General features: G+C 70.3%; 102 protein-coding genes and 1 pseudogene (2 of these 103 running past the window's edge). 49 read left to right on the top strand and 54 right to left on the bottom strand.

Annotated elements, in window-relative coordinates; genetic code table 11:
• Positions 1 to 34 carry the final stretch of an ATP-binding protein gene (locus K1J60_RS16175; RefSeq protein WP_220646835.1) on the top strand. It extends 338 nt beyond the left edge of the window, so 34 of the gene's 372 nt are visible here — the last part of the coding sequence; the start codon falls outside the window, past its left edge; its stop codon occupies positions 32 to 34.
• Between the two features lie 61 nt (positions 35 to 95).
• Here the strand turns inward: K1J60_RS16175 and K1J60_RS16170 are convergent, their stop codons facing one another.
• The 5 genes from K1J60_RS16170 to afsQ1 all read right to left on the bottom strand — a co-directional run bounded on the left by K1J60_RS16170 (position 96) and on the right by afsQ1 (position 4,162).
• A complete protein-coding gene (locus tag K1J60_RS16170) occupies positions 96 to 296 on the bottom strand; it encodes a PspC domain-containing protein (RefSeq protein ID WP_220646834.1) in 201 nt (66 codons plus the stop codon).
• Positions 297 to 425: 129 nt separating this feature from the next.
• Complete coding sequence (locus K1J60_RS16165) at positions 426 to 980, bottom strand: VanZ family protein (RefSeq protein ID WP_220646833.1); 555 nt, start codon at positions 978 to 980, stop codon at positions 426 to 428.
• A gap of 229 nt (positions 981 to 1,209) precedes the next feature.
• Positions 1,210 to 1,848 carry a hypothetical protein gene (locus tag K1J60_RS16160; RefSeq protein WP_259407748.1) on the bottom strand — a complete coding sequence of 213 codons (639 nt, stop codon included), beginning with the start codon at positions 1,846 to 1,848 and terminating at the stop codon, positions 1,210 to 1,212.
• Between the two features lie 50 nt (positions 1,849 to 1,898).
• Positions 1,899 to 3,437 (bottom strand): HAMP domain-containing sensor histidine kinase, encoded by a 1,539-nt coding sequence (locus K1J60_RS16155; protein WP_317619713.1) that lies wholly within the window; start codon positions 3,435 to 3,437, stop codon positions 1,899 to 1,901.
• A 47-nt stretch (positions 3,438 to 3,484) separates the two neighbouring features.
• A complete protein-coding gene (gene afsQ1, locus K1J60_RS16150) occupies positions 3,485 to 4,162 on the bottom strand; it encodes a two-component system response regulator AfsQ1 (RefSeq protein WP_013001223.1) in 678 nt (225 codons plus the stop codon).
• 265 nt (positions 4,163 to 4,427) lie between these two features.
• Between afsQ1 and K1J60_RS16145 the strand changes: the two genes are divergently transcribed.
• Positions 4,428 to 5,195 carry a SigE family RNA polymerase sigma factor gene (locus tag K1J60_RS16145; RefSeq protein WP_220646831.1) on the top strand — a complete coding sequence of 256 codons (768 nt, stop codon included), beginning with the start codon at positions 4,428 to 4,430 and terminating at the stop codon, positions 5,193 to 5,195.
• Positions 5,196 to 5,419: 224 nt separating this feature from the next.
• On the opposite strand, the gene K1J60_RS16140 is transcribed toward K1J60_RS16145, so the two are convergent.
• Positions 5,420 to 6,049 (bottom strand): uridine kinase family protein, encoded by a 630-nt coding sequence (locus K1J60_RS16140; protein WP_220646830.1) that lies wholly within the window; start codon positions 6,047 to 6,049, stop codon positions 5,420 to 5,422.
• A gap of 147 nt (positions 6,050 to 6,196) precedes the next feature.
• Between K1J60_RS16140 and K1J60_RS16135 the strand changes: the two genes are divergently transcribed.
• Complete coding sequence (locus K1J60_RS16135) at positions 6,197 to 6,604, top strand: hypothetical protein (RefSeq protein ID WP_220646829.1); 408 nt, start codon at positions 6,197 to 6,199, stop codon at positions 6,602 to 6,604.
• Between the two features lie 87 nt (positions 6,605 to 6,691).
• On the opposite strand, the gene K1J60_RS16130 is transcribed toward K1J60_RS16135, so the two are convergent.
• Genes K1J60_RS16130 through deoC form a run of 3 tightly spaced genes read right to left on the bottom strand, consistent with a single transcriptional unit; the run spans position 6,692 to position 9,982 of the window.
• Positions 6,692 to 7,594 carry an aldehyde dehydrogenase family protein gene (locus tag K1J60_RS16130; RefSeq protein WP_220646828.1) on the bottom strand — a complete coding sequence of 301 codons (903 nt, stop codon included), beginning with the start codon at positions 7,592 to 7,594 and terminating at the stop codon, positions 6,692 to 6,694.
• The gene (locus tag K1J60_RS16125; RefSeq protein ID WP_220646827.1) at positions 7,587 to 9,023 is read right to left on the bottom strand and encodes an aldehyde dehydrogenase family protein; all 1,437 of its coding nucleotides are present in this window, start codon (positions 9,021 to 9,023) and stop codon (positions 7,587 to 7,589) included. Before K1J60_RS16125 ends, K1J60_RS16130 begins: the two co-directional genes overlap by 8 nt.
• A gap of 5 nt (positions 9,024 to 9,028) precedes the next feature.
• Positions 9,029 to 9,982 carry a deoxyribose-phosphate aldolase gene (gene deoC / locus K1J60_RS16120; RefSeq protein WP_220651498.1) on the bottom strand — a complete coding sequence of 318 codons (954 nt, stop codon included), beginning with the start codon at positions 9,980 to 9,982 and terminating at the stop codon, positions 9,029 to 9,031.
• 188 nt (positions 9,983 to 10,170) lie between these two features.
• Between deoC and K1J60_RS16115 the strand changes: the two genes are divergently transcribed.
• Positions 10,171 to 10,902 (top strand): PH domain-containing protein, encoded by a 732-nt coding sequence (locus K1J60_RS16115; protein ID WP_259407747.1) that lies wholly within the window; start codon positions 10,171 to 10,173, stop codon positions 10,900 to 10,902.
• Positions 10,903 to 11,080: 178 nt separating this feature from the next.
• Positions 11,081 to 12,895, top strand: a complete 1,815-nt coding sequence (locus K1J60_RS16110) for a hypothetical protein (protein WP_220646826.1) — start codon at positions 11,081 to 11,083, stop codon at positions 12,893 to 12,895.
• A gap of 132 nt (positions 12,896 to 13,027) precedes the next feature.
• On the opposite strand, the gene K1J60_RS16105 is transcribed toward K1J60_RS16110, so the two are convergent.
• The 3 genes from K1J60_RS16105 to K1J60_RS16095 all read right to left on the bottom strand — a co-directional run bounded on the left by K1J60_RS16105 (position 13,028) and on the right by K1J60_RS16095 (position 16,327).
• Entirely contained in the window at positions 13,028 to 14,659 is a 1,632-nt protein-coding gene (locus tag K1J60_RS16105; RefSeq protein ID WP_220651496.1) for a phospho-sugar mutase, read from the bottom strand.
• Positions 14,660 to 14,935: 276 nt separating this feature from the next.
• Entirely contained in the window at positions 14,936 to 15,760 is an 825-nt protein-coding gene (locus K1J60_RS16100) for a purine-nucleoside phosphorylase (RefSeq protein WP_184904281.1), read from the bottom strand.
• A gap of 129 nt (positions 15,761 to 15,889) precedes the next feature.
• Complete coding sequence (locus K1J60_RS16095) at positions 15,890 to 16,327, bottom strand: gamma-glutamylcyclotransferase (RefSeq protein WP_033527041.1); 438 nt, start codon at positions 16,325 to 16,327, stop codon at positions 15,890 to 15,892.
• Positions 16,328 to 16,518: 191 nt separating this feature from the next.
• On the opposite strand from K1J60_RS16095, the gene K1J60_RS16090 reads away from it, so the two are divergent.
• The gene (locus K1J60_RS16090) at positions 16,519 to 17,967 is read left to right on the top strand and encodes an NAD(P)H-quinone dehydrogenase (protein WP_033527040.1); all 1,449 of its coding nucleotides are present in this window, start codon (positions 16,519 to 16,521) and stop codon (positions 17,965 to 17,967) included.
• A gap of 106 nt (positions 17,968 to 18,073) precedes the next feature.
• Positions 18,074 to 19,081, top strand: coding sequence for a DeoR/GlpR family DNA-binding transcription regulator (locus K1J60_RS16085; protein WP_220646825.1), 1,008 nt, complete (start codon positions 18,074 to 18,076; stop codon positions 19,079 to 19,081).
• 37 nt (positions 19,082 to 19,118) lie between these two features.
• Here K1J60_RS16085 and K1J60_RS16080 read toward each other — a convergent pair whose 3' ends face one another.
• Together K1J60_RS16080 and K1J60_RS16075 are read right to left on the bottom strand one after the other, a co-directional pair.
• Positions 19,119 to 19,685, bottom strand: a complete 567-nt coding sequence (locus K1J60_RS16080; protein ID WP_220651495.1) for a TetR/AcrR family transcriptional regulator — start codon at positions 19,683 to 19,685, stop codon at positions 19,119 to 19,121.
• A 174-nt stretch (positions 19,686 to 19,859) separates the two neighbouring features.
• The gene (locus K1J60_RS16075) at positions 19,860 to 21,632 is read right to left on the bottom strand and encodes an acetyl/propionyl/methylcrotonyl-CoA carboxylase subunit alpha (RefSeq protein ID WP_220646824.1); all 1,773 of its coding nucleotides are present in this window, start codon (positions 21,630 to 21,632) and stop codon (positions 19,860 to 19,862) included.
• A gap of 393 nt (positions 21,633 to 22,025) precedes the next feature.
• On the opposite strand from K1J60_RS16075, the gene K1J60_RS16070 reads away from it, so the two are divergent.
• Complete coding sequence (locus tag K1J60_RS16070; RefSeq protein WP_220646823.1) at positions 22,026 to 22,499, top strand: hypothetical protein; 474 nt, start codon at positions 22,026 to 22,028, stop codon at positions 22,497 to 22,499.
• A 9-nt stretch (positions 22,500 to 22,508) separates the two neighbouring features.
• Here the strand turns inward: K1J60_RS16070 and K1J60_RS16065 are convergent, their stop codons facing one another.
• The 4 genes from K1J60_RS16065 to K1J60_RS16055 all read right to left on the bottom strand — a co-directional run bounded on the left by K1J60_RS16065 (position 22,509) and on the right by K1J60_RS16055 (position 25,446).
• Positions 22,509 to 23,129: a nucleoside triphosphate pyrophosphatase gene (locus tag K1J60_RS16065; RefSeq protein WP_220646822.1), complete on the bottom strand. Its 621-nt coding sequence runs from the start codon at positions 23,127 to 23,129 to the stop codon at positions 22,509 to 22,511.
• A 280-nt stretch (positions 23,130 to 23,409) separates the two neighbouring features.
• A complete protein-coding gene (gene mmpB, locus K1J60_RS45845) occupies positions 23,410 to 23,538 on the bottom strand; it encodes a morphogenic membrane protein MmpB (RefSeq protein ID WP_259407746.1) in 129 nt (42 codons plus the stop codon).
• A gap of 72 nt (positions 23,539 to 23,610) precedes the next feature.
• Positions 23,611 to 23,820: an acyl-CoA carboxylase epsilon subunit gene (locus tag K1J60_RS16060; protein WP_220646821.1), complete on the bottom strand. Its 210-nt coding sequence runs from the start codon at positions 23,818 to 23,820 to the stop codon at positions 23,611 to 23,613.
• Positions 23,821 to 23,847: 27 nt separating this feature from the next.
• On the bottom strand, positions 23,848 to 25,446 hold the full coding sequence (locus K1J60_RS16055) for an acyl-CoA carboxylase subunit beta (protein WP_220646820.1): 1,599 nt from the start codon (positions 25,444 to 25,446) through the stop codon (positions 23,848 to 23,850).
• A 297-nt stretch (positions 25,447 to 25,743) separates the two neighbouring features.
• On the opposite strand from K1J60_RS16055, the gene K1J60_RS16050 reads away from it, so the two are divergent.
• Positions 25,744 to 26,631 (top strand): biotin--[acetyl-CoA-carboxylase] ligase, encoded by an 888-nt coding sequence (locus K1J60_RS16050; protein ID WP_220646819.1) that lies wholly within the window; start codon positions 25,744 to 25,746, stop codon positions 26,629 to 26,631.
• A 458-nt stretch (positions 26,632 to 27,089) separates the two neighbouring features.
• Positions 27,090 to 28,253: an adenylate/guanylate cyclase domain-containing protein gene (locus K1J60_RS16045; protein ID WP_220646818.1), complete on the top strand. Its 1,164-nt coding sequence runs from the start codon at positions 27,090 to 27,092 to the stop codon at positions 28,251 to 28,253.
• A 62-nt stretch (positions 28,254 to 28,315) separates the two neighbouring features.
• Here K1J60_RS16045 and K1J60_RS16040 read toward each other — a convergent pair whose 3' ends face one another.
• Positions 28,316 to 29,176, bottom strand: a complete 861-nt coding sequence (locus tag K1J60_RS16040; RefSeq protein WP_220646817.1) for a hypothetical protein — start codon at positions 29,174 to 29,176, stop codon at positions 28,316 to 28,318.
• A gap of 308 nt (positions 29,177 to 29,484) precedes the next feature.
• Between K1J60_RS16040 and K1J60_RS16035 the strand changes: the two genes are divergently transcribed.
• The 3 genes from K1J60_RS16035 to hutH all read left to right on the top strand — a co-directional run bounded on the left by K1J60_RS16035 (position 29,485) and on the right by hutH (position 33,785).
• Entirely contained in the window at positions 29,485 to 30,318 is an 834-nt protein-coding gene (locus tag K1J60_RS16035; RefSeq protein WP_220646816.1) for an enoyl-CoA hydratase/isomerase family protein, read from the top strand.
• 382 nt (positions 30,319 to 30,700) lie between these two features.
• On the top strand, positions 30,701 to 31,867 hold the full coding sequence (locus tag K1J60_RS16030; protein ID WP_220646815.1) for a GGDEF domain-containing protein: 1,167 nt from the start codon (positions 30,701 to 30,703) through the stop codon (positions 31,865 to 31,867).
• A 379-nt stretch (positions 31,868 to 32,246) separates the two neighbouring features.
• Positions 32,247 to 33,785 carry a histidine ammonia-lyase gene (gene hutH / locus K1J60_RS16025; protein WP_220651494.1) on the top strand — a complete coding sequence of 513 codons (1,539 nt, stop codon included), beginning with the start codon at positions 32,247 to 32,249 and terminating at the stop codon, positions 33,783 to 33,785.
• 80 nt (positions 33,786 to 33,865) lie between these two features.
• Here hutH and K1J60_RS16020 read toward each other — a convergent pair whose 3' ends face one another.
• Positions 33,866 to 34,210 (bottom strand): hypothetical protein, encoded by a 345-nt coding sequence (locus tag K1J60_RS16020; protein ID WP_220646814.1) that lies wholly within the window; start codon positions 34,208 to 34,210, stop codon positions 33,866 to 33,868.
• Between the two features lie 110 nt (positions 34,211 to 34,320).
• Here K1J60_RS16020 and K1J60_RS16015 point away from each other — a divergent pair, with 110 nt between their 5' ends.
• The 5 genes from K1J60_RS16015 to K1J60_RS15995 all read left to right on the top strand — a co-directional run bounded on the left by K1J60_RS16015 (position 34,321) and on the right by K1J60_RS15995 (position 42,216).
• Positions 34,321 to 34,665, top strand: a complete 345-nt coding sequence (locus K1J60_RS16015) for a hypothetical protein (RefSeq protein WP_220646813.1) — start codon at positions 34,321 to 34,323, stop codon at positions 34,663 to 34,665.
• Positions 34,666 to 34,883: 218 nt separating this feature from the next.
• Positions 34,884 to 36,152 (top strand): L,D-transpeptidase, encoded by a 1,269-nt coding sequence (locus K1J60_RS16010; protein ID WP_220646812.1) that lies wholly within the window; start codon positions 34,884 to 34,886, stop codon positions 36,150 to 36,152.
• A 171-nt stretch (positions 36,153 to 36,323) separates the two neighbouring features.
• Positions 36,324 to 37,823, top strand: a complete 1,500-nt coding sequence (locus K1J60_RS16005) for an ABC transporter permease (protein WP_220646811.1) — start codon at positions 36,324 to 36,326, stop codon at positions 37,821 to 37,823.
• A gap of 71 nt (positions 37,824 to 37,894) precedes the next feature.
• Complete coding sequence (locus K1J60_RS16000; RefSeq protein WP_220646810.1) at positions 37,895 to 38,578, top strand: ABC transporter ATP-binding protein; 684 nt, start codon at positions 37,895 to 37,897, stop codon at positions 38,576 to 38,578.
• 263 nt (positions 38,579 to 38,841) lie between these two features.
• Complete coding sequence (locus K1J60_RS15995) at positions 38,842 to 42,216, top strand: S8 family peptidase (RefSeq protein WP_398683228.1); 3,375 nt, start codon at positions 38,842 to 38,844, stop codon at positions 42,214 to 42,216.
• A gap of 53 nt (positions 42,217 to 42,269) precedes the next feature.
• Here K1J60_RS15995 and K1J60_RS15990 read toward each other — a convergent pair whose 3' ends face one another.
• Complete coding sequence (locus K1J60_RS15990) at positions 42,270 to 43,208, bottom strand: helix-turn-helix transcriptional regulator (RefSeq protein WP_220646809.1); 939 nt, start codon at positions 43,206 to 43,208, stop codon at positions 42,270 to 42,272.
• A gap of 181 nt (positions 43,209 to 43,389) precedes the next feature.
• Here K1J60_RS15990 and K1J60_RS15985 point away from each other — a divergent pair, with 181 nt between their 5' ends.
• The 3 genes from K1J60_RS15985 to msrA all read left to right on the top strand — a co-directional run bounded on the left by K1J60_RS15985 (position 43,390) and on the right by msrA (position 46,104).
• Complete coding sequence (locus tag K1J60_RS15985) at positions 43,390 to 44,433, top strand: NAD(P)-dependent alcohol dehydrogenase (protein WP_220646808.1); 1,044 nt, start codon at positions 43,390 to 43,392, stop codon at positions 44,431 to 44,433.
• 162 nt (positions 44,434 to 44,595) lie between these two features.
• Positions 44,596 to 45,438 (top strand): MBL fold metallo-hydrolase, encoded by an 843-nt coding sequence (locus K1J60_RS15980; protein WP_220646807.1) that lies wholly within the window; start codon positions 44,596 to 44,598, stop codon positions 45,436 to 45,438.
• Between the two features lie 153 nt (positions 45,439 to 45,591).
• Entirely contained in the window at positions 45,592 to 46,104 is a 513-nt protein-coding gene (gene msrA, locus K1J60_RS15975) for a peptide-methionine (S)-S-oxide reductase MsrA (protein WP_220646806.1), read from the top strand.
• 123 nt (positions 46,105 to 46,227) lie between these two features.
• Here the strand turns inward: msrA and K1J60_RS15970 are convergent, their stop codons facing one another.
• The 3 genes from K1J60_RS15970 to K1J60_RS15960 form a co-directional block, all read right to left on the bottom strand.
• Entirely contained in the window at positions 46,228 to 47,325 is a 1,098-nt protein-coding gene (locus K1J60_RS15970; RefSeq protein WP_220646805.1) for a hypothetical protein, read from the bottom strand.
• A complete protein-coding gene (locus tag K1J60_RS15965; protein ID WP_220646804.1) occupies positions 47,322 to 48,962 on the bottom strand; it encodes a M48 family metalloprotease in 1,641 nt (546 codons plus the stop codon). The genes K1J60_RS15970 and K1J60_RS15965 overlap by 4 nt, the downstream gene beginning before the upstream one ends.
• A 159-nt stretch (positions 48,963 to 49,121) precedes the next feature.
• Positions 49,122 to 50,240, bottom strand: a complete 1,119-nt coding sequence (locus K1J60_RS15960) for a hypothetical protein (RefSeq protein ID WP_220646803.1) — start codon at positions 50,238 to 50,240, stop codon at positions 49,122 to 49,124.
• Between the two features lie 218 nt (positions 50,241 to 50,458).
• Here K1J60_RS15960 and K1J60_RS15955 point away from each other — a divergent pair, with 218 nt between their 5' ends.
• Complete coding sequence (locus K1J60_RS15955) at positions 50,459 to 51,613, top strand: cystathionine gamma-synthase (RefSeq protein ID WP_220646802.1); 1,155 nt, start codon at positions 50,459 to 50,461, stop codon at positions 51,611 to 51,613.
• A gap of 37 nt (positions 51,614 to 51,650) precedes the next feature.
• On the opposite strand, the gene K1J60_RS15950 is transcribed toward K1J60_RS15955, so the two are convergent.
• The 3 genes from K1J60_RS15950 to K1J60_RS15940 all read right to left on the bottom strand — a co-directional run bounded on the left by K1J60_RS15950 (position 51,651) and on the right by K1J60_RS15940 (position 53,039).
• Positions 51,651 to 51,899 (bottom strand): hypothetical protein, encoded by a 249-nt coding sequence (locus K1J60_RS15950; protein WP_220646801.1) that lies wholly within the window; start codon positions 51,897 to 51,899, stop codon positions 51,651 to 51,653.
• On the bottom strand, positions 51,896 to 52,387 hold the full coding sequence (locus tag K1J60_RS15945; RefSeq protein WP_259407745.1) for a sigma factor-like helix-turn-helix DNA-binding protein: 492 nt from the start codon (positions 52,385 to 52,387) through the stop codon (positions 51,896 to 51,898). Before K1J60_RS15945 ends, K1J60_RS15950 begins: the two co-directional genes overlap by 4 nt.
• Positions 52,388 to 52,544: 157 nt before the next feature.
• On the bottom strand, positions 52,545 to 53,039 hold the full coding sequence (locus tag K1J60_RS15940) for a MarR family winged helix-turn-helix transcriptional regulator (RefSeq protein WP_220651492.1): 495 nt from the start codon (positions 53,037 to 53,039) through the stop codon (positions 52,545 to 52,547).
• Between the two features lie 164 nt (positions 53,040 to 53,203).
• On the opposite strand from K1J60_RS15940, the gene ilvA reads away from it, so the two are divergent.
• The 3 genes from ilvA (at position 53,204) to K1J60_RS15925 (ending at position 56,461) form a co-directional block, all read left to right on the top strand.
• Positions 53,204 to 54,433 (top strand): threonine ammonia-lyase, encoded by a 1,230-nt coding sequence (gene ilvA / locus K1J60_RS15935; protein ID WP_220646799.1) that lies wholly within the window; start codon positions 53,204 to 53,206, stop codon positions 54,431 to 54,433.
• 163 nt (positions 54,434 to 54,596) lie between these two features.
• Positions 54,597 to 55,619 carry an ATP-binding cassette domain-containing protein gene (locus tag K1J60_RS15930; RefSeq protein WP_220646798.1) on the top strand — a complete coding sequence of 341 codons (1,023 nt, stop codon included), beginning with the start codon at positions 54,597 to 54,599 and terminating at the stop codon, positions 55,617 to 55,619.
• A complete protein-coding gene (locus tag K1J60_RS15925; protein WP_220646797.1) occupies positions 55,616 to 56,461 on the top strand; it encodes an ABC transporter permease in 846 nt (281 codons plus the stop codon). The genes K1J60_RS15930 and K1J60_RS15925 overlap by 4 nt, the downstream gene beginning before the upstream one ends.
• Positions 56,462 to 56,542: 81 nt before the next feature.
• Here K1J60_RS15925 and greA read toward each other — a convergent pair whose 3' ends face one another.
• Positions 56,543 to 57,043, bottom strand: coding sequence for a transcription elongation factor GreA (gene greA / locus K1J60_RS15920; RefSeq protein WP_033528003.1), 501 nt, complete (start codon positions 57,041 to 57,043; stop codon positions 56,543 to 56,545).
• A gap of 210 nt (positions 57,044 to 57,253) precedes the next feature.
• Positions 57,254 to 57,652, bottom strand: a complete 399-nt coding sequence (locus K1J60_RS15915; protein ID WP_220646796.1) for a DUF4307 domain-containing protein — start codon at positions 57,650 to 57,652, stop codon at positions 57,254 to 57,256.
• 209 nt (positions 57,653 to 57,861) lie between these two features.
• Here K1J60_RS15915 and mca point away from each other — a divergent pair, with 209 nt between their 5' ends.
• Both mca and K1J60_RS15905 read left to right on the top strand, forming a co-directional pair.
• Positions 57,862 to 58,713, top strand: a complete 852-nt coding sequence (gene mca / locus K1J60_RS15910) for a mycothiol conjugate amidase Mca (RefSeq protein ID WP_220651491.1) — start codon at positions 57,862 to 57,864, stop codon at positions 58,711 to 58,713.
• Between the two features lie 21 nt (positions 58,714 to 58,734).
• A complete protein-coding gene (locus tag K1J60_RS15905) occupies positions 58,735 to 58,980 on the top strand; it encodes a hypothetical protein (protein ID WP_220646795.1) in 246 nt (81 codons plus the stop codon).
• 103 nt (positions 58,981 to 59,083) lie between these two features.
• Here K1J60_RS15905 and K1J60_RS15900 read toward each other — a convergent pair whose 3' ends face one another.
• Positions 59,084 to 62,362, bottom strand: a complete 3,279-nt coding sequence (locus K1J60_RS15900) for a tetratricopeptide repeat protein (protein ID WP_220646794.1) — start codon at positions 62,360 to 62,362, stop codon at positions 59,084 to 59,086.
• A gap of 241 nt (positions 62,363 to 62,603) precedes the next feature.
• On the opposite strand from K1J60_RS15900, the gene K1J60_RS15895 reads away from it, so the two are divergent.
• From K1J60_RS15895 to K1J60_RS15875, 5 genes are all read left to right on the top strand, one after another.
• On the top strand, positions 62,604 to 64,652 hold the full coding sequence (locus K1J60_RS15895) for a thioredoxin domain-containing protein (protein WP_220646793.1): 2,049 nt from the start codon (positions 62,604 to 62,606) through the stop codon (positions 64,650 to 64,652).
• Between the two features lie 214 nt (positions 64,653 to 64,866).
• On the top strand, positions 64,867 to 66,129 hold the full coding sequence (locus tag K1J60_RS15890; protein WP_220646792.1) for a glycosyltransferase: 1,263 nt from the start codon (positions 64,867 to 64,869) through the stop codon (positions 66,127 to 66,129).
• The gene (locus K1J60_RS15885; protein WP_220646791.1) at positions 66,126 to 67,877 is read left to right on the top strand and encodes an ArnT family glycosyltransferase; all 1,752 of its coding nucleotides are present in this window, start codon (positions 66,126 to 66,128) and stop codon (positions 67,875 to 67,877) included. Before K1J60_RS15890 ends, K1J60_RS15885 begins: the two co-directional genes overlap by 4 nt.
• On the top strand, positions 67,874 to 69,127 hold the full coding sequence (locus tag K1J60_RS15880; protein ID WP_220646790.1) for a glycosyltransferase: 1,254 nt from the start codon (positions 67,874 to 67,876) through the stop codon (positions 69,125 to 69,127). The genes K1J60_RS15885 and K1J60_RS15880 overlap by 4 nt, the downstream gene beginning before the upstream one ends.
• A gap of 20 nt (positions 69,128 to 69,147) precedes the next feature.
• The gene (locus K1J60_RS15875; RefSeq protein WP_220651490.1) at positions 69,148 to 71,607 is read left to right on the top strand and encodes a galactose oxidase-like domain-containing protein; all 2,460 of its coding nucleotides are present in this window, start codon (positions 69,148 to 69,150) and stop codon (positions 71,605 to 71,607) included.
• 262 nt (positions 71,608 to 71,869) lie between these two features.
• On the opposite strand, the gene K1J60_RS47165 is transcribed toward K1J60_RS15875, so the two are convergent.
• Together K1J60_RS47165 and K1J60_RS15865 are read right to left on the bottom strand one after the other, a co-directional pair.
• The gene (locus K1J60_RS47165) at positions 71,870 to 72,385 is read right to left on the bottom strand and encodes a UTRA domain-containing protein (protein ID WP_398684257.1); all 516 of its coding nucleotides are present in this window, start codon (positions 72,383 to 72,385) and stop codon (positions 71,870 to 71,872) included.
• Between the two features lie 359 nt (positions 72,386 to 72,744).
• Complete coding sequence (locus tag K1J60_RS15865; protein WP_220646789.1) at positions 72,745 to 72,996, bottom strand: hypothetical protein; 252 nt, start codon at positions 72,994 to 72,996, stop codon at positions 72,745 to 72,747.
• 1,115 nt (positions 72,997 to 74,111) lie between these two features.
• Between K1J60_RS15865 and K1J60_RS15860 the strand changes: the two genes are divergently transcribed.
• Entirely contained in the window at positions 74,112 to 74,882 is a 771-nt protein-coding gene (locus K1J60_RS15860; RefSeq protein ID WP_220646788.1) for a TSUP family transporter, read from the top strand.
• Positions 74,883 to 74,938: 56 nt separating this feature from the next.
• On the opposite strand, the gene K1J60_RS15855 is transcribed toward K1J60_RS15860, so the two are convergent.
• The 3 genes from K1J60_RS15855 to trhA form a co-directional block, all read right to left on the bottom strand.
• Complete coding sequence (locus K1J60_RS15855) at positions 74,939 to 75,664, bottom strand: Mut7-C ubiquitin/RNAse domain-containing protein (RefSeq protein ID WP_220646787.1); 726 nt, start codon at positions 75,662 to 75,664, stop codon at positions 74,939 to 74,941.
• 33 nt (positions 75,665 to 75,697) lie between these two features.
• Positions 75,698 to 76,345: a TetR/AcrR family transcriptional regulator gene (locus tag K1J60_RS15850; RefSeq protein WP_220646786.1), complete on the bottom strand. Its 648-nt coding sequence runs from the start codon at positions 76,343 to 76,345 to the stop codon at positions 75,698 to 75,700.
• A 316-nt stretch (positions 76,346 to 76,661) separates the two neighbouring features.
• Entirely contained in the window at positions 76,662 to 77,420 is a 759-nt protein-coding gene (gene trhA / locus K1J60_RS15845) for a PAQR family membrane homeostasis protein TrhA (protein WP_220646785.1), read from the bottom strand.
• A gap of 347 nt (positions 77,421 to 77,767) precedes the next feature.
• Between trhA and K1J60_RS15840 the strand changes: the two genes are divergently transcribed.
• The 7 genes from K1J60_RS15840 (at position 77,768) to K1J60_RS15810 (ending at position 85,958) form a co-directional block, all read left to right on the top strand.
• Positions 77,768 to 79,594 (top strand): phosphoenolpyruvate carboxykinase (GTP), encoded by a 1,827-nt coding sequence (locus K1J60_RS15840; RefSeq protein ID WP_220646784.1) that lies wholly within the window; start codon positions 77,768 to 77,770, stop codon positions 79,592 to 79,594.
• 420 nt (positions 79,595 to 80,014) lie between these two features.
• Complete coding sequence (locus tag K1J60_RS15835) at positions 80,015 to 81,004, top strand: serine/threonine-protein kinase (protein WP_220646783.1); 990 nt, start codon at positions 80,015 to 80,017, stop codon at positions 81,002 to 81,004.
• Positions 80,991 to 81,527, top strand: coding sequence for a hypothetical protein (locus K1J60_RS15830; protein ID WP_220646782.1), 537 nt, complete (start codon positions 80,991 to 80,993; stop codon positions 81,525 to 81,527). Before K1J60_RS15835 ends, K1J60_RS15830 begins: the two co-directional genes overlap by 14 nt.
• A 177-nt stretch (positions 81,528 to 81,704) precedes the next feature.
• A complete protein-coding gene (locus K1J60_RS15825; protein WP_259407744.1) occupies positions 81,705 to 83,018 on the top strand; it encodes a hypothetical protein in 1,314 nt (437 codons plus the stop codon).
• Positions 83,019 to 83,185: 167 nt separating this feature from the next.
• Positions 83,186 to 83,947 (top strand): vWA domain-containing protein, encoded by a 762-nt coding sequence (locus K1J60_RS15820; protein ID WP_033531750.1) that lies wholly within the window; start codon positions 83,186 to 83,188, stop codon positions 83,945 to 83,947.
• Position 83,948: 1 nt separating this feature from the next.
• Positions 83,949 to 84,764, top strand: a complete 816-nt coding sequence (locus K1J60_RS15815; protein ID WP_220646780.1) for a PP2C family serine/threonine-protein phosphatase — start codon at positions 83,949 to 83,951, stop codon at positions 84,762 to 84,764.
• A gap of 33 nt (positions 84,765 to 84,797) precedes the next feature.
• Positions 84,798 to 85,958: a hypothetical protein gene (locus K1J60_RS15810; RefSeq protein WP_220646779.1), complete on the top strand. Its 1,161-nt coding sequence runs from the start codon at positions 84,798 to 84,800 to the stop codon at positions 85,956 to 85,958.
• 219 nt (positions 85,959 to 86,177) lie between these two features.
• On the opposite strand, the gene K1J60_RS15805 is transcribed toward K1J60_RS15810, so the two are convergent.
• From K1J60_RS15805 to K1J60_RS15780, 6 genes are all read right to left on the bottom strand, one after another.
• Complete coding sequence (locus K1J60_RS15805) at positions 86,178 to 86,762, bottom strand: hypothetical protein (protein WP_220651488.1); 585 nt, start codon at positions 86,760 to 86,762, stop codon at positions 86,178 to 86,180.
• Between the two features lie 4 nt (positions 86,763 to 86,766).
• Positions 86,767 to 88,356, bottom strand: coding sequence for a substrate-binding and vWA domain-containing protein (locus K1J60_RS15800; protein WP_220646778.1), 1,590 nt, complete (start codon positions 88,354 to 88,356; stop codon positions 86,767 to 86,769).
• The gene (locus tag K1J60_RS15795) at positions 88,353 to 89,546 is read right to left on the bottom strand and encodes a toxic anion resistance protein (protein WP_220646777.1); all 1,194 of its coding nucleotides are present in this window, start codon (positions 89,544 to 89,546) and stop codon (positions 88,353 to 88,355) included. The genes K1J60_RS15800 and K1J60_RS15795 overlap by 4 nt, the downstream gene beginning before the upstream one ends.
• A gap of 21 nt (positions 89,547 to 89,567) precedes the next feature.
• On the bottom strand, positions 89,568 to 90,641 hold the full coding sequence (locus K1J60_RS15790; RefSeq protein ID WP_220646776.1) for a substrate-binding domain-containing protein: 1,074 nt from the start codon (positions 90,639 to 90,641) through the stop codon (positions 89,568 to 89,570).
• Between the two features lie 290 nt (positions 90,642 to 90,931).
• The gene (locus tag K1J60_RS15785; RefSeq protein WP_259407743.1) at positions 90,932 to 91,393 is read right to left on the bottom strand and encodes an SCO4983 family protein; all 462 of its coding nucleotides are present in this window, start codon (positions 91,391 to 91,393) and stop codon (positions 90,932 to 90,934) included.
• A 100-nt stretch (positions 91,394 to 91,493) separates the two neighbouring features.
• On the bottom strand, positions 91,494 to 92,705 hold the full coding sequence (locus K1J60_RS15780; protein ID WP_220646775.1) for a pyridoxal phosphate-dependent aminotransferase: 1,212 nt from the start codon (positions 92,703 to 92,705) through the stop codon (positions 91,494 to 91,496).
• A gap of 268 nt (positions 92,706 to 92,973) precedes the next feature.
• On the opposite strand from K1J60_RS15780, the gene K1J60_RS15775 reads away from it, so the two are divergent.
• Together K1J60_RS15775 and K1J60_RS15770 are read left to right on the top strand one after the other, a co-directional pair.
• Positions 92,974 to 93,891 carry a hypothetical protein gene (locus K1J60_RS15775; RefSeq protein WP_220646774.1) on the top strand — a complete coding sequence of 306 codons (918 nt, stop codon included), beginning with the start codon at positions 92,974 to 92,976 and terminating at the stop codon, positions 93,889 to 93,891.
• A gap of 186 nt (positions 93,892 to 94,077) precedes the next feature.
• Complete coding sequence (locus K1J60_RS15770) at positions 94,078 to 95,007, top strand: trypsin-like peptidase domain-containing protein (protein WP_220646773.1); 930 nt, start codon at positions 94,078 to 94,080, stop codon at positions 95,005 to 95,007.
• 118 nt (positions 95,008 to 95,125) lie between these two features.
• Here the strand turns inward: K1J60_RS15770 and K1J60_RS15765 are convergent, their stop codons facing one another.
• Both K1J60_RS15765 and K1J60_RS15760 read right to left on the bottom strand, forming a co-directional pair.
• On the bottom strand, positions 95,126 to 96,748 hold the full coding sequence (locus K1J60_RS15765; RefSeq protein WP_220646772.1) for an N-acyl-D-amino-acid deacylase family protein: 1,623 nt from the start codon (positions 96,746 to 96,748) through the stop codon (positions 95,126 to 95,128).
• A gap of 32 nt (positions 96,749 to 96,780) precedes the next feature.
• A complete protein-coding gene (locus K1J60_RS15760) occupies positions 96,781 to 98,061 on the bottom strand; it encodes an amino acid deaminase (RefSeq protein WP_220646771.1) in 1,281 nt (426 codons plus the stop codon).
• A gap of 232 nt (positions 98,062 to 98,293) precedes the next feature.
• Between K1J60_RS15760 and K1J60_RS15755 the strand changes: the two genes are divergently transcribed.
• From K1J60_RS15755 to K1J60_RS15740, 4 genes are all read left to right on the top strand, one after another.
• Positions 98,294 to 99,313 (top strand): sugar kinase, encoded by a 1,020-nt coding sequence (locus tag K1J60_RS15755; RefSeq protein WP_259408271.1) that lies wholly within the window; start codon positions 98,294 to 98,296, stop codon positions 99,311 to 99,313.
• Positions 99,310 to 100,071: an IclR family transcriptional regulator gene (locus K1J60_RS15750; protein WP_220646770.1), complete on the top strand. Its 762-nt coding sequence runs from the start codon at positions 99,310 to 99,312 to the stop codon at positions 100,069 to 100,071. Before K1J60_RS15755 ends, K1J60_RS15750 begins: the two co-directional genes overlap by 4 nt.
• Positions 100,072 to 100,087: 16 nt before the next feature.
• Complete coding sequence (locus K1J60_RS15745; RefSeq protein ID WP_220646769.1) at positions 100,088 to 100,498, top strand: RidA family protein; 411 nt, start codon at positions 100,088 to 100,090, stop codon at positions 100,496 to 100,498.
• Positions 100,499 to 101,058: 560 nt separating this feature from the next.
• Entirely contained in the window at positions 101,059 to 101,739 is a 681-nt protein-coding gene (locus tag K1J60_RS15740; RefSeq protein ID WP_259407742.1) for a PH domain-containing protein, read from the top strand.
• Positions 101,740 to 101,831: 92 nt separating this feature from the next.
• Here K1J60_RS15740 and K1J60_RS15735 read toward each other — a convergent pair whose 3' ends face one another.
• Positions 101,832 to 103,208: a M14 family metallopeptidase gene (locus tag K1J60_RS15735; RefSeq protein ID WP_220646767.1), complete on the bottom strand. Its 1,377-nt coding sequence runs from the start codon at positions 103,206 to 103,208 to the stop codon at positions 101,832 to 101,834.
• Positions 103,209 to 103,677: 469 nt separating this feature from the next.
• Here K1J60_RS15735 and K1J60_RS15730 point away from each other — a divergent pair, with 469 nt between their 5' ends.
• Positions 103,678 to 104,070 (top strand): ATP-binding protein, encoded by a 393-nt coding sequence (locus K1J60_RS15730; RefSeq protein ID WP_398683227.1) that lies wholly within the window; start codon positions 103,678 to 103,680, stop codon positions 104,068 to 104,070.
• A gap of 110 nt (positions 104,071 to 104,180) precedes the next feature.
• Complete coding sequence (locus K1J60_RS15725) at positions 104,181 to 105,503, top strand: Nramp family divalent metal transporter (RefSeq protein ID WP_220646766.1); 1,323 nt, start codon at positions 104,181 to 104,183, stop codon at positions 105,501 to 105,503.
• A 10-nt stretch (positions 105,504 to 105,513) separates the two neighbouring features.
• Here K1J60_RS15725 and K1J60_RS15720 read toward each other — a convergent pair whose 3' ends face one another.
• Together K1J60_RS15720 and K1J60_RS15715 are read right to left on the bottom strand one after the other, a co-directional pair.
• On the bottom strand, positions 105,514 to 106,833 hold the full coding sequence (locus tag K1J60_RS15720) for a hypothetical protein (protein ID WP_220646765.1): 1,320 nt from the start codon (positions 106,831 to 106,833) through the stop codon (positions 105,514 to 105,516).
• 54 nt (positions 106,834 to 106,887) lie between these two features.
• Positions 106,888 to 107,397, bottom strand: coding sequence for a SigE family RNA polymerase sigma factor (locus tag K1J60_RS15715; protein ID WP_220646764.1), 510 nt, complete (start codon positions 107,395 to 107,397; stop codon positions 106,888 to 106,890).
• 136 nt (positions 107,398 to 107,533) lie between these two features.
• Between K1J60_RS15715 and K1J60_RS15710 the strand changes: the two genes are divergently transcribed.
• Positions 107,534 to 108,040, top strand: a complete 507-nt coding sequence (locus K1J60_RS15710) for a hypothetical protein (RefSeq protein ID WP_220646763.1) — start codon at positions 107,534 to 107,536, stop codon at positions 108,038 to 108,040.
• Positions 108,041 to 108,186: 146 nt separating this feature from the next.
• On the opposite strand, the pseudogene K1J60_RS45840 reads toward K1J60_RS15710, so the two are convergent.
• The 8 genes and pseudogenes from K1J60_RS45840 to K1J60_RS15670 all read right to left on the bottom strand — a co-directional run.
• Positions 108,187 to 108,363 (bottom strand): annotated as a pseudogene (locus K1J60_RS45840) (Scr1 family TA system antitoxin-like transcriptional regulator); the annotation flags it as partial.
• Between the two features lie 672 nt (positions 108,364 to 109,035).
• Positions 109,036 to 109,335 (bottom strand): hypothetical protein, encoded by a 300-nt coding sequence (locus tag K1J60_RS15700; protein WP_220646761.1) that lies wholly within the window; start codon positions 109,333 to 109,335, stop codon positions 109,036 to 109,038.
• Between the two features lie 286 nt (positions 109,336 to 109,621).
• Positions 109,622 to 110,305, bottom strand: a complete 684-nt coding sequence (locus K1J60_RS15695; protein ID WP_220646760.1) for a hypothetical protein — start codon at positions 110,303 to 110,305, stop codon at positions 109,622 to 109,624.
• Positions 110,306 to 110,331: 26 nt separating this feature from the next.
• Entirely contained in the window at positions 110,332 to 110,505 is a 174-nt protein-coding gene (locus tag K1J60_RS15690; protein ID WP_220646759.1) for a hypothetical protein, read from the bottom strand.
• A 104-nt stretch (positions 110,506 to 110,609) separates the two neighbouring features.
• Complete coding sequence (locus K1J60_RS15685; protein ID WP_220646758.1) at positions 110,610 to 111,008, bottom strand: hypothetical protein; 399 nt, start codon at positions 111,006 to 111,008, stop codon at positions 110,610 to 110,612.
• A gap of 272 nt (positions 111,009 to 111,280) precedes the next feature.
• Entirely contained in the window at positions 111,281 to 111,721 is a 441-nt protein-coding gene (locus K1J60_RS15680; protein WP_220646757.1) for a hypothetical protein, read from the bottom strand.
• Positions 111,722 to 111,847: 126 nt separating this feature from the next.
• A complete protein-coding gene (locus K1J60_RS15675; protein ID WP_220646756.1) occupies positions 111,848 to 112,654 on the bottom strand; it encodes a colicin immunity domain-containing protein in 807 nt (268 codons plus the stop codon).
• Positions 112,651 to 114,146 carry the 3' portion of a putative T7SS-secreted protein gene (locus tag K1J60_RS15670; protein WP_220646755.1) on the bottom strand. 3,181 nt of this gene lie beyond the right edge of the window, so 1,496 of the gene's 4,677 nt are visible here — the last part of the coding sequence; its start codon lies beyond the right edge, outside the window; it ends in the stop codon at positions 112,651 to 112,653. Before K1J60_RS15670 ends, K1J60_RS15675 begins: the two co-directional genes overlap by 4 nt.

Genomic DNA, 114,146 nt, shown 5'->3' with positions numbered 1-114,146 from the left:
CGGCCTGCCCCTCGGCGGCGGCCCCGCCGCCTGAGGCGCATCGCGACAGCCGTACGGGGCGCACCCGCGAAGGGTGCGCCCCGCCGGTGTGCGTGTCACCAGGCCGCGCGGGCCTTGTCCTCGGCGGGGAACAGGATCCACAACGCTATGTACAGCAGGAACTGCGGGCCCGGAAGCAGACACGACACCAGGAAGATCACGCGCATCGTGGTCGCGGAGGTGCCGAAGCGCCGTGCCAGCGCGGCACACACTCCGCCGATCATCCGGCCTTCGGTGGGGCGGGCAAGGCGGCTCATGGGGGCTCCTTCGTCAGCGTAGGACGTCGACCGCGGGCCGACGGTGGGGACGGACGGGGCCTCGAAGCGGCCACCGCTCTCTTTTCCACACCTTCGACGCTACGGTGACGAAGCGGACGAAGCGTCCCTCTACGGAGCCATCCCGACCCTGGGAATCGTCGGGGTCCGACCCTGAGACAACTCCTCAGGTCGCGGCCTGGCCGTCCGCACCCGGGTCTCGGCCCTCCGCCGCAACGCCGACCTGACCGCCGGTACGACCGCGAGGTGGGCGAGGCCCACACCGACCGCGTTCAGCAGGATCGAGTCGATGTCGACGACCTGACCCGGCACCCCGGTCTGCAACAGCTCGATGGCCAGCGACAGCAGCGCCCCGGCCGCGACCGACCGGGCCAGTGAGGCGAGCGGCGACCCGGCGATCCTGCCGTGCAGCATCGGCAGCAGGACGCCCAGCGGAGCGAGCAGTGCCAGTCCCTCACCGATCCGGTGGGCCGCCTGCGGCCACCCGAGCGCCAGATCCGCTCTGATCCCCGCGAACGGCCGCAGGTTCGCGGGACTCATCCAGGTGACGTCCAGCGGGCGCAGCGTGATCCAGGCAACGACCGCGAGATGCGCGGCGAGGAGGACACCCCCCGCCACACGGACACGGACCCCGGCGCTACCGCCGTTCGTACCTTGAGGCTGCACGCCCCCCAAGACGCGGCCCCCGGCACGATCGGTTGCACCTTCTTTTTTTGGCTCGGTTCGCCGCCGGGGCGCAGAAGCCTGTGTCGAGAGCGCGACCGTGCTCGGTCCCTCCTTCGTCGGGGCCTGCGCGCGCTCGCACTCTCGACACAGGCGCGCCCCTTTGGCTCACTCGCCGCCTCTTCTGCAGTTGCCCTGGCCGGGGGCCTCGGCGCGCCTCGGTGTGGCGGGGTCAGGAAGTCCCGACCTCCGTCGACGGGGGGTTTCCCTTGCTGGGGGCCGACTGGATCTCCGGGGTGCACTCGTAGCGCCTCAGCGACTCCGCGCTGGTGCTGCCCAGGACGACCGAGCCGTTGTCGCCGGCGGCCGCCGAGTCGGCGAAGGTGCAGACGATCTGGGCCAGGGCGTACTGGGGGAGGGCGTCGGGGGCGGTGGACAGACGCAGGGCGTCCTCGGGGTCGCCGGGGGCGGGGCCCGTCACGCCGAGGCCGGGAGGGACGGCAGTGCTGTAACCGGCCTCGTTCTCCACGTCGCTGGGGTCGCCGGCCAGGGCGTCCAGCAGGCCCTGCGCGACGACGACGCGCCGCTGGGCCTCATCGGCGCTCTCGGCCACCTGCACCGAGCGGTTGACCCTGACGAGCGCCCCGGAACAGAGCAGGAACACCTCGACCGGCATACCGGAGGGGGTCGCCTGGGGCGCGAGGTCCGTCGCCGACAACTCGCACGGGACCATCGACGGTGCCGGACCGAAGTCCGTCGGCACCTGGGTGGCGCGGATGCCGCAGCCCGCGAGGAGGCCGGCGAGTGCCCCGGTCGCGGCCAGGACCCGTACCCGTCGCGCGCGTGGGCCCCGTACGCGTAGGTCCGGCACGCGCACGCGCTGGGGCCCGGCGTCCTCTCGTCCTCCTGCGCTTCGTATCGTCACTGCCCGTCCCCTTCGGTGCCGTGCGTGCCACCGTCGCCCTCGGCGTCCCCTTCCTCCGCGACCAGGGAGGACGCGTCGCGGGGCAGGCGGAGGGTGAAGACCGCGCCGCCCTTGGGGGAGTTGGCGGCGGTGATCTCGCCGCCGTGGATGTGGGCGTTCTCCAGGGCGATCGACAGGCCGAGGCCACTGCCCTCGGAGCGCGGGCGGGAGGCGCTCGCCTTGTAGAAGCGGTCGAAGACGTGCGGGAGGACGTCCTCGGGGATGCCGGGGCCGTGGTCCTGCACCTCGATCAGCAGGTCCTCGCCCTCCGTGCGCACCGAGACGCGCACCGGGGAGCCGCCGTGCTTGAGCGCGTTGCCGATCAGGTTCGCCAGGATCACATCCAGGCGGCGCGGGTCCAGGTTGGTGATGATGCCGCGCTCGGCGTCCAGTTCCACCGCGTCCAGCCAGGCGCGGGCGTCGATGCAGGCGGTGATCTGGTCGGCGATGTCCACGTCGTCGAGGACGAGCCGGGCCGTGCCCGCGTCGAAGCGGGTGACCTCCATCAGGTTCTCGACCAGGTCGTTGAGGCGGCGGGTCTCACTGACGACGAGCCGCACCGCCGGTTCGATCATGGGGTCGAGGCTGCCCGTGTCGGCGTCCAGTTCCTCCTCCAGCACCTCCGTGACGGCGGTGATCGCCGTCAGCGGCGTCCGGAGTTCATGGGACATGTCGGCGACGAAGCGGCGGGACGCCTCCTCGCGGGCGCTCATGTCGTCGACCTTCTTCTCCAGGGACTCCGCCGCGAGGTTGAACGTCCTGGAGAGGTCGGCCAGTTCGTCCGTGCCGGAGACGCGCAGCCGGGTGTCGAGCTTGCCCTCGCCGAGACGCCGGGCGGCCACACCGAGGCGCTGCACCGGCTTCAGGACCGTGGTCGCGGCGGCCTGCGCGAGCAGCGCCGAGCCGATCAGCGACAGACCCGTGGCGATACCGAGCGACCAGGCGAGGGAGTTGAGGTCCTTCGCCTCCTCCGCGAGGGACTTGCGCATATAGCCGGTAGGGCCGCCGCCGATCATCTTCGCGCCGCCCACCAGATACGGGGTGTCGCCGTCGATGACCCGCTGCCAGTACACGTGGTACGCGTGCTTGTTGCCCGAGGTCAGCTTCTGCCGTTTGTTGACGGCCTTCTGCAGGGACGCGGGCACGTCCTCCAGCGAGAAGCCGGTGAGCGCGTTGTCGGTCGAGGAGCCGGAGACCGTCTCGCCGTCGGCGCCCTCGGCGATCAGCAGTACGCTGGAGCGCTCGCCGCCGTCCGCCATCTTCCGTGCCGCGACGCGCAGTTGGTCCTGTGTCGGGTTCGGGCGCAGCGTGCTCACATGGCTCTGCATCTCACGCTCGAAGTCGTTGAGCGCGGCGTCCTGCGCGCGCGTCTGCACGGCCTCGCGGTTGAGCCAGTAGGCGATACCGGACGCCGACACGGCCGCCGTGAGCGCCACCAGACCGAAGACGACCACCAGCCGCAGCCGCAGACTGGTGAAACGGATCCGGGACTGCACTTTCCTGCGAGCCGCGGCCCAGCCGCGGATCCCCCCTCGGGCCTTCGTCACTGAGGCGTGTCCAACCGGTAGCCCACGCCGCGCACGGTACGGATCAGGGTCGGCGACGACGGGACGTCCTCGACCTTGGCGCGCAGTCGCTGCACACACGCGTCCACCAGGCGGGAGTCGCCCAGGTAGTCGTGCTCCCACACCAGACGCAGCAACTGCTGCCGGGACAGGGCCTGTCCCGGGCGGCGGCTCAGCTCCAGAAGCAGCCGCAGCTCGGTGGGGGTCAGCTGGAGGTCCTCGCCGTTCTTCGTCACGGTCATCGCCGCGCGGTCGATCACGAGGGAACCGAAGGTCGCCGCGTCGTTGGCCTCGCGCTCACCGCGCCGCAGCACGGCGCGGATCCGGGCGTCCAGCACCCGCCCCTGCACGGGCTTGACCACGTAGTCGTCCGCGCCCGACTCCAGGCCCACCACGACGTCGATGTCGTCGCTGCGCGCGGTGAGCAGGATGATCGGCAGCTGGTCGGTGCGCCGGATCCGCCGGCACACCTCGAAGCCGTCGATGCCTGGCAGCATCACGTCCAAAACGATCAGATCCGGCCGCTGTTCGCGCAGCAGCTTGAGACCATCCTCGCCGGTGGCGGCGGTGGCGACACGGTGCCCCTGGCGCGTCAGTGAGAGCTCCAGGGCCGTGCGGATGGCGTCGTCGTCCTCGATCAGCAACAGGGAAGGCACGGGCTCATTCTGGCCCATGGCATGGCGCCGAATCGACCGTTGGAGCGCTCCCACCCGACACCCGCACACGATCGTGCCGTTCGCGTAGCCGTACGACTCTTCTCTGTGATCGACCTGTGCCCCGTCTGGGCCGCGCCCATGGGTCCGACCCCTGTGACAGGTCTGTGACAGTCGGCGGACAGAGCCATGAAGGTGGCCGGGCAATCTTTTCGGCACAGGCAAGAAAGCACGCCGAAGACCGGAACTCCACGACGGGGGGCGCGAGATGAACACGCTGCACAGCACCAGCACTAGCGCAGTTGTCACGCGGCTCCACGACGTCGTCCGGAACGCGGAGAAGTCCGGTGCCGTGAGCGGGCGGGGGTGCGCTCGCGGCACCGGGCGTCAGCACACCACGTACATGTCGGTGGTTGACGCACATGTGGGGGGAAGCGCCACGGGGGCGACGGGGGTCGCCCACGGGGGAACGGGGACCGCGTACGGGGAGGGCACGGGGGAACGCCGGTCTGTGTCGGAGGCGGAGTTCACCGCCTACGTCCAGGAGCGTCGTGCCTCCCTGTACGCAACCGCCTACCACCTGACCGGGGACCGCTTCGAGGCCGAGGACCTGCTGCAGAGCGCGCTGTTCTCGACCTACCGGGCGTGGGACCGGATCAGTGACAAGGCCGCGGTCGGGGGCTACCTCCGCCGCACCATGACCAATCTGCACATCAGCGCGTGGCGCCGCCGCAAGCTGAACGAGTACCCGACCGAGGAGCTGCCGGAGACCGCCGGCGACACGGACGCGATGCGCGGCACCGAACTGCGCGCCGTCCTGTGGCAGGCGCTCGCCCGGCTCCCCGAACTCCAGCGGACGATGCTGGTCCTCCGTTACTACGAGGGCCGTACCGACCCGGAGATCGCGGAGATCCTCGACATCAGTGTCGGCACGGTGAAGTCCAGCATCTGGCGGTCCCTCCGCCGGCTGCGTGAGGACGAGGTCCTCAGCTTCGGCCGTGACGAGGAGGAGTCCTTCGGGGAGCTTGTCGCCTGAGGGTCTGTGGGGGGGAGTAAGTAACGGGGGAAAAGCGGGGGGAGTACGGGGGAGCACGGGGGAACGGGGAACGTCACGGTGGCGCGGGGGAGCGCCGGTGTGACGAGTGGGGGGCACGGGGGAAGCGGGACTGGAGGGCCGGGGGGTCCGTCCAGTCCCGTTTTCATGTCCGCCTCACGTCCACCGTCGGGTCCCCCGGGCCGGGTCCGTGCTCAGGTGCGGGCTCAGGCCGGCGCCTTCGCGACCCGGCCCGCGGCGGCCGCCGCCAGACGGCCCAGAGCCTCGTCGCGGTCGCACGGGTGGGCGCCCAACTCCGTCTGGCGAGCCACGATCGAACGCTCCAGCCGCATCAACCGCCAGCCGCGCCGCAGCAGGAACGGCACCGACTTGCGGCCCTCCCTGAGGTCGCGCAGGAAGCGGCGGCGGAAGGTCTTCACCGGACCACGGGTCAGGCACAGCGCGTCCGCCAGCAGGCCGAGTTCGCGGCAGCGCCCGACGATCTCGGCGGCGAAGATCCCCTCGGCGATGAACACCGGCGTCCGCCCGATGTGCAGGGCCTCCGCGCCGGTCCGGGCGCTGAGGGAGATGTCGTACGTCGGGACGGTCGTCCGGGCCGTGCGGCACAGTTCCTCGATCGCCGCGACGGCGGTGTCCGCGTCCCACGACAGCGGGTGGTCCCAGTCGATGTCCGTGCTGCCCTCCACCTGCGGCAGCGTCGGGTCGTCGCCCTCCTTGTAGAAGTCGTCGAGCCGCAGCACGGGCAGGCCGGAGCGGGCGGCGAGGAGAGACTTGCCCGAGCCGGACGGACCGGACAGCAGGACGACTCGGGTCGGTATCGGGGGATGCGAACTCACGAGAGTCCAGTGTGAGGCATCACGCGGCTCCCGCCGAGACGGCGGGTCGCCCTTGGAGCGCACATCACACCTCAACTACCTTACGTGTTGCCATGATTACTTTCCGGAGCGGGAAGTGGTCGTAGAACAGAGAAGGTGACAACGCTGATGGCTCGACACTCGGCTCCCCTGAACTCCACCGCCCGACGCGCGTTGCTGGCCGCCGCCACAGCCGGGGTCGCGCTCGGCGCGGGCGCGGGTACGGCCGCCGCGGCGGACGACGCGGCCCCGGTCGTCGACGTACTGCGCACCCGGCCCACCTCGCTGGGGAAGATCGACCCGCAGGCGGGCCTGCAGGCCCTGACCGGCACGATCGGTTATGTCACCGGCCCGGTCGCGGGGCTCAAGCCCAACCCGCTGGCCGGGACGGGCGTCGATCCCCTCGACAACGGGGTGGGCACCCAGCTCGCCGACTTCAAGCCGCTGCAGTCGACGGCTCTGACCGGCCCGTTGGCGCAGGCGCCGTCGATCGGGAGCATTCCGCTGGTGGGTCAGCTGGTGGGCGGGTTGCGATGACCGCCCCGTGAGGGGCGAGGGGGACCGCCCCACCGGCCGTGGACGGTCCGCGCCGTCCCGGCGGGGGGCGGTTCCCCGGCGTTCGTCTCAGTACGCCGAACCCGAGGCGCCCAGTGACCCCGTCGGGTGCCAGACCGTCTTCGTCTCCAGGAACGCCGTCATGCGGTCGATACCGGGCGTGGTCGACCAGTCGTCCACAGGCTGTGGACGCAGGACGCGCTTGAGGTTGTCGGCCGCGGCGATCTCCAGTTCCTTCGCCAGGACGTCGTCGGCGCCGGCCAGGTCGATCGCGTTGACGTCCTGGTGGGCGGCCAGGGGCGTCGCGATCTCCGACGTACGGCCCGAGAGGACGTTGACCACGCCGCCGGGGACATCGGAGGTGGCCAGGACCTCGCCGAGAGAGAGGGCCGGGAGAGGGGACTTCTCGCTCGCCACCACGACCGCGGTGTTGCCCGTCGCGATCACGGGGGCCAGCACCGAGACCAGGCCCAGGAACGACGACTCCTGGGGGGCCAGGACCGCGACCACGCCGGTCGGTTCGGGGGAGGAGAGGTTGAAGTACGGGCCCGCGACCGGGTTTCCGCCGCCGACCACCTGGGCGATCTTGTCGGTCCAGCCCGCGTACCAGACCCAGCGGTCGATCGTGGCCTCCACCTGGGCGGCCGCCTTCGACTTCGACAGGCCCTCGGCGTCGGCCACCTCGTGGACGAACTGGCTCCTGCGGCCCTCCAGCATCTCGGCGACGCGGTAGAGGACCTGGCCGCGGTTGTAGGCGGTGGCTCCGGACCAGGCGCCGAACGCCTTGCGCGCGGCCACGACCGCGTCACGGGCGTCCTTGCGGGAGGAGAGCGGGGCGTTGGCCAGCCAGTTGTCCTTGGAGTCCGTCACCTCGTACACCCGGCCGCTCTCGGAACGCGGGAACTTCCCGCCGACGTACAGCTTGTAGGTCTTGAAGACACTCAGACGCTGCTGCTCGGACTTGTCAGACATCGAGGTACGCCTCCAGGCCGTGACGGCCGCCCTCGCGGCCGAAGCCCGACTCCTTGTAGCCGCCGAACGGCGACGTCGGGTCGAACTTGTTGAACGTGTTGGACCAGACGACGCCCGCGCGCAGCTTGTTCGCGACGGCCAGGATCCGGGAGCCCTTCTCGGTCCAGATGCCCGCCGACAGGCCGTACTGGGTGTTGTTGGCCTTGGCGACCGCCTCGTCCGGGGTGCGGAACGTGAGGACGGAGAGGACCGGGCCGAAGATCTCGTCACGGGCGATGGTGTGCGCCTGCGTGACGTTCGTGAAGAGCGTCGGGGCGAACCAGTAGCCGGACGTCGGCAGTTCGCAGGCCGGGGACCAGCGCTCGGCGCCCTCCGACTCGCCGCGCTCGACGAGCGAGGTGATCCGGGTGAGCTGCTCCTCGGAGTTGATCGCGCCGATGTCCGTGTTCTTGTCCAGCGGGTCGCCGAGGCGGAGCGTGGACAGGCGCCGCTTCAGGGAGTCGAGCAGCTCGTCCTGGATCGACTCCTGGACCAGGAGGCGGGAGCCCGCGCAGCAGACCTGGCCCTGGTTGAAGAAGATGCCGTTCACGATGCCCTCGACGGCCTGGTCGATGGGGGCGTCGTCGAAGACGATGTTCGCGCCCTTGCCGCCCAGTTCCAGGGTCAGCTTCTTGCGGGTGCCGGCGACCGTCTTCGCGATCTGCTTGCCGACCGCGGTGGAGCCGGTGAAGGCGACCTTGTTGACGTCCGGGTGCGCGACCAGGGCCGCGCCCGTGTCGCCGTAACCGGGGAGGATGTTGACGACGCCCTTGGGCAGGCCCGCCTGACGGCAGACGTCCGCGAAGAACAGCGCCGAGAGGGGGGTGGTCTCCGCGGGCTTCAGGACGACCGTGTTGCCCGTCGCCAGGGCCGGGGCGATCTTCCACGCCAGCATCAGGAGCGGGAAGTTCCAGGGGATGACCTGGCCCGCCACGCCGAGGGGCCGGGGGTTCGCGCCGTAGCCGGCGTGGTCGAGCTTGTCGGCCCAGCCCGCGTAGTAGAAGAAGTGCGCGGCGACCAGGGGGAGGTCGGCGTCGCGGGTCTCCTTGATCGGCTTGCCGTTGTCGAGGGTCTCGAGGACGGCCAGCTCGCGGGAGCGCTCCTGGATGATGCGGGCGATGCGGAAGAGGTACTTCGCGCGCTCCGTGCCGGGGAGGGCCGACCATTTCTCGAACGCCCTGCGGGCGGCCTGTACGGCGCGGTCCACGTCCGCCTCGCCCGCCTGGGCGACCTCGGAGAGAACCTCCTCGGAGGCGGGGCTGACCGTCTTGAAGACCTTGCCGTCGGCGGCCTCGGTGAACTCGCCGTCGATGAACAGGCCGTAGGAGGGGGCGATGTCGACGATCGCCCGGGACTCGGGGGCCGGTGCGTATTCGAATGCGGAAGCCATGGGGATCAGTCCACCGTCACGTAGTCGGGGCCGGAGTAGCGGCCGGTGGCCAGCTTCTGGCGCTGCATCAGCAGGTCGTTGAGGAGCGAGGACGCGCCGAAGCGGAACCAGTGGTTGTCCAGCCAGTCCTCGCCGACGGTCTCGTTGACCAGGACCAGGAACTTGATCGCGTCCTTGGTGGTGCGGATGCCGCCGGCGGGCTTCACACCGATCTGGACACCGGTCTGGGCGCGGAAGTCGCGGACGGCCTCCAGCATGAGGAGGGTGTTGGCGGGCGTGGCGTTCACCGCGACCTTGCCGGTGGAGGTCTTGATGAAGTCCGCGCCCGCGAGCATGCCGAGCCAGCTGGCCCGGCGGATGTTGTCGTAGGTCGAGAGTTCGCCCGTCTCGAAGATGACCTTCAGGCGGGCCGACGCTCCGCAGGCCTCCTTCACGGCGGTGATCTCCTCGTGGACCTTGAGGTAGTTGCCCGCCAGGAACGCGCCGCGGTCGATGACCATGTCGATCTCGTCGGCGCCGGCGGAGACGGCCTCGCGGACGTCCGCCAGCTTCACGGCGAGCGCCGCGCGGCCGGCCGGGAAGGCGGTGGCCACGGAGGCGACCTTGACGGTGGAGCCGGCGACGGCGGCCTTGGCGGCCGGCACCATGTCGGGGTAGACGCAGACCGCGGCCGTGGCGGGCGTGGAGCGGTCGGTCGGGTCGGGGAGGACCGCCTTGGCGCCGAGGGACCGGACCTTGCCGGGGGTGTCCGCGCCTTCCAGGGTCGTCAGGTCGACCATGGAGATGGCCAGGTCGATGGCGTACGCCTTGGCGGTCGTCTTGATGGAACGGGTGCCGAGCGAGGCGGCGCGCGCCTCCAGGCCGACCGGGTCGACGCCGGGCAGCCCGTGGAGGAAGCGGCGCAGCGTGCTGTCGGACGCGGTGACGTCGGCGAGAGCGTGGGGTGCAGCTGTGGACATGGTCACCAGACGAGCATATCTACGCGCGTAGCGGGTGTACAGCCCTCGGATCGGAAGCAGCGGGTTCCGCGGGCGTTCGTTCACGGCCCTCCTCGGTGGTGTGCTCGGGCCCGTGCGCGCCCGCGCGGACTCCTGCTCGTGGTCGGCCCGGCGTCGGGGCGGGCGGGGCGTCGGGCAGAATCGGACGTATGAGCACCTCGGATCAATCGTCACCCGAGTCGGAACCGGTTCGGAAGCGTGCGGAGGCTGTGGCGGCTTCGGAGAACCCGAAGGCCGGGCAGGCTCCGGTGGCCGCGGCCCCCGCGTCGAAGCCCGACAAGCCCGTGTACAAGGACCGGGTCTACCGGTCTCCCGCCGGGCTGGTCGGCGGGGTGTCGCTGCTCGGGCTGTTCGCCTGGCTCGGCGGGGACGCGGTGGTGTCGGGGGAGGGGCGTACGCCCTGGCTGGCGCTGGCCTCGTTGCTGGTGGCCGTGCCGGTGGTGGTCGCGTTCTCGGTTCGGCCGGCGGTGTTCGCCAACGACGACCGGCTGCGGGTGCGGAACCCGTTCCGGGTGATCGAGCTGCCCTGGGCGAGCGTGGTGTCGCTGCGGTCCGGTTACACGAACGAGGTGATCGACGAGAGCGGCGCCAAGTATCAGCTCTGGGCGATTCCCGTCTCGCTGCGGGGGCGCAAGAAGGCCGCTCGGCAGCAGGCCCGGGAGGCCCATAGGGCGGCCAAGGGGGGCGGTGGTTCCGCCCAGGCCGCGCGGTCCGTGCGGGCGGAGACCGATCAGGTCATGGCGGATCTGCGGGACCTGTGCGAGGCGCGGGCGAAGGCGCCCGGGTCGCAGGGCGAGCCGAGTGTGCGGTGGGCCTGGGAGATCGTGGCGCCGGCGGCGGCCGGGGCCGTGCTGTTGGCGGTGCTGATCGCCGTGGGGTGACCCCGGTCCGGCGCGGGGTGTGTGACATAGGGCTCCGGGCGCCGGTTCGGCGGAGGAACTCCGGACGTCTGTTCTAAGGTGGCGCTGCTCGTGTGTCCCGCCTTCACAGCCTGGTCCGCTTGGATCGTGCCGGACCGCGCGGCGCAACCACGACGGCGGCCGGAGTGTCCACAGAACGATGAGTACCGAGCTTGAGCCCCAGTCCCCGCCCAGGGTCCTCCCACCGCCGCGTCCGCTGCCCGCGTTCGCCGTGCCCGAGGGCTGCGTTTCCTGGAGCGGGGAGAGGACGGACGTCTGGGCGCGGACCCGGCCGCCCCTGTGGGTGCCGGCGCGGACGCGGCCCCTGCAGCTGCTCGCCGTGGTCCCGGGCGGCCTGATCGTCGGCTTCTGGCTGGCGAACTTCGCGGAGCTGCCCGCCGCCCTCGCCGCGCTGGTCCCGCTGCAGCTGGTGTGGACCCTGGTCAGGCCCGAGGTCGTACGGTTCTCGGCGCCCCTTCTGCTGCTCCTGCTGGCCTGGTTCGGGGGCTCGCACGACGTGCCGACCCTGGTGGGGCTCGTCGCCGCGACCTTGACCTGGGCCATGGCCGAGATCCGGCTGGGCAAGCGCCGGCTGCAGCGGCAGTGGGCCCTGGTGGCCACCGAGGGGGCCACCGCCACGGTGCCGGACGAGGTCGGTCCGCTGCGGCGAGGCCGGTTCCTCATGGGGTTCGGGTGCGTCCTGACCGTTGCCGGAGCGGGGGTGCTCTCCGCCGTCTCCGGCTGGGACGTCGCCACCGACCGGCACGAGGTCACTCTCGTCGGCTGGTTCGTGGTCGGCTGGGGACTCACCTCGTTGCTCTCCGGGGTGCTGGGACGCCGCCGGTCCGCCGCGCTGCGGGGCGCTCCCGTGCCAGTGCTGCGGGTGCTCGTCCGCGACGGTGCCGACGGTGACGCCGAGGTCTTCGCCGCCGACGACGTGGACGCGCTGCGGCCGTTGTTCACCGTCGCCACCGAGGAGTGGTACGGCGACGCCGACGAGGAGGACGAGGAGGACGAGGAGGAGGACCAGGAGGACCAGGAGGACCAGGAGCGGGACGGCCGGGAGGAGCGCGACGCGCTCCTCGACGCCGTCGAGAGCGTGGACGATGACGACGACCAGCCCGGTCCCCTGCGCGAGGCCGTCCTGTACGGACTGCCCCACGACGGCGCCGAGATCGTGCTCGTCAGCGCGGCGGAGACGCCGGAGGCACCGGAGGGGGCCGCAGGGCCCGTGGACCTGCGGAAGTCGGCGGAGTGGGTCGGCACGGAGCCGGCTGAGGGCGGTGCGCCCGCGGAGCTGGTCGTCGAGTCGTCCAGCGGGCCGGTGCGCCCCCTGTCCGACCGGACGGTACGGCACCGCGCCGCCGGGCAGCGGGCCAGGGCGGAGCGGCACACGATCCACGAGGAACTGCGGGCCACGGCCGTCACGGAGAGCCGGGCGCGGCTGGGGGACGAGCCGGTGTCCGTACGGCGCTGGCGGGCGGGCTGGCCGGACTGGGCCACCGCCCTGTTCCTGATCGTCGCGATCGCAGCCGTCGGGCTGTACCCGGACGGGCTGACGCAGTACGTCCTCGGTGGTGTCGTCGGTCTCTTCGGCGTCCTGACGCTGCCCCAGATGCTCACCTGGCGGATCACGGCCGACCGTTCGGGGCTGTGGCTCAGCGGCTGGGGCCCGCCCCAGCACGTCGAGTGGGACGACCTCACGACCGTCCGGTGCGCCGGTGCCGTGCTGACGGTCGACAGCCGCCGGGCGTCGTTCCCGCTCTGGAGCGTCCGTGCGGAGCGCTGGCGCTGGCTGGAGCGGAAGCTGCGGCTCGTGCACCCCTACGAGAGGACCGCCGCCGAGATCACCGCCATGTGGCGGGATCCCTCGCTGAGGCCGGAAGGGCAGTACGGGGGCCGGAGGATGCCCCTGTGGCCGCTGAGCGCGGTGCTCGCCGTGGTGTGGGTGGCGGTGTTGGTGCTGGTGCCGTAGAGCGGTGCCCCCGGCCGGTGCCGGCCAGGGCGTGGCGGGGCCCCGGCCGGTGATCCGGCCGGGGCCCTGTGTGCGTGGGGAGCGGGGCGGTGATCCGGCCGGGTCCCCGTGTGCGTGGGGAGCGGGGCGGGGTCAGATGCCCGCTGCCGCCGAGAGGTCCCGCTTGATGCCGGCCAGCAGGTCCGTCGCCTTCGCGCGGGCCGCCGGGAGGGCCGTCAGGTCGGCGACGGGCACCACGACCTCCAGGTAGCACTTGAGCTTGGGCTCCGTGCCGCTGGGGCGGACGATGACACGGGCGCCGTCGAGCGTGTAGCGCAGACCGTCCGTGGGCGGGAGCCTGTCGGTGCCCCGGGTCAGGTCCTCGGCCCTGGTGATGGGCAGGCCGGCGAGAGCGGTCGGCGGCTGCTCGCGGAGCCGCTCCATCGCGTCGGCGATGAGCGAGAGGTCCTGGACGCGGACCGAGAGCTGGTCGGTGGCGTGCAGGCCGTGCTCGACGGCGATGTCGTCCAGCAGGTCGAGGAGGGTGCGGCCCTCCTCCTTCAGGCGCGAGGCGAGTTCCGTGATGAGCAGGGCCGCCGTGATGCCGTCCTTGTCGCGCACGCCCTCGGGGTCGACGCAGTAGCCGAGGGCCTCCTCGTAGCCGTAGCGCAGGCCCTCGACGCGGGCGATCCACTTGAAGCCGGTGAGGGTCTCCTCGTAGGGCAGGCCCGCCTTCTCGGCGATACGGCCGAGGAGGGAGGAGGAGACGATCGACTCGGCGAAGGTGCCCTGGACGCCGCGCGCGACCAGGTGGGTGGCGAGGAGCGCGCCGACCTCGTCGCCGCGCAGCATGCGCCAGTCGGCCCCGTCCTTGACCGCGACGGCACAGCGGTCGGCGTCGGGGTCGTTCGCGACGATCAGGTCGGGCTCCGTGTCGCGGGCCACGGCGAAGGCGAGGTCCATCGCGCCGGGTTCTTCCGGGTTGGGGAAGGCGACCGTCGGGAAGTCCGGGTCCGGCTCCGCCTGCTCGGCGACGAGGACGGGCTCCGGGAAGCCGGCCCGGGCGAACGCCGCGAGCAGGGTGTCCTTGCCGACGCCGTGCATGGCCGTGTAGACCGTGCGGGCGGTCCGGGGGGAGCCGGGCGCCAGGACCGCGTCCGTACGGGCCAGATAGGCGTCCAGGACGCTGTCGTCGAGGGTGTCCCAGCCGGCGTCGGGCCGGGGCACGTCGTCGAGGGACCGCACGGCGTCGATCTCGGCCGCGATCCGGGCGTCGGCCGGGGGCACGATCTGGGAGCCGTCGCCCAGGTAGACCTTGTAGCCGTTGTCGCGCGGCGGGTTGTGGCTGGCCGTGACCTCCACGCCGGCGACCGCGCCCAGGTGCCTTATGGCGAAGGCCAGGACGGGCGTGGGGAGCGGGCGGGGGAGGACCGCCGCGCGCAGGCCCGCGCCGGTCATCACGGCGGCCGTGTCGCGCGCGAAGTCGGCGGACTTGTGGCGGGCGTCGTAGCCGATGACGACGAGGCCGCCGCCGGCGCCCTGCTTGTTCAGGTACGCGGCGAGGCCGGCGGCCGCGCGGATGACGACCGAGCGGTTCATGCGCATGGGGCCTGCGCCGAGTTCGCCCCGGAGGCCGGCCGTGCCGAACTGGAGGGTGCCGGAGAAGCGGGTGGTCAGTTCCGCCGTGTCCGCCGCGTCGATCAGCCTGCCGAGCTCGTCCCGGGTCTCCGGGTCGGGGTCCTCGGCCAGCCACGCCTTGGCGCGGGCGATCAGGTCGTCGTGCACGGGGGTCAACCTCTCGTTCTTTGTTTGTGTGTCGGTTCGATTGTGCTCGCCCCCGCCGCCCCTGCCCGTCCCGTCACCAGGGGCAGCCGCCCCTTCGGCCCCGCCTCGGTGGGTTCTTCGGGTGCGGGTGGGTGGGGGCTGGTCGCGTGGTTCCCCGCGTCCCTGAAAAGCAGGGGCGCGCCCCGTGCTTTCAGGCCCGCAGGGCCTGGTCTTTGTCTTCAGGGGCGCCCCCACCGGGCCGCAGCCGAGAACGCGCCCCCGGCGGACCCTCCTGAGCTACAGCCGGTTCAGGACCTGCGTCAGCAGCGCGCCCATGCGGGTCGCCGAGTCGCGGCCCGCCTGGAGCACCTCTTCGTGGTTGAGGGGCTCGCCCGTCATACCGGCCGCCAGGTTGGTCACGAGGGAGATGCCCAGGATCTCGGCACCCGCCTCGCGCGCGGCGATGGCCTCCAGGACCGTGGACATGCCGACCAGGTCCGCGCCGATCACGCGGGCCATCCGGATCTCCGCCGGGGTCTCGTAGTGGGGGCCCGTGAACTGCGCGTAGACGCCCTCCTCCAGCGAGGGGTCGATCTCCTTGCACAGGGCACGCAGGCGCGGGGAGTACAGGTCCGTGAGGTCGACGAAGTTCGCGCCGACGATCGGCGACGTCGCCGTCAGGTTGAGATGGTCGCTGATCAGGACCGGCTGGCCGGGACGCATGCCCTCGCGCAGACCGCCGCAGCCGTTGGTGAGGACGATCGTCTTCACACCGGCGGCGACGGCCGTACGGACGCCGTGCGCGACGGCGGCGACACCGCGGCCCTCGTAGTAGTGGGTGCGGCCCAGGAAGACGAGCGCGCGCTTGTCACCGATCCTGTACGAGCGGACCTTGCCGCCGTGGCCCTCGACCGCCGGCGGCGGGAAGCCGGGCAGCTCGGTGACCTGGAACTCGGCCTCGGGGGCGCCCAGCGCGTCCACGGCCGGGGCCCAGCCGGAGCCCATCACAAGCGCGACGTCGTGGGTCTCGGCGCCCGTCAGCTCGCGCAGGCGCGCGGCGGCGGCGTCGGCGGCGGCGTACGGGTCGCCCTGGATGTCGTCCGGAAGAAGAGATGCGTTCACGCGACGAGGGTATCCGGTTCGAGCCTACGCGCGTAGATGACGAGGCTCACCGGATCGGGATCGTTGTCTTGTCGTTTCCAACCACAGGGCGCGGGGGCGGGCCGTGCTGGCGCCCCCTCGGCCGGCCCTTCAGCAGGGGCGTTTGCGCAGTTCCATCACATAGTCGTGGGGCGCGCCCGCCGACTCCGCCGCGTCCGCGACCTCGCCCAGGTAGCGGGCCGAGGGCAGACCGCCCTCGTAGCCGTTGAGGACGTAGACCCAGGCCGGTTCCTCACCGTCCAGCGTGTGGACGCGGACCCGCATCCGGCGGTATATGTCCAGGCCGACGCCGACCCAGCGGTCCATGGCGTCCTCGTCCTTGGGGGCGATGTCGTACAGGGCCACGAAGACCTGGGAGCGGGGAGCCTCCACGACCGTGGCCAGGGCGCCCTCCCAGCCCATGTGCTCGCCGCCGAAGGTCAGCCGCCAGTCGTTCAGCCAGCCGGTTGCGCGCAGCGGGGAGTGGGGGGCGCGGCGGGACATCAGGCGCGAGTCCAGGTTGCCGGCGTAGGCGGCGTAGAGCGACATGGGGAGAGGGTACGGGAGCGCTCCGCTCGGGGGTGCCGGGTGCCCACGGGGGCGGTGGGGACCGTGGTGCGGCGCGTGCGCGTGCGTCGTGGCAGGTCGCGCCGGTTGCGCGCGCCCCCGGTGACGGTCCCGCGGGCTGTCGACCCCTCCCCGCACCCCCGACTCGTTGGCACCCGTGCTCGTACGGGACAATGGGGCATGTGACTCGGATCGTGATCATCGGTGGCGGACCCGGCGGATATGAAGCGGCGCTGGTGGCCGCGCAGCTCGGCGCGGAGGTGACCGTCGTGGACTGCGACGGTCTGGGCGGGGCGTCGGTGCTGACCGACTGCGTGCCGTCGAAGACCCTCATCGCGACGGCCGAGGTGATGACGACCTTCGATTCCTCGTACGAGGAGCTGGGGATCATCGTCGCCGACGACACCCCGCACATCGACACGCCCGCGCGTGTCGTCGGGGTGGACCTCGGCAAGGTCAACCGGCGTGTGAAGCGGCTCGCGCTGGCGCAGTCGCACGACATCACAGCCTCCGTGACGCGCGCCGGCGCGCGGGTCATGCGCGGGCGCGGGCGGCTGGCGGGTCAGCAGGACCTCGACGGCTCGCGCAAGGTCGTGGTGCGGGCGGCGGACGGGTCCGAGGAGACCCTGACCGCCGACGCCGTGCTCATCGCCACCGGCGGACATCCGCGTGAGCTGCCCGACGCGCAGCCGGACGGCGAGCGCATCCTCAACTGGACGCAGGTCTACGACCTGGACGAGCTGCCGGAAGAGCTGATCGTCGTCGGGTCGGGTGTCACCGGTGCCGAGTTCGCCGGCGCCTATCAGGCGCTCGGGTCGCGCGTCACGCTCGTGTCCAGCCGTGACCGTGTGCTGCCGGGTGAGGACCCGGACGCCGCCGCCGTCCTGGAGGACGTGTTCCGGCGGCGCGGGATGAACGTCATGGCGCGGTCCCGGGCCCAGTCCGCCAAACGGGTCGGTGACCGGGTCGAGGTCACGCTCGCGGACGGTCGGGTCATCACCGGCTCGCACTGCCTGATGGCCGTCGGCGCCGTCCCCAACAGCGCCGGGATGGGCCTGGAGGAGGCCGGGGTCAAGGTCAAGGAGTCCGGGCACATCTGGACGGACAAGGTGTCGCGGACCACCGCTCCCGGCGTGTACGCGGCCGGCGACGTCACCGGGGTCTTCGCCCTGGCGTCCGTCGCCGCCATGCAGGGCCGTATCGCCATGTACCACTTCCTCGGCGACGCCGTGGCCCCGCTCAACCTGAAGACCGTGTCGTCCAACGTCTTCACCGACCCCGAGATCGCCACCGTCGGCTACACCCAGGCCGACCTGGACGCCGGGGTCATCGACGCCGTCGGGGTGAAGCTGCCGCTGCTGCGCAACCCGCGCGCCAAGATGCAGGGCATCCGGGACGGCTTCGTCAAGATCTTCTGCCGGCCGGGCACCGGCATCGTCGTGGGCGGTGTCGTGGTCTCCCCGCGTGCCTCCGAGCTGATCCACCCGATCTCGATCGCGGTCGACAACAACCTGACCGTCGAGCAGATCGCGAACGCGTTCACCGTGTACCCGTCGCTGTCCGGCTCGATCGCCGAGGTCGCGCGCCAGCTCCACACGCGCAAGTCGGGCGGCGGGGTCTGAGGTTCTGACCGATATGTGACGGGTTCCGTCCGGGATGGTCCCTATATCACTTCTCGCCCCACCCTGCGAACAACTTCTGCTATTCGGCGCAAACTGCTGAAAGCAGATGGTCGTTGGCGTTACTGTCAGTTTCGTGTTCGCTGCAGAACGTCGTCAATTGATCCTCGAAATGGTGCGGGCCAATGGAGCCGTGTCGCTCCGTGAGCTCGCCCGCGTCGTCCAGACCTCCGAAGTGACCGTACGGCGGGACGTGCGCGCTCTGGAGGCAGAAGGACTCCTCGACCGCCGACACGGCGGTGCGGTATTGCCGGGCGGGTTCACGCGGGAGTCCGGCTTTCCGCAGAAGTCTCATCTCGCGACCGCCGAGAAGACGGCCATCGCCGACCTCGCCGCGAGCCTCGTCGAAGAGGGCGAGGCCATCGTGGTCGGGGCGGGGACCACCACGCAGGAGCTGGCACGCCGGCTCGCGCGGGTCCCCGGGCTGACCGTCGTCACCAACTCCCTGTTGGTGGCCCAGGCGTTGGCCCACGCCAACCGTGTGGAGGTCGTGATGACCGGCGGCACCCTGCGCGGTTCCAACTACGCCCTGGTCGGCTCCGGAGCCGAGCAGTCCCTCCAGGGGCTGCGCGTCTCCAAGGCCTTCCTCTCCGGGAGCGGACTGACCGCCGAGCGCGGCCTGTCCACGTCCAACATGCTGTCGGCGTCCGTCGACCGCGCGCTGGTCCAGGCCGCCGCCGAGGTCGTCGTGCTCGCCGACCACACCAAGCTCGGCACCGACACGATGTTCCAGACGGTGCCGACCGATGTGATAACCCGGCTGGTCACCGACGATCCGCCCGGCCACGACGACCGCGCCGTCCCCGAGTTGCAGGCGCTGGCCGATCAGGGTGTGCAGATCTCCGTGGCCGGGGCGTCGGGCGGCGGTGGTACGGGAGGCGATCCCGTCCCTGCGCGCCCCTCGCGCCGGGACGTGCCCCTTCCGGGGCCCCGCCGCAACCAGGTCCACGGCACCGCGCCCCAGCTGCGCACCGCCACGGTCCTCGGGGACCAGCCACCCGCCGGTGAACGGGAGCGGGAGCGCGCCGCCCGGGTCGCGGATCTGCGGCGTCGGTAGGGCGCGCGGGCCGAGCCGCGTGGGCTCGGTCCGGCGGTCACGGCTTCAGGCCGCGCAAGGTCAGCGTCAGCAGGCGGTCGGCCAACTCCGGGTCGTCCGGGGTTTCCTCGGCCGCCAGCGCGATCGCGTGGGTGAGCTGGAGCAGATCGCCGATGGACACGTCGTCGCGTACGGCGTGAGCGTGTTGCGCCCGCCGGAGAAGGGCGGTGCCCGCCTCCCGGATGGGGGCGCAGCACCGGGCCAGGTCCGAGGGGTTCTCGGCCGCCGCGCGGGAGTCCGCGTACGAGACCGTCATCAGGGCCTGCGCCAGACCTCGGTACTCACCCGCGTGGGTGATGATGTCGCGCAACCAGGCGACGAGCGCCGTGCAGGGTCGGTCCGCGTGCAGATGTGCCTGGGCGCGGGCCAGCAGGTCGGAGACCGCCTCCTCGAAGACCGCGCTCAGGAGGGCCTGGCGGTTGGGGAAGTGGCGGTACAGGGTGCCGATGCCCACGTCCGCTCGGCGGGCGATGTCTTCGAGCGAGGCGGTCGTGCCGTGGGCCGCGAAGGCGAGGCGGGCCTCGGTGAGCAGGCGGTCGTGGTTGCGGCGGGCGTCCGCGCGCATCGGTCGGGTGGTCGGCAAGGACTCACCTGCTCTCTTCGCTGAGTGGTTGGTTCAGCCTAGGAGCTCGGGTGACTCAGGTAGGTGCGCGGGTGCGGGTCCGGTGGGGCTTCTCGCGCAGTTCCCCGCGCCCCTTGAGGGCGCAAAGCCTTGGGGCGCGGGGGTTGTGCGTGTGGGTCAGTCCTTGATTTCGCAGATGACGGCGCCGGAGGTGAGGGCGGCGCCGACTTCGGCGGTGAGGCCCTTGATGGTGCCGGAGCGGTGGGCGTTGAGGGGCTGTTCCATCTTCATGGCTTCCAGGACGACGACGAGGTCGCCTTCCTTGACTTCCTGGCCTTCTTCGACGGCGACCTTGACGATGGTGCCCTGCATGGGGGAGGCGAGGGTGTCGCCGGAGGCGGCCGGGCCGGACTTCTTGGCGGCGCGGCGTTTGGGCTTGGCGCCGGCGGCGAGGCCGGTGCGGGCCAGGGTCATGCCCAGGGCGGCGGGCAGGGAGACTTCCAGGCGTTTGCCGCCGACCTCGACGACGATGGTCTCGCGGTCGGCGTCGTCGTCGGTGTCGGTGTCGGCGGGGGCCGCGAAGGGCTTGATGTCGTTGACGAACTCGGTCTCGATCCAGCGGGTGTGGACGGTGAACGGTTCGGTGGAGCCGGTCAGTTCGGGGGCGAAGGCCGGGTCGGTGACGACCGTGCGGTGGAAGGGGATCGCGGTGGCCATGCCCTCGACGGTGAACTCCTGCAGCGCGCGGGCGGCGCGCTGCAGGGCCTGCTTTCGGGTGGCGCCGGTGACGACCAGTTTGGCGAGCAGGGAGTCCCAGGCCGGGCCGATCACGCTGCCGGCTTCCACGCCGGCGTCCAGGCGGACACCGGGGCCGGTGGGGGCGGTGAAGGTGGTGACGGTGCCGGGGGCGGGCAGGAAGCCCCGGCCGGGGTCCTCGCCGTTGATGCGGAACTCCAAGGAGTGTCCGCGCAGGGGCGGGTCGTCGTAGCCGAGTTCCTCGCCGTCGGCGATGCGGAACATCTCGCGGACCAGGTCGATGCCGGTGACTTCCTCGGTGACCGGGTGCTCGACCTGCAGGCGGGTGTTGACCTCCAGGAAGGAGATCGTGCCGTCGGCGCCGACGAGGAACTCCACCGTGCCGGCGCCGACGTAGCCGGCCTCCTTCAGGATCGCCTTCGACGCCGCGTACAGCTGTTCGTTCTGCGCCGGGGACAGGAAGGGGGCGGGGGCCTCCTCGACCAGTTTCTGGTGGCGGCGCTGCAGGGAGCAGTCACGGGTGGAGACCACGACCACGTTGCCGTGGGAGTCGGCCAGGCACTGCGTCTCCACGTGGCGGGGCTTGTCGAGGTAGCGCTCCACGAAGCACTCGCCCCGCCCGAACGCCGCGACCGCCTCACGCACGGCGGAGTCGTACAGCTCGGGCACCTCCTCCAGGGTGCGTGCCACCTTCAGACCGCGTCCGCCACCGCCGAAGGCCGCCTTGATCGCGATCGGCAGACCGTGCTCCCGCGCGAACGCCACGACCTCCTCCGCGCCCGCGACCGGGTCGGGAGTGCCCGCGACCAGCGGGGCGCCCGCACGCTGGGCGATGTGACGGGCCGCCACCTTGTCGCCCAGGTCACGGATCGCCTGCGGCGGCGGACCGATCCAGATCAGACCCGCGTCCAGGACCGCCTGCGCGAACTCCGCGTTCTCCGAGAGGAACCCATAGCCCGGGTGGACCGCGTCCGCACCCGCGTCCTTCGCCGCCTGGAGCACCTTGCCCATGTCCAGATAGCTGGTCGCCGGAGTGTCACCGCCCAACGCGAACGCCTCGTCCGCGGCCCGCACATGCAGCGCGTCCCGGTCCGGATCGGCATACACGGCCACGCTCGCGATCCCGGCGTCCCGGCACGCCCGGGCGACGCGGACAGCGATTTCGCCTCGGTTGGCGATCAACACCTTGCGCACGATGGCTCCCTCTCCTTGAAACAAGCCGAGTTTAGGGACTGCCGACACGGCGTTTCGACCCGTCCACAATGGTGAGCTTGCCCACACGGAGCGTGCATCGAGGCTCACTCAACCCGCGAAATCCCTTGTCGCACAGCATGGCGCAGGACCCCACACGAAGACCCTAGCCCTCTCATGTGGTCAAGGTCTCTGTGCGGCCGCGCTGCGGCCGGTTGGGTTTCTTTGTGGAGTCCCTACTAATGGCCCAACGATTCTTTGCTCTCGTAAGAACCCTTGTCCCGAGGTTTACCCGTTAGTAGCGTTCGCGATGTCCCGAACACCTACCTGGGGTAACGAGTGGGTGTGCGGGAGTGGTCGAGAGCGACAGGGCGAGAGCGGAAGTGGGTGGGGCCGGTGATCCGCAGACCGGTGGCGGTATTGACGGCGATCGTGCTGTTCGTGGAGGGGTTCGGGATCGCCGGGGTCCAGTGGCTTCTCGGCACCGTCGTCGACCGGCAGAAGATGTCGCTCGCCGGGCTGGATCCCGAGGCGATGTCCGTCTCCACGAAGGCCGGGGGTGTCCTCTTCGGCCTCTATTTCGTCTTCTGCGGCGTGGTCGCGCTGCTCGTGGCCGTGCGCAACAGGCCCCCCGCCGGGCTCGGCAGGATCCTGCTCATCAGCGTCGCCGTCGTGCACGGGCTGCTCGGGGCGCTCACCGTGGGGCTGGTCGGGTGGGGCGCGTTCGCGTTCATGATGGTGGTGCTGGGGCTGGTGCTGCTCACGCTGATGACGTACGACCGGCAGGACGGGGTCGCCGATGCCGTGCCGACCGGGCCCGAGGGGGCCGGCGGGCCGGAGCATGCCGCTCCGGCGGCGCCCGGGGCGTGAGGGTTCGCGTCAGTCGGTGCGAGGGGTCCAGAGGTCGGTGATGGCTACGCCGAGTCGGGCCAGCAGGCGGCGCAGCAGGGGGAGGCTGATGCCGATGACGTTGCCGTTGTCGCCCTCGATGCCGTCGATGAACGGGGCCGAGCGCCCGTCGAGGGTGAACGCGCCCGCCACATGGAGGGGCTCACCGGAGGCGACGTACGCGGCGATCTCCTCGTCCGTGGGGTCGCCGAAGTGGACGACCGTGGAGGCGGTCGCGGAGGTGTAGCGGCCGGTGGCGGTGTCGTAGACGCAGTGGCCGGTCTGGAGGGTGCCGGCGCGGCCGCGCATGGACTTCCAGCGGGCGGTGGCCTCCTCGGCGTCGGCGGGCTTGCCGAGTGCCTCGCCGTCGAGGTCGAGGACCGAGTCGCAGCCGATGACGAGAGCGCCCTTGACCTCGGGCTTCGCGGCGACGACGGAGGCCTTGGCCTCGGCGAGGGCGAGGGCGAGGTCCGCGGGGGTGGGGGCGGTCACGGCGTCCTCGTCGACACCGCTGACGATCACCTCGGGGGCGAGGCCGGCCTGGCGCAGGAGGTTGAGCCGGGCGGGGGACTGGGAGGCCAGGATCAGGCGGCGGGGGTGCGGAGCGGTCATGGGGATCAGGGTATTGCTTGGGGTCGTCGGGTGCGGGTGCGTGGGGGGTTGCTCGCGCAGTTCCTCGCGCCCCTGAGGGGGGTGCGACTCGTCCGTCGGCTGCGGGAGTGGGTGGGTCGGGGGCGCGCCGGGGGGTGTCCGTCCTCGGAACGGCGCGGAATCGGTTGGCTGGGAAGTGGCACGAGTTGACGCGCCAACCGCTGCGGGCGGACACCCCCCGACACGCCCCCTTCGCGCCGTACGCGGCCTGCCCGCCGTCGGGGTGCGCGTGGTGTGGTGGTCAGAGGATGCCCAGGACGAGCATGGCCACGAGCATGGCGCAGGCCATGAGGACGCCGAGCCGCCGAAGCATGGCCTGGGTGTCGCGCAGTTCCTTCGGCGGCTCGTTCTCAGGGTCGGACCAGAGCATGCTGCGATGGTGCGCCGCCCGGCGGGCCGGACGCCTGAGTACGCGTACTCAATTCGGTAGCGGAGGTTCCGCTCAGCCGGGCCAGTAGGTGCGGCTCCATGTGGTGGGGCCCGGCGCCGGCAGGCGGTGGGCGGCGATGCGGGACGGGTCGGACCAGGAGTCGCGGGGGGTGCGCGCGCCGGGTGGCTCGGTGGCCGCCGCCGCGGCGCGGGCGCGGACCACCGCCAGGGCGGCGGCCAGCTCCTCCGGGGTCGGGTTTCCACGAACGACCTTGATGGTCATGTCGGCTCCCTGCGGGGTTGGAGGTGGCTACAGGGGGATGTTGCCGTGCTTCTTCGGGGGGAGGGACTCGCGCTTGGTGCGGAGTTGGCGCAGGCCGCGGACGAGGTGGCGGCGGGTTTCGGAGGGCGGGATGACGGCGTCGACGTAGCCGCGTTCGGCTGCCGTGTAGGGGTTGAGGAGGGCGTCCTCGTACTCCTGGATGAGACGCGCGCGGACGGCCTCGCGCTCCTCGTCGGAGGCGGCGGCGATGGTGCGGCGGTGCAGGATGTTGACCGCGCCCTGGGCGCCCATCACGGCGATCTGGGCGGTGGGCCAGGCGAGGTTGAGGTCGGCGCCCAGGTGCTTGGAGCCCATGACGTCGTAGGCGCCGCCGAAGGCCTTGCGGGTGATCACCGTGATCAGGGGCACCGTGGCCTCGGCGTAGGCGTAGATGAGTTTGGCGCCGCGGCGGATGATGCCCTCGTGTTCCTGGCCGACGCCCGGGAGGAAGCCGGGGACGTCGACGAAGGTCAGGACGGGGACGTTGAAGGCGTCGCAGGTGCGCACGAAGCGGGCCGCCTTCTCGGAGGCGTCGATGTCCAGGCAGCCGGCGAACTGCATCGGCTGGTTGGCGACGATGCCGACCGGGTGGCCCTCGACGCGGCCGAAGCCGGTGAGGATGTTGGGGGCGAACAGGGCCTGGGTCTCGAAGAACTCGCCGTCGTCCAGGACGTGTTCGACCACCGTGTGCATGTCGTACGGCTGGTTGGCGCTGTCCGGCACGAGGGTGTCGAGTTCGCGGTCCTCGTCGGTCAGGGCGAGGTCCGCCTGCTCGGGGAAGGCCGGGGGCTCGCTGAGGTTGTTGGAGGGCAGGTACGACAGGAGCTGCTTGACGTACTCGATGGCGTCCTTCTCGTCGCCCGCCATGTGATGGGCCACGCCCGAGGTGGCGTTGTGGGTGCGGGCACCGCCCAGTTCCTCGAAGCCGACGTCCTCGCCGGTGACCGTCTTGATGACGTCCGGGCCGGTGATGAACATGTGCGAGGTCTGGTCGACCATCACGGTGAAGTCGGTGATCGCGGGCGAGTACACCGCGCCGCCCGCGCACGGGCCCACCACGAGGCTGATCTGGGGGATGACACCGGAGGCGTGGGTGTTGCGGCGGAAGATCTCGCCGTACATGCCCAGGGCCATGACGCCCTCCTGGATACGGGCACCGCCGGAGTCGTTGATCCCGATCACCGGACAGCCCGTCTTCAGCGCGAAGTCCATCGCCTTCATGATCTTCTGGCCGAAGACCTCGCCCAGGGATCCGCCCAGGACGGTGAAGTCCTGGGAGAACACGGCCACCGGGCGGCCGTCGACCGTGCCGTAACCGGTGACGACGCCGTCGCCGTAGGGGCGGTTGTCCTCCATGCCGAAGTCGGTGGAGCGGTGCCGGGCGAACTCGTCGAACTCCACGAAGGAGTCCTCGTCGAGAAGCAGTTCGATCCGCTCACGGGCCGTCAGCTTGCCCTTGGCGTGCTGCTTCTCCACCGCGCGCTCGGAGCCGGCGTGCGTCGCCTCGTGGATACGGCGCTGCAGATCCGCGAGCTTCCCCGCGGTGGTGTGAATGTCGGTGCTTGCTGACGCTTCCGGCTCGGACATCGGGATGCGGCTCCCTGCCTGCTCATGGGGACGTGAGGGATCGGTCGTACGTACTGCGGGGTGTGCTCAGACGTGGGTGGGGTTACTCATCCGTAGCGTAGTGGTGTGCCTACCGTTCGGCAGTGCGGCGTTTACCACACTCCCGACCCCTTCCGTCCGTCCGCTCGGAGCGTCGCGGCGGGACGTCGGAGGGGTGACATCACGAGAGTGATCGAGCGCCCGTGAACCTCAGCCGGTCCGGGCCGGAATCCCTCCCCTTCTCGCGAGACGGAGGATGTCAAACCTAGGGTGGGTCGCATGACGATCCCACCAGGTGCACAAGGCGACCCGTCCGACGGACCGGGTGAGCCGAGGTCGGACCGCTGGTCCGACCTCGACCGGCCGCCCCTCAACTCCGCCTCCCTGCGCCGGGCCCTGGTCCGGGAGGGAGGGCTGTGGAGCTCCCTGGACGTGGTGCCCGTCATCGGTTCCACCAACACCGATCTCGCGGGGCGGGCCGACCGGCTTCCCGAGGGCGCGGTGCTCGTCGCCGAGGAGCAGAACGCGGGCCGGGGCCGCCTCGACCGCGTCTGGACCGCGCCACCACGCTCCGGCCTGTTCTTCTCCGTCCTCCTCAAGCCGACCGAGGTGCCCGTCCGGCACTGGGGCTGGCTGCCGCTCCTCACCGGCGTCGCCGTCGCGACCGGGCTGTCCCGGGCCGCCGGTATCGACACGGCACTCAAGTGGCCCAACGACCTGCTGGTGACCGTGCGGGGCGAGGAGCGCAAGGCCGGCGGCATCCTGGCGGAGCGCGCGGGCACGGAGGGTGTCGTCATCGGGATCGGCATCAACGTCAGCCTGCGCGAGGACGAGTTGCCGGTGCCCGCGGCCGGGTCGCTGGCGCTCGCCGGCGCCGTGACCACGGATCGTGACCCCTTGCTGCGGGCCGTGCTGCGGTCGCTGGAGGAGTGGTACCGGCGGTGGCGGGCCGCCGGGGGCGATCCGTCCGAGAGCGGCCTCCAGGAGACCTACGCCGCGGGCTGCGCGACGCTGGGGCGCACCGTGCGCGCCGAGCTGCCCGGGGACCGGTCGGTGGTGGGGGAGGCCGTGGCCGTGGACGGGGACGGGCGGCTGGTTCTCGCCACGGAGGACGGGGTGCAGGAGCCGGTGGGAGCGGGGGACATCGTGCATCTGCGGGCTGTGTGACGGGGTGGCTGAGGGATGGGTGCGGGTTGGGGGGGGCTGACAGGGGTCCTGTCAGGGGTGGGTGTGGGTGCGGGTCGTGTGACCGGTGCGTGCTGTGGGGCGGGTGTGGGTGGTGGAAGGTGGCGTGCCGGGTGATGTGTGGGTGGGGTGGGGGCTGGGGACTCGGGGGTGGTGCCGGATGGGTGGGTGCTTCGCTCACCGGCGCCTACCGGTGCCGCCCGCGCCCACCCGTGCCGCCCCAGCGGCACGACTGCCACCAGCACGGGGGCGGCTGAGTGCCGCCCGCGGTCGGGGCGGCTGAGCGGCTGTGCGCGGTTGCGGGGGCGGCGGCGTCAAGGGCTGAGACGGTGGGGGGTAGCCACCATCGGCCCCACCTGACGGAGTGAGCTGGCGCACACCTGCCGTAGAGTTGAGGCCGGTCGAGTACGTGACCGCGGGAGATCGGAAGGGCAGCAGGAGTGAGCGTCGAGGACACGGGCTCCGGCACGGACGCGGATGGCCGCGTGGAGCCGCCCCCTCTCTCGGCTTCGCTCGAGCGGGGCGAGCCCCACGGCGTGGACGCCGACGAGGAGGACCCGCTGGCGCTGCGGCTCGAAGGGCTGATCCTCGGGGCCGAGCGCCGGTACACCCCTTTTCAGGCGGCGCGCAGCGCCGGGGTTTCCATGGAGCTGGCGTCCCGTTTCTGGCGGGCCATGGGCTTCGCGGACATCGGTCAGGCCAAGGCGCTGACCGAGGCCGACGTACTCGCGCTGCGGCGACTCGCCGGTCTTGTGGAGGCGGGGCTGCTGAGTGAGGCCATGGCGGTGCAGGTGGCCCGTTCGACCGGGCAGACCACGGCCCGGCTGGCCGAATGGCAGATCGACTCCTTCCTGGAGGGGCTGACCGAGCCGCCGGAGCCGGGGATGACCCGGACCGAGGTGACGTATCCGCTGATCGAGCTGTTGCTGCCGGAGCTGGAGGAGTTCCTCGTCTACGTCTGGCGGCGTCAGCTGGCCGCGGCCACCGGCCGGGTCGTCCAGGCCGCGGACGACGAGGAGATGGTCGACCGGCGCCTCGCGGTCTGCTTCGCGGATCTCGTCGGGTTCACACGGCTGACCCGTCGTATGGAGGAGGAGGAACTCGGCGAGCTGGTCGAGGCCTTCGAGACCACGGCGGCGGACCTGGTGGCGGCGAACGGGGGGCGGCTCATCAAGACCCTCGGGGACGAGGTGCTGTATGCCACGGACGACGCGGGTGTCGCCGCCGAGATCGCGCTGCGCCTCATCGAGACCATGGCCAATGACGAGACCATGCCGGAGCTGCGCGTCGGCATGGCTTTCGGCACGGTGACGACGCGGATGGGCGACGTCTTCGGTTCCACGGTGAACCTCGCGAGCCGGCTCACCTCGATAGCGCCGAAGGACGCGGTCCTCGTCGACGGGGCCTTCGCCGAGGAACTGACCCGTACGGGCGAGGCGCCCGCCTCCGAGGCCGAGGCCGCCGAAGCCGCGGCCGCGGCGGAGAAGGAAGGCGAGGAACCTCCGACCTACCGCTTCGCCCTCCAGCCCATGTGGCAACGACCGGTGCGCGGGCTGGGAGTGGTCCAGCCGTGGCTGCTCACGCGGAGGCCGGGGAAGACGTGAGGGTGAGGGGCCGCCGGGTGGGCGGCTCCTTTTCGTTGTGTGGCTGTGGCGGCCGATTTCCGTTACCTGCTCAGGGCGTCGTTGACGCATAGGCCCACGATCGGGACGCAGAGGCCCGGCTTCGTGGGCTTCGTGGGCGTGGTGGTCGTGTCGCCGGGGGCGGTCGGTGTGGTCGGGGAGTCGGGTGTGGTCGGTTGCTGCGGGGCCGCCGCCACGGGCTGGGTGGGTGCGGGAGCGGTGGGGCGGGGGGCTTCCGGGGCGCGGGGCGCCGTGGGCGTGTCCGGGGCCGGTGGGGTTCTGGGGACATCGCGGGCGCCGGGGGCGGAGGGGATGTCGACGCCGATGGACGGGGCGGGTCGGTAGGCGGACGGGGTCGGTGTGGGGGTGGGCGCTCCCGATGACGGGGGCCGATGTCCGGGCTTGGGGTTTCCGCCGCCCATCGGGGTGTCCGCGGTCGGGGTGCCCGCGTCGGCGGAGGGCTCGCCGCCCACGGTGGTCCCGGCCTCGGTCGTCCCGTCCGTGACGTCGTCCGCCGCACTCGGTGCCGGGCCCACGGCACCGGCGCCGCCGACCGGGTCCGACGTCAGCCGTACGAGGCTCAGCGCCCCTGCCGCCAGCGCCATCCCGCCCACCGCGAACAGCAGCTTCCGGGGGCGAGGCCGCCGGTGCCTGCCTCGCGGGCGGGGGGCGGGGTGGTCGGGGGTGTGACCGACCTGGTGCGGGGGTCCCGTGGAGGTCCCGGCCACGGTCGGGGCGAAGGGCGTCGTGCGGTTGGCCGGCGCTGCGGACGGCTTCCAGCGCGGCGAGGCCGTCTGCGCTGCCGCGGGGGAAACTGCTCCCGTCGGTGGCTGCGGTGGCTGCGGTGGCCGCTGTGGCGCCCGTGGTGTGGTCTGCGTCGGCCGGGTGGCCGTGGTCGTCGTCATGGTTCGTCCCTCCCCTGCGCCCCCGTCCCTCGGTGCGCCTATGGCGGAGCGCAGGTTATGCGCCGGGATGGGCTGTGTGGCCGGAGAAGGCCCGGGTGTCACCCGTACGGGGAAAAGGTCGCCAGGGTTTGTCAATGGGCCGCTTCGCCGGGGCTCCCGTTGGGGTGGCCGCAGGACTCACGGCTGACGCCACCACCGAGTGCCTGCCGAGCCCGGCGCATCCGCCGGGCGGTCAGGGTTTCGTCCGCCGAGGGTGGCTGGGATGATCGAGGTGGCGTTTGTTAACTGTCGTTAACTGGGAGGGTGTCATGGGTTCGGATGCGGATGCGGGTGCGGGTGCGGGGCAGGCGGGAGAGCGGCGGTTCGGGGAGTTCGTCCTGGTGCGGCGGCACGGCTATGTCGCCGAACTCGCGCTGGACCGGCCCAAGGCCATGAACGCCGTGTCGACCGACATGGCCCGCTCCGTCGCGACGGCGTGCGACGCGCTCGCCGCCGACCGGGACGTACGCGTCGTCGTGGTGACGTCGACGCACGAGCGGGCGTTCTGCGTGGGCGCGGATCTGAAGGAGCGGAACTCCTTCAGCGATGCCGACCTGGTGCGGCAGCGGCCCGTCGCCCGCGGCGCGTACACCGGCGTACTGGAGCTGCCGATGCCCACGATCGCCGCCGTGCACGGCTTCGCGCTGGGCGGCGGCTTCGAACTCGCCCTGTCCTGCGATCTGATCGTGGCCGACCGTACGGCGGTGGTGGGGCTGCCCGAGGTGTCGGTGGGGGTGATCCCGGGCGGCGGGGGCACGCAGTTGCTGCCGCGTCGGGTGGGGGCCGCGCGGGCCGCCGAGCTGATCTTCACGGCGCGGCGGCTGGAGGCCGAGGAGGCGCGGGAGTTGGGGCTCGTGGACCAGTTGGTGGAGGCGGGGCAGGACCGGGCGGAGGCCTTGGCGCTGGCCGAGCGGATCGCCGTGAACTCACCCGTCGGGCTGCGCGCGGCCAAGCGCGCGCTGCGGCTGGGGCACGGCCTCGACCTGCGGGCCGGTCTGGAGGTCGAGGACGCGGCCTGGCGTTCGGTCGCGTTCTCCGGTGACCGGGCCGAGGGCGTGGCCGCCTTCAACGAGAAGCGCAAGCCGGCCTGGCCGGGGGAGTGAGCGAGCGCCCGCCGGGCGCGCCGGGGGTGCGGTGGCGGGGCATCTGGGAGGCGGCGGAAGCGGGGGAGGGCGCCGGGGCAGGACAGGGCGGGGTGGGGTGGGGTGGGCCGGGCGTACGGTCGGTCGGGGTGGTCCGACTGCCGCGGACGTGCGTGTTCGGTCCGGCGCGGGTCGGATGTCGCCGGTCGGTGGATGAGGTGCGCTTCGTGTCGGGGCGTGAGCGGCGCTCGGGGCTGCGCGGAGGCGGTGGCACGGGGGCGTGCGCCCCGGCGGGGTGCGGGAGGGCCCGCACCCCGCCCTTTCGGCTTCGGCGCTCGTGGTCCGTACCCCTGTTCGCCCCACTAACGTCCCGAATCAGGGCAAAGCTACCTAGCCTGGGGTGATGGGAGAGGACAGGCGGCTGAGGGCCGTGGTGGCGTTGGCGCGGGGGATGGCGGGGGCGCGCACGTCGCGTGAGACGTGGTGGGCGGCCGCGGACGGATCGTGCCGGGCGCTGTCGGGGAGCTTCGCCGCGCTGTCCGTGTGGGAGCGGGAGCGTGGGCTGCTGCGGGTGCTGGTGAACGTGGGGAACCGGGCGCCCGACGAGGAGGAGTTTCCGGAGGACGAGACATATCCCGTGCACGAGTTCCCGGAGATCGCGGAGTTCCTGCACGAGCGGTGGCTGGAGGGGGGTGAGCCCAACGCCTGGGTGGAGACGGCCGCGGGGCCGGTCGGCGGGCGGCCCGGCGGCTACTGCCATCAGCGGGTCGCCGCGCTGCGCCGCCGTGGACGCGGCTGCTGCGTGGTGGCGCCCGTCGTGCTGAACGGCCGGGCGTGGGGCGAACTGTATGTGGCCCGGCCCGCCGGGGAGCCCGTCTTCCATGGTGACGACGCCGCGTTCGCCACCGTGCTCGCCTCGGTCGTGGCGGCCGGGCTCGCGCAGTCCGAGCGGCTGGAGGAGGCCCGGCGGCTCGCCTTCACCGACCCCCTGACCGGGCTGGGCAACCGGCGCGCTGTCGACCTCCGGCTCGACGAGGCGATGGAGGCGCACCGGAGTGACGGCACGGTGATCAGCCTCGTCGTCTGCGACCTCAACGGGCTGAAGAAGGTCAACGACTCCTACGGGCACGCGATGGGCGATCAACTGCTGGAGCGATTCGGCTCCGTGTTGTCGCGGTGCGCGGCCGAACTGCGCGGCGTGCTGGTGGCGCGGCTCGGCGGGGACGAGTTCTGTCTGCTCGCGGTGGGGCCGTCGTCGGACGATGTGGTGCGGGTCGCCGGAGATCTGTGCGTGCGGGCGCGGGAGCTGGAGCCGGGGGACGGGGTCGCCTGCGGGGTCGCGTCCACCGGGGACGCGATCGGGCCCCTGCGCTCGGCCCGGCGGCTCTTCCGGCTGGCTGACGCGGCGCAGTACCGGGCCAAGGCCGCGGGATCCGTCGAACCGGTCGTCGCGGGACGTGAGGGGGAGGGCGCCGAGGATCCGGTGGTGAGTCTCGCCGACCGGCCGCCCGCACCGGTCGACCCCGCACACCCGGGGGACCGGCGCCGCATTCGAGGGCGCCGGTCCTAGGGCGGGCCGCGCGTCGGGTCGAGTCGGCGCGCGGACCTGGGCTGCCCACGGCCAAGGGGGGAGTGGGCCGTGGGCCGGTCCGAGGTCGGAGGGGCGGGCAGGACGGGACGAGGGTGGGACGTGGTCCGGTGAGTGGTGCGGCCCGCCTCGCCGATGCCTCGACCCTACTCGCGCATCAGGACCGCCAAGGCTCTGACCTGGGGATTCTGATCAATCTCTGAGCAATCCCTGATCAATCTCCGATCGTTCCCCGATCGTTCTCCGAGCGGACTCCGATCTACGCGGATTGCGGAGCGCGGTGGGTAAGGAGCCCCTGTGATGTTCGGTCGTGACATTCGGCGATTCAGTCCCTACGATCCTGAATATGGATATGCACTCTGTGGACACGGTGGTCCTCGGGACGTCCGGGGTCACCGCGGCGGACGTCCTCGCCGTGGCGCGCGCCGGCGCCCGGGTCGAGCTCTCCGACGAGGCGGTGGCGGCCCTCGCCGCGGCGCGCGAGATCGTGGACGCGCTGGCGGCCAAGCCGGAGCCCGTCTACGGCGTCTCCACCGGCTTCGGCGCCCTCGCGACCCGGCACATCAGCCAGGAGCTGCGCGCCCGGCTCCAGCGCAACATCGTCCGCTCCCACGCGGCCGGTATGGGGCCGCGCGTGGAGCGCGAGGTCGTCCGCGCGCTGATGTTCCTGCGGCTGAAGACCGTCTGCTCCGGCCGGACCGGCGTACGGCCCGAGATCGCGCAGACCATGGCCGACGTGCTCAACGCCGGCATCACCCCCGTCGTCCACGAGTACGGCTCCCTCGGCTGCTCCGGCGACCTGGCGCCGCTCTCCCACTGCGCGCTCACCCTGATGGGCGAGGGCGACGCCGAGGGCCCGGACGGCGTCGTACGGCCGGCCGGTGAGCTGCTCGCCGAACACGGCATCGCGCCCGTCGAGCTGCGCGAGAAGGAGGGGCTGGCCCTCCTCAACGGCACCGACGGCATGCTCGGCATGCTGGTCATGGCGCTCGCCGACCTGGAGCTGCTGTACACGTCGGCCGACATCACCGCTGCGATCTCGCTGGAGGCGCTGCTCGGCACGGACCGGGTCCTCGCACCCGAGCTGCACGCCATCCGTCCCCACCCGGGGCAGGCCGCCTCCGCGGCCAACATGCTCGCCGTGCTGAAGGGGTCGGGGCTCACCGGGCACCACCAGGACGACGCGCCCCGGGTCCAGGACGCCTACTCCGTGCGGTGCGCTCCGCAGGTGGCCGGGGCCGGGCGGGACACCGTCGCGTACGCCCGGCTCGTCGCGGAGCGGGAGTTGGCGGCGGCCGTCGACAATCCCGTGGTCCTGCCGGACGGCCGGGTCGAGTCCAACGGGAACTTCCACGGCGCGCCGGTCGCGTACGTCCTCGACTTCCTCGCCATCGCGGTGGCGGACCTCGCGTCGATCGCGGAGCGGCGGACCGACCGGCTGCTCGACAAGAACCGGTCGCACGGGCTGCCGCCGTTCCTCGCGGACGACGCCGGGGTCGACTCCGGGCTGATGATCGCGCAGTACACGCAGGCGGCGCTGGTCAGTGAGTTGAAGCGGCTGGCCGTGCCGGCGTCGGCCGACTCGATCCCGTCCTCCGCGATGCAGGAGGACCATGTGTCGATGGGGTGGGCGGCGGCGCGGAAGCTGCGGACCGCCGTGGACGGCCTGGCGCGGGTGCTGGCGGTCGAGTTGTACGCGGGGACGCGGGGCGTGGAGCTGCGGGAGGGTCTGGTGGCCGCGCCGGCGACTCGGGCCGTGGTGGAGGCGTTGCGGGGGGCCGGGGTCGAGGGACCCGGGCCGGATCGGTTCCTCGCGCCTGATCTGGCGTTGGCCGAGGGGTTCGTTCGGGACGGGCGGTTGGTGGTGGCCGCGGAGTCCGTCACCGGGGTGCTCGCCTGAGTTGTTTTCGGGGTGCGGGTCCGTGGGGGTCCTCGCGCAGTTCCCCGCGCCCCTGAAAAGCTCGCCGGAGCGGCAGACGGTTACACGCCGCCCACCGGGCCGAAATCCTCGCGTTCGCGGCGGATCGCGTACGCGAGGAAGCCCGCGCCGACGCCCAGCAGGGCGGTGCCGCCGATGACGTAGGGGGTCGTGTTCGGGCTGCCGGTGTCGGCGAGTTCGCGGGTTTCGCCGCCGCTCGCGTCCGCGTCCGCGTCACCGACGGCCGATGTGTCGGCCGCCGTGGTCGTCCGGTCGCGTATGGCCGCCTCGTCCTGGGTCGCGTTGGCGGACGGCACGAACCAGAGGGCACCCAGGAGGGTGCCCGCGGCGGTGGCGGTCAGCAGCGATCGGCGGGCGGTGGACGACGCGCGACGTGCGACGGACACGGAATATCGATCCCCTTGTGGCGCTGGCGAATTGGCCGTAGGGAGCGATGCTAATGAAAGGCGCGGGTCGTGGGAAAGTCGCGTGACCTGTGAGCCGTACGCTCCGGAGCATGAGTACTACGGAGACATCACAGTTTGTCCGCCTTCGCGTGGAGTTGGTGGTCGAAGTCGAGAACGTCGAGGCCATCACCGGGGCCGCATTGCGACGGATCGCGGACGACTCCGATATGCCCGCCGATGAGCGGGTACACGCCGAGAGCGCGGTGACGGAGGACACGGCGGAGGCCCTCGCCTATCTGGTCGACCCGTTCGACCTGGTCGGGGACGTGCCGGGGGTCGAACTCGCCCAGGCCTCCTGGAGCAGCGAAGGCATCGACTACGACCCCGATTCGCCGGAATGGGGTCTCGACGAGGATGATGATCGGGAGGACGAGGAGGAAGACGGACTCGGCTGAGCGGCTTGGGAGATTGATGACCCCGGGCGGCAACCGCCACCCGGGGTTCCTTCGTCTCATGAGTCGCACCAGTCACTGGCGCACCGCCGCCGGGTCGCCGTCGATCCGTTGCGGGTGGAGTGGCGTATCCCACATATCCGCTTCGGCGGAACGGCTCGGTGCCGCAGTGGTGTTTAAGTGCTTACGGGGATCTTCGGGGTTTTGGGGATTCGGCAACGATGGAGAAGCGTGTGATGACGAACAGTAAGCGGCGCAGGGGCCTCACGGTCGCGTCCGCACTGCTCGGCGGGGTGCTGGTGCTCTCTGCGTGCAGCGGGGGTGACAGCGACAACGCGTCCGGGAACGACAGCGGGGACTCCTCGCAGGCTCAGGCCGACAAGGCGGCGGCCGAGAAGACCTCCGAGGCGGACATCAAGATCACGCCGAAGGACGGCTCGGACAACGCCTCCATCAACAACTCGGCCAAGGTCACCGTGAGCAAGGGCACGCTCACGGACGTGAAGATGACCACCGCCGAGGGCGCCGCCGTCGAGGGTGAGATATCCGCGGACAAGAAGAGCTGGGCCCCGAGCGCACAGCTGGAGCGGTCCACCAGCTACAAGATCACGGCCGCGGCCCAGGACTCCGAGGGGCGCGAGGCCCACGAGAACTCCTCGTTCACCACGGTCTCCCCGGCCAACAGCTTCATCGGCAACTTCACGCCCGAGGACGGCTCCACGGTCGGCGTCGGCATGCCGGTCTCGATCAATTTCGACAAGGCGATCACCAACAAGGTCGAGGTCCAGAAGGGGATCACCGTCTCCAGCAGCTCCGGCCAGGAGGTCGTGGGGCACTGGTTCAACGCCAACCGCCTCGACTTCCGCCCCGAGGACTACTGGCAGGAGAACTCCACCGTCACCCTGAAGCTCGCGCTCGACGGGGTCGAGGGCGCCGAGGGTGTCTACGGTGTGCAGCAGAAGACGGTCACCTTCAAGATCGGCCGCAACCAGGTCTCCGTGGTCGACGCCAAGACCAAGACGATGAAGGTCATGCAGGACGGAAAGGTCGTCAAGACCATCCCGATCTCCGCCGGTTCGCCCGAGAACAAGACGTACCAGGGCGTCATGGTGATGTCGGAGAAGTTCAAGGAGACGCGCATGAACGGCGCGACCGTGGGCTTCACCGACGACGACGGCAAGGGTGAGTACGACATCAAGGACGTGCCGCACGCCATCCGCCTCACCACGTCCGGGACGTTCATCCACGGCAACTACTGGGGCGCCGACTCCGTCTTCGGCAACGTGAACACCAGCCACGGCTGCGTCGGTCTGAACGACACCAAGGGTGCCAACGACAAGGGCACGGCCGGCTACTGGTTCTACAACAACTCGATCGTCGGTGACGTCGTGGACATCCGGAACACCGGTGACAAGACGGTCGCCCCGGACAACGGCCTCAACGGCTGGAACCTGGACTGGGCCGCCTGGAAGGCGGGCTCGGCGGTCTGATCCGCCGCGGCCGTACGACTTCGATCGCCGGCCGTACGACTTCGATGCCGTCCCAGGGGGTGCTCCACCCCCAGGGGCGGCATCGCTGTCTGCGGGGTCGCCCACAGGGTTCTCATCAGGCTCTTATCTCGGGCTTATCCCTTCATCACGCGGCGTACCTAGCTTGCCGCCATGTTCTTCACCTACCTGAGGCGCGAACTGCGCCGCCGCAGAAAGGCGGCGCTCGTCGTCGCCTCCGGCCTCGCCCTGGGCATCGCGCTGGTGATCGTCGTCAGTTCCGTGTCCTCGGGCATGGAGAAGGCCCAGGGCACAGTGCTCCAATCCCTGTACGGCCTGGGTACGGACATGACCGTCACCAAGGCCGCCGCCGCGCCCGGTGAGAACGGCGGCGAACGCCCCCGGTTCGAGTTCGACGCCCAGGACGACGACTCCGACGAGCAGCAGAGCAGCGATCTCGTCCGGGTCCAGGGCTTCACGACGCTGGCGAGCTCGACCGTCACCGAGGTCGGTGAGCAGCAGGGCGTCGCGGAGGCCGTCGGTGGGCTCAGCCTCCAGGTCATCAAGGTGGACGGGCAGTTCCGGCGGGGTCAGTTCCAGCAGGACGAGGGGGCCGGGGGCCGGCAGCAGGGCGGACCCGGCGCCGGTCAGAGCGGCGGCACCGGGCAGCCCCAGGGGCGGGTCGAGGGCGGCGGCGCCGAGTTCGACGTCGACAACTACTCCGTCTACGGCACGGACGTCACCGAGCCCGCGCTGGGCCCGCTGACCTCCTCGAAGATCACCAGCGGTCGTACGTTCAAGACGTCCGAGACGAACGCCAAGGTGGTCGTCGCGGACAAGTCGTACGCCAAGGAGAAGGAGCTGAAGGTCGGGGGCAGCGTCACGATCAACAGCGTCACGTACGAGGTCATCGGGATCGCGACGCCCGACAGCGGGGACGCGGCGGCCAACCTCTACATGCCGCTCGAGCAGGCGCAGACGCTCAGCGACTCCAAGGACAAGGTCACCACGATCTACGTCAGGGCGAGCGACTCGCAGCGGATCGACAGCGTCAAGGCGGCCATCCAGAAGAACATCTCCGGGACGACCGTCACCACCTCCGCCGATCTCGCCGACACGGTCTCCGGATCGCTGTCCACCGCGTCCGACCTCGCCTCCAACGTCGGCAAGTGGCTGTCGATCGCGGTGCTCGTGGCCGCGTTCCTGGTGGCAGGGCTGCTCACCTCGTCGGCCGTGTCCCGGCGGGTGCGGGAGTTCGGCACGCTCAAGGCGCTGGGGTGGAAGTCGGGGCGGGTGACCCGGCAGGTCGTCGGTGAGGCCGTCGTCAACGGGCTCGTGGGCGGTGCGCTCGGGATCGCGCTGGGGCTCGGTGGCGCCTACGCGGTGACGGCGATCAGCCCGACGCTGCAGGCGGAGGTCGGGGCGACCGGCGGTGGGTTCGGTGGCGGACCCGGCGGCGGTGGGCCCGGTGGCTTCGCCGGCGGGGGTGGGCCCGGTGGCGGAGGCCAGGCCGCATCGAACGCGCTGGAAGTGGCGCTCACGGCACCCGTCAGCGTCACGACGATCGGTATGGCGGTGGGGCTCGCCGTCGCGGGTGGGTTGATCGCGGGGGCGTTCGGAGGATGGCGCGCCTCCCGGCTGCGGCCGGCGGACGCGTTGCGGCGCGTGGAGTAGACGGGCCCGGCGGCACGACCGCCCGCGGCTGGATCAGCTACCAACCCTCTTACGTCTTCCGGGAGTTGCACATGTACGTACTCAGTGGCGTCACCAAGCGGTACGCGCGCGGCAAGGACACCGTGACCGCGCTCGACGGGGTCGACCTCACCATCGCCGACGGGGATCGGCTGGTCATCCAGGGGCCCACCGGGGGCGGAAAGTCCACGCTGCTCCAGATGCTCGGGGGGTTGGACAAGCCGTCCGACGGGAGCGTCGAGCTCGACGGGACCGATCTGGCGAGGCTGTCGGAGGCGAAGCTCACGAAGGTGCGGAGCGAGAACATCGGGTTCGTGTTCCAGAGCTTCAATCTGATCCCGACGCTGACCGCGCAGGAGAACGTCGAGACGGCTCTGGTGCCGCTCGGGGTGAGGACGAAGGAGCGGCGGGACCGAGCCGCCGAGGCGCTCGAGTCGGTGGGGCTGGGCGAGCGGCTGGGGCATCTGCCGGCCGAACTGTCGGGTGGTCAGCAGCAGCGCGTCGCGATCGCCCGCGCGCTGGTGAAGCGGCCGAAGGTGCTGCTCGCGGACGAGCCCACCGGCAACCTCGACGAGTCCACGCGCGACGAGATCATGGAGGTCCTGGAGACGCTGTGGAAGGAGCACGGGCTCACTTTCATCATGGTCACCCATGATTCCGTCCTGGCGAAGAAGGCCCCCAGGGTCGCGACGATCCGCAAGGGGCGGATCACGGTGAAGGAGAACGCCGGGACGTGAGCCGAGGGATCTCCCGGGCGCCTCAGGTGTCCCGGGCGTCGTCGGCGCTCTCGGGACGCGGGGCGCGTGGGCGCGGAGTCCGGGGCGCGTGCGGGTCGCGCGTGGCCCGGAGTTCGCCGCTTTGCGCCCAGTCGCGAGGCATGTGGCACGAGTTGACCCCCGGTCATACTGCGTAGACCGGGGGGAATTGACGCGTATGTGTGCGGACGGTCCCCTGGCCGGATTAACCGGGTCAACCGGATCAGCGGGCTCAAGGGGGAGACTTGCGCAGACATGCGAAGCGCGCGCGTACGGCCGCGACCGCCATGGCGTCGGCCGTGCTGGTGACGGCGGGAACGACCCTGGGGACGACGGCGGGCCTGACCAGCCCGGCGTCCGCGATATCCGAGAGTGCCACCGGCTCGGCCCTGGCCGGCCCCGATACCCGAGGCGGGGGAGCCGGGGTGAGCCATCGCATCACCCTCGTCACCGGTGACCGCGTGCTCGTCGACGCCGAGGGACGGGTGCTGGGCCTGGAGCGGGCGAAGGGCCGTGAGGGTGTGCCGGTGCAGGTGCGCACGGCCGACGGCCACACCTATGTGCTGCCGGCCGACGCCGCCCGGCTCATCGCCACCGGACGGGTCGACAAGCGGCTCTTCGACGTCACCGTGCTGAACCGTGCGGCGACCCGCACCTCCCAGAAGCAGGGCCTCAAACTGATCGTCGGCTACTCGGGAACCGCCGCGGACGCCCGCGCCGACGTTCGGCACGCCGGCGACACCGAGGTCCGGCGCACCCTGAAGACCCTGAACGCCGACGCGGTGCTCACCCCGAGGGACGATGCCGCCGAGCTGTGGAAGGCGGTCACCGACGCCGACGGCACCACCGCCACCGGGGTCGCGAACCTCTGGCTGGACGGCGTCCGCAAGGTCAGCCTCGACACCTCGGTCTCCCGGATCGGCGCCCCCAAGGCCTGGAAGGCGGGCTTCGACGGCAAGGGCGTCACCATCGCCGTCCTGGACACGGGCGTCGACGCCACCCATCCCGACCTCAAGGGCCAGGTGACGGCCGCCAAGAACTTCTCCACCTCGCCCGACACCACCGACGCATACGGTCACGGCACGCACGTCGCCTCCATCGCGGCGGGCACGGGGGCGAGGTCCAAGGGCCGGTACAAGGGCGTCGCGCCCGGTGCCGAGCTGCTCAACGGCAAGGTGCTGAGCGACGAGGGCTACGGCGACGACTCCGGCATCATCGCGGGCATGGAGTGGGCCGCCGAGCAGGGCGCCGACGTCGTCAACCTCAGTCTGGGCGGCGGCGACACCCCCGAGGTCGACCCGATGGAGGCGCAGATCAACAAGCTCTCCGCCGAGAAGGGCATCCTCTTCGCGGTCGCCGCCGGCAACGAGGGCGACGGGGAGCGGACGGTCGGCTCGCCGGGCAGCGCGGCCGCCGCCCTCACCGTCGGCGCCGTCGACGACAAGGACGAACTCGCCCCGTTCTCCAGCCGGGGCCCCGGGATGGACGGCCGGATCAAGCCCGACGTGACCGCGCCCGGTGTCGCCGTCACCGCCGCCGCGGCGCCGGGCAGCGTCATCGACGAGGAGGTCGGCCAGAAGCCCGAGGGATACCTGACCATCTCCGGCACGTCGATGGCCACCCCGCACGTCGCGGGCGCCGCCGCCCTCCTCAAGCAACAGCACCCGGACTGGACGTACGCCGAACTGAAGGCCGTCCTCGTCGCGTCCGCCAAGGGCGGCCCGTACACGCCGTTCGAGCAGGGCTCGGGCCGGATCCGTGTCGACCGGGCGATCAAGCAGCGGGTGATCGCCGACCCGGTCTCGCTCGACTTCGGCGTCCAGAAGTGGCCGCACACCGACGACAAGCCGGTGACCAGGAAGCTCACCTACGAGAACCTCGGCACCAAGTCCGTCACGCTCGGCCTGACGGTCACCGGCATCGCGCCGAACGGCAAGCCCGCCCCGGCCGGCTTCTTCCGGCTCGGCGCGAAGAAGGTCACCGTCCCGGCGCGCGGCAGCGCCACCGTGAAGGTCACCGTCGACACCAGGCTCGGCGGCGGCCTCGACGGGGCCTACTCGGCGTACGTCGTCGCCGAGGGCGGCGGCCAGAGTGTCCGCACGGCGGCGGCCGTGCACCGCGAGGAGGAGTCGTACGACGTCACGCTGAGGATGATCGACCAGGACGGCAGGCCCGCCGTGCACCACATGCTCGACCTCACCGGGATCTCCGGGCTCGCCGAGGGCACGTGGTTCACCCCGTACGACAAGGACGGCACCGTCGAGCTGCGGGTGCCGGAGGGGACGTACATCTTCAATGCCGGGATCGTCGTGGACCCGAAGGATCACGGCAAGGGGGCGGCCTGGCTGTCCCGGCCGACGCTCACCGTCGACCGGACGACCTCCCTCACGCTGGACGCCCGCAAGACGAAACCCGTGGACATCACCGTCCCCGACACCGCCGCCGAACCGGCCTTCGCGGCACCGGAGTTCACCCTGCGGGCGGGCGGCAGCGGGTACACCTTCGGATGGCTGCTCGACACGTACGAGGGGTTCCGCACCGCGCACCTCGGTCCGAAGATCACCGGCGGCCGGCTCAGCCAGAACTGGGTGGGCCAGTGGACCGCCGGCGACACCGCGCAGTGGGCCGTCGCCACCGGCGGCGAGGTCGCGAAGCTCGCCACCGGCTTCACCAAGCGCTGGAAGAAGGGCGAGCTGTCCACCGTGCGGACCGGCCTGGGCTCCTCCGCGGCGGGGAAGACGGGCGCCGTCATCCCCTGGGCCTGGCTACCCGACAGCCCGGGCTCACCCGCCGTCGGCGTCCCACAGCCGCTGCCCGGCACCCGCACGCTGTACCTGTCCGCCGTGCGCGGGGTGAAGTGGAGCCTCGACTTCGAGCAGTACGGCGCCGAGGACGAACAGGGCTTCCCGCTCCTGGACGCGTACTACACGACCGGCGACAGCCACACCTTCAAGGCGGGCCGGACGTACACACGGACCTTCAACGTCGGTGTCATCGGCCCCAAGATCGCCGGGTTCCACGGCATCCGCCGCGACGGGAACCTTGTGTACGGCCTGCTGCCGATGTTCGCCGACGGGCGCGGGCACGCCGGGGCCTCCTTCTACGAGAAGGTCACGACGGTCCTCCACCGCAACGGCGAGAAGCTCGCGTCCGGCGAGGACGCGCTGGACGGGTCGGGGCAGTTCAAGGTACCGGCGGGCCTCGCCACCTACCGTCTGACGACGTCCATCTCCCGGTCCGCCGACCTGGCCAGGGCCTCCTCCCGGATCGACGCGAGCTGGACGTTCACATCGCGGAAGACCGCGGGCGACACGAAACTCCCGGTCTCCACCGTCCGCTTCGGCGCCCCGTTCCTGGGGCTCGACAGCACCGCCCCGGCCGGCACCGAAGGCATAGTCCGCGTCACCGTGCAGGGCGCGGCCAGGGGCGAGAACCTCAAGTCGCTGGCCGTGTACGTGTCCGGTGACGGCAAGAAGTGGACGAAGGCCGCCCTGAAGAACGGCAGGTTCACCCAGAAGGCTCCGGCGGCGGGCAAGAGCGTCTCGCTGCGAGCCGTGGTCACCGACAAGAAGGGGAACAAGTCGACGGTGACGATCCACGACGCGTACTTCGGCAGGTGAGAGACGCGTCGAGGGCTGTCACCGGCAGGGCGGGCGACGCCGTGGCCAGGCGGCTACGGCGTCGCCGTCGACGCGCGGGTCGCGTCCGTGCCCCAGCTTGCCAGGAGACGCAGGGCGTCGGCGGAGGGGGAGCCCGGTTCGGCGTGGTAGGTGATCAGGGTCTGCTCGTGGTCGTCGGGAAGGTGGAACGTCTCGAAGGAGAGGGTGAGTTCACCGACCAGGGGGTGGTGCATGCGCTTCACCCCGTGGCTCTTCTCCTTCACGTCGTGCGTCGCCCACAGCCGCCGGAACTCCTCGCTCTTCACCGACAGCTCGCCCACCAGCGCCGACAGCAGCGGATCGTCCGGATGACAGCCCGCGTCCATCCGCAGATAGCTGACGATGTCGGCCGCCTTCTGGTCCCAGTCGACGTACAGGTCCCGGTAGTCGGGCCGCAGGAACACCATCCGCGCCCAGTTCCGTTCCTGCGCCGGCAGCGCCGACCAGTCCCCGAACACCGCCGCCGCCATCCGGTTCCACACCAGGATGTCCGAGCGCCGGCCCGTGACGTACGCGGGAACGCCGTCCAGAGTGTCGATCAGCTGCCGCAGGGCGCCCCGCACCTGCTGCGGCCGGGCCGACCGCTTCTTCTTGTGCGCCTTGGGCTTCGCGAGATGCGTGAGATGGGCGTGCTCCGCGTCGTTCAGCCGGAGGGCACGCGCGATGGAGTCGAGCACCTCCGCCGACACATTGCGCCCGTTGCCCTGCTCCAGCCGCGTGTAGTACGCCACCGACACCCCGGCGAGCTGCGCCAGCTCCTCCCGGCGCAGCCCGGGAACGCGGCGGTGCCGCCCGAAGGTCGGCAGGCCCACGTCCTCCGGCTGCAGCCGGGCCCGCCGGGTGCGCAGGAACTCGCTGAGCTCGGCACGCCGGTCCAGCGCCCCGGCGGTCTGACCGGTCTGACCGGTCAGACCGGCCTGGGGCTCCTGTGCGGCTTCGGGCTGTTCGTCCATACGGCAAGTATTCACGGTCGTACGACCAAGCAGGCCGGTGAGCCTGACCCCACCAGTGGTAGGACCGCCGGACGTACGCAAAGCCGTGGCCTGGGTGATGTCAGGGATCTCGGGCAGGCTGGTCCTCGCAGCCGGCCGGAAGGCAGGCCGGATGCGGGACGATGATCAGGAGAATTCCGGCATGACCACCACTGTTGCCGCCTACGCGGCACCCGCCGCCAAGGCTCCGCTGGAGCGCACCACGATCGAGCGTCGCGAGGTCGGTGAGTTCGACGTTCTGATCGACATCAAGTACGCCGGTATCTGCCACTCGGACATCCACCAGGCCCGTGAGGGCTGGGGCGAGGCGATCTTCCCGATGGTCCCCGGCCACGAGATCGCCGGTGTCGTCGAGGCCGTCGGCTCCGGCGTCACCAAGTTCGCCGTCGGCGACAAGGTCGGCGTCGGCTGCATGGTCGACTCCTGCCGCGAGTGCGAGAACTGCCGGGCGGGCCTGGAGCAGTACTGCCTCAAGGGCAACGTCGGCACGTACAACGCCGTCGGCAAGGACGGCGAGCCCACCTACGGCGGCTACGCGGAGAAGATCGTCGTCGACGAGGCCTTCACCCTGCGCATCCCCGACGGCATCGCCCTCGACGAGGCCGCGCCCCTGCTGTGCGCCGGCATCACCACGTACTCCCCGCTCAAGCACTGGAACGCCGGCCCCGGCAAGAAGGTCGCCGTCGTCGGTCTCGGCGGCCTCGGTCACATGGGGGTCAAGCTCGCGCACGCGCTCGGCGCCGAGGTGACCGTGCTCTCGCAGTCGCTGCGCAAGCGGGAGGACGGTTTGAAGCTGGGTGCCGACCACTACTACGCGACCAGCGACGAGGCGACGTTCAAGGAGCTGGCGGGCACCTTCGACCTGATCCTGTCGACGGTCTCGGCCCCCCTGAACCTCGACGCCTACCTCTCCCTGCTGAAGACCGACGGCGCCTTCGTGAACGTCGGCGCCCCCGAGGAGCCCGTCGCCCTCAACCTCTTCTCCGTCATCGCCGGCCGCAAGACCCTCGCGGGCTCCGGCATCGGCGGTATCCCGGAGACCCAGGAGATGCTGGACTTCTGCGCCGAGCACGGCCTCGGCGCCGAGATCGAGCTGATCCGCGCGGACCAGATCAACGAGGCGTACGAGCGGGTGCTGGCCAGCGATGTGCGCTACCGCTTCGTGATCGACACCTCGACGATCTGAGCGGCGACACGTCGTCGCCCCTCGGCCGGTGAGGCCCCTTTGCCGGTGACCACGGCGCCCGGATGCGGGCGCCGTGGGACGGCCGCACGATGGAGGGAACGGGGGAGACACAGGCGGCCGCGACGCGATCACCCTCAGGGGGGCTTACGAGGTGTGAGCGACATGCCCCTGCAGAAGACCCGTCCGGGCACGGTCCACCGGCTGCGCCCGGACATCAGCGTTCTCGCCGACAGCCTGGAGGTGCCGGGGATCGGGTACATCCCGGTGAACGCGTTCGTCCTGCTGTCCGCCCAGCCGGTCGTGGTCGACACCGGCCTGGGCCTGCCCGACCGGAACTTCGTCGAGACGCTCAATTCGGTGCTGGATCCCAAGGACGTGCGCTGGATCTGGCTCACCCACCCCGACCGCGACCACACAGGTGGCCTCTTCGACCTGCTCGCGGCGGCGCCCGACGCACGGGTCGTGACGACCTTCGTCGGCGCGGGGATCCTCTCCTGCGAACGCCCGCTGCCCCTGGACCGCTGCTATCTCCTGAATCCCGGCGAGACGATGGACATCGGCGACCGCACCCTCACCGGCTTCCGCCCGCCGCTGTTCGACAACCCCGCCACCGTCGGCTTCTTCGACGACCTCTCCGGTGTCTGCTTCAGCTCCGACTGCTTCGGCGCGCCGCTTCCCACGGCCGACCTCGCCCAGGCCGTCGACGTCCGGGACGTCGCCGTCGACGATCTGCGCAACGCCCAACTCCTCTGGGCCACGGTGGACAGCCCCTGGGTGAGGACGGTCGACATGGACAAGTACCTCGCGACCTTCCAGCCGCTGAAGGACCGCAAGCCCGACCTCGTCCTGTCCACCCACCTGCCTCCGGCCGCGGGCATCACCGGTTCCCTCCTCGACACCCTCACCACGGCCCCGGACGCCCCGCCCTTCACGGGCCCGGACCAGGCGGGACTGGAACGGATGCTCGCGGAGTTCGAGCCGGAGGGCGGCGGACACGGCCCCTGAGGGCCGTGCGCGCTTCTCTCCGCCGTGCCGCGACACCGGCGGCACGGAATCGCTCGGAGTCCTCACGCGTTGAGGACGGTGGGCATCGGATTGGCGGCGGGGTGCGAGACGAGTACACCGAGTCACCGAGCTGACACGCATGGGAGGGTCGCGATGACCGCGCAGACGCAGAGGGCCGTGCTGGCGGGCGGATGTTTCTGGGGTATGCAGGACTTGATCCGCCGACTCCCGGGAGTGACGGCGACCCGGGTCGGATACACCGGGGGCGACGTGCCGAACGCCACGTATCGAAACCACGGCACGCACGCGGAGGCCATTGAGATCCTGTTCGACCCCGAGCGGACCGACTTCCGCGCGATCCTGGAGTTCTTCTTCCAGATCCACGACCCGAGCACCAAGAACCGCCAGGGCAACGACATCGGCCTCAGCTACCGCTCGGCGATCTACTACGTGGACGACGAGCAGAAGCGGATCGCCGAGGACACGATCGCGGATGTGGACGCCTCCGGCCTGTGGCCGGGCAGGGTCGTCACCGAGGTGGAGCCGGTCGGCCCCTTCTGGGAGGCCGAGCCCGAACACCAGGACTACCTGCAGCGTTACCCGGACGGCTACACCTGCCACTTCCCCCGCCCGGGATGGCGGCTGCCCGCCCGCACGGACAGCTGACCGCGAGACGCCCCGGCGGCCCGGCGGAAGGCGGGGCTCCGCAGCCGGGCTGTGAACGAGCGGGCGGTACCCGGAGAACGTTCCGGATACCGCCCGCGTCCCTGGGCCCCGGGGCCCGCCCGCTCAGGCGGTCGCGGACGCCGCCGCCACCGCCTGTGCCGTGGCGTTCCGGATGCGGCAGTAGTACTCGGCCATCGCCTCACCGTCGCCCTGATAGCGCCACGGCAGCGCGTTGACGTATCCGTCGACCAGCTTGAACTGTTCGAGCGCGGCGTCGTCGCGGTCCTGGAGGGCGAGGTAGTACGCGAGGAGGTGCCGGAGTTCCGGGAGGCGGGGGTGGGTCGGGTCGGCCGCGGCGGCGTCCGCGAGTCCGGCGTCCACCCGGCCGATCATCTTCGGCGTACGGTCCGCCTCCGCGTCGTCCGACGTGTCGTGCTCGAAGTGCGCGATCAGCGGCAGGACGCTCAGCAGACCGCCCAGCGGCGCGTTCGCCGCCGCCCGCTCGGCGAACTCCGTCGCCAGTTCCTCGGAGCCCCGCCACTTCGCACACCAGTACTGCAGTGCCGAGAAGTGCGCCTCGTAGTGGTGCGGCGCCCGGGCGGTGATCTCCGTCCAGAGCCTGTCCATCTCGGCGTGCGGATAGCCGAGCCCGAGGGCGACCGTGATCTCCGTGACGTACGGCGTGGGGTCGTCGGGGTTCAGCAGGGCGGCCCGCGCGATCTCCTCCCGGGAGCGCTCCAGCATCCGGTGGAATCCGGCGAACTGCTCCTGGGTCGTGTACTTGGCCTTCTTCGCGCCCCGCAGGTTCCCGGCGAGGAAGACCGTGCTGCGGGCGCGGACCACGGCCGCGTCCGGGTCGTCGGGGCGGTCGGCCTCCCAGGCGAGCAGCCAGTCGTCGTCATCGGCGGCGATGTCGCCCAGCAGGGCCGCCGCGCGCGAGCGCCGGTCCCAGTCTCGGCCGATGTCCTGCAGCAGCTTGGCGCCCGCCTTCCAGTCGCCGCCGCGCACGGCCGCGAGCGTCGCGTCCCAGCCGGCGGGCAGCGGACCCGCGTACTTGGTGTTCTGCCGCTCTGCGGGCAGCAGCCCCATCGCCTCGGCGACGTCCGGGTCGACGTCCCCGCTGGGTCGGAAGAACTCCTTGAGGAACACTCCGGCGATCCAGAGCCCGAAGAGCAGGGTCGGCACCGCCAGGACGGCCAGAATCCACAGCAGTACGGTCATCGCGGTGCGTCCGTTTCTCGGGCGGCGGGGCCTTGGGGGGTGGGCAGCAGCATGCGCAGCGGGCGCGTGTCGGGGTGGTCGGCGACGGCCGCGTCGATCGCGGCCGCGAGGTCGGTCTCCGTGCCGTCCGGCGCGGGCGCCAGCCGCACCGCGGCCGGTTCCGACCAGGAGAACTCCCAGCTCAGCCGCGAGTGGGCGCTCAACTCGGCCAGCACCATGCCCTGCAGCGCGTCGGCCAGCGCGGGCCGCGCGAACTCACGGAAAGCCCGGCCACGCGCTTCGGCCGCCTGGTCGGACAGGGGCAGCCGCCGCGCCAACTGCCACAGCTGACCGTCGTCGATCACCTTGAGCAGCGCGGCGAGCGTCGGGTGGTCCTTGGTGTACATGGCGAGTGCCCGGTGCAGCGGGGTGTCGAGGGAGGCGAAGTTCGCGACCATCGAACCGGCGAGCAACTCCTGCCAGTCGCCGGTGCGCCGGAACCGCAGCACGTCCTCGGTGAGGACCGCGTCTTCCAGCGCCGCCAGGGTCCGGTCCGGGTCGGCGAGCAGACCGAGCGCCGCGCCCCTGGCCTCGTCGGCGCGGCCGTCGGCGGGCAGTGCCTCGATCCGCTCGACCCGGTCGGCGATGGGCGGGTGCGAGTCGTACGGCGAGGCCGGCTCGGTCGGCAGGTCGGTGCGCAGGCCGACCAGTTCGAGCTGGCGGGCGGAGAGCATCCGCCCGTATCCGCCGATGAACTCGCCGCGCGGCGGCATCAGCCGGGCCTCGGCGCCGAGCGTGGCGTAGCTGTTCATGTAGAAGCCGAACGCCGCGTCCAGCGCCGGGATCTCGCGCAGCGCCGACGCGGTGGCGTCCCGGCCGGCGACACGGACGGACGCGAGGTCGGCGGCGTACTCCTGGCGGCGTGAACCGGCGAGCGTGGCGCGCATGTACAGCTTGGCGTAGCCGATGTAGATCTTCGCCATCGCGCGGTACGTGACGCCCGCGTGCCCGGTGTCGATCTCCCGGGTCTTCTTCCCCTTGGCCACGGCCCTGGCGTTCTTCTTCTCCTGCCGGGCCCGCTCGCGTCCGGCGGTCCTGTCGGCCCGCTCCTCGAAGTGCCGGACGGTGCGCAGCACCTGGGCCCGGCCACGCACGGTGAGGGCGGCGAGCCGGGTGTCGGAGTTCGAGTAGTGGCCCAGCTCATGCGCGAGGACCGCGCGCAGCTGCGCCTCGGTCAGGCCCTGGAGCAGGGGTACGCCGAGGTAGAGGCGGCGCGGTCCGGGGAGCAGGCCCAGCAGCCGGGCGTCCTCGCTGACCGCGGCGTTGACGTCGGCCGTCAGCACGATCCGGGAGGGGGCCCGGGTGCCGACCTTGTCGGCCAACTCCCTTACGGTCCGCCACAGTTCGGGCTCGTCGGCCTCCGTCACCGGCAGCCCCGGCAGTTCCTCGCCCTTCGGCGTCCGCAGCATGAACAGACCGCGAACCAGCGGGATCGCGAGCAGTACGGAGACCACGTACAGCTTGGCGGCGACGCCGGACGGAGCGTGCAGGTAGAGCAGGTAGTCGGCGCCGGCGAGCACCGCGAGCAGGATCACGCCGAGCAGATAGAAGCCGGCGAGCAGCACGAGAGCGCGCAGTGCGCGCAGGGTCGCGCCCATTGGGCAGATTTCCCCCCACGGAAAGATCGCGAACGATCATGTATACGGTGAAAACGGTCGGCTCGGGACGTGTCCATGACCAACGCGTGAGGGGCGGAGTATTTCGCACGGGTGTGCGGGGTCGCAAGGGCTTACCGGGTGACCGGGCGTCTCACGGGATCAGTGCGGAAGCGTCGCCGGGCTGCCGCCGTTCGCCTCGTAGCCCGCCACCGCCAGCGCCCGGTATATCGCGTAGTCCGCGGCCGGGTCGGAGGTGAGGGTCCAGGGGAGGGCACCCACGTGGCCGTCGACGTGGACCAGCTGGTCCATGGCCTCGGACCAGCGCTCGGAGCGGACCAGGAAGAAGATCAGCAGATGGCGGACATGGGCCAGCATCGGGTCGTCGGGGCGCGCGGCGTGCACCGCGAACAGGGCACCGTGGATCGCCTTGGTGACGACCTCGCTCTCGTAGAAGCCCTGCACCAGGTTCACCTCGGGCAGGTGCTCGAAGACCGCGAAGAGCGGCATGGCCGCGAGGAGCGAGCCCTGCGGCGCGCGGGCGGCGGCCGCCTCGGCGAAGGAGTACGCCAGCTCCCGCGAGCCGTGCCACTTCTCGCACCAGTAGTGCAGGGCCGCCATGTGCGCGCCCATGTGCGCCGGGGCCCGGTCGAGGATCTTCAGCCACAGCTGCTCGAACTCCTCGCGGGAGTACTCAAGCCCACGTGCCACCGACAGCTCGATGATGTACGGGATCGGGTCGCCCGGGGCCAGCAGCGCCGCGTCACCACACGCCGACCTGGCCTCCTCCATGATGATCCGGAAGTCGTCCGTGCCCGGCGTCGACGTCCGCCACGCCTGCTGCACCAGGAACTCCGCGTGCACCGCCGCGCCGCCCGCGTCCTTGGGTGCCTCCGCGCGCCACACCCGCAGCCACTGTCCGCCCGGCGTCTCGCCCACCCCGCCGGGACGCTGCGCCAGCTCCAGCGCCGCCGCGCCCGCGAACGCCTGCACCCGCTGCCATCTGACCTCGCCGACCGCGTCCGTACCGGCCAGCAGCTGCTTCGCCGCGCGGTAGTCCTGGGACCGCTGCACCACGTCCAGTACGTCCAGCAGATCCTGGTCGGGCCCCGGCATCCGCACGTCCAGCAGCTCCTGGCGCACGAACCCGTAGTTCGCCGGGTCGGCCGCGTCCGGATGCCCCGCCTCGACCTGCTGAATACCGGCCCGCCGCCGCGCCACGATCGGCCACATCACGAACCCGACCATGAGCATCGCCATCAGGACCCAGAGAATCTCCATGCGACAAGGGTTCCAGACGCCGCCGACAATTGCCCAACCCGGTCGGGGACCTGTGGACAACTCCGGAAACCGCACCATGGCCAGGGTCGGGGGCCGTGACCGGTGCACGGCCCCGTCGCGTGGGCACGACCGGACACGAGCACCTGTCATCGACCGTTCACAGAGCCCCCGAGGCATTGGGCGCCCAACGCCCGGCGCACCGCTTAGGCTCGATACCCATGAGCGACACCCACACCAGCCAACACTTCGAGACCCTCGCGATCCACGCGGGCAACACCGCGGATCCCCTCACCGGCGCCGTCGTCCCGCCGATCTACCAGGTCTCGACCTTCAAGCAGGACGGCGTAGGAGGCCTGCGCGGCGGCTACGAGTACAGCCGCAGCGCCAACCCCACCCGCACCGCGCTGGAGGAGAACCTCGCGGCCCTGGAGGGCGGGCGCCGCGGCCTCGCCTTCGCGTCCGGGCTGGCCGCCGAGGACTGCCTGCTGCGTACGCTGCTCAGCCCCGGCGACCACGTGGTCATCCCCGACGACGCGTACGGCGGCACGTTCCGTCTCTTCGCGAAGGTCGTCTCCCGGTGGGGCGTGGACTGGTCGGTGGCCGACACCTCCGACCCCGCCGCCGTCCGCGCCGCCATCACCCCCAAGACCAAGGTCGTCTGGGTGGAGACCCCCTCCAACCCGCTGCTCGGGATCACCGACATCCCGGCCGTCGCCCAGGTCGCCCGCGAGGCCGGCGCGAAGCTGGTCGTCGACAACACCTTCGCCACCCCCTACCTCCAGCAGCCGCTCGGGCTCGGCGCGGACGTCGTCGTGCACTCGCTCACCAAGTACATGGGCGGCCACTCCGACGTCGTCGGCGGCGCCCTGATCGTCGGCGACCAGGAGCTGGGCGAGGAACTGGCCTACCACCAGAACGCCATGGGCGCGGTCGCCGGGCCCTTCGACTCCTGGCTGGTGCTGCGCGGAACCAAGACGCTCGCCGTCCGCATGGACCGGCACAGCGAGAACGCCACCAAGGTCGCCGACATGCTGACCCGGCACCCGCGCGTGGCCGGCGTCTACTACCCCGGCCTGCCCGAGCATCCCGGGCACGAGGTCGCCGCCAAGCAGATGAAGGCCTTCGGCGGCATGGTGTCGTTCCGGGTCACCGGCGGTGAGGAGGCGGCTCTGGAGGTCTGCAACCGCGCCAAGGTGTTCACCCTCGGCGAGTCCCTGGGCGGCGTCGAATCCCTGATCGAGCACCCGGGCCGCATGACACACGCCTCGGCGGCCGGTTCGGCCCTGGAGGTGCCGGCCGACCTCGTCCGCCTCTCCGTGGGCATCGAGAACGTCGACGACCTCCTGGCGGACCTCCAGCAGGCGCTGGGCTGAGCACCCCCCGGCCGGGACCGGTCCCGGCCGCGGGCGCTCACCAGCCCGTCACCGGTGGGGTCGTCGTCGACGGCGGCTCCACCCAGGGGCGGGTCGTCAGCGCCCACACGAAGAACGCCACCACGGCGGCCGTCAGCACCAGCCACAGCAGACGACGGGCCACCGTCCGGCGCCGCAGCATACGCCCGCCGCGCCGCATCGCCGCCGCGCACAGATCGGGCGGCACCTTCACCGGCCTGCGCTCCAGGATCTGCCGTACGGCCGTCTCGCGCTCCCGCAGACTCATGACGGCAGCACCTCCACCACCTGCTGGGAGGCGACCTCGCGCGGGGGATGCAGGACGGTCGCCATCGCGCGCAGACAGATCGTCCGTACCCGCTCGGCGGGCAGCCCCAGGAGCGCCGCCGTCTGTTCCTCGGCGACCCCTTCATAGAGCCGCAGGACCAGGATCAGCCGCTCCTGGGGGCTGAGAACGCCCAGGACACCCACGCGCGCGTGGCGGAAGAGCGCGTGATGGTGCCACGCCGTGCGCGCGAAACGGACGGCCAACTGCTGTCGGGTCCGGTCGTAGGGGTCCTCACCGCGCAGCCGGTCCCACGTGGCGTACGTGTGGGCGAGGGCCTGCGTCAGCAGTCGCCGCGCGCGCGGGTTGTCGTCCGGCGCCTCCGCCGTGAACAGGGTTGCGGTCTGCAACAGCCGCCCCGCCGCACCCGCGACGAACGCCTCGAACTCCCGGGCCCGGCGGGCACCTTGCACCACATGCCGATCTCGCACCGCGCCTCCCGCCTGAGGCCGACCCTGAGGGGAACGGGCCCGGCCGCCCACGTTCGGTCCGCCGCGTACGGTGTCGTCCGCCGTCCACGGCTTCGTCCGCCGTCCACGACGAGGGCCCGATCTCATATGAGGCCAGGAGCGGGCGCGCGGTCAAGGGTCAGGAGGGCGACGGTGCCTCCGGCGCCGCCGCCATGCGGGTCGAGAGCGCCGTGTTGAAACGGGTCAGGAGGGAGCAGAACGCCTCGCGCTCCTCGGGGGCCCAGTCCTGGGTGAGTTCGGCCATCAACTGGCGCCTGGAGGAACGTACCTCCTCAAGGCGGGCGAGCCCACGGGGCGACAGCTGGAGCACCACCGCCCGGCCGTCCTCCGGGTGCGAGGTGCGCTTGACGAGTCCCGTGTCCACGAGCGGCGCCACCTGCCGGGTGACCGTCGAGGAGTCGATCCCCATGCTCGCCGCGAGTGCCTTGACGCCCATCGGGCCTTCCTTGTCGAGGCGGTTGAGCAGCAGGTACGCGGCACGGTCCATGGAGTTGCGCACCTGCCCGACGCCGCCGAGCCGGGTCTGTTCGGCACGGCGTGCGAACACCGCGACCTCGTGCTGCAGCGTGTCGAGGAGACCGTTGTCACCGGCGGTCGTCATGTCCATCGACATTTCAGGTGTTGTGGGCATGGCCAAAGGCTCAATTCATGCGTGGGGCGCTGGGTTGGGGGACAGAGTACGCGGACCGGGCGCGGGGTGTACCGGCGCCGCTGAAACCAGTCCCGCGCCTTGGTCACACCCGCGTTCCACGGCTGTGAACTGCGAGACTGGTGGTCATGAGCTACAGCACGGCTGACTCCTTTCCGGTGGTGACGCTCGACGACGTGCGAGGCGCCCAGAAGATGCTTACCGGCGTCTCACGTGTCACCGCGATGGAGGGCAGCAGGCATTTGTCGCAGCTCGTCGGCGCGCCGGTGCACCTCAAGTGCGAGAACCTCCAGCGGACGGGCTCGTTCAAACTGCGCGGCGCGTACGTCCGGATCGCCGGGCTGCTGCCCGAGGAGCGCGCCGCCGGTGTCGTCGCCGCGAGCGCGGGCAACCACGCCCAGGGGGTCGCCCTCGCCTCCTCCCTGCTCGGGGTGCGCTCCACGGTCTTCATGCCGAAGGGCGCCCCGCTGCCGAAGATCAGCGCGACCGAGGAGTACGGCGCCGAGGTGCGGCTGCACGGCACGGTGGTCGACGAGACGCTGGCCGCGGCCCAGGAGTACGCGGCCGGAACCGGCGCGGTGTTCATCCACCCGTTCGACCACCACGACGTCATCGCGGGTCAGGGCACGGTCGGCCTGGAGATCCTGGAGCAGTGCCCGGAGGTGCGCACGATCGTCGTCGGGGTCGGCGGCGGAGGGCTCGCGGCGGGCATCGCGGTCGCGGTGAAGGCGCTGCGGCCGGACGTGCGGGTCATCGGCGTCCAGGCGGAGGGCGCCGCCGCGTATCCGCCGTCGCTGGCCGCCGGACTGCCCGTGGCGGTGGAGAACCCGGCGACGATGGCCGACGGCATCAAGGTCGGACGGCCCGGCGACGTGCCGTTCCGCATCGTCGCCGAACTGGTGGACGAGATCCGCACGGTCTCGGAGTACGACCTCTCCAGCGCCCTGCTGCTCTGCCTGGAGCGGGCGAAGCTGGTCGTGGAGCCGGCGGGCGCCAGCCCGGTCGCCGCCCTGCTGCGCGACCCGAAGGCCTTCGAGGGGCCGGTCGTCGCGGTGCTCTCCGGCGGCAACGTCGACCCGCTGCTGATGCAGCGCATCCTGCGGCACGGCATGGCCGCCGGTGGCCGCTACCTCCAGGTACGCCTCCGCCTCACCGACCGCCCCGGCGCCCTCGCGACACTTCTGGGGGTGTTGTCAGCGGTCGACGCTAATGTCCTGGACGTGAGCCACGTACGGACCGACCCCCGGCTCGGGCTCACGGAGGTGGAGGTCGAACTGCACCTGGAGACGAGGGGTCCGAAGCACTGCGCCGAGGTCAACTCCGCCCTGCGCGAGGCGGGTTACATCGTCATCGACTGAGGGCGGCGCCTCTTCGATCTTCACTCGTCACCCGTTCGGGTAAGTCCATTGAGGGACGCGATACATCGCGTTACGGTGTGTCTCGTGCCCCCTCTCCCGGACCGCGTGTCCGCCTGTTCCGCTGTTCCGCTGCGAAAGAACCCCAAACACGTGGAGAAAACACATGCCAGGCGCCATCCATGCCGAAGGCCTGGTGAAGACCTTCGGTGATGTAAGAGCCCTCGACGGCGTCGACCTCGACGTCCCCGAGGGCACCGTTCTGGGTCTGCTCGGGCCGAACGGCGCGGGCAAGACGACCACCGTCCGCTGCCTCACCACTCTGCTGCGGCCCGACAGCGGCAGGGCCGTGGTCGCCGGCATCGACGTGCTGAAGGACCCCGACGCCGTGCGGCGCTCGGTCGGCCTCTCCGGCCAGTTCGCCGCGGTCGACGAGTATCTGACGGGCCGTGAGAACCTGCAGATGGTCGGCCAGCTCTACCAGATGCGGGCCAGGGACGCGAAGGTCCGCGCGGGGGAGCTGCTGGAGCAGTTCCACCTCGCCGACGCCGCCGACCGCCCGGCCAAGACGTACTCCGGCGGAATGCGCCGCCGGCTCGACCTCGCCGCCGCGCTGGTGGTGTCGCCGCCGGTGATGTTCATGGACGAGCCGACCACCGGACTCGATCCGCGCAACCGCCAGCAGCTGTGGGACGTGATCAAGCAGTTGGTCTCCGGCGGTACGACCCTGCTGCTCACCACCCAGTACCTGGAGGAGGCCGACCACCTCGCGCACGACATCGCCGTCGTCGACCACGGCCGCGTCATCGCCCGCGGCACCTCCGACCAGCTCAAGGCCCGCACCGGCGGTGAGCGCGTCGAGGTCGTCGTGCACGAGCGCGAGCGCATCCCGGCCGCAGTCGAGGTGCTGACCGGCTTCGGCAAGGGCGCGACCACCGTCGAGGAGCACACACGCAAACTCACCGTGCCCGTCACCGGCGGCGCCAAGCTCCTCGCCGAGGTCATCCGGGAACTGGACGGCAGAGGCATCGAGATCGACGACATCGGCCTGCGCCGCCCCACCCTGGACGACGTGTTCCTCTCCCTGACGGGACACGTCGCCGAGGTGAAGGACGAGGCCGAGGCCGCGGGGCAAGAGGAGGCGGCCGAGGCGAAAGGGCGCGGCCGCAGGAAGGAGGGGTCCAAGTGAGCGCCGTCACCGGAACCGCGCGCGTCGCACCGTCGGGCAACCCGTTCATCCGGTCCGTCCGGGACTCGTTGGTCGTCGCCAAGCGCAATCTGATTCGTATGTCCCGAATCCCGGAAATGGTAATTTTCGGGCTGATTCAACCCATCATGTTCGTGGTGCTGTTCACCTATGTCTTCGGTGGCTCCATGAACATCGGCGGGACCACGGACCCGGACGTCTACACCGAGTTCCTGATGGCCGGCATCTTCGCGCAGACCGTCACCTTCGCCACCGCCGGTGCCGGAGCCGGTATCGCCGACGACATGCACAAGGGGCTCATCGACCGCTTCCGCTCGCTGCCCATGGCGCGCGGTGCCGTGCTCACCGGGCGGACCCTCGCGGACCTCGTCCAGACCGCCCTCACCCTGGCCGTGCTGGCCGTGGTCGCCCTGCTCGTCGGCTGGCGCACCCACACCACCGCGGGCGAGGTGCTCGGCGCTTTCGGTCTGCTGCTCCTGCTCGGATACGCCTTCACCTGGGTCGGCGCACTGATCGGGCTCTCCGTGCGCACCCCCGAGGCGGCCACCTCCGGCGGGCTGATCTGGCTCTTCCCGGTCACCTTCATCTCGAACGCGTTCGTGGACTCCAGCAGGATGACGCCCTGGCTCCAGCACATCGCCGACTGGAACCCGTTCAGCGCCACCGTCCAGGCCTGTCGTGAGCTCTTCGGCAACCCGGGGGTGTCGCCGTCGGACGCCTGGCCCATGCAGCACCCGGTGTGGGCCTCGCTGATCTACTCGGTCCTCATCATCGTCATATTCCGCACCCTGTCCGTGCGGAAGTACCGCTCGGCGGCGGCATGAACGGCCGCTGTCCCCGCGCATGACCGGGCCCCCGGCACCGAAGGGGTGCCGGGGGCCATGGGTCGGGCGAAGGATACGCGGTCAGCTCTGGTAGGGCACGGCCTTGAGGATCTTCACCGAGGCGAACTTGCCGTTCGGCAGCTCGTACTGGGCGTCCTGGCCGACCTTCTTGCCGATCACGCCCGAGCCGAGCGGGGACTGCGGCGAGTAGGTCTCGATGTCGGAGCTGGCGTACTCCCGGGAGGCGAGCAGGAAGGTCACGGTGTCGTCCTCGTCGCCGTCGAAGGCGATCGTCACGACCATGCCGGGCGCCACCGCGCCGTCCGCCGAGGCCGGCGCCTCGCCGACCTTCGCGTTCTCCAGGAGCTGGGTCAGCTGGCGCACACGGAGCTCCTGCTTGCCCTGCTCCTCCTTGGCCGCGTGGTACCCGCCGTTCTCGCGCAGGTCGCCCTCCTCGCGCGCGGCCGCGATCTTGGCGGCGATCTCCGTGCGCGCGGGACCAGACAGGTACTCCAGCTCGGCCCTGAGCTGGTTGTACGCCTCCTGGGTCAGCCAGGTGACGTTCTCGCTGGTCTGGGTCACAGGTGCTCCTCGTAGGTACTGGGAATACAAAGCATCGCCCTACACAGAAGAATGTTCCTTCTCGAGTGGGCGAAACCACGAGCCTAACAATTCACCGGCGGAAGGGGGAGGACATAAACCACAAGCGTTACGTCGACGCAGGTCAGGGTGGAGATGCGGAGAGCCGGACGGTTCGGTCGGCGGCTCGGGCCGGGCTTCGGCGGGCCGGGGTCAGCCGGCGTGACAGCCGAGCAGTTCGGCGGTGGTGCCGCGCGCCGTCGTCTTCAGGGTGACGACTTCGTCGATGTCGGTGGTGGCGGCGTCGAAGCGGAAGTCCGCGCGGCCCACCTCTGCGCCGTCCTCGGACTGGGAGCGCACGGTGCAGTAGCCCTCGACGCCGGCGTCCTTGTCGCCCCTGAGGTGCACCTCCACCGAGGTCGCCGAGGTATCGAAGGTGTAGATCTCGACACTGATCTTGTTGCCGGCGACGTAGTGGTAGGCGAACCAGCCGATGAGGACGAGGAGGGCCGCGCCGAGGACGCTGCCGATGACCTTGAGGTTGCGGTCGGCGCGCTCGTCCGCGGAGCGACCGTAGCGACCCTCGGGAAGCCGCGTGCTCGCCGTCGTCATGGTCGCCCTCTCTGATCCGAACCGGGAATATCCCGTCCCCCGATGCCGTCACTATAGAAGCCCCCGCCCAGCGCCTGACGGCCGCCCCACACGGGTGTCCGAGCGGGACGGCAGTATGGACTCACCGGATCGCGCCGGGCCGAGTCACCGAATTTCAGGCCGGGCGCCGAGTGACGAGGGAATGAGTCTTGACTGACCAGCTGCGACTGATGGCCGTGCACGCGCACCCCGACGACGAGTCGAGCAAGGGTGCGGCCACCATGGCGAAGTATGTGTCCGAGGGGGTGGACGTGCTGGTCGTGACCTGCACGGGCGGCGAGCGCGGCTCCATCCTCAATCCGAAACTGCAGGGCGACAAGTACATCGAGGAGCACATTCACGAGGTACGCAAGAAGGAGATGGACGAGGCCCGCGAGATCCTCGGCGTCAGCCAGGAGTGGCTCGGCTTCGTCGACTCCGGCCTCCCCGAGGGCGACCCCCTGCCGCCCCTTCCCGACGGCTGCTTCGCCCTGGAGGACGTCGACAAGGCGGCGGGTGAGCTGGTCCGGAAGATCCGCGCGTTCCGTCCCCAGGTGATCACCACCTACGACGAGAACGGCGGGTACCCGCACCCCGACCACATCATGACCCACAAGATCTCGATGGTGGCGTTCGAGGGCGCGGCGGACACCGAGCGGTACCCCGAGGCCGAGTACGGCCCGGCGTACCAGCCGCAGAAGCTCTACTACAACCAGGGCTTCAACCGCCCGCGCACCGAGGCGCTGCACAACGCCCTGCTGGAGCGCGGCCTGGAGTCCCCGTACGGCGAGTGGCTCAAGCGCTGGGACGAGTCCGACCACAAGAACCGGACCCTGACCACGCATGTGCCGTGCGCCGAGTTCTTCGAGATCCGTGACAAGGCCCTCGTCGCCCACGCCACGCAGATCGACCCCGACGGCGGCTGGTTCCGGGTCCCGATGGAGATCCAGAAGGAGGTCTGGCCGACCGAGGAGTACGAGCTCGCGAAGTCCCTCGTGGACACCTCGCTCCCGGAGGACGACCTCTTTGCGGGCATCCGCTAGCCCTGGGGGACAATGCCAGGCATGAGCGTAAGCCTGGCAGTCACACACCTCGTCCCCCTCGCCAAGGAGGTGGACGAGGACAAGGTCACCCCCGGCGTCCTCGGTTTCATCGTCTTCGCGGTGATGGCCCTGGCCGTCTGGGGCCTGATGAAGTCCATGACCAAGCACATGGGCAAGGTCGACTTCAAGGAGTCGCCGGACCCGGACGCCTCCGTCGAGGAGACGGCGACGGACGTGGCCGGGAAGGCGACCCCGGCGAAGGGCTGACCGCCGGCGCGACGGCTTGACGGGCTGACCGTGCGACACCGCCGAGGTGCCGTGCGGTCACGCCCTGTCGTCGCGGGGTGACTGAGCATGGAGCAGCTCCGGCTCACCCGTGCCCGCCCGATACCGGCACGCCCATCACCTCGCGCGCATGGCGGTTCGGGACCATGCCGAGGGTCCAGGCCCGCCAGCCGCTCTCCAGGTTGACGCCACGTTCCAGGAGGAGCTGGTAGGCCTCGATGTACTCGGTGAGTTTCTCGTCACGCAGGGGGTGGGCCGTGCGGGAGAGATGGGCCAGGTCCTCCTGGGCGACGGCCGTGCCGATCTCCACGCCGCCGGGAGCCGCGTAGGGCAGCAGGGTGCACTTGAGGAAGCGGGCCCAGTCCTCGCCGCGGCGGTCGCCGTAGGAGGCGAAGAGGCGGGTGGCCTCCTCGCAGAGGGCCAGTGCCTGGGGGGTGCGGGTGTTGCCCGCGTCCACCACCGCCAGTTCCAGGCAGGTCCAGGCCTCTCCGTGGGCGACGCCGATGCGCTGGAAGTCGGCGCGGGCGTCGACGAGGAGCTGGCGGGCGAAGCCGGAGTTGCGCAGCGAGCCGGTCTGCACGGCGCGCTGGTCGCGGGTGACGCGGGCCGAGTGGTGGCGGGCGCAGGCCAGGCCGTACACGTCCCGCATCCGGGAGAACATCGTGCGGGAGCGCTCCAGCTCGCGGACGGCCTGGTCGAGATTGCCGGTCTCCTCCAGGGCCTGACCCAGGTAGTAGCCGGACCAGGCCTCGCCGCGCGCGTCCTCGTTGTCGCGGTGGCGGGAGAGGGCCTGCCGCAGACCGTCGACGGCGGCGGAGGGGTCCCCGGCGACGAGGCGGGCCCGGGCCAGCTGCGTCATCGACCAGGCCTCGCCCCGGGGGTCCCGGGTACGGCCGAACAGGTCGAGCGCCGTGCGCAGTTCGGTCTGCGCACGGGGTACCTCGCCCATGCGCAGCAGCAGTTGGCCCAGCTGGTAGTAGGCCCAGCCCTCGCCGTGCAGGGACTCCTGCTGACGGTGCAGGACCAGCGCCCGGTTCAACAGGTCCAGGGAGTCGGCCAGATGGGAGCGGTCGCGTTCCACCGCCGCGAGGGCGTGCATCGTCCACGCGCGGTCCGCCGCCAGCTCGGGGGCCGACTGCATCTGCAGGGCCTCCAGGAGCTTCTCCGCCGCCTCGGTCAGATTGCCCTGGTGGTGCAGGGTGATGCCCAGGGAGCACAGGGCACGGGCGGCGCCCGCGTCGTGGTTCGTCTCCATGTACAGGTTGACCACCGACGCCAGCGTCGTACGCGACTTGTCCAGCTCACCCAGTTGACGGGCCGCGATACCCGTACGCCACTGGACGGAGCGGGTCAGCAGGCCCTGGTCCACCGACTGGGCCAGCTCGTTGAGTTCGCCGAGGCGGTAGAGGTCGCCGCGCAGCAGACAGTAGTCGCACAGGGCGCCCAGCAGACTGAGCACGGCCGCCTGGTTCACGCCCTCCGCGTGCCGGAGGGTGGAGGTGATGAAGCTGGTCTCGTCGTCCAGCCAGCGCAGCGCCTCCTCCAGCGACACGAAGCCGTGCTGGCCGAAGCGGTCCGAGCGGGTCGACATGTTGCCGTCGACGAGGCGCAGGACGGAGTCGGCCAGGTCGGCGTAGGTGACGATGAGGCGTTCCTGCGCGGCCGTGCGCTCGCTCGGCTCCTCCTCGTCGAGGAGGCGGGCGTGGGCGAAGGCACGGACCAGGTCGTGCAGGCGGTAGCGGTTGCCGTGGACGTGGTCGATCAGACCGGCGCGGGCGAGCGCGGTGAGGTGACGGGTCGCCTCCGTCTCGTCGGTGGCGAGGAGCGAGGCGGCCGCCGCCGCGCCCAGTGACGCCCGCCCCGCCAGTGCCAGTCGGCGCAGCAGCCGGCGGGAGAGTTCCGACTGGTCGGTGTAGCGGAGCCAGAGGGCCCTCTCGATCGGCTCGACCGGGCCGTACGCACCCAGGTCCGTGGCCAGTTGGCCGGGGGTGCGCGGGCCCAGGGACGAGCCGGCGACGCGCAGGGCGAGGGGCAGGCCGCCGCACAGGTGCCGGATCCGGGCGACGGATTCCGTGTCGTACGAGGCGGGTCGCGCCCCCGAGGACGGCCCTGCGGCGGCACCCGGGGCCGCACCCGGGTCGGCTCCCGCCGACAGCGCCGAGCCGTCCTGGGCCGCCGTGCTCAGCAGTTCGTGCGTGCCGTCGCCGTCGAGCGCCTCGACGGGGAGCTGGTGGACCCAGGCGGGCAGGTCGGCGGGGAGGGCGAGCGGGGAGCGGGCGGTGACCAGGACGAGGCTGTCGGAGCGCTCGGGGACGAGGGCGCTGACCTGCTCGGGATCGGAGGCGTCGTCCAGGACGATCGTCACCGGCAGGGCGGTCAGATGCTGGTGGTACAGCTCGCTGAGCCGTTTGACCTGCTGGTCCTGGGAGGTGCGCTCCCGGAAGAGCAGCTGGTCGCGGGGTGCGCCGAGACGATTCAGCAGATGCATCAGCGCGTCCCGGGTCGACAGCGGCGGCTCCTCGGGGCTGTCGCCGCGCAGATCGACCACGCAGGCGCCCCGGAAGTAGTCCCGCAGTTCATGGGTGGCGCGGACGGCGAGAGCGGTGCGGCCGGAGCCGGACGCGCCGTGCAGCACGACGACGGTCGGCCGGGTCTCGGTCTCCGCGCGGGCCGCCTGCACCCACTGGCGGATCTTCCCCATCTCCGTCCGTCGGCCCGCGAACCGTTCGTCGGACTCGGGGAGTTGGGCGAACGACTGCTCCAGCACATTGCGCCGCCGGGCCGCCGCGCTCTTGTCGGCGCCGCGCAGTTGGGGTGCCTTCTTCTTCGCCGTCGCCGTCGACGCGGCGAGGACGCGCTGCTGGTCGAGGAACGGGCGTATGCCGCGTACCTCCAGCGCCGTCAGCCACTGCAGCCGCAGCTGCTCGGGGCCGCCGGGCTGGCTCAGGGCGCCCGCGTGATGGTGGGCGGCGGGGAGGTGGGAGGCGGTGACCTTCAGGACGGTGGCCACGGCGCTCGCGATGCCGACGATCACCCCCGTGCTGACGGCGGTGCCGGGGGCGACACCGAAGGAGAGGTCGGCGACCACCGCCGTGCCGGCGGCAACGGCCGCGATCAGGAGGGGAGTTCCGGAGCCCTCCTTCGCGTAGCGCTGGCCGAAGGTGAGGCGCCCGGCCTCGGACTCGTCCAGTGCCCGGGTGTACGTCTCGTACTCCTCGGCCGCGTGCTGCGCCATCGCGTCCAGGGAGGCGCGGGCACGGCCGAGCAGGACGACTCCGTCGGTACGGCCGCCCGACCTGCGGACCTCCTCCTCGACCGCCCGGATCAACAGCCGTTCGGCCTCCCCCCGGTGGCTGTCCCGCATCACAACGTCCCCCTTCGTTGAAACGGCTGCCTGTGGCAAGTGTGGGCCGATCGGGGCGCGGAGGCGAGAGGGCGTGGATCAGGGAGGGGGCGCGTGCGCGGGCGGTGCGTGCGCGTGCGCGGGGAACGGGGGCCGCCGCGAGGCCCGGGCCGGCGGCCGACTGCGGGGTCGTCGGGGGCGAGAGTGGGACGCGCCCCCGTGCTGAACTGCGATTCCCGGGTACTGGGGAATGATGGTGCCCATGGCGAACCGACTGGCCCACGAGACATCTCCCTACCTCCTCCAGCACGCCGACAACCCGGTCGACTGGTGGCCCTGGTCGGCCGAGGCGTTCGAGGAGGCGCGCAGGCGGGGGGTACCGGTGCTCCTCAGCGTCGGCTACTCGAGTTGCCACTGGTGCCATGTGATGGCGCACGAGTCGTTCGAGGACCGGGAGACCGCCGAGTACCTGAACGCGCACTTCGTGAGCGTCAAGGTCGACCGGGAGGAGCGCCCCGACGTCGACGCGGTGTACATGGAGGCCGTACAGGCCGCGACCGGGCAGGGCGGCTGGCCCATGACCGTGTTCCTGACGCCGGAGGGGGAGCCCTTCTACTTCGGCACCTACTTTCCGCCCGCCCCCCGCCACGGCATGCCCTCCTTCCGGCAGGTCCTGGAGGGGGTGCGGGCCGCCTGGGCGGACCGGCGGGACGAGGTCGCCGAGGTCGCCGGGAAGATCGTGCGGGACCTGGCGGGGCGGGAGCTGAAGTTCGCGGCGGTCGACGCGCCCGGGGAGGACGAGTTGGCGCAGGCGTTGCTGGGGCTCACCCGGGAGTACGACGCGGCGCGGGGCGGCTTCGGCAGGGCGCCCAAGTTCCCGCCCTCGATGGTGATCGAGTTCCTGCTGCGGCACGCGGCGCGCACCGGTTCCGAGGGCGCGCTGCAGATGGCGCGGGACACGTGCGAGCGCATGGCCCGCGGCGGTATCTACGACCAGCTCGGCGGCGGCTTCGCCCGGTACTCCGTCGACCGTGAGTGGGTCGTGCCGCACTTCGAGAAGATGCTGTACGACAACGCCCTGCTGTGCCGCGTGTACGCCCATCTCTGGCGGGCCACCGGTTCCGAGCTGGCCCGGCGCGTCGCCCTGGAGACGGCCGACTTCATGGTCCGTGAACTGCGCACGAACGAGGGCGGGTTCGCCTCGGCGCTGGACGCCGACAGCGACGACGGGACCGGGTCCGGGAAGCACGTCGAGGGCGCCTACTACGTCTGGACGCCCGAGCAGCTGACCGAGGTGCTCGGCGAGGAGGACGCGGCGCTCGCCGCGCAGCACTTCGGGGTCACGGAGGAGGGGACCTTCGAGGAAGGGGCGTCCGTCCTTCAACTGCCGCAACGCGAGGGCGTGTTCGATGCCGAGCGGATCGAGTCGGTGAGGAGTCGGCTGAAGGAGGCGCGTGCGCGTCGGCCCGCCCCCGGCCGTGACGACAAGGTGGTGGCCGCCTGGAACGGCCTCGCCGTCGCCGCGCTCGCCGAGACCGGTGCCTACTTCGACCGCCCCGACCTGGTGGACGCCGCCATCGCCGCCGCGGACCTCCTCGTACGACTGCATCTGGACGAGAGGGCGAGGCTCGCGCGGACCAGCAAGGACGGGCAGGTCGGCGCCAACGCGGGGGTGCTGGAGGACTACGCGGACGTCGCCGAGGGGTTCCTGGCGCTGGCGTCGGTCACGGGGGAGGGGGTGTGGCTGGAGTTCGCCGGGTTCCTGCTCGACCATGTGCTCGTCCGGTTCGTCGACGAGGAGTCGGGGGCGCTCTTCGACACCGCCGCCGACGCGGAGAGGCTGATCCGGCGGCCGCAGGATCCGACCGACAACGCCACGCCGTCGGGGTGGAGCGCGGCGGCCGGAGCACTGCTGAGTTATGCCGCGCACACCGGTTCCGAGCCTCACCGGACGGCCGCCGAACGGGCGTTGGGCGTGGTGAAGGCACTGGGGCCGAGGGCGCCCCGGTTCATCGGATGGGGGCTGGCCACGGCGGAGGCCCTGCTCGACGGGCCGCGTGAGGTGGCGGTCGTCGGACCGCAGGGGCATCCGGGGACGAGGGAGCTGCATCGGACGGCGTTGCTGGGGACCGCGCCGGGTGCGGTGGTGGCCGTGGGGACCGCGGACAGTGACGAACTGCCGCTGCTGGCCGACCGTCCGCTCGTCGGCGGTGAACCGACTGTGTATGTCTGCCGTAATTTCACATGTGACGCTCCCGTGACCGATGTCGACCGCTTGCGTACGGCTCTGGGAGTGGCCTCGATCGGCTGAAAGTCGCCGGTCAGAGAAGTGGGGCAAGATCGAACAACTGGCTTGATACGGGCCGGTGTGCGGACACGTCCGATTACGTGTTCCCTCGAACGGAAACACGCTTTTTATCGGAAGGGCCCCCAGGGTTCACAGTTTCCCCCTAGTCTCTCCACAGTGACGCGCCGGGAGTAACTCCCGGCGCGACAGGGGGTATTGGGATCCGGGGGGATCTATCTTGCTGACGTCTGTCTTCATAGCTGTCATCTCGCTTGCCTTGTTCTGGATGGCGGCCTTCACTCTGTGGTGGCAGATGCACGCGTGGCGAACGCCCGAAGTGCTGGCCTCCACCCGGTTCAGCAGACCGGACGGCGACGAGCATGTGTCGTTCTCACTGCTGCTGCCGGCGCGCCATGAACAGGCCGTGCTGGACCACACCATCCAACGACTGCTCGAATCCAGCCACGACGACTTCGAGATCATCGTGATCGTCGGGCACGACGACCCGGAGACCACCGCGGTGGCCCGGGACGCGGAGGAGCGCGACCCGCGTGTCCGCGTGGTGGTCGACCACCACGAGAAGAAGAACAAGCCGAAGGCCATGAACACGGCGTTGCCGCACTGCCGCGGCGATGTCGTCGGGGTCTTCGACGCCGAGGACCAGGTCCATCCGGAGCTGCTGTCCCACGTCGACCACGCCTTCCGCACCACGGGCGCGGACGTCGTGCAGGGCGGGGTGCAGCTCATCAACTACAACTCCAGCTGGTACAGCCTGCGCAACTGCCTGGAGTACTTCTTCTGGTTCCGGTCCCGGCTCCATCTGCACGCGCAGAAAGGGTTCATCCCGCTCGGCGGCAACACCGTCTTCGTCCGCACCGATGTGCTGCGCGAGGCCGACGGCTGGGACCCCGACTGCCTCGCCGAGGACTGCGACCTGGGCGTCCGGCTGTCGAGCGTGGGCAAGAAGGTCGTCGTCGCCTACGACTCCGACATGGTGACCCGGGAGGAGACCCCCGGCAGCCTGATGTCGCTGATGAAACAGCGCACCCGCTGGAACCAGGGCTTCCTCCAGGTCTACCGGAAGAAGGACTGGCGCCAACTGCCCAGCTTCCGGCAGCGGTTGCTCGCCCGCTACACACTGATGACGCCCTATCTCCAGGCCGTCTCCGGGGTGATCATCCCGCTCAACGTAGCCATCGCGCTCTTCCTCGACGTCCCCGTCGGCGTCGCCTTCATCACCTTCCTGCCGGCCGTCACCGCCCTCGTCACCTTCGTGTTCGAGGTCGTCGGACTGCACGACTTCGGCAGGCAGTACGGACTGCGCGTCCGGTTCGTCCACTACGTCAAGCTCGTCGTGGGCGGCCCCTTCTACCAGGTGCTCCTCGCCTTCGCCGCCGTACGCGCGGTGTGGCGCGAGCAACGCGGCCGCAACGACTGGGAGTTGACCAGCCACGTCGGCGCACATCTCGCGAACGTGAACCGAGAGGACGTTCCTGCGTGACCTCCACACTTCCCGCGGCGACCAAGACGAAAGTCAAGGTCCCCGCGCAGCGGACAGCTGCGCCCACAGCCGGTTCGACAGGTCGAACAAACGATTCCTCTTCCGCTTCGTCCGCGCCCGGGTCACCGCCGAAGCGCCTGCGGGACTCGCGCCCCGACCTGCTCCTCTGCGGTCTCCTCCTCGTCGCGATCATGATCGTGCAGGGATGGAACATCGCCGACTACCCGACCCTCAGCGACGACGAGGGCACCTACCTCGCGCAGGCCTGGGCCGTCCAGGAGGGCAGGGGCCTCGCCCACTACACCTACTGGTACGACCACCCGCCCCTCGGCTGGATCCAGCTCGCCGTCCTGACCTGGATCCCCGCCCAGCTCGCCCCCGAGTCGATGACCGTCGGCTCGATGCGCGCGGTGATGCTGCTGGTCAGCGCGGTCAGCGCCGTCCTCGTCTACGTCCTCGGCCGCCGCCTGTCGCTGCCCCGCTGGGCCGCCGGCCTCGGCATGGCGCTCTTCGGACTGTCCCCGCTGTCGGTGGTGCTCCAGCGGGAGATCTTCCTCGACAACATCGCGGTGATGTGGACGCTGCTGGCGTTCTGTCTCGCCGCCTCGCCCAGCCGTCACCTCTGGCACCACTTCGGCGCCGGTATCGCCGCCGCCGCGGCCGTGCTCACCAAGGAGACGATGCTCCTCGTCCTGCCGGCCGTGCTGCTCACCATGTGGCGGCACAGCCACCGGGACACCAGGAAGTTCGCCATCACCGGCGCCGTCACCGCCTGCACCCTGATCGGCATCTCGTACCCGCTGTTCGCCCTGCTCAAGGGCGAGTTGCTGCCGGGCGCCGGCCATGTGTCCCTCTGGGACGGCATCGTCTACCAGATGAGCCGCCCCGGCTCCGGCTTCATCCTCACCGAGGGCACCGGCTCGTACGGCGTCCTGCAGTCCTGGCTGTACTACGACCGTGTGCTGCCGCTCGGCGGGCTCGCGGGCGCTCTGCTGCTCCTGGTCACCTGGCGCTGGTCGGTGACCGCGCGGGCCCTCGCCGGACCCGCGCTCGCCGTCGCCATCCTCGCCGGAATGGCCCTGCGCCCCGGCTATCTGCCCGCGATGTACGTCCTCCAGGCGCTGCCCTTCCTCGCCCTCGTCCTCGCGGGCGGCACGGCGAGCGTCGCCCACGGTGTCCTGCGCCGGTGGCGGAGCACGAGCGAGCACCGGGCCCTGACCTGGGCACGGCACGGCGTGGCCCTCGCCCTGGCCGCCGCCGCGGCGGTGTACGTCGTGCCCCGCTGGTACGACGGCAACCACACCGCGATGACGTTCAACGCCAACGCCCCCTACCAGCAGGCCGCGAAGTGGCTCGGCAGTGAGATCGAGGACCCGGCGGGCACCCGGGTCCTCGTCGACGACGCGCTCTGGCTCGACCTCGTCCACGAGGGCTACCGGCCGGGACTCGGCGTCATCTGGTTCTACAAGGCCGACCTCGACCCGGCGGTGACGAAGACGATGCCGCGCGGCTGGCGCGACCTCGACTACGTGGTCGCCTCCCCGACCGTACGGCGTGACGCGGTCGACCTGCCCAACGTCAAGGGCGCGATGGAGAACTCGACCCCGGTGGCCACCTTCGGCACCGGCGACGACCGCATCGAGATCCGCAGGATCGAGAACGGCGGCGACAACCGCACGAGTGGCACCGGGGCCACCGGCGACGACGACCGGATCCGCGAGACCGAGGCCGCTGGAGGCGACCGATGAACAGCGGAAGCTACGAGTCCACCGCGCCCGGGACACTCGGTGATCCGGCCGTGCGGGCTGCCGAGGTCCCCGAACCGGGTGCCGTCACCATCGTCGTCCCGACCTTCAACGAGTCGGCGAACGTACGGGAGTTGCTGCACCAGATCACCGAGACGGTCCCCGGGCGGCTGCCCTGCGAGGTCGTCTTCGTGGACGACTCCACCGACGACACCCCCGAGGTCATCAACGAGGCCGCGCAGGACTGCCCGTTCCCGGTGACCGTGCTGCACCGCGACGAACCGGTCGGCGGCCTGGGCGGCGCGGTGGTCGAGGGCATCAAGGCGGCCACGTCCGACTGGATCGTCGTCATGGACGGCGACCTGCAGCACCCGCCGTCCCTCGTGCCGGACCTGGTGGCGACCGGGGAGCGGTCGTCGGCGGGTCTCGTGGTCGCCTCCCGCTACATCAAGGGCGGCAGCCGGGCCGGACTCGCGGGCAGCTACCGGGTGGCCGTCTCGCGCGGCGCGACCTGGCTCACCAAGTCCCTCTTCCCGCGCCGGCTGCACGGCATCAGCGACCCGATGAGCGGCTTCTTCGCGATCCGCCGCAGCGCGGTCACCGCCGAGATCCTCCAGCCGCTCGGCTACAAGATCCTCCTCGAACTCGCCGTGCGCAGCCGCCCGCGGCAGGTCACGGAGGTGCCCTTCGTCTTCCAGGACCGGTACGCGGGCGAGTCCAAGTCGACCGCGCAGGAGGGGTTCAGGTTCCTGCGCCACCTCATGGGGCTGCGGACGGCCTCTCCGCTCGCCCGCATGATCGTCTTCGGGCTGATCGGTGTCACGGGATTCGTTCCGAACCTCGCCGGTCTCTACGCGCTGACCTCGGCCGGCATGCACTATGTCCCCGCGGAGATCCTCGCCAACCAGCTCGGGGTGGTCTGGAACTTCCTCCTCATCGAGCATCTGTGTTTCCGCGAGCGGCGCAAGCACCGCAAGGGATGGGACCGCATCGGCAGGTTCGCGCTGCTCGCCAACGCCGATCTGCTGCTGCGTATCCCGCTGATCGCCCTGTTCGTGAGCGAGTTCGGCATGGGCGCGCTGCCCGCGACCGCGCTCGCCCTGGTGACGACGTTCGTCCTGCGCTTCGTGGGGACCGAGGCGCTCGTCTATCTGCCTCGCAAGACATCCCGCCGCGGGGAGCGCGGCGAGAAGGAGGGCGAGGAGAGGAAGGCAGCCGAGCAGGCAGCCGAACCGGCAAGGAGAGCCGCGTGAAGAACCACCTGAAGGACCGCTTGACGGTCTGGGGCAGATCGACGGTCCGGGGCAGACCCGGACCGAGACCCAGGGTCAGACGCAGAACCGCCCTGCTGGCGGTCGGAGCACTCGCCTCCGGCCTCCTGCTCATCTCGCCCCAGCCCGCGTCCGCCGCCAACCTCATCAAGAACCCCGGCTTCGAGACGGCCGGCAGTGACGACATGCCGTACTGCTGGGAGAAGTCCGGCTGGGGCGACAACGACTTCACCTTCACGACGGTGGGGGGCGCCCACACGGGCTCCAAGGCCATGAAGGTCGAGCTGACCCGCCGGGTCTCCGGCGACCGCAAGGCCCTGATCACCGAGTCGGCGGCCTGTGCGCCGTCGGTCGCCGTCGGCAAGCAGTACGACCTGTCGCTCTGGTACAAGTCGACGACCCCGGACACCTCCGTCACCCTGTTCCGGCACGACACCACGGCCGGCTGGCAGTACTGGACGGACCTCAAGACGCTGGAGATGGCCGGGAGCTGGACCGAGGCGTCGGTCCGCACCCCCGCCATCCCGGCGGGCACCGACCGGATCACCTGGGGCGTCTCCGTCTACGGCACCGGCTCCGTCACCACCGACGACTACACGATGGACGTGGTCGCCGACCCGGTCCCCGAGCCGGAGTGCACGGGCACCCCGGACGAGTGCCTGAACGGCCGCTGGGACGTGCTGCCCACCCAGAACCCCGTCCGCTCCATGCACTCGGTCGTCCTCAACAACGGCAAGGTGCTGCTGATCGCCGGCTCCGGCAACAGCGAGCAGATGTTCGAGGCGGGCACCTTCACCTCGGCGGTGTACGACCCGAAGAACGGCACGTACAAGCAGATCCCGACGCCGGACGACATGTTCTGCGCGGGCCATGTGCAGTTGGACGACGGCCGGGTCCTGGTCATGAGCGGCAACAAGGGCTATCCGTCGGCCGACGGCACGATCGGCTACCAAGGCTACAAGGACTCGTACATCTTCGACCCGGTGACGGAGACGTACAGCAAGACCAACGACATGAACGACGGCCACTGGTACCCGTCGGCGACGATCCTCGGAAACGGTGACGTCATCTCGTTCGGCGGTCTGAAGGAGGACTCCACGGGCTCGGTGACGGCCGAACTGTGGTCGGACGCCGAGCAGAAGTGGCTCGAACTCTGGAAGGTCAACCAGACCTGGTCGTACTGGGGCCTGTACCCGTCGATGATCCTCATGCAGGACGGCCGCCTCTTCTACTCGGGCAGCCACGTCTTCGGCAACAACATCCCCGGGACGGGCTCGGCGATCTACGACTACGGCGCGAACACGATCACGCAGGTCCCCGGCCTGCAGAACAAGGACGAGCGTGACCAGTCCGCGAGCGTGCTGCTGCCCCCGGCCCAGGACCAGAAGGTCCTCACGCTCGGCGGCGGCAACATCGAATCCAACCCGGCGGCGAACCGCCTGACGGACGTCATCGACCTCAAGGCCGCGAACCCGGCGTACGTCGCCGGCCCGCCGATCCCGCAGGGCACGGTGGACCTCGGCAACGGCAAGGTCGCCCAGACGGGCAGCCAGGGCAAGATGTACGTCTCCGCGGTGCTGCTGCCCGACGGCAAGGTCCTGGAGACGGGCGGCGCCCTGCACAACCGCGCCGATCCGGTCTTCGAGACGTCGATCTACGACCCGGCGACGAACACGTTCGACCCGGTGGCGACGGACCCGGAGGAGCGCGGCTACCACTCCTCGGCGTTCCTGCTCCCCGACGGCCGTGTCATGACCACGGGCGACAACCCGGGCAACGGCACCTGGAACCACGACGTGTCGATCTACACCCCGCCGTACCTCCTCAAGGGCGACCGCCCGGCCATCACCTCGGTGATCGACAAGGAGTGGGTGTACGGCGACACGCAACGCATCACGGTCGACCGCCCGATCGTGAAGGCGGAACTGATCCGCCCGGCGGCGGTGACGCACTCCTCGGACCCGAACCAGCGCTTCGTGGATCTCCCCCTGTCGGTGGACGGCAACAACGTGGACCTGAACGTGACGAGCAACCCGAACCTGGCCCCGCCGGGCTGGTACATGCTCTTCGCGGTCGACGCCAACGGCGTTCCGTCGGTGGCCGAATGGGTCCACCTTCAGGGCCCGTCCGCGCTGGCGCAGGCCTCCGGCGAGGCCCCTTCGGCCCACGTCCACGACTTCGCGGACGCCCCGAAGGGCAAGGTCACGGGTCCGCAGAAGAAGACCAAGTCCAAGAAGGTCAGTCCGACGATCGCCGGGTGCGACCGGCACTACGGCACGGCGAACGTCTGCGTGCCGACGGCCTTCCCGGCGGAGGTCAAGAAGACGACGGCGGCCCGCTGCGCGTGGCTGAAGGAGAACGACTACGGCCGCTTGAAGGTCAACGGCAAGGACGACCCGTTGAGGCTGGACCGGAACAAGGACGGTCTGGCGTGCGGAAAGGCGGATGTGAAGCGCCGCTGACGATCACCAGGCCGGCGTGATCGGCCCCCGTGCCCGGTGGACAACCACCGGGCACGGGGGCTGTTTCGGTTACGCGCGCTCGACGATGTGCGCGGCGCTGGGCGAGGCGCTGGGCGAGGCTTGGACAGACTGTCGACATCCCGGTGCGGCTGGTGGCGGAGGCCGGCTGCCGAGGGCTCGGCAGAGGGCGGCGTGCAGGTGCTCGGCTTCAAAAAGAGACCGGACCGGTGGACCGGTCCAGTCAAGCGAAACGTTGGTTTCCCTACCTCATGGGGTAGTTGTCGACCTGCTTGAACACATGAGAGGCCGTCACTCCTTCTTCGCAGACGAGCGGCCGATGATCCTGGTCGAAGGCCACGTGCAGCACGACGGCGACCGCGGCCGGCTGCTCCACTTTGAGCAACTGGGCCTCATCGCTGTCGGCCAGCCGCACCGTAGTCGTGTCCGTCCCCTCCACCGGGATACGGCCTGTCTCGCGGCACACGTAGTGCGTGGTCCCCTCGGCGATGGGATTGCGTCCTGGGAAGTGGTGTACGGGTTCCCACCTGATCCGGGTGTTTGGCCTGGCGTCGGAGTGAGGGCTTCGTTCCAGCCCAAGAGGTTCGACTCCGTGCAGCCGCATGCGCCGAAGTCGGATTACAAAGACCCCGGCATGCTCTGCTGTGGGATACGCCGTATCCCACACCTGGTAGGTGGCGCCGCTGCGGAGGGCGGCCAGCGCAGCAATGGACACCTCGTCGTCACCGGCCAACAGCTGTTCCAGAACATGCCGTTCCATGGTCACCCCCACCGGGATCCTGCGGTCCAGCAGCCAGGTACCGCAACCCCAACAATCGCCCGCGTCCTGTAGCGTCCCTCCGGGGCCTGGCAGCGGCCGGAATGGCCGTCACTGGCCGACCCGGCAAGAGCTACAGATCAGAACGCTTCTGACATCCACGGCTGACATCAACGACGCCGGACGAGGGTGTACACCAGCGACTCCGTCCGGCCGTCCCACCAATCGCCTGTCGCAGCCGAAGCGAGCCCGGATCGAACTCCTAAAGCGGGTGTCGCAGGATCGAATCCTGCCGGGGCACCAGGCAAACGGCCCCGGACCGACCATGATCCGGGGCCGTTTGCGCGAGCGTACCGGGCTGCTCAGGAGTCCCTTACAAGCGTCGGCGGAGCGCTGCTCACATCGACCCGGTAGCTGCTCATTATCTCCTCCATACGCTTGAAGATCAGCTCTTCTCCAAGATCTTCACGGAGCGCTTCCGAAATTTCAGGAGCGTTGATTTCGGAGCTGTACCGACCTGGCTTCATTTCGGGTTGCGGTGGCGGCGAGTCCTCACTGCCAGCAGCAAGGGTTTCGATGTTCCCGTGGCGGTCGTAAACCGCAGTCAATCTCATCGCTGGAGTCCTCCGTGACTGGTTCCATTCAGGCTCCTGCTGAATCCAATCGAAGCAACGATGAGGCTATTCGTTGACTCGACTGAGGAAGGTGATGAAGTATTTTATGGGCGTACTGCCAGTGTTGTTGCAATTTGCCCCAACGTAGTACTCCCAGTAGTTGATGTCGCCTTGCCACCAAGACCGTTTCGTGACATGAAGCTCTCGTACCGACATCGTGTAATACCCAGAGGCGGACTCATTCGGGAGGGCCGTAAGGGTGTAGGTGCCGAGGGCGCGAGGCTCGTACCCCATAGGCCAACTCAACCAAATTGCCCCTCCGGGCTGGATAGGGGTTTGGGTGGTCCAATACTGCTTGGCGACTACTGTGACAGTGGCCATGGGTGACCTCAAATCATGTCACTTGCTCGGATGAATCACAATCAGCCTAAAGCTCGTAATCGCGGCCTGCAAATCGATCAGGGAGTACTCAAACTTATTTCGACGCGCAATAATTCCCTCGACAACGTCTTCTCGAATGTACTGTTGACGGTTTAGCCGGGATGGATTAAGACCGTGCCTGACTCAACGGTCGATTCAGCTTCCCGTACTACCTGATGCTGGGGCTGGGCGACTTCGAGAACACACTCTGCTACTGGGCTACGACTTGACTGTATGGAAGGGGAACGCCCGGCGGACGACAGGGCGGCCGGGCGAGCCTTCACCGACCTCTATGACCGCTGCGTCGACACAGAGGCGGAGCATCCGCCGACCGAGCGCGTTGGGGCTTACGTCGTCGCACTCCTGGAGACGATGGTGTGACTTGACTGAGGTTCCCCCGAGATGCGGAGGTTGGTGACAGAGGGTCAGATGGGTACCGCACCAGATCGAGCGGGGAACAGTGGCGAATCGCGGTGAAGCAGTCGGGCGAGAGGGATCTGCACAGCTTCGCTGCCCGGATGGGCAGGAGGCGGCCCCTAAAGCAAATAGCTTGCTCTTGCGAGTAATATGCATCAAGCTGCTCAGGTCCTTACGGTCCGCCCGTGACGTGGAGCTTTGTCATGTCCCCAGGGTTTCGTGAGGGCCGTTACCGCTTTCTCTCCGGCGGGCCCGCCGATCGGCATGAAAGGACCGGGATGGATCCAGAGATAGTCGCCGCCCTCCTGGTGGCCGCGACCGCGGCCGGGTGGGTGGACGCCGTGGTGGGGGGCGGCGGGCTGATCCTGATCCCGACGCTGCTGGTGGCGTTTCCCACGATGGCCCCCGCCACCGTGCTGGGCACCAACAAACTGACGGCGATCACGGGCACCAGCGTCGCCGCCGTCACCTACGCGCGGCGCACCAAACTGGACCGGTCGGTGGCACTGTCCGCGGCCGGCCTCGCGGTCCCCTCCGCCGGCATCGGCGCCCTCTCCGCCTCAAGCCTGCCGGCCGACTGGTTCCGGCCGTTGATCATGGCCCTGCTCATCGGAGTGGCGGCGTTCGTGACGTTGCGCCCGAACTTCGGATCCGTGATCGAGACCGCCGACGCCGTCAGCGGACGACGGAAGCTGATGGCCGTCGGTGTGGCCGGCTGCGGCGTCGGTTTCTACGACGGTGTCTTCGGGCCCGGTACCGGAACCTTCCTCATCATGAGCTTCACCGCCCTGCTGTCCATGGAGTTCCTCCAGAGCTCGGCACTGGCGAAGATCGTGAACGTGGGGACGAACTTCGGCGCGCTCACGGTCTTCGCCGTGCAGGGCCACATCCTGTGGACCCTCGGCGCGGGGATGGCCGTCTGCAATGTCGCGGGCGCCACCCTCGGGGCCCGGACCGCGTTGAAGCGGGGCTCCGGCTTCATCCGCGGCGTCCTGCTCGTGGTCGTCACCGCGTTGGTGATCAAACTCGCGGTCGACCAGTTCGGATGAGGCCGGGAGCGGGGTACCGGGCCACCGTCCTGCCGGAGGCACGCCCGGTTCCCGGCTCACCCCCCACGCGTCCGCAGAGCCTCCCGCACGATCGCCTCCAACTGCTCGTGGTGCGCGCCCTTCCAGTACGCCCGACCGCACGAACCGCACTGCGCGAAGACGTCGTACGACCGCTGCGTGCCGCCCTCCAGACGGTCCGCGACCTCCTCCTTCGTGGCCGGCTCCAGCAGGCCGTTGCAGGCGGTGCAGCGGGTCCAGGGGTGCAGGTCCGGGGCGAACCGGGCCAGTACGTCTCGCAGTTGTTCGTCCGGCCGGGTGCTGTAGATGTACGCCCCGGCCCACAGTTCGCGGCGCCGCAGCAGTCCCCGGTCACGGCTGAGCATCACCCGCCGCTCGGCGGCGGAGAGCGTGGCCAGGGCCGGGTCGCCGAGGTCCGTGGACTCGTACGCCGCGTCGACACCCAGCAGGCGCAACCGGCGGGCGAGGGTGCCCAGGTGGACGTCGAGGAGGAAGCGGAGCGGGGCGCCCGGTACCTGCTGGGGGCGTCGCACCGGCCGTACGGCGACCGACTCACCGTCTGCCGGGACATGGGACACCCGGACCTCGTGGCCGTCCACGACCAGCGCGCCCACCTCCGTCAGCGGTACGCCCAGGGACTCCACGACATGGCCGAGCGTGGAGACCCCGTCGGTGGCCAGCGGCGTCGCGCCCGTGCGGTGGGCGTGGGGGACGAACAGGGCCAGTTCGGGGGCGACTTCGATGCGGATCTCGGCGGGTTTCACCTGGTCAGGATGGCATGCGAGAGCAGCGGAGGCTCAGGGGTTTTCTGGGCTCAGGCCGTGCTGGAGGATGTTCAGGGTGCGGTCCACCAGGTCGCCGAAGTCGTCGCGGTGGTCGTTCTCCGCCCAGTGGAGCGACGTCTCCATCAGGCCTGCGAGCAGGGACATCGCCCAGACCCTGACCTCCAGGCTGTCCGGGTCGCGGCCGGTGCGTTCGCCGATCGCGGTGCGCAGCACGCGGCCCGTGACCGACATGCTCTCCCTCATGCGCGAGCGCACCGCCGGGACCTGGACCATCAGGCGGGTGCGCAGCCGGGCGCCCTCCGCGTCCTCCTCGACGCCGCTCCGGACGGCCTCCCGCATCACCTGCCGGACGCTGTCCTGCCAGGGTTCGTCCGCCGGGCGGGCCCGTAGTTCCTCCAGGAGGAGCGGGTCGTACTCGTCGGTGAGGACGATGTCCTCCTTGGTCGGGAAGTAGCGGAAGACGGTCGACGGTGAGACCTCCGCGCGGTCGGCGATCTGCTCGATCGTCGTGGCGTCGTAGCCCTGCTCCCGGACCAGGGCGTACAGCGCGGACCGGATCGTCTCGCGCGTCTTGATCTTCTTCCGCTCACGCAGTCCGAGGCGGGGGCGGTCGGCTGGGGGAGCGGAGGTCGTGGGGAGGGTGGGGCGTGCGGCCGTCATGCGGTCATTGTCGGACACCGGCGCTGGACGTGGCCAGGTCAGGGCCGGTGCCCCGCCGCTCCCGGCGCTCCCGCCCGTCCGCGTGCCCAGCTTCCCGTCGGGGCGGGCCCCTCCGCGTGCCCAGCTTCCCGTCGAGGCCCCTCCGCGTGCCCGGCGTCCTGTCGGGGCCCCTCCGCGTGCCCGGCTTCCCGTCGAGTGCCTCCGTGTACCGAGCGCTCGCCGGGCGTCTGCCGTACCCCGCCGATGTGCGTCCGGGCGTACGGGAACGGCCACGGCTCGAAAGCCGTGGCCGGGGAGGAGGCAAGGGGACTAAGCGTCATGCGTGCTGGTACGCCACCAGCGAGATTCCCACGTAGTGCGCGATGAACGCCGCCAGCGTCAGGGAGTGGAAGACCTCGTGGAAGCCGAACCAGCGCGGTGACGGGTCCGGGCGCTTGAGGCCGTAGATGACTCCGCCGACGCTGTAGAGGACGCCGCCGACGATCACCAGGACGAGGACGGCGATGCCGCCGGTGCGCATGAAGTCGGGCAGGAAGAAGACGGCCGCCCAGCCCATCGCGATGTAACAGGGGGTGTAGAGCCAGCGCGGGGCGCCGACCCAGAAGACGCGGAAGATGATGCCGGCGAGTGCCGCCGCCCAGATGCCCCACAGCAGCCACTGACCCTTGGCGCCCGGGAGGAGCAGCATCGTCAGCGGGGTGTAGGTGCCCGCGATGATGAGGAAGATGTTGGCGTGATCCAGCCTGCGCAGGATGCCGTCCATCCGCGGGCTCCAGTCGCCCCGGTGGTACAGCGCGCTCACGCCGAACAGCAGGCAGGCGGTGAAGGTGAAGATCCCGCAGGCGATGCGGCCGCGGGTGGACCCCGCGAGGGCGGTGAGGACCAGGCCGGCGACGAGCGCGGCCGGGAACATGCCTAGATGGAGCCAGCCCCGGAGTCTGGGCTTGATCTCACCGGTGATCTGGTGGATCTCGTCGGTGAGCTGGTCGGCGATCTGATGCGGCAGGGAACGCGCGTCGGGATCGCGGCTGTCGGCCGACGTCTCCGCGTGCGCATCGGGGGCGGACGCTGTCATGTCTTGCATCGTACCTACGGAACCGTAACTTACGGGAGCGCGCGGTCTGTTCGCGCATCCGGAAGTGGCCATCGTCTCACGTGGTGGGCTCATGGGACATCCGAGCGCACCTCCGTATACCCGCGGTGAAGCGGGGGTGACACAGGGAAACCTCCCGGGCGAAAACGGCGGAGTGGTGATGCTCACGATGCTCACGTGGGCGGCCCTCTGGACAGATGGGCGCTCTCGTCGGATGATCAAATGAGTGTGGTCGGCACCGGATGAGCGCCCAAAGATCCAACCGTGAAGCATCCGGGTCGCAGCCCCCACGGGGCCTCCAACAAAAAATCCCTCATTTAGGAGCAATCGTGGCGCGCGACATCGCGGCTCCCCCTTCAACCGTCCCGACCGCCCACCGAGAACTCGTGGCGTGGGTGAACGAGATCGCCGAACTGACCGAGCCGGACAACGTGGTCTGGTGCGATGGATCCGAGGCCGAGTACGAGCGCCTGTGCGGGGAGCTCGTCGAGAAGGGCACCTTCCGGAAACTCGACCCGATCAAGCGTCCGAACTCCTACTACGCCGCGTCCGACCCGACCGATGTCGCCCGGGTCGAGGACCGCACGTTCATCTGTTCGGAGAAGGAGGAGGACGCGGGTCCGACCAACCACTGGAAGGCCCCCGCCGAGATGCGGGAGATCTTCCAGGGCGAGAAGGGCCTGTTCCGGGGCTCGATGCGCGGCCGGACCATGTACGTCGTCCCGTTCTGCATGGGCCCGCTCGGCTCCCCGCTCTCCGCCATCGGCGTCGAGATCACCGACTCCGCGTACGTCGCCGTCTCCATGCGCACGATGACCCGTATGGGACAGCCCGTGCTGGACGAGCTCGGCTCCGAGGGCTTCTTCGTCAAGGCCGTGCACACCCTCGGCGCCCCGCTGGAGCCCGGCCAGGCCGACGTGCCGTGGCCCTGCAACAGCACCAAGTACATCTCCCACTTCCCCGAGAGCCGCGAGATCTGGTCGTACGGCTCCGGCTACGGCGGCAACGCGCTGCTCGGCAAGAAGTGCTACGCCCTGCGCATCGCCTCGGTGATGGCGCGCGACGAGGGCTGGCTGGCCGAGCACATGCTGATCCTGAAGCTGACGCCGCCGCAGGGTGAGTCCAAGTACGTGGCCGCCGCCTTCCCGTCGGCCTGCGGCAAGACCAACCTCGCGATGCTGGAGCCGACGATCTCGGGCTGGACCGTCGAGACGATCGGCGACGACATCGCGTGGATGCGCTTCGACGAGGACGGGCAGCTCTACGCCATCAACCCCGAGGCCGGGTTCTTCGGTGTCGCGCCGGGAACCGGTGAGCACACCAACGCCAACGCGATGAAGACCCTCTGGGGCAACTCGGTCTTCACGAACGTGGCGCTCACGGACGACGGCGACGTCTGGTGGGAGGGGATGACGGAGGAGACCCCGGCGCACCTGACCGACTGGAAGGGCAACGACTGGACGCCGGACAGCGAGACGCCGGCCGCCCACCCGAACGCCCGCTTCACGGTGCCGGCGGCGCAGTGCCCGATCATCGCGCCGGAGTGGGAGAACCCCAAGGGCGTGCCGATCTCGGCGATCCTCTTCGGCGGTCGTCGCGCCACGGCCGTGCCGCTGGTGACGGAGTCCTTCGACTGGAACCACGGGGTGTTCCTGGGCGCGAACGTGGCGTCCGAGAAGACCGCGGCGGCCGAGGGCAAGGTCGGTGAACTGCGCCGCGACCCCTTCGCCATGCTGCCCTTCTGCGGCTACAACATGGGCGACTACATGGGCCACTGGGTCGATGTCGCCAAGGGCAAGGACCAGTCCAAGCTGCCGAAGATCTACTACGTCAACTGGTTCCGCAAGAACGACGCGGGCAAGTTCGTGTGGCCCGGGTTCGGCGAGAACAGCCGGGTCCTGAAGTGGATCGTGGACCGGCTGGACGGCAAGGCGGACGGGGTGGAGACGCCGATCGGCATCCTGCCGGCACCGGGCGCCCTCGACACGGAGGGGCTGGATCTCTCCTCGTCCGACCTGGACTTCCTGCTGACCGTCGACAAGGAGGTGTGGCGGGAGGAGGCCGCGCTCGTGCCCGAGCACCTCAACACCTTCGGTGATCACACGCCGAAGGAGCTGTGGGACGAGTACCGGGCGCTGGTGAGCCGCCTGGGCTGACGCCCCCTTTTTGCTCCGCGACCGGCCGGATATGGGTTGCCCTGACCAGCGACGTCTCCTCGGCCGGTCGCGGACTTTTTGTGTGCCTGGGTGGGGGAGGGGCGCCTAGGAGTTCGGGGGTTCGGGTGCGTTGTCGGGTGCGGGTGCGTGGGGGCTGGTCGCGCAGTTCCCCGCGCCCCTGAAAAGCAGGGGCTGCGCCCCGTGCTTTTCGGCCCGAAAGGCCGTAGGCCTTTCAGGGGCGCGGGGAACTGCGCGAGAAGCCCCACGCACCCGCACCCGACAACGCGCCAAGGGGGTCGAAGGGGCGCAGCCCCTGGGATGGGACGGGTAGGGGCGGAGGGGGCGAAAAGGGCTGCCGCGCACGGGATTTCGCGGGACACTCGGGACATCCGCACCGAACCCCGAAATGAGGTGACCGGGGTGCGCACACCCGTAAGTGACCCCATGAAGATCGGCCCGTACAAGATAGTCGGCCGCCTCGGCTCCGGCGGCATGGGCTGGGTCTACCTGGGCCGCTCACCCGCCGGCCGAGAGGTCGCCGTCAAGGTCGCCCGCCCCGAACTCGCCGCCGAACCCGAGTTCCGCGAACGCTTCGCCCGCGAGGTCGCCGCCGCCCGCGTGGTCAGCGGCGCCTACACCGCCGCCGTCGTCGACGCCGACCCCACCGCCGCACTCCCCTGGCTGGCCACGCTGTACGTCCCCGGCCCCTCCCTCGCGGAAGCGGTCCGCGCCGACGGCCCCCTCCCCGAGGCCCAGGTCCGCCCCCTCGGCGCCGGCCTCGTCGAGGCGCTGCAGGCCATCCACGCCGCCCATGTGATCCACCGCGACCTCAAGCCGGCGAACGTACTGCTCGCCCAGGACGGCCCCCGGGTCATCGACTTCGGCATCTCCCGCGTGGACGGCGCCCCCGGCCTCACCCGTGTCGGTGTCGTCGTCGGCACCCCGCCGTTCATGTCGCCCGAGCAGATCCGCGGCGACCGGGTCGGCCCGGCGAGCGATGTTTTCTCCCTCGGCGGGGTCCTGGTGTACGCGCTCACCGGCCGCCCACCGCACGGCGGCGGGGAGGGCGTACGTGTCGAGGTCGTCCGGGGAGAGCCCCGGCTCGACGGCGTACCGCCGGGGCTGCGGCCCCTCATCGCCCACTGTCTGGCCAAGCGGCCGGAGGACCGGCCCCGACTCGCCGAGATCCTGGCCGAGTTGGTGGAGGAGGAGACGCGCGTCGAGGCGTGGCCGCCACCGCAGGTGGCCCGGACCATCGAGGTGCGGTACGAGGAGCTGAAGGAGCGCCATCTGCGCCGTACGACGAGTGAGTCCGTCCCCTCCTGTCTGCTGCTGCACGCGCAGGCGCTGCTCGACGCCGGGCTGACCGACGCCATGGTCGCCGGGGCGGTGGTCCGTGACGGCTCCTGACTCCTACCCGGGCCGCGACTCCTACCCGGGCCGCGACTCCTTCTCCGGGCGCGACGGTCGCGACGGCCGCGACTCGTACCCGGGGCGCAACGCGGAGATATTCGACCTCGGTACGCACTGGCGGCAGTTGGTGCAGAACTGGGTGGCGCGGCGGAATTACCACACGGTCCATGACACCGTTTCCGTCTCCCTGCAATTCGATCTCCAGGAGGCGGGGCGGATCGTCACGTTGCGGTTCATGACCACCAAGAGACTTCTCGTGGCCTTCGCGACGGACGGAAATTTCCTCCGGCAGGACCAACTAGCCGTCGCCGCCGCCGCGTCGAACGCTTGGAATACCGAACAACTGAACCCCATGCTTTCCGTGTGGGATGTCCGCGGGCCTCGTCCCTGTCTCGCCGGTGTCTGTGATCTGCCGTTGACGTGTCGGATCACCCAGACGGACTTCGACGCGTTGGCCAATGACTGGGTGGAGCGGGCGCGGCAGATGTTCAGTCGTTGCCATCAGGTGTTCAAGTTGTAGAGGTGAAAAGCATACTGATCGAACGTCGGCGTAACTCGCCGTAATTCCGTCGGCGGAATTCGCCAAACCCTTCCGGCCGCCCGGCGGCCTGCTCCACTATTGGATGGGCTTTTTCAGGGCCGCGGGGGCGTGCCTTTCAGGCCACGGGGGGTTGGGGCGATGGGTGCGATCGGGCGTTTGTCGTTTCTCGGTGTGCTGGTGGGGTTGCTGGTCGGGCTGGTTCCCACGGGGCCGTCGGTCGCGGCCGACAACCCCTGTCCGGACGACGGCTTCACGAAACGGCTGGCCTGCTGGGTCGGACGGACGGCCGACGGGCCCGTGGTGATCACCCTCAAGGAGCCTCTGGAGTACGAGGACATGGGTGAGGACCACCGCGCGGTCCTCGATCAACTGGGCGAGAGCGCCCACCCGGTGGTCGTGCAGGTGCCGAAGGGTGCGCGTACGGGACAGGGCGGCACGGCGTTGCTCCTCGTCTTCGACGAACTGCTCATCCACCCCGACGCCACCATCGACCGGCTGACGGCACAGACTCAGGCCGACCTGAAGGCGAACGGTGTCTGCGACGACGGGAACCAGCTGTGCCGCAAGGTCGGCCCCGGTGAGGGGCAGGCCACGCTCAAGGGATCACAGCTGGCCGCTTTCGCCGCAGATCCCGGCGACAACAGCTTCACCATCACCGAGGTCGACAACGACCGAACCCCCGGCTCCTCGAACGCGTCCGGCGCCACCGACGGCCAGGGTGACGGTGAACGGGGCGACAAGGGCCGGGAAGACGAGGGGCAGGACGACCGGGGCCGGGGCCAGGGGCAAGGGCAGGGGCAGGGGCAGGACGGTGAGGGCGAGGCGGACAACGCGGCCGACACCACCGACACCACCGACGGCGACGACTCCGCATCCGGCTACAGCAACGCCACATGGACCGCCTTCTGGATGGCGCTCCTGCTCGGGCTCCTGCTCCTCGCCTTCGTGATCGTCATCCGGCGGTCCAGGGGCCCGGTCGCCGTGGGGCACCGGGCGCCGTCTCCCGGGCGGGCGGTCGGCGGGCTCGCGCGGGTCGGCCCCGCCCGGACCCCGCCGGCGCACGCGGCGCGCGGCGCGGGCGTCGGGGCAGGAGAGGGCGGGGGCGGCAGCGTCGGCGCGGTCGGCCACGGCCACGGCCACGGCCACGGCCACGGCGACGGCGACGGCGACGGCGACGGCGGGGACGAGCGCACCACCCGGCTGCGGGTGGCGTCCGCGCCTCGGCACGGGCGGCAGGTGGGGGCCCGACCGGCGCACGCCCGGACCGCGGTCGTCCGGACCGAACTGCACCCGCAGGGCTATGTCGAGGTCGATCGGGTGCTGCGTCGGGCGGTGTGGGCCGAGCCGGGGCGGCCGCCGCCCGCACCCGGCGGTCTCGTCGACGTCAGCGACGCACGGGAACGCGACTCCGACGTCCTGTACGCCTTCCCGCCGACCGCCGCACGGCACGCCAAGGGCACACCCAGGTGACCCCAGCGGGGCGCCGCGCAGCGAGCCCCGGGCACCAGCACACCGAGCATCAGGCACCAGCACACCGAGCATCAGGCACCGCGCATCAAGCATCAGGCACCGCGCATCAAGCACCAGGCACCAGGCACCAGGCACATCAGCACCACCAGAAGCACAGGGGGAAGACGATGCACAGCGAATACCCGCCCACGCTGCCGGCCGAATACGCCGACATCGAGTTCGAGAACAACGCCCAGCGCATGCCGCTCGTGCTCTGTCTCGACACGTCCAGCTCCATGGCGGGCCAGCCGATCCAGACGCTCAACAACGCGCTCGCGGAGTGGACCAGGGAACTCCACGACGACGTCAGCCTGAGCTACAGCGTGGAGGTCGCCGTCGTCACCTTCGGCGGACAGGGCGTCGGCGCCTGGCGCGGTCCCCAACTGCTCGACCCGCGCACCCGGACGAGCCCCTTCATACCCGCGCACGCCTTCCAGGCACCGCAGCTCACGGCCGCCGGGGTCACCCTGATGACCGAGGCGCTGGAGCTGGCGATGCACATCGTCGCCGCCCGCAAGAGCGAGCTGCGAGCATCCGGACTGCAGTACTACCGGCCGCAGATCTGCCTCGTCACCGACGGTCTGCCCACCGACCCGACCGGCCATCTCACCGAATCCTGGCACCGCCTGGTGCCCGTCCTCGCCGAGGAACAGCGCGCCCGCCGGTTCCGGCTCTACGCGATCGGCGTCGGCGGGATCACGGACATGGGGGAGTCGGTGCTCCGGGCGTTCGCACCCAAGTTCAACGCCCGGTTGCAGGGGTTCCCCTTCCGCGAGCTGCTCCAGATGATGTCCGCCAGCGCCAACGCCGAGCAGAAGGGGGCGGGGGACGAGGTGTTCGAGAAGATCTTCAGCCAGTTCAAGACCCAACGCCCGGCCTGGGAGGCGTGAGGTGAACGCCGCCCCGCCCTGGCGGATCCACGGCCTGAGCGTCGAGGGCTACCGGCACCGGCGCCAGGGCCTGCCCTGTCAGGACGCCTGCGCCGCCGCCGCCACGCCCTCCGTCGCCGTGCTCGCCGTCGCCGACGGGGCCGGCAGCCGGCCCCGGTCGGAGGAGGGCGCGCGGCTCGCGGTGGGGCTCGCCACGGACCATTTCGTACGGCGGGCCGAGGCGGCCGTGGAGGTACGGCCGGGGGAGGCCGTGCACGAGCTGCTGCGGGACGCGTTGCGGGACGTCAGCGACGACTTCCACGACCGGACCGGCGCCGACGCGCCCGACTTCGCGACCACGCTCACGGTGGTGGTGCTCGCGCCCGGCTGGCTCGGGCACGTCTCCGTGGGCGACGGGTTCGTCGTCGTACGGGCCGGGACGGAGGACGGGGAGCGGCAGTTCCATCTGCTGCCCCAGGCCGCGGCGGCGAGCGAGTACAGCAACGAGACGGTGTTCCTGACCTCGCCGGACATGGCGCGCTGGACCCGCACCGAGTGCGTGCTGGACGACGGCGTCGACGGGGTGCTCCTCTCCACGGACGGCCTCGCGCAGGCCATGCTCAACCGGTCGGCCGACGGCGCGCAGTCACCGAACACCTCGTTCGCCGACGCCGTTTTCCGCTCCCTCGACTCCGCCGCCGAGGACGACCGCGATCCCAACCTGGCCGCCCTCCTCCGCTCCGACCGCCTCACCGCCCTCAACGCCGACGACAAGACCCTGCTGCGTGCCGTCCGCACGAACCCGGCGATGAGCGCGCCCCATGCTCATCAGCGGTGACGACCGGCTCGACGAACACTCGGAGGTACGGCCATGAGCGGCCGCACGGTCTTTCTCGACGGTAGGCGGGTCACTCTGGCCGAGTTGCCGTTGAAGGGGGGTGGGCAGGCGGCCGTGTTCCCGGTGGAGGGGGACGCGAGGATCGTCGTCAAGATCTACCGGGACACACCGGGGCCGGACCAGGAACGGCGGCTGGCCCGGATGCTGACCATGTCACCGCTGGCCGCCCGCCCGACGGACGCCAGCCAGCCACCGGAGCTGGCCTGGCCCACGGCGATCGCCCGGGGTGCGAACGGCGAGTTCCTCGGCTATGCGATGCGCCGCTTCGGCGAACCCCAACACGTCCAGCTGGTCGGCCTGTTCACCCGGGTCCAGCGCCTCAAGCTCTTCCCGGATCGGGCCGACTGGCGGTTCCTGCTCGGCGTCGCCTGGAACCTCGCCTTCATGACGGCCCGTATGCACTACGACAACCTCGTCATCGGCGACTTCTCCAGCAGCAATGTCGTCGTCGACGCCAACGGGTTCGTGACCTTCCTCGACTGCGACTCCATCGCCTTCACCGACCCGGTCACCGGCGAACTCTTCCCGTGCCTGATGCACACCACCGACTACTCGTCCCCCGAGCGCCAGACGGGCGGCCCCGCGACCCGGCAGAGCGACGACTTCGCCCTGGCCGTCCTCGTCTACCAGCTGCTCACCGCCGGCAACCACCCCTTCGGCGGGGTGCCGCACGAGAGCGCCTCCGAGTCGACCGTCAAGGACAACATCGCCGCGAGCTGCAGCTATGTCGTCCGCCCCGACCGGGTCACCATCCCGCGCGGCACGATCGACCCGTCCGTCCTGCCGACCGAACTCCTCACCCTCGCCAGGGCCGCCTTCGGACCCGGCGTCCAGGACCCGGACGCGCGGCCGCAGGCCGAGGCCTGGCTCCGGGCCCTCGACAAGGAACGCGGCCAGGTGCGGGCCTGCACGGTACGGCCCCTGCACACCTACGGCTCCCATCTGCCGACCTGCCCCTGGTGCACCCGGGCCGCCGTCACCGGCCACGACGTCTTCAACGGGCCCCGGCCGACCTCGGTCCCGGTGCCGCCGCGTCCGCCGGGTGAGCCGGCTTCGCCGTACGCGGGGTTGAAGGTGTTGGCTGTGGTGGTGGGGGTGGTGGTGTTGATCGTGATTTTGGCCAGCGTGGGATGAGGGGGCCTGGGGTTCCTGGGTGTGTTGTCGGGTGCGGGTGCGTGGGGGTTGCTCGCGCAGTTCCCCGCGCCCCTAAAAACCCAGGCCCTGCGGGCCTGAAAGACCACGGCCCTGCGGGCCCGAAAAGCACGGGGCGCAGCCCCTGCTTCTCAGGGGCGCGGGGAACTGCGCGAGAAGCCCCACGCACCCCCACCCGCACCCCCACCCGAACGCCCCCCCTCACCCCGACCGCCCCTCCAGATAGCGCGTGTGCGACTCCTGGCGACGCGCCTCGGTGTCGCGCAGGGCTGACGCCAAGCCGGACAACTCCTCCTGCAGCAGTCCGAGTTGGCGCTCAAGGTGCCGCTCCGGTGGATCCGTGCCCGGGGTCAGGCGGGTCCACCAGCGGGTGCGGACGAAGGTGTCGACGGCCTCGGGGACGTCCTGACGGACGGCCCGGGACAGGGTGTGGACGCCTTCGGGGTCCTGGGCGAGGACCTCGGCGACCCAGCCGGGGTCGAGGAGGGCCGTGAGGAGTTCGGTCAGCTCGGTGAGGCGGCCGGACGCGGCGGGCGGCAGTTCGATGTCGGCGAGGTACGCGCGCAGGGTGCCGAAGTCGGTGCGCAGCTCGTCCAGTTGGGCGGACGGATCCGGGAAGTCCGGTGGCGGGGGCCGCTCCGGCGGGGCGATCAGCGCGCCCGCGCCGTACAGCCCGACGACCACCACCGGCCAGTACGGTCCCGCGACCCCCGCGAAGGTCAGCCCGAGCCCGGCGATCCCGAGGGCGCTGCCGGCGAGGTTCTTGCGGGACTCGACGTACGTCATGAATCTACTGGTAGCCACGGATCTCCTCGAAGGCGCCGTCCAGTGAGCCCTGCTGGGCGTCGAAGAGGCGGCCGCCGGTCAGGTCGGCGATGTGTCTCAGTTCCTCCTGGTCGGAGTCGCCGAAGAGGATCGGGAAGACGGGGATCTGTTTCTGGGCGGCGGGCAGTCGGCGGTAGAAGGCGTCGAAGTCGGCGGGGCTCGCGCCCTCGGTGTTCTCGCCGTCCGTCATCAGCACGATCGAGGTGAAGGTGTCCCGGTCACCGGTGCCGAGATGTTCGTACGCCTTGCGCAGCGAGGTGTAGATGGCGGTGTCGCCGCCGGCGGACAGGCCCCGGGTGTCGGCACGGATGCCGTCGAGTCCGGCCTTCGGACGCTCGGGCCGTACGACATGCGTCCGCACGCTCTTCACGTCCGACCCGAACGGCATCAGAGTGACCTCCTCCCGGTCCCGGAAGTCGCCGGTCAGCTCGGTGAGGGCGGTCTTCAGCCGGTCGAGCCGGTCGCCCTCCATCGAGCCCGAGGTGTCCAGGACGTACACGGTCCGCGACGGTCGGCGCAGCTCGTTCTCGTAGGCGTCGAGAAGGCCGTCGGCGACGGAACGGCCGCCGGGGAAGGGAAGTTCACGGCGGCGTGTGGTGTCGAGGCCGGCCGCGGGCGGCACGGAGGCGACGACCGGTCGGCGCAGCGTCCGCTCGGTGATCAGCCGCTGGATGTCCGGGGTGCGCAGGGCGTCCGAGAGCCGGCGCACGTCGTCCCGGACGTCCTCGCCGGTGGAGGCGAGCGAGGAGAGCGGATAGTCGGCGGTGACGACGCCGTCGCGCGGCCGGATCACCGTCAGGTCGCCGCGCGACTCCAGCACCGACTCGTAGTTGAGCAGCGCGTCGACGTCACCGCGCCGGTCGTACGCCGCCGCGAGCCAGCCCGACGATCCCGATGTCAGCTTCTGCCCCGCGAAGAACTCCTTCAGCCGGGGCGCCGCCCGTGCGACGTCCGCGTCCGTCAGCGCGGACTGGGCGTCGGCGAGACCCGACGCGACCGAGACGAGCGTGGAGAAACCGGAGTGGGAACGGGACGGGTCGGTCATGCCGTACGTCAGTCCTCCGTCCGCCACGGCCTTCTCCACGTCCGACCAGGTGACGTCCTCGGGCTTCCAGCCCAGTTTCTCCACGGTCTCGTTCCGCACACCGATCGCGACCGGGCTCGACATCACCGAGGTCTCCGACACGACCTGCTTCGCCGTCTCGGGGCGGAGCCGCAGATAGTCGTTGGAGGACAGCCACACCGCGTCGTACGAGCCCTTCGCCCGCCCCTCGGCGAGCAGCTCGACGGCGTCGAGGGTGCCCATGTAGGTGGGCCGGACCTTGATCCCGGTGTCCTTCTCCACCCGCGCCAACACCGGCTTCATGTCGACGAGTTCACTGGAGGCGAGGACGCGGAGGGTGCCGGGGACGTATGCGGTCGGTTCGGCGGCCGGGGCTTCGGTGGGCGAGGTGCACCCGGCGGTCACCCAGGCGAGTGCGACGGCTACGGCCGCGACCGCGGCCCGGTGGGTGGCGTGTGTCCACGCACGCCCGCTCTCGGTTCCGTTTCTCATGCGAGGCCACCCCCTTCCAGCGCCCCCTGCGACCTGCTCCGCTCCAGGTACCGTGACGCGTCCTGGAGTTCGGAGGTCAGCGACTCGACGGTCGCTGCCATGGTCTCCGTCGCCCGGACCTTGTACGTGTCGATCGCGTCGAGAGTGCGGTAGATCTGCTGGAACGCCGAGCGGAGCGTCTCCGCGCCGACGGCCGGGTCGGCGGCGATGCGCTGGATCTCGCCGCTCTGGCCCGCGAGCATCTCCGCGTTGCCCCGGATCAGATCCTCCGTCGTACCGCGCAACGCGTTGACCTGGTCGACGACCTTCTTCTGGTTGTCGAGGGCGGAGGCGAGCATCACGGAGATGCGCAGTGCCGAGACCGTGGTCGTCGCGGCCCGGTCGACGCCCTTGATCAGTTCCTCGTTGTTGCGCCGTACGACGTCCATGGCCAGATAGCCCTGGGCGCAGACGGCCAGCTGGGTGAGCAGGTCCTGGTGCTTCTGCCGGACCGGGAAGAGCACGTCGGCGCGGAGGGTGTCGCCCTGCTGCGGATCCGCAGCGTCGACGTGGGTGGCGATGTGCGCCTCGACGGCCGTGTCCAGGGCCTCCGTCAGGACGACGTACTCCTGGAGCTTGCCCATGGTCTCCCAGAGCCGGACCCGCTCGGTCTGCAACGCGGCGTTGTCGCGCCGCAGTTCGTCCTGGCCACCCCGCAGGGAGCCCACGATCTTGTTCAACGTGCCTTGGGCGGAGGCGTACTTGGCGACGTGGTCGCGCAGTCTGTTGCCGCCGGGCAGCCGGGACAGCAGCTTGCGCCCCTTGCCCGTCGGCAGATCACGCGGGTCCAGATCCTCCACCACCCGCCGCAGTTCCACGAGCGAGCCCGCGACCTGCGACTGCGCGTCACCGCCCTTGCCGGGCAGGCTGCGCACGGTCCGCTCCAGCATCCGGTTGGACTGTGCGGCGGCGGTCCGCATCTCGCCCGCGCCGAGTGCGGTGATCTCCCCGACCCGGCCGGCGAACTCCGGGGAGCGGGCGTCGAGGCCGGCGAGCCCCCGTACGTACTCCTCGGCCCTGTGGGCCATGTCCGTCCGCACGGACTCCTCGACCGGCACCAGTCCGCCGGCCTTCTCCCGGGGCACGGCCGCGACCGGCTCGGGAGGGGTGAGGGTGAAGGCGCTGCCGCCCTCGCTGTCGTCGATGTTCATCTGTGGTGTTCCCCCGTCGTCCTACTGGCCCCTGGCCCGGCGCGCCATCTCGTGCAGCACCTCGGAGGTGGGCACGGGCGCCTGCCGGACGGTCAGCTTCTGCATGAGATAGGTGGTGTGGTCGGCGGTCGCCGCCGTGAACTCGGTGGCCGCGCCCTGCGGCCGGAACCCGTGCCGGGCGGCCAGCTCACGCAACCTCGGGTCGGTGGAGAGGAGTTCGCCGAGCGCACGTCCCTCGTCCGTGACCGGTACGACCGTGTGGTCGCTGAACACGGTGGTGTCCGGGTAGAGGACGACCAGGTCGTCGACGCTCTGGCCCTCCGTCAGCAGGGCCGCGACCTGCGACTCGTAGACCAGTACGAGCGGATTGCCGACTCCGCTGACGAAGTCGCGGAACGCCGCGTCGGTGCTCGGCTGCTGGGCGCCCTGCACACTGATCAGCTCGCGCATGAGGGGGGCGGTCCGGTCCAGGTCCTCCTCGTTCGCGACGACCCGTCCGTCGTTGGCGACGTCGGAGGCGGCGGCGAGGTAGAGCGCGCCCGAGTTGGAGGTGGTCGGGTCGGTGGTGGCGATGTAGAGGAGTCCCCTCAACTCGCCGTACTTCGCGGCCCCCTTGAGGTCCTGCCACGTCCGCCCGTCCTCGGCGGCCTTCAGATACGCGCCCATGTCGAGGACGCCCCGGCCCTCGTCGAGGGTGGCCAGCCCGTTCTGCCGCAGCACGTCCGCGGCGCCTCGGTGGGCCACCACGACAAGGGGCGAGTAGAAGGGGCGGGGCAGCGGTTCGCGTACGCCGTACTTCTCGGCCAGTTCGTCGGCGGGCGCCTTGCTGGACGGGAAGGCGAAGTCGTACCCCTTCGGATCGAGGCCGTCCATGGCCCAGGATCCCGACGTCTCCGTCTTCACGGTGTAGCCCTGGGCGGCCAGGGCCTTCACCACCTCCGGGTCGGCGAAGAACTCCGCCTTCTCCGACCCGATCACGCCTCGCACGGTCTTCGTTGCCGTGCCCGTGTCCTCGGTCTGCCGGCCCGCCACGACGGCTGCCACCACGCCGCCGATCAGCAGGACCGCGAGGACGATTCCTGCGATTCGTCTCACATCTGGAGAGTGCTCGGCGGAACCCAACGTTCCTTGTGCGGGGCGGTGAACGGGGGATGAAGCGGTGGTCCCGGTATGCCACGGCCGCCGGGGGGTGTGGGGAGGGGCGCGGGTGCGGGTGCGGGTGCGTCGTCGGGTGCGGGTGCGGGTGCGGGGGCGTGGGGCTTCTCGCGCAGTTCCCCGCGCCCCTGAAAAGCAGGGGCTGCGCCCCGTGCTTTTCGGGCCTGCGGGCCTGTTGCTTCAGACCCGCAGGCCTCCTTCTTCGTCGGGCACCCTCTCAGGGCAACCGCTCAGCGAGCCGCCAGCTCTCGCGAGGTCGGCTCCGTGGTGGAGAGCGAGCCCGTGGTGGAGAGTGCTCGTTCGGCTGCCGCGTGAGCGTCCATCCGCTCCGCCGCGAGGATCGCCGCCGCCGTGTCCGCGCGGGACGCCGCCACGACGAGGGCGCGGCCCGCGAGGGCGTGGGCGCGGCGGTGGAGCTCACCGGCCTCCCGCCCGTCGGCGGCGACCGCGGCGGACCGTACCGGCTGCCGCCCGCCCCGCAGCCGTGCGACCTGCGCGGCGAGGCGCTCCGCGGCGGTGTCGAGGTCGGTGGAGGGGGCGAGGGCGCGGAGCGTGTCGGTCGCCGCCAGCAGTGCCGCCAGATGACCCGCGAGCTGGATGTCCAGCTCTTCCTCACGCGAGCGATGAGGGAAGTCGGAGGAGGTCGTGCCGGCCATCGTGTGGACCGACTTGGTGCGGATCGGCTCGTACATGGGATGGCCTCCAAGCTCTCGGACCACCACTCTACCTTAGATTCTGTCTAAAGTTGAGCGAGGTCCGAAAGCCCCGGTTCGCCGTACTCGACGCGCGGTGTCAGGCCTGCCCGTACCCGTCCAGGAAGTTCCCGATCCGGGTGATCGCGGACCGCAGGTCGCCCACGGTCGGCAGCGTCACGACCCGGAAGTGGTCGGGTTCGGCCCAGTTGAAGCCGGTGCCCTGCACGACCATGATCTTCTCCTGTCGGAGCAGGTCGAGGACCATCTGCCGGTCGTCCTTGATCTTGAAAACGTTCGGATCGAGGCGCGGGAACAGATACAGCGCCCCCTTCGGCTTCACGCACGAGACGCCCGGGATCTGGGTGAGCAGCTCGTACGCGACGTCCCGCTGCTCCTTCAGTCGCCCGCCCGGCAGCACCAGGTCGTTGATCGTCTGCCGCCCGCTGAGCGCGGCGACCACTCCGTGCTGCCCCGGCATGTTCGCGCACAGCCGCATGTTCGCGAGGATCGTCAGACCCTCGATGTAGGAGTCGGCGTGCGCGCGGGGCCCGGAGATCGCCATCCAGCCCACCCGGTAGCCGGCCACCCGGTACGCCTTCGACATGCCGTTGAAGGTGAGGGTCAGCAGGTCGGGGGCGATCGCGGCGGTCGGGGTGTGCGTGGCGCCGTCGTAGAGGATCTTGTCGTAGATCTCGTCCGAGCAGACCAGCAGGTTGTGGCGGCGCGCGATGTCCGTCAGTCCGCGCAGCATCGCCTCGTCGTACACCGCGCCCGTCGGGTTGTTCGGGTTGATGATGACGATCGCCTTGGTGCGGTCGGTGACCTTCCGCTCGACGTCCGCGAGATCCGGCATCCAGTCGGACTGCTCGTCGCAGCGGTAGTGCACGGCCGTGCCGCCGGACAGGGAGACCGCGGCCGTCCACAGCGGGTAGTCGGGGGACGGTACGAGGACCTCGTCGCCGTCGTCGAGCAGGCCCTGCATCGCCATCACGATCAGCTCGGAGGCGCCGTTGCCGATGAAGACGTGCTCGACGTCCGTCTCGATGCCGATCGTCTGGTTGTGCATGACGACCGCCCGGCGCGCGGCGAGCAGGCCCTTCGCGTCGCCGTACCCGTGGGACGACGACACGTTGCGGAGGATGTCCTCCAGGATCTCGGGCGGGCACTCGAAGCCGAACGCCGCCGGATTGCCGGTGTTCAGCTTGAGGATCCGATGCCCCGCCGCCTCAAGTCGCATCGCCTCCTCGAGCACCGGGCCCCGGATCTCGTAACAGACGTTGGCGAGCTTGGTCGACTGGATCACCTGCATGTCCGTGAGCTTACGGCCCGGTAACGCGTTCCGGGCCGTGTTTTCCACCACGTGGGACGGTCGCATTACCCCGAAATGCCCCGCCGCTGTCCCCTCGGCCTCCTCCTCTCTACAATCCGCGAGCAGGTCCGGCCGATCCCCCACCGCACGGCCGCCGACCGCACGGAACCGGCCGTACGCCGCTGAGACCTGGGCGTACGGCCCATGAGGCTCGGGCGAACGGCCCTCGACACGAAGGCAGCGGAACGCGATGAATGGGGTGGGCGGCGTGGACAGCGCGCACGGGCCGGACCGGAACGAGGCCGACGCCGGGACACCGCCGAACGTGTACCTCCCCGTCGGTGATCCCCGCTCCACCCCGGCCTACGAGATCTTCACGGACCCGGCCGCCGCCCACGGCTGGCAGAACGCCTACGACGACACGGTCCAGCTGGACGAGGTCGTGCCGGCCGCCCCGGGCCCGGACGGGGGTCGTCCGGAGGCGGCACGCCGCGGGCCGGACGACGGGGCAGGAGTGGCCGCAGCCGTGCCGTACGGGGAGGGCGCGTCGTACGCGGAGGGCGTGCCCTACGGAGACGGCGCCCCCTACGAGGGCCGCGCACCGTACGAGCCCGGCGCGCCGTACGAAGACGGCGCCCCCTACGAGGACCCTGCCCCGTACGACAGCCCCGCGCCGCACGCGGCAGGGCATCCGGAAGCCGTGGGGGACGGTGCCGGGCGGCGGGCGCGGCCGGTCGACGGGCGGCGGAGCACGCTCGGGCGGCGCCGGGCCCGCAGGCGCCGCGCGCTGGTGGCGGGCGGGATCGGCGCCGCGGTGCTCGTCGGCGCCGTGACGGCGGGACTGGCCGGGCTCGGCACCTCGGAGCGGGAGAGGCCCGGCACCCCGGAACCCGTCTCGTCCGCCACGGCCGACGACCGCTCCGGCGACGCGGACGCGGAAGCGGCCACCCCGACAACCGGCGGAACCTCCGACCCGGATGCCGAGACGTCGCCCGGCGACTCCTCGCCGGACGCCTCCCTGTCCCCGTCGTCGACAGCCACGAGCGACGAGCCGTCCGGCTCCGCGTCCCCCACCGCGACCTCCGCCGCGCCGTCCACCGGCTCCTCCGCCACGGAGACCTCCTCGCCCCGGGGCAACTCCAACGGCAAGGGCAGGGGGCAGGGCGCGACGAAGGACCCCAAGTAGCCGCGGGCGCTCCCGGTCCGGCGTCTCCACCCGCTCAACCCCCCACCCCTGGCCGAAGATCACGCGGCCGGAACCAACTCCTTGCTCGTCCTCCACATCGCCCTCACAATGCGCATGACAAACTGCGGTGGCCGGAAGATCTTCTGCCACCACGCAGCCACATAGCTGTAGTGAGGGGACCCCCACATGAGAAAGCCTCTCGTTGCCTCGCTGTTCGCCCTGGTGATCACCGGGGCGGGCGCGGCACCGGCGGTCGCGGCGCCGGAACCGGCGGCGGCGCCCGGAAAGACGGCGGACGCGGCCGTGAAGACCGTGGTCGGCAGCGTCGTCGACACGGCGAACAAGACCGTCGCGGACCTCGCGACCCCGGCCCCGGCGGTCCAGGCCGTCAACTTCGCCGGCACCGTCTCGCTCAGCAACTGCTCCGGCTCGGTCGTCCGGATGCCCGACTCCGAGGACAACGACCCGGCGTTGGTGATGACCAACGGCCACTGCCTGGAGACCGGCTTCCCGACCCCCGGACAGGTCATCGTCGACCGGGCCTCCACGCGCACGTTCGGCCTGCTCAACTCCGCCGGCACCCGCGTCGGCACCCTGCGCGCCAGCAAGATCGCGTACGGCACGATGACCGACACGGACATGGCGGTGTACCAGCTCACCACCACGTACGCGCAGATCAAGAGCACGTACGGCATCGACGCGCTCGTCTACGACACCACCCGCCCGGCCGCGGGCACCGCCATCAGTGTCGTCTCCGGGTACTGGAAGCGGATCTACACCTGCGGTGTCGACGGGTTCGCGTACCGCCTGAAGGAGGGTGACTGGACCTGGAAGGACTCCATCCGTTACACCTCCGCCTGCAACACCATCGGCGGCACCTCGGGCTCCCCGGTGGTCGACGTCGCCACCAACAAGGTCGTCGGCGTGAACAACACGGGCAACGAGAGCGGCGAGAGGTGCACCCTCAACAACCCCTGCGAGGTCGACGCGAACGGCACCGTGACCGTCCGTCAGGGCATCAACTACGCCCAGCAGACCTGGCACGTCCCCGCCTGCTTCGGCGTGGACAACAAGCTCGACCTCTCCGCCACCGGCTGCGTCCTCCCCAAGCCGTAGCACTCCGCCGGGGAGAGCCGGGCCGTCGAGACCACGGGGCCCCGAGGGCCGTCGCTCGCCGACGGGCCGGTGGGGCCCCGGCGCACTCCCCGAGTCCCTGACGGGGCGCGGGCGCCGGTCAGGCGCCCCGCCGGATCGTCCGGCCCGCCAGTACGTCCGTCCGTCGGCCGTCCTCGATGACGAAGCGGCCGTCGACCAGGACGTGCGGGATGCCGGTGGGCAGGGTGCGGGGGGCCTCGTAGGTCGATCCGGCGGCCACGGTCGCCGGATCGAAGAGGACCAGGTCGGCGCGGTACCCCTCGCGGACGAGTCCCCGGTCCGCGAGGCGCAGCCGCGCGGCGGGACGTGAGGTGAGATGGGCGACGCACTCCTCCAGGGAGAGCACGCCCAACTCCCTCACGTACCGGCCGAGATAGTGGGGGAACGTCCCGTAGGCGCGCGGATGCGGCTTGTCCCCGCGCAGGATGCCGTCGGAACCGCCGGTGTGCACGCGGTGGCGCATGATGGTCCGCACGTTCTCCTCGTGCCCGACGTGCTGGAGGATCGTGGAGCCGAGCCGGTCCTCGACGAGGAGCCGACGGGCGGTCACCCAGGGCTCCTCGCCGTGCGCCTTCGCCGACCGCGCGATCGTCCGTCCCACGTACGACGAAAGCGCCGGGTCGGTGACGCCCGAGATCTCGATGGTGTCCCACTCGACGGGCACGCCGTGGCAGCCGTCGGCGCCCACGACCTCCAGGTGGTGCCGGACGCGCTCGGCCGTGTCGTCGTCCCGCAGTCGCGCGAGGACCGCCTCGGGGCCGCCCTCGCCCGCCCAGCTCGGCAGCACCGCGACGAGGGTCGTGCAGCCGGGGGTGTAGGGATAGGTGTCGAGGGAGATGTCCGCGCCCGCCGCGAGCGCGTCGTCGAGGAGCGTGAGCAGTTCCGGCGCCCGGCCCTCGTTCACCCCGAAGTTCATGGTGGCGTGGGCCAGGTGCAGGGCACAGCCGGCCTCGCGGGTCAGGGTCACCATCTCCTCGTAGGCCTGGAGCGCGCCCGCCCCGTACGAGCGGTGGTGCGGGCAGTAGTAGCCGTCGTACGACGCCACCACCCGGCACAGCTCGGTGAGTTCGGCGTCCTTGGCGTACATGCCGGGGGTGTAGGTCAGCCCCGACGACATCCCGACCGCGCCCTCCCCGAGCCCCGCCGCCACCTGCTCCCGCATGCGGTCCAGCTCCCCGGGTGTCGCCTCCCGGTCCTCCCAGCCCACGACGAGCATCCGCACCGTCCCCTGCGGTACGAGGTACGCGGCGTTCACGGCGATGCCCTCGCCGTCGAAGCCGTGGTCGAGCCGGTCCAGGTACTCGCCGACCGAACGCCAGGTGAAGTCGACGTCCTCGCCGTAGCCGTTCCAGCCGGTGATCGCGCGGCGGACCTCTTCGAGGGTGCGGTCGTCGACGGGCGCGTACGACAGCCCGTCCTGGCCGATGACCTCCAGGGTGACCCCCTGGGCCGCCTTCGCGGTGTGCTCGGGGTCCCGCAGGAGCGCGAGGTCGCTGTGGGCGTGCATGTCGATGAAGCCGGGGGCCAGGACCAGGCCCTCGGCGTCGATCTCCCGCCGGGCCCTCGGCCGCTGGCACCCCGCCGCGGCCGCCTCCTTGACGATCGACGTGATCCTGCCGTCCGCCACGACCACGTCGGCACGGTAGGAGGGGTCGCCGGAGCCGTCCACGACCTCGGCGTCACGGAGGACCAGGTCGTCCATGGGGGTCACCTTTCAGGAGCCGGAGGCCGGCCTCAGAAGTACGTACGGACGTAGTCCGTCACGGTCCCGTCCGCCTCCACCACCGGGATCAGCTCCCACTTGTCGAACGACGTGCACGGGTGCGACAGCCCCAGCCCCACCCAGTCGCCGACCTCCAGCTCCGCGCCGGAGTCCGTGCGCAGCCACGCGTGCTGGTCGGACAGCTTCGTCACCGTGATCCCGGCGGCATCGCGGACCGCACCCGTGCCCGCGTCCCGCACCACCTCCGCCGACGGCAGATCCAGGTCGTACGCGGCGTCGCGCTTGCCCGCGTTGACGAAGGCCTGCTCGGGGGTGGGACGGGAGACGACCTGGGCCCACAGCCGGAAGGCCGGCTCCAGGGCGCCCTCCTGGGGGATCCGGTTGAAGGGCGTGATCCGGCGGTAGTGCCCGGCGTCGTGCGAGACGTACGCGCCGGACCGCAGCAACTTCAGTACGGGCACCGACAGTTCGGGCAGCTCGGCGAAGACGTCGGCCACCGCGTCGAACCAGGCGCTGCCGCCCGCGCTGACGATCACCTCGTCCAGTCCCGCGAACCGCCCCGCCTTGTCGAACTCGGCGGCCAGCGCGGTGAGCCGGCGCAGCCACGCCCCCACCCGCTCCGGGTCGGCGTCCGGCACCTCGCCCTCGTACCCGGCGACACCGACGAGGCGCAGGGTGCCGACCCCGGCCACCGCGTCCGCGACCACCGCGCACTCGGCCTCCGTACGCACCCCGGTACGCGCGCCCTCGCCGGCGCCCAGCTCCACGACGACGTCCACGGGACGCGCGGAGCCCCGCAGCGCGGCGTCCATCAGCTCGACACCGCGCACGGAGTCGACGTAACAGACGAAGCGGAAGCGCGGGTCGGCCGCCAGCTCGTCGGCGATCCAGCGCAGGGCGGCCGGGTCGACGAGCTCGTTGGCGAGGAAGACCCGCTCGATGCCGAACTCCCTTGCCACACGCACCTGGTGGGGCATGGCCAGGGTGATGCCCCAGGCGCCGCGCTCGATCTGCCGCCAGAACAGCTCCGGCGCCATGGACGTCTTGCCGTGCGGGGCGAAGGCGAGGCCGTGGCGCGCGGAGTAGGTCTCCATCAGTGCCAGGTTGTGCTCCAGACGCTCGGCGGAGAGGGCGAGCACGGGGGTGGTGAAACCGCCGGTGAACAGGTTCCGCCGCTGCGCGACCAGCTCGGCCACCGTCAGGCCGTCGGCGTCCGGCGGCATGCCCTTGAAGCGGTGGTCGACGCGTTCCTCCGTCAGCCGGGCCAGCGCTTCGACACTCTCGACACCCATGGGTTCTCCCTGACGAGGAACGTTGCAGTATGTGCAACGTTCATTGCGTATGTCGCTTGCTGCTGTCTAACATCCCAGCCAGCACCGGGTCAACGGTGCCACCCCGCCCCCAGCCGACGCGACGAGGAGCCCCACCATCGTGACCGCCGACGGACTTCGTTGCCCCGACGACGACAACGCCGCCGACGCCACCGTCGCCCCATACGCCGCCGTCGCCCCCGACGCCGTTGATGTGGTCGCGCTCGGCGAGTCCATGGTCACCTTCCTGCCCACCCGCCCCGGACGCCTCGCCGACGTCCCCTCCTTCGACCGGTCCATCGGCGGCGCGGAGTCCAACGTGGCCTGCGCACTGGCCGCCGCGGGCCACACGGCGCGCTGGGTCAGCCGGGTCGGAGCAGACGCCTTCGGCGACCACCTGGTGCGGGAGATCGGCTCCTACGGCGTCGACGTGACCTCCGTGGGCCGCGACCCCGGACGCCCGACGGGCGTCTACTTCCGCACGGCCGGCGACCGCGCCACGGACGCCCACGAAGTCGCCTACTACCGCGCCGGTTCGGCCGCCTCGGCGATGTCGACGCGGACCGTGGACCTCACCGCGGTACGCGCCGGACGCGTCCTGCACCTCTCCGGCATCACGGCGGCCCTGTCCGACGACTGCCTGCGCCTGCTCCGCGACCTGACGGCCTCACGCCCCGACCACCACCGGCCCCTGGTCTCCTTCGACGTCAACCACCGGCCGGGCCTGTGGCGCGACACCCAAGGCCCCCACGTCCTGCTCGAACTGGCACGCGGCGCCGACATCGTGTTCGTCGGCGAGGACGAGGCGCGGGAGGTCTGGGGCGTCACCGGCGGCCCGACGGCGATCCGGGCCCTCCTGCCGGAGCCACGCACCCTGGTGGTGAAACAGGGAGCCCACGGAGCCACCCTGTTCGAACGCACCCCCGGCGACACCGTCACCTTCGCCCCCGCTCCCACGGTCCACGTCGCGGCCGCGGTCGGCGCCGGCGACGCCTTCGCCGCCGGCCTGCTCTCCGCCACCCTCCGCGCCCTCCCCGCCCGCGACCGCCTCCGCCACGGCCACCTCATGGCGGCCGCCGCCCTCACCGTCCCCGGCGACCTCGCCACCCCGCCCCGACGGGACCACGCCGACCGCCTCGCCGCCCTGGACGACGACGCGTGGGGGAGACTTCGACTCGCCCCCGGCTGGACTGACGTACCGGACCGGGCCGAGGAGGAGGTACACACCCCATGAGCCAGACCGTCGACCGCGCGCTCAGCATCCTGCCGCTGCTCGCCGAGGGCCCCGCCGACCTCGGCCAGGTCGCCGAGCGCCTGGGCGTCCACAAGTCCACGGCCCTGCGCCTCCTGCGCACCCTCCACGAACACGGCCTGGTCTACCGCCAGTCCGACCAGCGCTACCGCCTCGGTGCCCGCCTCTTCGCCCTCGCCCAGGAGGCCGTGGAGAACCTGGACATCCGCGAGATCGCCCACCCCCACCTGGTACGCCTCAACGAACAGTGCGGCCACACCGTCCACCTCGCCGTCCACGAGGAGAACGAGGTCCTCTACATCGACAAGGTCGAGAGCCGTTACCCGGTCCGCATGTACTCCCGGATCGGCAAGCCGGTCGCCATCACGGTCGCCGCCGTCGCCAAGCTGTGCCTCGCCGACCTCCCCGAAGCCGAGCGACGCGCCCTCGCGGAGAAGCTCGACTACCCCCTGTACACGCCCCGTTCGACCCCCAACGCCGCCGCCTTCCTCAAGGAACTGGCGCGGGTCCGCGAACAGGGCTGGGCCACCGACCTCGGAGGCCACGAGGAGTCCATCAACTGCGTGGCCGCGCCCATCCGGGGCGCCGACGGCCGGGTCGTCGCCGCGATGTCGGTCTCGGCGCCCAACGTCGTCGTCACCGCCGACGAACTCCTCACCCTGCTCCCGCTGGTCCGCCGCACCGCGGACGCGATCAGTGGCGAGTACTCCGGCAGAACCCCCACGTCAGACCCCGTATGACGGACAAGGACCCCCTATGACCGACAAGATCGCCCTCACCCCGAAGACTCACACCACACCCCCCGCGAAGTTCTCCCACGGCGTCAGGAAGGGCAACATCCTCCAGGTCGCGGGCCAGGTCGGCTTCCTCCCCGCCGTCGAGGGCGAGCCCCCCACACCCGCCGGCCCCTCCCTGCGCGAACAGACCCTCCAGACCCTCGCCAACGTCCAGGCGATCCTGGAAGAGGGCGGCGCCACCTGGGACGACGTGATGATGATCCGCGTCTATCTCACCGACGTGGACCACTTCGCCGAGATGAACGCGCTCTACAACGAGTACTTCGAACAACACCTCACCACCGCCCCGGCCGCCCGCACCACGGTGTACGTGGGCCTCCCGGCCGGCCTGCTGATCGAGATCGACGCACTGGCGGTCCTGGACCACTGAGGGTCCACACCCGCGCCCCCTCAGGGGCGCGGGGAACTGCGCGAGCAACCACACCCAACCCGCGCTCGGCAGCCATCAGCACCGCCCCCCACCATCCCCGCACCCCGCACGGCGATGCCCCCTGCCCGAAATCCGCGCGCCCCCACCCGGAGGACCCCCGAATGTCCCTCCTCGCCGCTTCCCCGGCCCCGGAACCCCCACCCCACACCGGCGGCCTGCTCCTCCTCGTCGACGGCACCGCCGGCCTCCTCACCGTCGCCGCCCTGGGCATAGCCCTCGCCCGCACAAACAGACCACTTCCGCACACCCGTCCCGCCATTCAGCGACCCGCCGACCGTACGTTCGACATTGCCCCGGCTTCGCCGCAGCCCTACGGGCGCTCCGCGCCCCAACTCCCGACACTGCGACGCCCTGCGTCGCCACCACACGATGCGATTCCTCCCAGGCGTAGAGGCCCGGGGTTCCTCGCAAGAATTTCGCTGAACGCCGTGAAACCCAGATACGGACATATGCCTGGACCGACTGTCCCCGACACAGGGTCGTCGACCATACTGCCCGCTGTGGAGCAGCGCATCGGTTCGAACAACCAGCCCCTGGCCGCCGCAGCGGTCGACCCGTCGCACATCCCCGGACTCACGGCCCCGGTGTCCGTGAAGAAGGAGAAGCAGGAGGAGCCGGAGGACATCAAGCCGACGGAGTCCGCCGAACCGGCGGAGACCGAGGAGCCGGACGAGGCTGCCCTGACCCGGGACGAGCCGTCCATCGCCGAGAAGCCCTCGGGCAAAGCAGCAGCCGGATCCGAAGCCAAGGCCAAAGCCGCGGCGGAAGCCGAGTCCGAGGCCGCAGCCGAGGCCGAAACTGAAGAAGCCGACGGCGAAGACGGCGAAGAAGGAGAAGAAGCCGGAGGCGCGGCCGAGGACACCACGGACGGCCCCGTCTTCGAGGCCTCCGACCGCCGCGCGAAGATCATCGCGGACAGCAGCGGCGTACGGCTGCGTCTGGACGACCAGGAGTGCGAGTTCACCTGGGACGAGATCGGCGCGATCGAGACCGAGTCCCCCCTCTTCGGCAAGCGTTTCACCATCACGGTCCACACCCCCGACCGCCGCTGGTACTTCCTGGAGATCGAGGCCAAGGCCAAGTCGGAGCACGCGGCCTGGGAGAAGCAGATCGACGAGGTCCTGGACGCGTACTTCGACGACGGCACCGACAAGGAAGGGCCCGAGGACAGCGCCCCATAAGGGGCGCGGGGAACTGCGCGCCCAGACCCAACGGACGCGCAGTTCCCCACTCACAGAAGTCCCCGAGCCCTCACCGGCTCAGGCGGCGCGGCTCAGGCGCAGTACTGCGCTTCCTTGCCGATCGACCGGTACATGCAGTCCGAGTTCTCCAGCAACTGGAGCACCGCGTCCCGGTTCCGCGCGGTCTCCCGGGCGATGACCTCGTCGGGCGGGTAGAACCCGCCACCCGAGGCCGACCCCGGATACATCTCGAAGGTGTACCCGAAGATCTTCTGGTTGCCCCACAGCCAGTCGTCGATCGACCCGTCCGTGATGTAGAGGTCGCTGGACTGTTCGGGTGTGTACCCGTTGCTCGCGGCCATCTTCCCGCCGACCGTCGCGAACGCGTTGCGGTCGTCCGCCGTCATCCCGGTCGCGGTGTCGGCGGTCGTGTACCCGTAGGGCCACAGCACCAGCTCGCTGTAGGTGTGGAAGTCGATGCCGGTCTTGATCTGCTGGACCCCGCCGACGACCCGGCTGCGCACGAAGTTCGCGACGACCTTCACCTCGGGCGCCGACTCGGCGGCCGTACCCCGGTAGGTGTCCGAGGACGTGGAACCGGACGAGCCGCCACAGCAGCCCCAGCGGTAGTTCCAGTTGCGGTTGAGGTCGGTGCCGACGTACGACGAACCGCTGTTGGGCTGTCGGTTCTTGCGCCACGAGCGGTACGAGCCGGTGGCGACGTCGTACTCGCCGCCGTCCGGGTTGATGTCCGGGATGATCCAGATCTCGCGGTTGTTCACCATGTTGGTGACGCGGGAGTCGGTCCCGTAGTCGGAGGTCAGCTCGTTGAGCAGGTAGAGCGCCATCTCGACGGTGAGGTGCTCACGGGCGTGCTGGTGGTGGGTGAACAGCACCTCGGGCTCGGCCTCGTCCGTGCCGACGTTGTCGCTGATCTTGATGGCGACGATGTTCCGGCCCTGGTACGTGGTGCCGATGACCCGCTGGCTGGCGATCGAACTGTTGGCCGAGACGACGGAGTTGATCTCGTTCGTCATCTCCGCGTAGTTGTGGTAACGGGAGTCGGCGGACGGGAAGTCGAAGAGCCGTACGTCGTCCTCGCCGTTCGACCGGTCCGGGGCGGCGCCGAGCGGGGTGACCTCGTAGCCCTGCTGCTTCAGCTTCTTGATCTGGTCCGCGCGTCCGGAGACGAACACCGAGTGGTCGTCGGCGTCGTCCACGGTCACACCGGCCTGCTGCAGCGCCGTGCGGGACTTGCTGTCCGAGTGCATGTGGACCTCGTACTGACGGATGTCGTCGGCCGAGGCCCTGGGCCGCTCGGCGCTGGTCGCCGTCGCGTCCGTGGTGGTCGCGGCGACCGGGGCGGCGAGGGCCAGCGCCAGCAGGGTGGCGAGGGCGGCGGTGCGGCGACCGGATCTCCTGCCGGTGCCGCCGGGCGTCGCCGCCCTGCCGCGTATGCGGAGTCGCATGAAGTCTCCTAGTTTCTCCAGGAATTCCGGGGTCTCCGGAAGTGGGGAGTGGAGCGGGGGGTGGATCCTTGCGACGTGCCTCGGGCCTGGCCGGTGGCCACGGGGTGCCCGGCCGGCCCTGGTGCGGGTGTGGCGCTCATGGTGCGGCTCTGGCATGACCAGGTCAAGAGTGGGTGGGTGCGGGCAGGGGGCCGGGTTGGCCGGAACGGAGATGTACGGGCCGGGAGTCCACAGCGTGCGTAAGCCCTACACAACCGCGTACACGCCCATCGGTCGCGTAGGCCCCCAATTGCGGACGTACCCGGGCGGGAAACAGGTATATGCACCACTGGAAACGGGTAGTCCTCCCCGTGTGCCGCGTACGCGTGGCGGCAACCCTGGAAGCATGCTGCAACTCTCCGGGGGTCTCCTTCCGGATTCCGGCCCCCATTTCGCCTCGTACCCCCAACCGCCCATGGGTGCGGGTCACTTGAGCGTCGAGTACGACCCCCGTCCCACCGCCGCCGCACAGGCCCGCGCGCAGGTGCGCAGGCAGCTGGAGGGATGGGGTCTGCTCGAACAGACCGACACGGCGGAGCTGCTGGTGAGCGAGCTGGTCACCAACGCGCTGGTGCACGCGGAGAGCCGACTGAAGCTGACCCTGTCGGCCGCCCACGGCGTACTGCGCTGCGAGGTGTCGGACACGGACGGCCGCCCGCCCCGGGTGCGCCGGGTGACGGAGATATCGGAGAGTGGCCGAGGGATGTTCCTGGTGGACGCCCTTGCCGGGCGCTGGGGCTGTCACCAGGACGGGTCGGGCAAGACCGTGTGGTTCGAACTCGGCACGTGCGGGGCCCACGGCTGCGGTCGGCGACAGCCGTAGCGCGCCGCCGGGTTCGGCGGCTTCGGTGGCCGGCGGTCACCGAAGCCGGCGGTCACCGAAGCCGCCCGGCCCTCTTGTCTGATGCCGTCACTTGGGGTTTCTTGACCCTCATGGCGGACACCACGGGAAACCCCACAGACACACCCGCACCATCCGGCTCCAACCCCCCACCTCGTAAATCCAGTTGGAAGTACATCGGCCCCGGCATCGTCGTCGCCGCGACCGGTGTCGGCGCCGGTGACCTGGTCGCGACCCTCATCGCGGGCAGCAACTTCGGCTACACCCTGCTCTGGGCGGCCGTCATCGGCTGTCTCGTCAAGATCGCCCTCGCCGAGGCGGCCGGCCGCTGGCATCTGTCCACCGGCCGCACCCTCTTCGACGGCTGGGCCAGCCTCGGCCGCTGGACGACGTGGTTCTTCGTCGTCTACGTCGTGATCTGGGGCTTCGTCTACGGCGCCGCCGCGATGTCCTCCAGCGCCCTGCCCCTCCAGGCGCTGTTCCCGGACGTGATGGACCTCAAGTGGTGGGCCGTACTGTGCGGCCTGAGCGGCCTGGTCTTCGTCTGGTTCAACAAGTACGAGGTCTTCGAGAAGGTCATGACCGTCCTGGTGGGCGTCATGTTCGTGGTCACGGTCTACCTGGCGATCCGCGTCACCCCCAACCTCGCGGACGCCTTCGCCGGGCTCCTGCCCGTCCTGCCCGACGAGAAGGACTCGATCCTCAACACCCTCGGCCTCATCGGCGGCGTCGGCGGCACCATCACGCTGGCCGCGTACGGCTACTGGGTCAACGCCAAGGGCTGGACGAACACCGGCTGGATGAAGATCATGCGCCTGGACAACCGGGTCGCGTACATCACCACCGGCATCTTCGTGGTCTCGATGCTCTTCGTCGGCGCCGAACTGCTGCACTCGGCCAACATCGCCATCGCCTCCGGCGACAAGGGCCTGATCCAGCTCGGCGACATCCTGGCCGACGAGTACGGCACGGCCACCGCCAAGTTCTTCCTGATCGGCTTCTTCGCCACCTCGTACACCTCCCTCATCGGCGTCTGGCACGGCGTGAGCCTGATGTTCGCGGACTTCGTGGAGCGCTTCCGCCGCAAGGGGGCCGTGACGGGCGAGGAGGTCGCCTCCGGCCGGCGCGAGAAGTCCTGGCCGTTCCGCGCGTACCTGCTCTGGCTGACCTTCCCGCCCATCGTCCTGCTCTTCCAGGGCCAGCCGTTCCGCCTGATCATCCTCTACGGCGTCCTCGGCGCGGCCTTCCTCCCCTTCCTCGCCGGCACGCTCCTCTGGCTCCTCAACTCCTCCCGCACACCCCGCGAATGGCGCAACGGCATCGTCAGCAACGGCATGCTGGCCATCGCGGGCCTGCTCTTCCTGGTACTGGCCGTGAAGCAGATCTGGGACCAGCCATGGGCGGACTTCTTCTGACGCCGGGCCGTCAGTCGAGCGACTTCCACCGCTCGCTGGTGGCGATCTCCCTCAGCTGAGCCATGGTGAGCGCGGGGGTCTCGCGGGTCGCGGCGGTGTGCTGGGCGCCGGAGTTGAAGGCGCTGATCACGACCCGCAGCCCGTCGACGCGGAGCGTGTCCGCGGTCCACATGACGACCCCCTCGCCGCCCTTCTCCCCGGGTTCCTGCCGGGTGGCGACCTTCGTGCCGTCGGCCAGGGTCTCGGCGTCGGCGCCGAACAACGTGTCCGCGCGGTCCGCCACGCCCAGCTGCACATTGACCTGCACCAGGCTCCGCCCCTCGCCGTCGTCGAGGACGACGTACGCGAAGTCCGACACCTGACTGTCCTCGGTGACGACGTCGACGCCCTCGGGCAGAAGGCTGACGAGTGTCTTGCGAATGGCCTCGCCCCCGACGACCGGGGCATCGACCGACCCGCCACCGGGCGGAACCGTCGACGACTCCTCCTTCTCCCCCTGGTCCTCCCGCGTGCCGCCGCCGTTCTCCGACTCCTCCGTGATGGCGTCGGCTACCGCCTGCCAGCCCGGGTCCCCGACGATCGTCGTCAAGGAGTCGAGGGACAGCGGCGGTTCGGCACGGGTGACCGGCGCGTCCTTCTGCGCCTCCGCGTTCCATTCCATGACGCTGACCTCGTACCCCGCCGGATCGACCAACTGCGCGTACCAGTGCTTGGTGTCCACGCGGCGGTCCGGGTACTCGTAGCCCCGGAAGAGCATCAGCCGCGCACCGCCCGGCAGGGTCTTCTCCTCGCAGGAGTCGTACCCGACGAACGCCTTGTCCGGGCAGTCGGTCAGCTGCCGGGCGTGCTCGCTGTCGGCGTCGATCCGCCCGACCCCGAGCTGCACGGCCCCCCCGCCCCCGCCGTCGTCGTACACGACCTGGGCGTACGGCCCCCCGTCCGCGCTCGTGCCCCGAGCGGACTCCCCGCTGATGCTCCCGTCCGGCAGCAACTCCTTGAGCATGCCGACGAGTTCCGCGCCGGACACCGCGCCGTCGTCGTCCCTGACGACCTGCTCGGCGTCCGGCGCGATGGACCGCTTCGCCGCCACGGACCGCTGGCCGGCCCCGTCGCCGGTGCCGGGCAGCAGGAGCGCCCCGCCCACCCCGACGAGCGCGATGCCGGCCACCCCGCCCAGCATCGCCGCCCGTCGGCGGAACAGCAGCCGCCGGCCGCGCACGGCGCCGCCGCCGACCAGCGCCTGGTGATCGGTCTCGAAGGCGCCGCCGACCCGGCGCAGGGCGTTGCCGAGCCTGCCCTCGAAGGGGTCTTCGTGCTGTTCCTGGGGCATGACGAACCGCCGTTTCTGCGAGTGGGTGTGCTGGAGTCGGTGGGTGCGGGGTGCTCAGGGTGTGGCGTACTCGCCGATGGCGTCGCCGAGCAGGACGCGCAGTCGGGCGAGGGCGCGGACGCACCGGGTGCGCACCGCCGCCGAGCTGGCGTTCATCGCCGCTGCGGTCTCCTCGACGGACCGGTCCTCCCAGTAGCGCAGGACGACCACGGCCCGGTCCTTGGGCGGCAGTTGGGCCAGGGCCTCGACGAGCGTGAGCCGCAGGGACGCGTCGGCGCCGGGCGCGGCGGGTCCGTCCGGGATGACGTCGGTGGCCCGTTCCCGGCTGCTGCGGCGCCGCTGGTGGGCGAGGAACGTCCTGGTCAGCACGGTCTGCGCATAGCCGACCGGGTTGTCGGCCCGCCGCACCCGCCCCCACTTCACGTACAACCGGCCGAGCGTCTCCTGCACGAGGTCCTCGGCGAGATGGGTGTCCCCGCCGGTGAGCAGACACGCGGACCGGTACAGATGACCCGCCCGCGCCGCCGCGAACTCCTGGTATCCGTCCGCGCGGACTGGTCTCATCTGTGGCTCCCCCTGAACGGACTCGCGTTGTCGCCTCTCACTCCCTTGATGCGCCGGCCCCCGGGGAATGTTTCACGGAACGGTGAGAGATACGGTGCGGTACGAGTCACACCAACGGGGCAGAGGACACACACCGATGGACCAGCCTGAACAGGGTCACCAGCCACCGCCGCCGCAGCAGCCGGGGACACCGCCGGGAGGCCACCAGGGCTTCGGCCCCCCACCCCCGCCGTACACGCCACCGCCCACGCCCCCCGGCCCGCCGTACCCGCCCCCGCAGCAGCCGTACGCGCAGCCACCGCAGCCCTACGCCCAGCAGCAGCCCTACGCGCCGCCGCAGCAGCCGTACGGCCAGTCACCCCAGGGCCCGGAGTTCCTGGCCGTCGACCGGCACAACTCCGTCGTCGTCGACGCGGGCGGGGTCGCCTTCGAGGACCACGGCGTCTCCGTCGACTTCTCCTGGCCCGAGATCCGCAGCGTCCACTACAAGGCGAGCGGCAACGGCAAGGCCCTCATGGTCGCCGTCGTCCACCTCGACGGCGACTTCTTCGAGTGCTCGGTCGAGGCCAGGCCCCGGGAGCGCCTCCAACAGTGGTTCGCGCACCTGGCCCAGGTGCTCGGCTACTATCGCCCGATGGGATAGCCACTGTGCTTTCCGCACGGGGTGAGGGGTGCGGAACCTCAGAGCAAGTGATCCGCCTTGCCCGCCTTGATGTCGAGAATGAGAGTGCGCAGTGCTTCCCGGGTGTCGGTGAGGTAGGTCTCCTCGGCACCGGCTATGGCTATGCCTCACAGATCGTTGGCGATGGCGCGGATGAAGTCGCGTGAAGCCTCCGGTGACAGCGCGATGCGCTCCATCCAGTCCAAGTGGGCACGGTACTTGGCCAACTGAGCCTCCCCACCCAGGAATTCCGGCCCGTGCGAGCTGTCGACCTGAGCGGTGTCCAACTGGGGGACAGGGCCTTTGGCAATGTAACCAAAGGGCCGCCCTGCATTCAGTAATGAGCAAGCCACATACGGCAGTTGCCTCCCGAAGGGAACCCCCATGCCCGAAGCGACCTCGGCCTGCCCTGTCCCGCCCCCGCGCTCGTCCTCGACGGCTCCTCGCACATGGCAATGCCGCCTGGACCTGCCGAACGACCCCCGGACCCCGCGCATCGCCCGCCATGCGATTCGCGCCGCACTCCTCGGCCAGTGTGTTGCGGAAGGCCGTGAGTGGGTGGGGCCGGATGATGTGGCGGAGGTCGCTGGGCTGAGGCGTCATGAGTTGCGAGAACGCAACTCTCGGGCGGTCTGGACATCCCCCTGGATGGCGTCCAACACGACGACGTGCAATCGGTCGCCCACGCGCGGCGTGGGTACTTCGGCATCCCGCCAGGCAGGATGTTTCACCTGGTCGATGAAGCCGACTTCACCATCCGTGTCGACTTGTGAACCCGCTGGGGCGACTGCTGTCACTGTGACGTCGAGTTCCTGATGGTTTCGAATGTCTTGAAGGGCCACCAAAGGTCGACCGCGGGACCCGTCCGTCGAATTCCAGACCCAGATCGATGTGATTGTCGCCGGACAAGGTCATGCCCTCGGAGTCGATCTCCAGGTGTTGGCCGACCATCGAGGAGCACGACAGGACGAATCTCCTTATTCGGTTGGAATAGAATACAGGATGACCCCTCTTTCCAGCAAGGAAACTCCTTGCCCTGAAAGATGTACTTTAGCGCTGTGTGGTGGGTCGATGAATTCTATTAGCTTTTCGTAGCGATTGATCCAGTCAAGGCTCATGAGTGATGAGTCGTCAGTCGCGTCGCCGGTTGCTTCCACGCGGAACTTCTGACCGGTTCTCACGATGCCGCCCACGCATCGAACGATGCAGGTAGCAGCTGCATTCTCCCTTTCCTCCACTGAGTAGATCTGCAGCTCACCCGCATTGCTGTCATCCACGTCTGTAAGCCTTTTTCAGTATCGGTACGTGTACTTCGATTCTTTGAGGATGTCGTGCGGCTCACGTTCGCAGCGGGTGACCGCGCCGAAGGGGGCCGTGATGTCCAAGGCGAGGCCGGCGCGGTCGCGGCGGATCGTCGTCGTGTGGCGAGTCTGTGCGATGGGTCTTCGGCCACTGGACAGACCTGCCGTAACTCAGCGGTGGATGATCGAGAGACCTTCCAGGCTGCGAAGAACGAGGTCGGGCCGCAGACGAGTGAAACGAAGGCGCGCTGGTCATGATCTGTTAGGGCAGATCAAGGATCAGGGGCAACCAAGCTGATAGTTCGTTGCGTGTTGGATCGTCCATAGGTATTACACCCGCCAGATCCCGCAGAGGCGTCAACATGTTCTTGATGCGTCGGAGGCGCAAGATTTCCGGAACCGGTCGGGTGTGCCAGTTTGTGGCCTGAGCGTGCACATCGCCCCTTGTTTCTCCGATCTCCCGGAACACCGATTTGCATAGATCTGCCGGATCGCGAATTCCAGCGTCCTGTATGGCGCCGAACTGTCGGATTGCGTAGGCGCGAATGTAGGCCTCGTCGGATAGAACGGCTGCAGTGTCGAGCTCGGCATTCTCGCCCTTCCGCTTGAGCGCGATCAAGGCGAGGTGGACCCAACGAAGGCGAGTGTCAGCACTCAGACCGGCATCGTGCATCCGCCCGACTGCAAATGTGCGCAGCGTTTCCCATGCCTGCCATTCGATAGGAGGTCCATCCTTTCTGGAGGCCAGTTCTTCCAGCGCGCCGATTGATCGGAGTGGGATGTTTCCTGGATCCAATGCGGAGGGATCGGTCTTGGATCCCTCATTCCATGGACTCGATTCCTGCAAGCTTCCGCCACCTCCAGCGATCTCTGATTCCCCGGCTGCATTTACCGGACCTCCGCAGGTCAAAACAGGATGCTTGAGTTCGACGCGATGCCTGGACATGGCATGCACATCACAGGTTCAGTCACTCACACGGCGTTGGCCTCCGCGTCGGCGAGGATGCGGCCGAGTTCGGCGGAGGCGATGCGGCGGGCGTCCTTGTTGTCGCTGGTGGTGACCATGTGTTCGCATTCGCGGAAGCGGGTGGCTCGTTCGGGCCACCGCTGGGCATCGACCCATGCCCACGCTCGGCTCCCGCTCACGCGTCGTCCCGCCTCTGCTCATAGTTCAGCCTCGATGATCTCCCCAGATTCCGACTCCCACCATCGCAACAGCGCCAGCGGGGGGCGAAGTATTGGTTAGCTGATCATTCTTTCGGGATCGGGACCTGCTGCAAGCGCTGGAGGATGAGGTCGAGATCCGATAGCGCCCTGAAACAAAATTCGTGGTCCTGAGTGTTTACGGAGTGGACAACGTTGGCGAATGCTGGGCTGGCGAGCCCGTCTGCTTCGCGCAAAATCCGCGTTGGAATCAGGAGTAAATTTTTTCTTGTCCTGTCGAGTGTCCATTCGACTTTTGTTGGCAGTGCTCCTACGGCATCTTCGATGAGGCGTGCGAGGTCTTCTTGGGCAGATGTGTAGCGCCATCCCATATACGGCACCTGCGGGTATCCGTACACAGGGTGTATCTCCGAAGGCAGAGAAAACCAGGCAAGTTCTCCAAATCTGCTGAATACTTGCATCGCGCGCGCACTTCGGGTCGGCATGTGGAATCCATTCAAGCCATTACCAGACAGGGCCTGAGTACCCTCCGTCTTGGATGATTAGCGGGTCTTCGAAGTTAGTGGGGGTTTGGGTGCGCCACCCGCCGGAGCCGCCGAGAGGCGCACCCCCACGCTTGGAGATGTTGGAGGCGGTGCGGGCCTGGACGGCCGACCGCCTCGGCCGGCGTCCAGCAGTTCACGTCCTCCAACTCCATGAGCAGGACCTTGGTCATCTCCCGGAAAGTGGGTGAGATTCCTGTGGCGAATGCATCATTTTATCGCGGCTCAATCAAAGGGTCGGAGAAGGGGTCTCCTTCATCGTCCCATCTGAATTCGTAATCTCCGGACGATATATTGAATTCCGCACCGACGTTGTTGAAGGGGATTTCGAACTCTTCGTGCAGCCACAGGTTCATTGCCAGCGCTGCAACTTCGGAGCGGTAGTCGCTCGGCGGTGCTTCGATCGAGGTGACTTGTATGGTGATTCCATGAGGAAACCTCTTGGTCAATTCCCGTGCATTGAGAGCGACACCGAAGGATAGCCATGCGAGATCTTTCCAGTGCAGTCCACCGGGTGGCAGAGCCAGGCGTACGCTGCCGTGGATCTGTACGTCCGGGGGGTCCACTGATTCGGTGGTAAGTCGTGCATGTGCTGTGAGGTTGGCAGTCAGTCCGCCAGTGGGGCTGCGCAGGAGATACTTGACCGTTCTAGTCATGCCCCCTCTTTCGGCGTTAAAACTTCAATTTTGGGAACACGTGGCGAGCGAATTGACCCTAAGCGGAAAGGAAGGAGCCGGGTCGCCATGATTCAGAAAGTATAGGACTTCGAGCATGTGCAGCGGTTAGTTGCTATCCTCTTTGGGGTGGTGAAATGTGTTTCCGATCTCCTGGATAGCTGTTTTTAGTTCCGAATCAGTCAATTCGCCAGGCTCCCAGAGCTCTGGGTCGACCGAATAGTCCTCGAGGGTCATGAAAACACGGTCGAAGAGATCTGCGAGTGGGCCTTGGATGCGTTCCCCATTCGCCCGTGAGGCTCGTCTGGCCTCCCACCAGCCATGTGCGAACTCAGGTGCGGAGCAGGTGCCGCCGACGAACTTGTCCAGCAGCGCGAGTAGTTGGGCCGCCGCACTTCCAAGAGGAACGTCGGCTGGGTCTGACCATGCCCCGCGCGCGGACGGGTAAGCGGCGGACACGGTCGTCAAGGTGGGGTGGCAGGCCGATAGCTTTCGTGCGTGGCGGCCGAAACGCGCCCGTGCGGTGTCGACCCCCTCTCTCACGGCGGCAGCCATGAAGGAGTCGCTACCCGCGATGAGTGCGTAACCCGCTTCCCGGAACAGGACAACGCCTTGCCGGTCGGGGGTGTACATGACGGATGGCGGTGTGATGGCGTCATGCCCCGAGTCGATCGGGAGGCGAAGCGTTGTCGTGGCCGTTTGCGAGGAACCGCTCGGGAGGTTGGCGCAAACGACGTGCGATGCGCCAACAGCGCGGCAGCCGGCCGCGACACGTCGCGTCAGCGCTGCATCCATGTGAGGACCGACTGGTACGGGAGTTACCGACTTGCCCCGCAGCCAGGAGGAGGCGAGTGACCCGTCCCGGTCGAGCACATCGGAGAGGTCTACATGCTGATCGTTTTCCGGATGATTCACCACAGAAACCCCTTGTCGATAATCCCCTGGAACTGTTTATCGCTCAATTCCCAAGCGGACCAGAATTTACCGTCTGCCCGCAGCATAACCATCTTCTGAGTCGCTGGATCGATGAACCCGACTGCTGCTCCTTGATTTCGATAGTCGAATCTATAGATTTTAGTGCCGTCTGCGGTCATGTGCTCCCGCATGGCTCCTTCGAACCGCTGAAGATTAGCCTTATTTAGATTTCCCGGATTGTCAATAAAATCTTCTGCGTGGGCATGGAATTTCTTGCTCATTACTTTCTGGCTGGAGAAATCTGCTTTCTCTTCCCAGGCCCCTCGAGGGCATGGTGCGAGTCCCAGGGGGTCAGCCCATGAATGTGGGTTATTGACGTACGTGGTGGGGTTTGGTGCCGGAGCTATCCCAAGAGGGTCGGGGCTGAGATAGCGGGCGGTTTCCGGGTCGTAGTGGCGGAAGTAGTTGTAGTGGAGTCCGGTTTCGGGATCGTAGTACTGGCCGGGGAAACGGAGGGGCGTGTAAGTAGTGCTGTTCGCGGCCCAGGCCGTCGTGCCCCACAGCGTGCTCCGCGTGTGCCAGGCGATGTCTCCCTGTTCGTCTACGAGTTCGCTGGGCGTGCCCACCAGGTCCGTGATGATGGAGAAGAAGCGGGAGTCGATCTCTTCTTGAGTCGCGTCGGCTGCGGTGATGCGTTCCGTTTGGGCGATGGGCCGCAGGCCTTGGTGGTCCCAGGTGAGGGTGATCGGGTTCGGGAGGGCCGGGGACATGGTGGTCTGTTCGCAGAGTGTCGTGTCAGCCCAGGTGAAGTCGACCCGTTCGACGACCGTTTCCCCGTCGTCTGCCATACGGAGTTTCGCCGTGCGGCGGCCCAGGGGGTCGTAGGTGTAGCGCCAGCGCGTGCCGTCCGGTGTTGTCACCGACATCAGACGGTCCTCTGCGTCCCACTTGTATCGCCAGGTGTCCGGTTTGCGGGACAGGCGGGGCTTCTGGCGGAGGGTGATGCGGCCGAGGGCGTCGTGCTCGTAGCGGACCTTGCCCGCGAGGGTGATGCGGGTGCCCTCGTACGAGCGCAGCCCCGTCGCCTCTTGGCCCGGGTGGTCCGTCGGCCACGACGCTGATGTCTGGTTGCCCGCCTCGTCGTAGGCGTACGTCTCCGTCCAGTTCGCCGCGTGGACCGCGATCACCCTGCCCGCCGCGTCCAGGGCGAAGTGGCGCGAGCCGGAGAGTTGGTCGTCGATGCCGGTCAGGTTGCCGTCGGAGCGGTAGGAGTATGAGCGGTGTTGGATCGAGCGGTCGTCTGCCGCCATCACCGACTGGGTCGTCAGGCGACCCATGGGGTCGAAGGTGTGGTGCAGGGCGACCGTTTCGCCGATGTGACGGGTCAGTTCGCGGCCGGCTTCGTCGTAGGTGAAGTCGATGGTGCGGCCCGAGGCTGTCATCCCCGTGCGGCGACCGGTCGCGTCGTACGTCCAGGTCGTTGTCGCCCCTG

The sequence above is a fragment of the Streptomyces akebiae genome (assembly GCF_019599145.1).
GTDB lineage: Bacteria > Actinomycetota > Actinomycetes > Streptomycetales > Streptomycetaceae > Streptomyces > Streptomyces akebiae.
The sequence above is the reverse complement of the archived record's forward strand: the minus strand, read 5'-3'. Positions and strand labels throughout refer to the sequence as shown.

Coding starts and splice junctions, on each gene's coding strand:
- K1J60_RS16170 (WP_220646834.1), bottom strand. CDS start 296: ATGAGCCGCCTTGCCCGCCCCACCGAAGGCCGGATGATCGGCGGAGTG.
- K1J60_RS16145 (WP_220646831.1), top strand. CDS start 4,428: ATGAACACGCTGCACAGCACCAGCACTAGCGCAGTTGTCACGCGGCTC.
- K1J60_RS16135 (WP_220646829.1), top strand. CDS start 6,197: ATGGCTCGACACTCGGCTCCCCTGAACTCCACCGCCCGACGCGCGTTG.
- K1J60_RS16130 (WP_220646828.1), bottom strand. CDS start 7,594: ATGTCTGACAAGTCCGAGCAGCAGCGTCTGAGTGTCTTCAAGACCTAC.
- K1J60_RS16125 (WP_220646827.1), bottom strand. CDS start 9,023: ATGGCTTCCGCATTCGAATACGCACCGGCCCCCGAGTCCCGGGCGATC.
- deoC (WP_220651498.1), bottom strand. CDS start 9,982: ATGTCCACAGCTGCACCCCACGCTCTCGCCGACGTCACCGCGTCCGAC.
- K1J60_RS16115 (WP_259407747.1), top strand. CDS start 10,171: ATGAGCACCTCGGATCAATCGTCACCCGAGTCGGAACCGGTTCGGAAG.
- K1J60_RS16110 (WP_220646826.1), top strand. CDS start 11,081: ATGAGTACCGAGCTTGAGCCCCAGTCCCCGCCCAGGGTCCTCCCACCG.
- K1J60_RS16095 (WP_033527041.1), bottom strand. CDS start 16,327: ATGTCGCTCTACGCCGCCTACGCCGGCAACCTGGACTCGCGCCTGATG.
- K1J60_RS16090 (WP_033527040.1), top strand. CDS start 16,519: ATGGGGCATGTGACTCGGATCGTGATCATCGGTGGCGGACCCGGCGGA.
- K1J60_RS16085 (WP_220646825.1), top strand. CDS start 18,074: ATGGTCGTTGGCGTTACTGTCAGTTTCGTGTTCGCTGCAGAACGTCGT.
- K1J60_RS16080 (WP_220651495.1), bottom strand. CDS start 19,685: ATGCGCGCGGACGCCCGCCGCAACCACGACCGCCTGCTCACCGAGGCC.
- K1J60_RS16065 (WP_220646822.1), bottom strand. CDS start 23,129: ATGACCGCTCCGCACCCCCGCCGCCTGATCCTGGCCTCCCAGTCCCCC.
- mmpB (WP_259407746.1), bottom strand. CDS start 23,538: ATGCTCTGGTCCGACCCTGAGAACGAGCCGCCGAAGGAACTGCGCGAC.
- K1J60_RS16060 (WP_220646821.1), bottom strand. CDS start 23,820: ATGACCATCAAGGTCGTTCGTGGAAACCCGACCCCGGAGGAGCTGGCC.
- K1J60_RS16055 (WP_220646820.1), bottom strand. CDS start 25,446: ATGTCCGAGCCGGAAGCGTCAGCAAGCACCGACATTCACACCACCGCG.
- K1J60_RS16050 (WP_220646819.1), top strand. CDS start 25,744: ATGACGATCCCACCAGGTGCACAAGGCGACCCGTCCGACGGACCGGGT.
- K1J60_RS16040 (WP_220646817.1), bottom strand. CDS start 29,176: ATGACGACGACCACGGCCACCCGGCCGACGCAGACCACACCACGGGCG.
- K1J60_RS16035 (WP_220646816.1), top strand. CDS start 29,485: ATGGGTTCGGATGCGGATGCGGGTGCGGGTGCGGGGCAGGCGGGAGAG.
- K1J60_RS16030 (WP_220646815.1), top strand. CDS start 30,701: ATGGGAGAGGACAGGCGGCTGAGGGCCGTGGTGGCGTTGGCGCGGGGG.
- K1J60_RS16015 (WP_220646813.1), top strand. CDS start 34,321: ATGAGTACTACGGAGACATCACAGTTTGTCCGCCTTCGCGTGGAGTTG.
- K1J60_RS16010 (WP_220646812.1), top strand. CDS start 34,884: ATGGAGAAGCGTGTGATGACGAACAGTAAGCGGCGCAGGGGCCTCACG.
- K1J60_RS16005 (WP_220646811.1), top strand. CDS start 36,324: ATGTTCTTCACCTACCTGAGGCGCGAACTGCGCCGCCGCAGAAAGGCG.
- K1J60_RS16000 (WP_220646810.1), top strand. CDS start 37,895: ATGTACGTACTCAGTGGCGTCACCAAGCGGTACGCGCGCGGCAAGGAC.
- K1J60_RS15990 (WP_220646809.1), bottom strand. CDS start 43,208: ATGGACGAACAGCCCGAAGCCGCACAGGAGCCCCAGGCCGGTCTGACC.
- K1J60_RS15985 (WP_220646808.1), top strand. CDS start 43,390: ATGACCACCACTGTTGCCGCCTACGCGGCACCCGCCGCCAAGGCTCCG.
- K1J60_RS15980 (WP_220646807.1), top strand. CDS start 44,596: ATGCCCCTGCAGAAGACCCGTCCGGGCACGGTCCACCGGCTGCGCCCG.
- msrA (WP_220646806.1), top strand. CDS start 45,592: ATGACCGCGCAGACGCAGAGGGCCGTGCTGGCGGGCGGATGTTTCTGG.
- K1J60_RS15970 (WP_220646805.1), bottom strand. CDS start 47,325: ATGACCGTACTGCTGTGGATTCTGGCCGTCCTGGCGGTGCCGACCCTG.
- K1J60_RS15965 (WP_220646804.1), bottom strand. CDS start 48,962: ATGGGCGCGACCCTGCGCGCACTGCGCGCTCTCGTGCTGCTCGCCGGC.
- K1J60_RS15960 (WP_220646803.1), bottom strand. CDS start 50,240: ATGGAGATTCTCTGGGTCCTGATGGCGATGCTCATGGTCGGGTTCGTG.
- K1J60_RS15955 (WP_220646802.1), top strand. CDS start 50,459: ATGAGCGACACCCACACCAGCCAACACTTCGAGACCCTCGCGATCCAC.
- K1J60_RS15950 (WP_220646801.1), bottom strand. CDS start 51,899: ATGAGTCTGCGGGAGCGCGAGACGGCCGTACGGCAGATCCTGGAGCGC.
- K1J60_RS15940 (WP_220651492.1), bottom strand. CDS start 53,039: ATGTCGATGGACATGACGACCGCCGGTGACAACGGTCTCCTCGACACG.
- ilvA (WP_220646799.1), top strand. CDS start 53,204: ATGAGCTACAGCACGGCTGACTCCTTTCCGGTGGTGACGCTCGACGAC.
- K1J60_RS15930 (WP_220646798.1), top strand. CDS start 54,597: ATGCCAGGCGCCATCCATGCCGAAGGCCTGGTGAAGACCTTCGGTGAT.
- K1J60_RS15915 (WP_220646796.1), bottom strand. CDS start 57,652: ATGACGACGGCGAGCACGCGGCTTCCCGAGGGTCGCTACGGTCGCTCC.
- mca (WP_220651491.1), top strand. CDS start 57,862: ATGGCCGTGCACGCGCACCCCGACGACGAGTCGAGCAAGGGTGCGGCC.
- K1J60_RS15905 (WP_220646795.1), top strand. CDS start 58,735: ATGAGCGTAAGCCTGGCAGTCACACACCTCGTCCCCCTCGCCAAGGAG.
- K1J60_RS15900 (WP_220646794.1), bottom strand. CDS start 62,362: ATGCGGGACAGCCACCGGGGGGAGGCCGAACGGCTGTTGATCCGGGCG.
- K1J60_RS15895 (WP_220646793.1), top strand. CDS start 62,604: ATGGCGAACCGACTGGCCCACGAGACATCTCCCTACCTCCTCCAGCAC.
- K1J60_RS15880 (WP_220646790.1), top strand. CDS start 67,874: ATGAACAGCGGAAGCTACGAGTCCACCGCGCCCGGGACACTCGGTGAT.
- K1J60_RS47165 (WP_398684257.1), bottom strand. CDS start 72,385: ATGGAACGGCATGTTCTGGAACAGCTGTTGGCCGGTGACGACGAGGTG.
- K1J60_RS15865 (WP_220646789.1), bottom strand. CDS start 72,996: ATGAGATTGACTGCGGTTTACGACCGCCACGGGAACATCGAAACCCTT.
- K1J60_RS15860 (WP_220646788.1), top strand. CDS start 74,112: ATGGATCCAGAGATAGTCGCCGCCCTCCTGGTGGCCGCGACCGCGGCC.
- K1J60_RS15850 (WP_220646786.1), bottom strand. CDS start 76,345: ATGACGGCCGCACGCCCCACCCTCCCCACGACCTCCGCTCCCCCAGCC.
- trhA (WP_220646785.1), bottom strand. CDS start 77,420: ATGACAGCGTCCGCCCCCGATGCGCACGCGGAGACGTCGGCCGACAGC.
- K1J60_RS15820 (WP_033531750.1), top strand. CDS start 83,186: ATGCACAGCGAATACCCGCCCACGCTGCCGGCCGAATACGCCGACATC.
- K1J60_RS15810 (WP_220646779.1), top strand. CDS start 84,798: ATGAGCGGCCGCACGGTCTTTCTCGACGGTAGGCGGGTCACTCTGGCC.
- K1J60_RS15805 (WP_220651488.1), bottom strand. CDS start 86,762: ATGACGTACGTCGAGTCCCGCAAGAACCTCGCCGGCAGCGCCCTCGGG.
- K1J60_RS15800 (WP_220646778.1), bottom strand. CDS start 88,356: ATGAGAAACGGAACCGAGAGCGGGCGTGCGTGGACACACGCCACCCAC.
- K1J60_RS15795 (WP_220646777.1), bottom strand. CDS start 89,546: ATGAACATCGACGACAGCGAGGGCGGCAGCGCCTTCACCCTCACCCCT.
- K1J60_RS15785 (WP_259407743.1), bottom strand. CDS start 91,393: ATGTACGAGCCGATCCGCACCAAGTCGGTCCACACGATGGCCGGCACG.
- K1J60_RS15780 (WP_220646775.1), bottom strand. CDS start 92,705: ATGCAGGTGATCCAGTCGACCAAGCTCGCCAACGTCTGTTACGAGATC.
- K1J60_RS15770 (WP_220646773.1), top strand. CDS start 94,078: ATGAGAAAGCCTCTCGTTGCCTCGCTGTTCGCCCTGGTGATCACCGGG.
- K1J60_RS15765 (WP_220646772.1), bottom strand. CDS start 96,748: ATGGACGACCTGGTCCTCCGTGACGCCGAGGTCGTGGACGGCTCCGGC.
- K1J60_RS15760 (WP_220646771.1), bottom strand. CDS start 98,061: ATGGGTGTCGAGAGTGTCGAAGCGCTGGCCCGGCTGACGGAGGAACGC.
- K1J60_RS15750 (WP_220646770.1), top strand. CDS start 99,310: ATGAGCCAGACCGTCGACCGCGCGCTCAGCATCCTGCCGCTGCTCGCC.
- K1J60_RS15745 (WP_220646769.1), top strand. CDS start 100,088: ATGACCGACAAGATCGCCCTCACCCCGAAGACTCACACCACACCCCCC.
- K1J60_RS15735 (WP_220646767.1), bottom strand. CDS start 103,208: ATGCGACTCCGCATACGCGGCAGGGCGGCGACGCCCGGCGGCACCGGC.
- K1J60_RS15725 (WP_220646766.1), top strand. CDS start 104,181: ATGGCGGACACCACGGGAAACCCCACAGACACACCCGCACCATCCGGC.
- K1J60_RS15720 (WP_220646765.1), bottom strand. CDS start 106,833: ATGCCCCAGGAACAGCACGAAGACCCCTTCGAGGGCAGGCTCGGCAAC.
- K1J60_RS15715 (WP_220646764.1), bottom strand. CDS start 107,397: ATGAGACCAGTCCGCGCGGACGGATACCAGGAGTTCGCGGCGGCGCGG.
- K1J60_RS15710 (WP_220646763.1), top strand. CDS start 107,534: ATGGACCAGCCTGAACAGGGTCACCAGCCACCGCCGCCGCAGCAGCCG.
- K1J60_RS15695 (WP_220646760.1), bottom strand. CDS start 110,305: ATGTCCAGGCATCGCGTCGAACTCAAGCATCCTGTTTTGACCTGCGGA.
- K1J60_RS15685 (WP_220646758.1), bottom strand. CDS start 111,008: ATGCCGACCCGAAGTGCGCGCGCGATGCAAGTATTCAGCAGATTTGGA.
- K1J60_RS15680 (WP_220646757.1), bottom strand. CDS start 111,721: ATGACTAGAACGGTCAAGTATCTCCTGCGCAGCCCCACTGGCGGACTG.